The organism is Streptomyces sp. NPDC046831 (assembly GCF_040645305.1).
Classification (GTDB): Bacteria; Actinomycetota; Actinomycetes; order Streptomycetales; family Streptomycetaceae; genus Streptomyces.
The window spans coordinates 43,914-155,436 of record NZ_JBEYXZ010000012.1 but is presented as its reverse complement, the minus strand read 5'-3'; the positions used below and the strand labels follow the sequence as shown (position 1 = coordinate 155,436).

Genomic DNA, 111,523 nt, shown 5'->3' with positions numbered 1-111,523 from the left:
CCGCGGGTCCGGCCGGACGCGCTGGACGCACCGCCGCAGGGGCCGGCCGGGCGCGCCGCCGCTGGGTCGGGCCGGGCGTACTGGGCGCGCCGCCGGCCGGCCGGGTGCGCCGGACGCGCCGCCGCAGGGTTGGACAGGGGGCGCCGGACGCGCCGCCGCAGGGTTGGACAGGGTGCGCCGGACGCGCCGCCGCAGGGACCGGCCGGGCGCGCCGGACCTGCCCGCCCGCACGTACCTACCGTTCAGTAGGATCGCGCCCCCCATCGTCGGAGGAGGAACCGTGCCCCGGTCAGAACGCTCACCCCTGCTGCTCGCCGGCCTGCTGGCCACGGCGGGCGCCGCCCACTTCGCCGCTCCGCGGCAGTTCGACGCGATCGTCCCGAAGGTCCTGCCGGGCAGTGCCCGGACGTGGACGTACGTCAGCGGCGCGGCCGAACTCGCCCTGGCCGCGGGCCTCGCCGTACCCCGCACCCGGCGGGCGGCCGCGCTGGCCACGGCGGCGTTCTTCGTCGGGGTCTTCCCCGCCAACGTGAAGATGGCCGTGGACTGGCGGCACCGCCCGGCCCCGCAGCGGGCGGCGGCCCTCGGCCGGCTGCCCCTGCAGGTGCCGCTCGTCCTGTGGGCCCGAGGCGTCGCCGCGAACGCCGGCCGATCCTGAGCCGTGTCCGCGAAGTCCCGTCGTCCGCCCGGAGGGCGGGCCCGCGGCGTCCGGTGCGTGCTCTCGGCGTGTCGGGCGGAGGCCCTGGTACTGCGGTGCCTCGCCACGGCCGCCGATCACTGCCACGCTCTTCCTGAGACCCCCTCACGACGGACGACCATCGGAGCGCACATCATGACGGGCACGGAACCGGGCACGGCGCGGGAGAGGCGGACGGGCGGGATCGAGGTCCACCCGGTCGCCGGGCACATCGGAGCGGAGATCACCGGAGTCGATCTGGCCGTCGGCCTCGACGACACCCAGGTCGCCGCGATCCGGGCGGCCGTGCTCCGGTGGAAGGTGGTGTTCTTCCGCGGCCAGCGGCTCGACCACGCGGCCCACGTGGCGTTCGCACGCCGCTTCGGCGAGCCGGTCGCGCCGCGCCGGCGGGGCAGCGCCTCGCCGGCGGACGTGCCCGAGGTGGAGACCACCGCGGACCGGCTGGAGCTGGGCGGACGCTACGGCATGGACCACGACGAGTGGCTCCGGCGCCGCCGGCACACGCTGCTGCGCGGCTGGCACTGCGACCACGGAGCCCGCGTCGACCCGCCCGCCGCGACGATCCTGCGCGCCGAGACCGTCCCGCCGTACGGCGGCGACACGACCTGGTCCAACCTGGCCGCCGCCTACGCCGGGCTGTCCGCGCCCGTGCGCGCCTTCGCCGACGGGCTGCGCGCCGAGCACCGGCTGGGTGTCGGCTACCAGCCGCGGCCGGGCGACGACGCCTACGTCCGGCACCTGCTGGACCACCAGGTCGCCACCGTCCACCCGCTGGTGCGCGTCCATCCGGAGACGGGGGAGCGGGTGCTCTTCGTCAACGGCTACTACGTCGAGCACATCGTCGGCCTCTCCCGAGCCGAGAGCGCCGCCGTCCTGCAGATGCTGCTGGAGCAGGCCGTCCGGCCCGAGTACACGGTGCGCTTCCGCTGGGAGCCGGGCAGTGTGGCCTTCTGGGACAACCGGGCCACGGTCCACCTGGCCCCCAGCGACAACGCCCACCTCGGGCACCCGCGGATCATGCACCGCGTGATGCTGTCGGGCGACGTGCCGGCCGGTGTGGACGGCAGGCCGTCCGAGGCCCTCACCGGCAGCGAGCCGGGACGGTGGTGAACCGGGGACCGGGCCGCGGCGCCGGCGGGCCCGGGACGCAGGACCGGGCGGACGTGACACCCGGCCGGGCCGCCGCGGGGCCGCTCACGTCAGGGGGATCGTCACCTCGTCCTCGACCGGTGGGTCCGCTTCCTGGGCCAGCTTCCCGGTCGCGGCGAAGCAGCGCAGCCGGATCGCCTCCGGGGACACGTCCAGCCGCAGGAACGACTTGAAGAACGGGGGGTGGTGGGTCACCGAGCCCGGGGAGAACAGCCGCGTGTAGATCTTGCGGACCGGCAGGCGGAAGCGGGACGCGCGGTCGGGGCGGCGGCCGGTGCCCAGCAGGCTCGCCACCAGGCGGACGCGCCGGGTGACCCGGACGGGGGCGCCCGCGGCGCGGGTCGGCGGGATGCCGAGCCGCTCGGCGACCACCGCGGCCGCCTCGGCCTCGGTGAGCGTGAAGAAGCGGCGCAGCCGCAGCCGGCGGCCGTACAGCGCGCTGTAGAAGGCCAGCGAGTCGCCGCGCAGCGGGTAGCAGCGGAAGTCCTCTTCCGTGACACGGGCGACCGACACCCGCGGGATGGTGTGCGTGGCGTGCATGAACGCCCCGCCGCCGCCCGAGACGACGTACTGGACGGTGCGCCCGTCCACGTCCACCGGGTAGCGCTGGTAGTTGTGGATGTCGCCGCCTATCGCCGCCACGTACCGGTGGGCGGGGTCGCGCACCACGTCGTCGACGGTGCCGCCGCCCTCGATGGCACAGGGCCGGTGCTCGCCGTCCACGTACAGCGGCGAGCCGGTGATCAAGATCTTCGGGCGGGGCCCGCGCGACACCTCGCGCAGCCACGCGCCCTGCTCGGCGTCGATCGTGCCGAGCAGCCCGGTGTCGATGCCCACGATCCGCACCGGCCCGGCGTCGATCGCCCAGTACGGGCCCGGCTGGACGGCCTGCTGGCCCGGCGCCGGCCGCAACGCCCGCGCCTCGACGAGGCGTTGTGCGTCCGCCGGGCGCGGCCGGTGCCACAGCAGCGTCCGCAACCGGGCCCGGCTCAGCGGCCGCGGCGCCGGCTCCGGTGCGAGCGGCGGGGCGTCGCCGCAGAAGACGCGCATGAAGCCGCCCAGGCCCTCGTACCAGTCGTGGTTGCCGGGCACGGCGTAGACGGGCGCCGGATAGTCCCGGTACGGGCCGAAGAACTTGGCGCCGTAGTCGTCGGTGCTGCCCACGGGGTAGATCACATCGCTGGCGATCACGGCGAAGGCCGTGTCACGACCGGCCTTGAGGAGACCCGGCACGACCGCGTACTGGCTCTCGCCCCCCTCACCGGTGTCGCCGAGGACCAGGAAGGAGAAGCGGTCCGGGTCGGCGCGCCGGATCACCTTGTCCGTGGGAGCGCCGGCGGCCGCCCGCTGCGCCGCCCAGCGACTGCGGATGCCGCCCGTGGGGTCCCCCAACCAGGAGGCGACCACGCCGTTGCGGGCCGCCCACAGCGTCCGGGGATCGAGCCACGACAGCTTCTCGGTCCGGCCGGGCATGAGCTGCCGGTAGGTGCCGGGGTCGGCGGTCCCCCAGCCGGCGCCTTCGACGGTATCGCGCGAGGAGTCGGACACGCGTGCACCGTAACAACGACCTGCCCGGCCTTCGACGTGGGGTCTCCAAGTCGGCGGCGGAGGAGGGAGGTTGGCGCGAGCGGCGGCGGGCCGTCGGGCCTGCCGCGGCGGCGGACGGGTCGTGCCCGCCCGCCGCCGCGCCGGTTCAGGAGAGCGGGTCGAGCGTGAGGTACGCCTGCCGCGGATCGCCGTCGTGCACCAGCGACTCCTGGGCACCCACGTCGTCGAAGGCGAAGGCGTACGCCTTCCCGTCGGCCGCCTGGGCGTGGATGATCCGCGCGTAGTGGTTGGTCACCGCGTCCTGGTAGAAGTTCGCGGTCGTGGTGTCGGGCTGGCGGGAGTTCACCAGCAGCGTCGAGCGGTTGAAGCCGGCGCACAGGGTGCGCGAGATCGGCCCGCGCACCGCGTCGTTCGGCGCGTCCAGCAGCTTGTGGCAGCCGAACACGCTGTCCCCGTCCGGCTTCTGGAAACTGGTGACCACGGTGCCGGAGCCGTCGGTGAAGTTCATGACGTTGCCCGAGACCCGGCCGTAGTACACGGTGGCCGGCCGGTCGGCGAACGGGGTGACGGTGAGCGTCGAGGTGGCGTACTTCTGCCAGACCCGGTTGATGTAGTCGTCCATCACCCCGCTCGGCAGCGCCCCGGACTCCAGCCCGTGCCCGGGTGAGAGCGCTCGCAGAACGGTGCCGTCGGACCGCGTCTGGATCAGCCCGCCCCAGCCGCCCGGCTGCGCGCGCAGCGCGTTCAGGACGGCGCTGTACCCGCCGGGCTTCAGACGGCCGGTGCTCGCGGTACTGCCGTCGGCCCGCTGGACACCGACCGAGTACGGCGCGGAGAACATGTCGACCTGGGTGCTGTTGAGCCACAGCCCCGAGTCGTTGAGCGTGTACTCGGACCAGTTGAACAGGATGTTGCGGTTGGGGTCGCTGGGGTTCTGCACCGCCGGCTGCACCAGTCCGCCGGTGGTCAGCTTGAAGACGAGCTTCTGCCCGTAGGAGAAGTAGATCCGGCCCGAGAACTTGGGGATGCGTATGGTCTGCGACCGCCCGGCGGCCGGGCCCGCGATCGAGGCGTCGGGAGCCGGCGTCGGCGGGTTGCCGCCTGCCGGCCAGGCGTGGAAGACGCCGTTGGCGTCGGCCCAGCCCTGCTGACCCGTCGTCAGCGAGGTGCCGATGTCGTAGATGTACAGCGGTTCACCGCGGCCGGAGTTGTTGGTCACCGTCAGGGGGATCGTGGCGGGCACCGCGGCGCCGGCCGGTGCCGGGGCGGCGAGCCCGAGCAGCGTACCGGCGAGGGCGGTGGCCGCGGCCGTCGCGAGGATTCTGAGTCGTGCGAGCACGCTTCACCTCCGTGGGGGGAAGGTACGGCCTTGGTACGTACCTGTGAGAGCGCTCTCAGAGTTGCGTCAGGGCGCGACCATGTCAATGTCTGCGGTGCACTTCGCCGCGGCGGACTGCACGGCGGTGCGGGGGAGTTCACCGTGGCGGGCGGCGTTCGCGCCGCGCGCGGCGGTCAGGACGCCGCCTCGCGCGCGGCGGTCAGGACGCCGCCTCGCGCGCGGCGGTCAGGACGCCGCCGCCTCCGGTGCACGGCCGACCGGGTGGCACTTCCCGGCCGTCCGGGTGCGCGCCCGGCTGTCGTTCGGTTCCCTCGTCAGGGTGCGCGCGCGACCGTCGTTCGGTCCGTCGTCCGGGTGCACGCTCGGCCGGTGATTCCGGCCCGCCGTACGGGTCCGCGCCGGCGGCCCCCCGCCCACCGTTCGGGGCGAGGTCTATTCGAAGCGGGACACGTCGCCCGCGCCGCGCCGTACGATCTCCGCCTCGCCGCTGGAGAAGTCGATGACCGTGGTCGGCTCCGTGCCGCAGTCGCCCGAGTCGACCACCGCGTCCAGTACGTGGTCGAGCCGGTCCTTGATCTCCCATCCCTGGGTCAACGGCTCCTCCTCGTCCGGCAGGAGCAGTGTGCTGGACAGCAGGGGCTCGCCGAGCTCGGTCAGGAGGGCCTGGGCGACGACATGGTCGGGGATGCGCACCCCGACGGTCTTCTTCCTGGGGTGCATCAGCCTGCGCGGCACCTCCCTCGTCGCCGGGAGGATGAAGGTGTAGCTGCCGGGCGTGGACGCCTTGATCGCGCGGAAGACGTCGTTGTCGACTCTGACGAACTGGCCCAGTTGCGCGAAGTCCTGGCAGACCAGGGTGAAGTGGTGCCGGTCGTCGAGGTGGCGGATCGCCCGGATCCGCTCGATGCCGTCCCGGCTGCCCAGCCGGCAGCCGAGGGCGTAGCAGGAGTCGGTCGGGTACGCGATCAGCGCGCCGTCCCGCACACTGGCGGCGACCTGGCTGATGGCGCGCGGCTGGGGGTTGTCGGGGTGCACGTCGAAGTACTTCGCCATCCGCCGAGCTTATGCCGTGCGGCGGCGGCGCCGGTGCAGGCGGGTGCGGTGCGGATGCCGCGCCGGTCCACCCGCAGGACGTGCGGTGCTCACCGCCGGTGGAGGCCGGGGGTGCGCATCCTGCGCCGTCCTCGCGGCCGCCGGCACGCATCGAGGCCCGGCACCGCGCCCGCACCGAGTGCCGCGGCGGGCAGGGGAGGACCCGCCTCGTCACCGCTCGCCCGCCGCCCCTCACCGGCTCGGGGACCCACACCCCGATCCGGTGCGCGGAAATGTGTGAAGACCAGTGAGTACACCGCGCTTTCCGGGGCAGCAGACGGAAGAACCGCTCGGGTCCTCCCCCCGGCCCCGAGCCCCGCGGCTCCGCCGGCTGTCACCTCCCCCCCGTGACCTCGGCGGAGCCGCCTTCTTCGTTCGTCTCCAGCGGCGCGCGGCCCGCGCCGGCAGCCGGGGGCACGAAGACGCCCTGGTAACGTCCCCGCCGGTACGCGGGGCCGATGCGAGGCGAGGAGTGGGCCGGGATGGACGGCCGCGAGGACGAGGCGGTCAGGGCGAGCGCGCGGTACGCCGGAGCCCGTCCGGCGTGGGCGGAGGAACTCCTCGCCCAGCTGCGGCCGGCCGGGCGCGACGTGCGCAGGGTCGTGGCCTGGCTGGCCGGCGCCGTGAACGGCACCGCCTGCCTCCGGGACGGCACGGGCACCGTCCTCGCCGGGCAGCCGGTCCCCGTGGACGAGGCTCTGCTCGCCGACGTGACCGACGGCCGGATCGCCTCCGCGGCGCTGGAGGACGGCGGCCGCCACCTGCGGCTCGTCCGCGTGACGCTCGCGCATCAGCGGTCGGCGGGCGTGCTGGCGGTCGCCCGGGCCGCCCCCTTCGACCGGCGGACCGCCGACATGGTCACCCACACCGCCGCGGTGGCCGAACTGCTCCTGCGCGCCCACGAGACGGCCGCCGCCGGAAGACGGCTCGAACAGGCGACCACCGCGCTGCGGCTGGCCGTCCTGCAACTGCTGATGGTGGAGGACATCGTCGCGGCCCGGCGCGTCGCCGCGGGCCTGTGGCCCGGCCTGCTCGACACGGACTCGGCCTGCGTCTACGTCGTCGAGACGCACCGCGGGGAGCGCGGCCGGCTGGCCGCCGACTGCCTGGACGCCACGGACGGCCGGGCCCTGGTGGTGCTCTGCCCGGCGGTGGACGAACACGTCATCGTGGTCGCCCCGGCCGAGGACTCGGGCCGGGCGCTGCGCTCACTGGTCGGCCGGCGCCCGCGGACGTTTCTCGGCGGCAGTACCCGGCACGGTCTCGCCCGCACGGCCACCGCCTACGGGCAGGCCGTCAGCGCCCTCGCCGTCGCCCGGTTCCGGCCCGACGGCACCGCCGTCTACGCCGAGCGCACCCACCCCGAACGCCTCATGGACCAGCGCGCGCTGCACGCCTGGTCCGCCCGGCTGCTGCGGCCGCTGGACACCCTGCCCCACCACACGCGCGCCGAACTGGTCGCCACCACCCGGCTGGGCCTGGAGTTCACCGCGGTGAACACGGCGAAGATCATGGGGGTGAGCCGCAACACCGTGCGGGCCCGGATGGAGCGCGCGGAGCGGCTGCTCGGCACGGACTTCTCCGACCTCACCGTCCGGGCCGCCGTCCACCTGGCCCTGAACGCCCAGGCCGTCGTGGGCCACGGTCCGGCGGGCGAGGACGACGGGCCGGACGGAGGGCCGTCCGGCGCCGTGGGCTTCGGCGACCTGCTGATGGGCGCGGCGCTGCGCACGTGGGCCACCGAACTGCTCGGGCGGCTGGCGGCGGACGCGCGGGACCTGCGCGGCACGCTGCGCACCTGGATCTCCGTCGGCGGCAACGCCGAACGCGCCGCTCAGCTCCTCGGCGTCCACGCGCAGACCGTCCGGGAACACGTCCGTGGCGCCGAGCCCGTACTGGAACGCCAGCTCCTCGCCGCGGGCAGCGACCTGTACGAGGTCGTCCTGGCCCATCTGGCGGTGGGTGACCTGGACCACCCCGCCCTGGGGCGGGACGAATAAGCCGATTCCGGACTCGCCTGTGCACGGTTGAGCCATCCGGGCGGCCGAAAGGGCATCGGCGCGGTACCCGAGGACGGCCGGCGGCACGTAGTTTGCGACACGCCGCAGGGGCAGTCCGCGCGGCCCCGCGTGCGGAGGCGGGACCGGAACGGGGGGCCGGTCGCGTCTCCGTCCACGCGCGTGAAGCCGGGGCGTGCGCCGCCCCGGCACCGGGACAGGCGCTGGACGGCCCCTGCCGCGCCGCCGTCCCGGCGAGGGTTCACGCGGGGCTGCCGGGACGGCCGACGGGGGCGTGCCCGTACGTGATCGCGCGGTCGGCACCAGTCGGGTGCCGGCCCACGTCGTCCGGTCCGCCGGCCGGCGCGAACCCGCGACGCGTTCGCCGAGCAGGTCCTGGGCCGCCGGGTCCGCGCGTCCCGCACGGCGTCCGCGGAGGGCGCGCCGGCCGGCGGACCGGAGCCATGCCGCGCGGTGCCGCGCGCGCCCGGGCGCGCCGTGCTTCGGTCGCCCGCCACCGGCGCCGGTGCCGCGAGGGCGCCGGTCGCGCGGCGTTCCAGTCCCGCGGCCCTGTCCGAAAGGGTCAGGCGGCGGACAGTACCGCCTCCACGGCCTCGGCCGGGGTGGCCACCTCGATCGGCCCGCGCCCTCCCCGCGCGGCGAGCTCCCCGGAGGGCAGCGGCCAGCCGCCGAGCAGGGCGACGGGCTTGCCCGCCCGCACGGCGAGGGCGATCTCACTGAGCGTGCCCCAGCTCCCGCCGACCGCGATCAGCGCGTCGCACGTGTTCACCAGGACGCCGTTGCGCAGTTCGCCCAGTCCGGTCGCCACCGCGACACTCAGGTGACGGTTCCCGGCGTCGCGGTCCCGCCCCGGCAGCAGTCCCACGACCGTGCCGTCCGCCGCCCGTACCCCCTCCGCGCACGCCTCCATGACGCCGCCGAGGCCCCCGCAGACCACGAGCGCGCCGCGCCGTGCCAGCAGCACGCCGACCTGCCGAGCCTGCGCCGCGAGTTCGGGACCGGCCTGCCCCGGACCCGCGACGGCGATACAGGGACGCATGCCTCCCATGGAACGGCCGGGTCGGGAGCCCCGGCAAGGGGACCGCCACGGCGCCGTCACCTCGTACACCCGCTGACGCTCGAATCCATTGTCTCGGCGCACGAATCTGAAGTGAAGTGTTGCTGACGCCGTTGCTTCGAACGTACGCTCATGGCATTCCACCGCTGCCTTCCGCCACTGCCCGCCGCCGACCACAGGGAACCGCCATGGACCGCACCCGCCTGCACCACCTGCTCGCCCGCGAGGCCGCCGCGGCCGAGCGGAGCAACCCGCGCTCGAAGGCCGCCTACGACCGTGCCGAGCACCTGTTCGGCCGGGTGCCGATGACCTGGATGAACAAGACCGCCGGCGCCTTCCCCCGCTACCTGGACACCGCGCGGGGGGCCAGGATCACCGACGTCGACGGGCACGAGTACATCGACTTCTGCCTCGGCGACACCGGTGCCATGGCGGGCCACTCGCCCGAGCCCGTGGCCGAGGCGGTGCGGCGCCGGTACGCCGAACTCGGGGGAGCGACCGCGATGCTCCCCACCGAGGACGCCGAGTGGGTCGGGGCGGAGCTCACCCGCCGCTTCGGCCTCGCCCGCTGGAGCTTCTCGCTGACCGCCACCGACGCCAACCGCTGGGCGATCCGGCTGGCCCGCGCCGTCACCGGCCGCCCGAAGATCCTGGTGAACAGCTACTGCTACCACGGCAGCGTCGACGAGTCGCTGATCGTCGTCGGCCCCGACGGCCGGGGCACCGCCCGGCACGGGAACGTGGGAGCCCCCTGCGACGTCACCGTCACCAGCCGCGTCGCGGAGTTCAACGACCTGGCGCAGCTGGAGCGCGAACTGGCCCACGGCGACGTCGCCGCCGTGCTCATGGAGCCGGCCCTCACCAACATCGGCATCGTGCTCCCCGAGCCCGGCTACCTGGCCGGTGTCCGCGAGCTCACCCGGCGCCACGGCGCCCTCCTGATCATCGACGAGACGCACACCTTCTCCGCCGGACCGGGCGGCTGCACCGCGGCCTGGGACCTGGAACCCGACCTGCTGACCATCGGCAAGGCCATCGGCGGCGGCATTCCCGCGGGCGCCTACGGCCTGTCCGCCGGCCTTGCCGACCGGCTCCTCGGCCGCGCCGACCTGGACCTCGTGGACATGGGCGGCGTCGGCGGCACCCTCGCGGGCAACGCGCTGTCCCTCGCCGCCGTGCGGGCCACGCTGGAACACGTGCTCACCGACGAGGCATTCGCGCACATGGCGAAACTGTCCGAGCGCTTCGAGGCCGGAGTGCGGGCCGGGATCGACGCCCACTCCCTGCCCTGGTCGGTCAGCCGGCTCGGCGCCCGCACCGAGTACCGCTTCACCGACCCCGTGCCGCGCACCGGCACCGAGTCGGCGGCCGCCGCCGACCCGGAGCTGGAGGACTTCCTCCACCTCTACCTGGCCAACCGGGGCATCCTGCTCACCCCCTTCCACAACATGGCCCTCATGTGCCCGGACACCACCGAGGAGGACGTCGACGCGCACACCGGGGTCTTCGCCGCCGCCCTGGCCGAACTGACCGGCTGAACTGCGCCGTTAGGCTGGGGCGAACCGGCCGGGAGAGGGAGACGAGGCACGTGGACGACATCGACCGGGCCATCCTGCGGGAACTGCAGACCGACGGGCGCATCGCGTACGCGGACCTCGGGCCCCGGGTCGGCCTGTCCGCGTCGGCGGCCCGCCAGCGGCTCCAGCGGCTGCTGGACTCCAGGGTCGTCCAGGTCGTCGGCGTCACCGACCCGATGGCGATGGGCGGACAGGCCATGGCACTGCTCGGCATCGGTGTCGACGGCGATCCGCGGGCGGTCGCCGACGAACTGGCCCGGCGCGCCGAGGTCGTCTACTCCGTCCTGACCTCCGGCGGCTTCGACCTGTTCGCCGAAGTCGTCACCCCCGGTCCGAAGGAACTGCTGGACTTCGTCAACGACGTGGTCCGGCCCCTGGAGGGCGTCCGGCAGGTGCAGTCCTTCCCGTACTTCGCCATTCACACACACCGGTTCCTGTGGGACGTCGGCTGACAGGGCCGCCGCCCGCCGCCCCGGGGACGGCGGTCTCGCGGACGCCCCGCCCCCGGGACGGCTGCGCCGCGGCGGCGCGTCCGCCGGAGTCCCGCGGACCGCTCACCCCCCGTCCGCCGGACGGGGGGTGAGGACGAGCATCGTGACGTCGTCGCGGACGGTGCCGCAGTGCGCCAGGACGTCCGAGAGCACGTGATCGGCCAGGGCGGCGGGGGCCAGGCCCGTGAAGCGCGGCAGCCGTTCGAGCAGCGGGTAGAAGGCGCCCTGGGCGTCCCGGGCCTCGGTGACGCCGTCGGAGGACAGGAACAGCACGTCCCCGTCCCGCAGCAGCAGGGTGTCCCCGAGCCGCCGCGGCGGCCCGTCGGTCAGGCCGAGGCCCAGCGGCGTCCACGGCGGGACCTCGATCTCCGTCGCCTTCCCCTCGCGCAGCAGCACCGGCGGCGGATGGCCGCAGGTGACGATCCGCACGGCGCGCGCGTCGTCGGAGAACTCCAGCAGGACCGCCGTCGCGAACAGTTCGGCGTGCCGCACCTCCGCCGAGTCCACCACCAGCCGGCGGTCCAGGGCGGCCGCGACCGCCGGCAGGTCCGGACGGTCGAGCACCGCCTCCCGGAAGGCCCCGAGGAGTGAGGCGACGGTGGACACCGCAGCCAGCCCGTGCCCCTGCACGTCGCCCATCACCGCCCGCACGCCGCGCGGGCCCCGGCGCACGTCGAAGAAGTCCCCGCCCACCAGCGTCCCGCGCTGCGCGGCCCGGTACAGGCCCGCGCAGCGCACCGGGCCGACGTGCTCGGCCACCGGCGGGACCACGGCGCACTGGGCGGCCTCGGCCACCGTGTGCTCCAGGTCCAGCTGCGCGTCGCGGCGGCTGCGCACGAAGGACACGAACACGCTCAGCGCGGCGACGAAGCAGACGGTGAGCAGGTCCGTCGTGCCCGGCCGGTCCAGCCGGAAGGCGTGCACGGTCAGCAGCGCGACCGACACGGCGCCGAGGACCGCGGTCGCCAGCGGCCCGTACGACAGCACGGCCAGCGGCGGGATGGCGCCCAGCACGAAGCCGACGTCCAGCGGATGGGGGCTGACCAGTGTCGCCACGACGACCGCCGTGACGAGCGCGACCGGCAGCACCCGCACCCAGCGGGGCGGTGGGGCGCCGCGCAGCCAGCCCCGCCGGTCCGAGTCCCGGCGCGCAGAGGGGGCAGGCACCTTCACCACATGACCACGCTGCAACGCCGGGAGCCGTCCCGCACGCCGAGCGCCGCCGCGCCGCCCCGGACGGAAGACCCGGCCGGGGCGCGGTGGCACTCCTAGAAGGGGCTGAGGGTCAGCCTGATGCCCGTGGGAGCCGTGTCCTGGATGTACGAGGCGAAGTCCGCCACGTCGTCGAAGGCGAACCCGTAGGCCTTGCCGTCCTCGGTGGCCGCGTGCATCGCCTTCGCGTAGTGGTTGGTCACGTCGGCCCGGTAGAAGGCGCCGGCGTCGGTGACGGGCTGGGCGGTGCCGGACAGCAGGGTCGAGCGGTTGAAACCGGCGCCGAGCACGGCGGCGACCGGCCCCGTCGTGCCGTCGTTGGGGGCGGCGAGGGCGCCGTCGCAGAAGAGCACGTCCCGGGTGGACGGCTTGTCGAAGGCGACCGGGGCGGGACCGGTGAAGGTGAGCCTGCCGCCCCGGACCCGGCCGGTGAAGGTGCCCGCGTTCGTCGTCACCGTCAGGTCCCTGCCGGTGAGGGTGCTCCAGACCTCGTCGACGTAGGGCGCGAAGTAGTCCTTGGGGAACAGACCCGCGTCCAGCCCGTGGCCCGGGGCGATCACCCGCGTGTCGTCCACCACGAGCGGCGCGAACGCCTCGACCTTCCGGAGGGCGGCGAACGCGGCCGCCCGTCCGCCGGCGCGGACGGTGCCGGTCGTCCGGTCCGCGGCACCCGTCAGACGGATGCTCATCGGCACGCTGAACATGTCCACCATCGTGGTGTTGCAGAACATGCCGGCGGAGTTGTAGGTGAACTCGGCGCAGTCGTGCAGGACGGGGTAGTTGGGGTCCGAGGACACCCAGCCCGCCGGGTACTGCAGCGCGGCGTTGCCGTTGCCGTCCGTGACCGCCCGGAGCTTCAGCTTCTGGCCGAGGGACACGTAGATCCGGCCCGACATGTACGGCAGGGTCAGCCGGGTCTCGCCGCTGCCGGCGAGCGGGATCGCGTAGTCGGTGAACCCGTCGGCGCCGTTGTCCGACACGGCGATCGGCGCGAGCGTCCCGTCCGGGGTGACCCTGACCTGCCTGCCGTCCTGGTTGCCGACGATGTACAGGTGGACGGAGGAGTTGTCGAAGGCCCCGGTGCCGTTGACGACGGTGAGCGGGAGCCCGCCCGCCGCCGCGGCCGCGTCCTTCTTCGCGGGCTGGCCGGCGAGGGCGTGGGGAGCGATCGCGGCGAGGGCGGGGGCGGCCACGGCCGCGCCCGTGAGGGCGAAGAGGAGCTTGCGGCGTCCGACGGAACGCTGGTGACGGGGTGTCATGTGGGGGGTCTCTCCTGGTTCTCGGGCGTGCGTGGGGGCGTGGCACAACGACAGAGAGCGCTCTCGACATCGTTGCCGGGCCCTGATGCTACGCAGCGACGGCAGACGGGCCAACCGGCCCGTTTCGTACCTGCATACCCTCTGACCTGCGGTGATGCGTGGCTGTCGGGAGGGATGAGCCTCGCTTGAGCCGGGCTTAAGGCTGCTTTAAGCCCGAGGGGGCCGCGGGCCGGGCGGACGGGCAGGGTTGGCTCGTTCTCGGCTTGCGGGTTTGTTCTCGCCGATCCCGCGCATCCGGAAGAGGAACACACTTCCCGAAGCATTGTGGAGGAACAGTGGGCATCATCGCCTGGATCCTGATCGGCCTGCTGGCCGGCGCCATCGCCAAGATGCTTCTTCCGGGCAAGGACCCGGGCGGCATCATCGTCACCATGCTGATAGGTGTTGTGGGTGGGCTCCTCGGCGGCTGGCTGGGGAAGGTCATCTTCGGTGTCGACTCGATCGACGGCTTCTTCGACCTGTCGACGTGGATCGCCGCGATCATCGGCTCGCTGATCCTGCTCGTGATCTACCGGCTCGTCACCGGTGACCGGCGCTCCCACCGCCACGCCTGAGGTGCGTTGAGCAACGTCCGGCCCGACGGCCGGGCAGCCGACAAACATGTGGCCGGGCTGTCCCGAACAGTCCGGCCACACGCCTGTCCGGAGCCTTTCCCGGTGGGGCGCCCCGGGCGGCGAAGCACCGCTCCCGCCAGGGGCTCGAGGGCCAGTCGGAGCAGACCGGCGGCCTCCAGGCACTCCTCGCTGCGCCCCCGGCCGGCGCGTGGACCGGCCGGCGGGAGCGACGACGGCCCCCGGCGGGACCGCCTCGCGGACCGGTCGGCATGCGCACCGGAGACAGACGAACCGACCGGCCCGCGTGCCGGTCGGTTCGCGTTGTCCGGCACCGAGTGACGCGGCGGTGCCCGCACTGGCGCCCGCGCCGCGTCGCCGGCGACGGCGGCCTTCAGCGCCCGGAACCACTGCGGCTCGCGGGCGCAGCGGGGAGCGGCCCGCCTCGCGCCCGTCGGGCACGTACACCGACCACGCGCGGACCGGGCCGCGGGCCGCGGCAAGGGCGCGCGGCTCCTGCCCGTCCCCATGACCGGGATCGCCCGGCAGACCCTCTACGACGTCCCCGAGGCCCACGCGGGCCCGCCACGCCGTTGCACCGGCCGGCGGCGTGACCGCGGCCGCATGGTCCGGCTCGTGCGGCGAGCCGGACGGGGGCTGGTTCGCCCCGCGCCGGGGTGCGTGTCCGCGGATGTCGCCGGTCAGTCGGTGCCGCGGCTCAGGAGGCGCTCCGCCGCCGCGAGTATCTCGGTGACGCGCAGGCCGAACGCGGCGTCGCACGGGTGGGGCAGCCCGGCCCGGGCGGCGGCGAGCAGCGCGTCGGCGGCGCGGCCGAAGGCCGGGACCGCCCCTTCCGGGCTCTCGGGAAGGACCGCCACCCCTGCCTCGCCCCGCAGTTCCACCGCGACTTCCGCCGCCGCCGGGGGAGCGGTGAGGCTCAGGGTCAGCGTGCTCGACGCGCCGCCGGCATGGTCCAGGACGACGTGCACCGTGTCACCGGGACCGTGCGCGGCGGCCGCCACCCCCCGCACGTCGCCCAGGACCGGCAGCAGCACCGACAGGGCGTGCGGGCCGACGTCCCACAGGGCGCCCTTCTCCCGCCGCCACGGTGACGCCGCGAACGGGCTGTCACCGGTGAACACCGCCCCGAGCCACTGCGCCCGCGCGGTGAACCACCCCTCGCGGCCCGCCTGTTCCCTGATCCAGGCCGCCGGTCCGGGCTGGAAGCGGGTGGTGAAGAAGACGACCGAGGCGACGCCGGCCTCCCGGACGGCCTCGACGACGGCGCGCCCCTGCGGCACGGTGGCCGCGAGGGGCTTGTCGAGCAGCAGGTGGCACCCAGCGCGTGCGGCGCGCACCGCGAGGTCGGCCTGCACCTGCGGCGGCAGGGCGACGGCGACCGCGTCGACGTCTGCCAGCAGCGTGTCGACGTCGTCGTAGGCCCGGACGCCGTGCCGCTCGGCCAGGTCCTTGGCGGCATCGGGACGGCGCCCCCACACGCCGGTGAATCGCAGGTCGCCGTGCCCGCTCAGTGCGGGCGCGTGGACCGTCCGCGCCCAGGGGCCGGTGCCGAGCAGTCCGATCCGCATGCCACTGCCTCTCCGCTGTGCCGAACAGGATGACGGCCCGGGCGTCCGGGCCGGCCATGGCCGAGCGTGTCACACGAACGGGGGCGGCGGGCAACCCATACGGTGGTGCAGGTGGGTTGCCCGCCGCCCGTGACGGCTCGTGCTTCAGGCCGCCCCCCGGGCGACGGCGCGCGGTTCAGGCGGCGCGCCGCCGCCCGTGGGCGGACTCCGCGCCCCGGCCGGCCCGGGCCGGAAGGCCGTCGCCGGCCGGGGCGTCCCGGCGGCCGCCGGGTATCAGGCGCAGATGCCCGCGGCGCCCGGCATGCCTGCGCCGCGCGGGGGTGGCGCCGAGCATCCGGTCCTCCAGCCGGTCCATGACCAGCAGCAGCAGGGACACGAGCGGCAGCAGCAGAACAGCGACGAAGACCACGGCATCCCCTCAATCCGACACACGGTGCGGGTGCTCCGCACACCACCGCCCATGAGCCCGGCCACGTGAAGAATCGGTGACGATCGGGCCTCCGGACGGCCGGACGGGCCGAACCCGGCCCGGAGACCGGTGATTTCGCCGGTGCACGGGGGCGGGACTCCCGCCGACAGTGGCACCGCCAGCCCAACGGCGGCGCCCGTCGGTGAGGCCCTCGCACGCCTCGCGCATCCCCAGGTGGGCCAGTTCCCCGCCGGCGCCCCGCCACGACCGAGAGGACGACTCGTCGTGCCGCACCCCACACCCCGCGCCGTCTCCCCGGCCCTCCGCCCGTCAGGTGCCGCCCGCCGCAGGGCGAACCGGGTCACCGGCGCCCTGACGGCGATCGCCGCGGCGCTCGCGCTCACCGGCCCCGGCGCTCGCGCGGCCGACAACCCGTACGAGCGCGGACCGACGCCCACCAACGCCGGCATCGAGGCGGCCCGCGGGCCCTACGCCGTCTCCCAGCAGACCGTCCCCTCCCTCGCGGTGACGGACTTCGGCGGCGGAACCGTCCACTACGCGGGCCGGCGCGCACGGCGCGGAGCGTGGGCGCGGTGCCCGCGGTGCTCCCAAACGCCGCCCGGCTGCTGGGCGGCGACCTGAAGAAGGCCTGCGAGGACGGCAGTCTCGCCCGGGAGGCCGTGGTCAGGGCGCACCGGTCCCAGGACCACGTCGACACCGGCCTCGGCACACCGCAGGACTTCTCCGACGTCTCGCGCCCCGCGAGCCTGGAGACCTACGTCCTCACGCCCGCCCGCAGGGCGGTCGGCGGTCTGGTGCGCGTGGAGGACGCGCACCGGGCACCGGGCGCGGAGGAGTACCTGGCCGCCCGCTGACCGCCCGGCCGGCACGACCGGGAGACACGGACCTCGGCCGCCGACCTGCTGAACTAGCCTATGGCATATGCCAATTGAGGCTCGGCACGTGGGCGGCTGAGGTTTTTCCGTGAAGGACCGGACAGAAGGTGCGAGTGGCCCGCGGTGTTCCCCGGTTGGGTCCGGGGCTGGTTCGCCACGCTGTACTGTTCGTCGTGCCAGCCCAGTTGGCGCGGTGACCATGGCGGAATCTGGGGGATCGATGGAGAACCAGCTGTCCACGAACATCGACGAGAGTGTGCCGACGGCCGCACGGATGTATGACTACTACCTGGGCGGCAAGGACAACTACGCGGCCGACCGCGCGGCGGTGGAAGAGCTCGACAAGGTCGTCCCCAGCACCCGGCGGCTGGCGCTCAACAACCGCCGCTTCCTGCAGCGGGCGGTCAGGACGCTGGCCCAGGAGTACGGGATCCGGCAGTTCCTCGACCACGGCTCGGGCCTGCCCACCCAGGACAACGTCCACCAGGTCGCCCAGCGCATCGACCCCACCACGCACGTGGTGTACGTCGACAACGACCCGATGGTCCTGGTGCACGGCCGGGCGCTGCTGCAGCAGGACGAGCGCACCGCCGTCATCCACGCGGACCTGCGGAACACCGAGGAGATCTTCTCGCACCCGGACACCCAGCGGCTGATCGACTTCTCGGAGCCGGTGGCCGTGCTGTTCAACTCGGTGTTCCACTGCATCCCGGACAGCGAGACCGACGGCCCGCCGGCGGTCGTCCGCCGGGTCCGCGAACGGCTGGCGCCCGGCAGCCTGATGCTGATGTGCCAGCTGGTCAGCGAGGACCCGGAGGTACGTGCCTCCGTCACCGACTTCATGGCGCAGGCCACCCAGGGGAACTGGGGCCGGGTCCGTCAGGAGAAGGACGTCGCGGGCTGGTTCGACGGCCTGGAGATTCTCGAACCGGGTCTGGTGGAGGTGTCCACCTGGCGTCCGGACACGGAGGTGGCGCCGCGTCAGCTCACTTACGAGTGGGTCGAGTTCGGAGGCATCGGCCTGGTCCGCTAGGCCCTGTCTGACCATTCGCGTCTGCCGCGCGACGCCATGCACGGACTCTCGCCGCACCGGCCCCAGACCCGAGTACGTCCAGTACGAGGGCCTGGGGCCGGCACGCCGAGAGCACGCACCTGGCGCCGCGCGGCCGCCCTTCGGGCGACGACGCGCATGGTCAGACGGGACCTGGCGCGGGCCGCCACGGCGAACGCCCCTCGCAACGGACACCGGCGGTGTTCCCGTGAGGGGCGTTCTTCGTGCGCGTGCGACAAAGGCGGCGCACGGAAAGGGGAGAGAGGAGGAGCCGCCGGCGCCGTCACGGCGTGGCGTAGCGGTCCTCCACCGTCTTGCGCAGCAGCGCCAGCGTCTCCTGCGGCGTGAGCGCCTCGTCGGCCAGGCGGTCCAGGGCGATCCGGTACTCCTCCGTCTCGTCCCGGTCCTCGAGGAAGTTGGCGCTTCTGATGTGCTCGAGGTAGACGACGTCCGGCAGGTCGAGCCCGCCGAAGCGGAGGTACGTGATCGGGATGCCGGGCGCGGAGGCGTTCGTGACGTCCAGCGGGACGACCTGCACGGTCACGTTGGGCCGCTCCGCCATCTTGATGAGATGGGCGAGCTGGTCCCGCATCACCTCACGACTGCCCAGGACGCGCAGCAGAATCGACTCGTCGAGCACGGCCCACAGCTGCGGAGCGTCCGCGCGCGTCACCAGCTCCGCACGGCGGGTGCGCAGTTCGACCCGCCGCTGCACCTCGCCGGCCGACGCGGTCGGCAGCCCCCGCTCCACCACCGCACGGGTGTAGGCGGGGGTCTGCAGCAGGCCCGGCACGTACTGGATCTCGAAGGTGCGAATGGCGGCGGCCGCCTCCTGCAGGCCGACCAGCCGGTCGAACCACTCAGGCATCAGCCGCTTGTCGTAGCGCTGCCACCAGCCGGGCTCGCCCGCGCGGCGCAGCAGCTTCAGCAGGACCGAGGACTCGTAGTCGTCGGTGCCGTACAGCTCCAGCAGCGCGCGGACGTCGTCCTCCGCCGGGGGCCGGCGGCCCTTGCCCGACTCGATGCGCGAGAGCTTCGCGGCACTGAACCCCAGCGCACGCGCGGCCTGGTCCTGGGACATGCCGGCGTCCTCGCGGAAACCCGCCAGCTGGACGCCGACCAGCATCTTCAGCAGTGTGGGCGCCGGTTCGGGGCGGTCCAGGTAGGGTTCGAGTCGGGAGATGCGATGCGGCTCGGCGGACATCCTGACTCCCAGTAGACCGGCAGACGTGAGGTTTACACTATGGCACGGCCCTGCCCGGAACGGCATCCGGCCGAGTGAGTCGGCAGGCCGCCTTCCCCTTCACAGCAGATGGTCGAACTCGCCGTCCTTGGCGCCCGCGAGGAACGCGGCCACCTCCGCGGGGGTGTACACCAGCGCGGGGCCGTCGGGGTCACGGGAGTTGCGCAGTGCTATGCCGCCGTCGACGAGTGAGGCGACCTCGACGCAGTTGCCCTCGGCGTTGCTGTGGCGGCTCTTCATCCAGCGGGCGTCCAGCGAACTGGCCCGCACTCCGTTCTGCACTGGTGACACCGCGTTCTCCTTGCTGTTCACGTTGCCCGGACGTACGGGGTGGGGGGCCGGCGGCTCCGGGCCGGGCCCCACCCCCTCCCGCGCACTTTCGCGGGAAATTTCGCGTGCAATTGCACACGAGGGCTTTCAGCGTGGATAATAGCCGCGGCGTCAACCCCCCGGTGGGCGCCGTTCGGTGACGTCGCATCAGGGAGATGCCGTGCCCTCACCTGCGAGCCGGGAGCTCGGAACGCTGAGCGCAGCCGCGTCGTGGACGGACGGGGCGGTGGTGCCCGACGTGATCACGGGAAGAGCGCCGGCCGCGGCGCCGCCCGCGTCGTCCCGCCCGGAGTGGGACGTGGTCACCGGCGCGATCGCCTCCGTGGCGCTGCGCGTCGAGTGCGGGCGCGAGGGGTTCGCGCGGGCACGGGCGTTCACCCACGAGACCCTGAGCCAGTGGTCGCTCGGCCACCGGGGTGACGACGCCGCCCTCGTCGTCACCGAGCTGGCCGCAAACGCCGCGACGCACGCGGTGCCGTTCGCCCCGGCGGCCGGCGCGGACGTCTGGCTGGGGCTCGCCCTGGGCCGGGCGCACGTGATGCTCACCGTCTTCGACCCCTGCGACAACCGTCCCGTGCCCGCGGCCGCGGCCCGCTCCGAGTTCGAGGAGCACGGCCGGGGCCTGTGCATCGTCGACGCCCTGGCCGAGGAGTGGGGCTGGGCCCCGCGCCCCCCGTGGGGCAAGACCGTCTGGGCGAAGTTGTCCACCCGTCCCTCCCACTGACCGCCGCGGAAAGGCCCGACGCCATGCGCACCGCACCGACGGAGCAGCCGAGTCCCCAGCGCACCGACCGCGACACACCGGCGAGCCGGACGGCCGCCACCACGCCGCTCGCCGGGCTGGACCAAGTGCCCTGGCACGACATCAAGGACTCCACCGGCTCGGCGGCCGCCATTCCCCGACTGCTCGGCGACGTGGCGCGGGGGGACGCCGCGACCGCGCGGGCGGCCCTCGACGATCTGCGGAAACGCATCTGCCAGTACGGCTTCGTCGTAGAACAGGCGACCGCCGCCACCGTCCCCTTCCTGTGGGAACTCGCCCAGTCGCCCCGCGTGACCTGCCGGCCCCAGATCGTCAAGCTGCTCAAGAACATCGCCGACGCCCGGCAGTGGGAGAGCGTCGCCACCGTCTACCCCAAGCTCCTCAACCACCGTGAGAACCACGTGGTGTGGGAACGCAGGGCACGGCAGGCGGTCCGCGCCCGCCGCGGAGCCCTGCGCACGCTGCTGGCGGAGGTGCGGGTGCGGGAGGCCGACAGGGAGCTCGCGCAGGCCACGACCGAGCTCGCCGACACCCTCGCGGAGTGACGCCCCGGGTGCCGGGCGGGCCCCACCCGGGTCTCCGGTCCCGGACGCCCCGTAGGCATCCCCCCTTGACCTTGAGTAGTCCTGCCGACAACGGGAAAGCGCTTGCCCCGCTCGGTCGCGCCGGGGGACCGCACGAGGAACTGCTGCGCCGGGGCGGGGCGTACACGGCCCTGCACCCGGGACAGGTGGCCCTGAGGGCGGCCGGCTCGGACGCCTGACGGTGCGAGCCACCGCGAACGGGCCCTTCTCCGCTCCGGCCCGGTCGCGCCGGCCTCTCCCTACGACTGGGCCGACCGCGGGGGAGCGGGCAGCGCCCAGCGGATCCCGGAGGTCACCGCCCGGCCGAGCGGCCGTACGCACAGTCCCTCGGCCGGCGGGAGCCGGGGCAGCCACAGCTCCCGCGAGGCCCAGACCGGCAGCAGCGAGACGGCGTTGGCGGCGATGACGCCGTACGGCAGCCGTGCGAGGAGCGGCACGGGCGGGTCGAGCAGCAGGAACCGGGCCGTGCTGCGGGCCGGGCCGGTTCCGCGCAGCTCCCCGCGGTAGGCGGCCAGGCGCTCCGCCAGTTCCGCCCGGGTCACCGGGGGGTCCGGCACACCGAGCTCGGCGGCGATCCGTGCCATGTCCGCCACGTAGCCGTCGCACCCGTCGTCGTCCAGCGGCCGCGCACCGTAGCGCTGGTGGGCGCGCAGGAAGCTGTCGACCTCGGCGACGTGCACCCAGCCCAGCAGATACGGATCGGAGGCGTGATAGGCCAGGCCGTCGGGCGTGGTGCCGCGCACCGCCTCGTGGATCGCCCGCACCCTGGTGCACGTCTCCCGGGCGCTGTCGGCCGGGCCGTAGGTGGTGACCGCGAGGAACGTGCTCGTCCGCTGCAACCGCCCCCAGGGGTCCCCGCGGAACCCCGAGTGCGCGTCGACCGCGGCCATGGCCAGCGGGTGCAGCGACTGCAGGAGCAGGGCCGACAGGCCGCCGATGAACATCGAGGCGTCCCCGTGCACCCGGCGGACCGGCCGGTCCGGCCCGAACCAGCGGGGACCGGGGGTGCCGTGGATCCGGGCGCGCTTGTCCGGGGCGTCCGGCCCCGCCACCCGGGACAGGATCTCGTGGGCGAGGCGATCGCGCAGCATCCGCCCGTCCGCCGGGAGAAGTCTCATGGCACTGCCTCCTGCCACTCCCGTGCCGGCCGGCGCCGTGGCCGGTGTCCTGGCATTCCGACTGCCCCCGCCCACCGGAGGGAGTCCTTCCGGCGCCGCCGCGGCCGGGTGCCTCTTGCCCGGTTCTTGGCAGTATGCCGGACAACGCCTATATTGCGGGGTACCTCTGCCGGGTCGGGCGGCGCCGTGGGAGCGCCGCGGACGGAAGCTGCCCGGACGACGAGCGGCTCGGTGTTGCAGCGGAGGTCTTCCGGTGAACTGGTGTCCGACGGATCCGGCCGCGGACTGGCGCGAGCGCGGGGCGTGCCGCTTCGAGGATCCCGAACTCTTCTTCCCGCTCGGCGACGGCGGACTGTCCCTGCGGCAGACGGAACAGGCGCGCGCGGTGTGCCGCCGGTGCCCCGTGCTGCGCGAGTGCCGGGCGTTCGCCCTGCGCAATCGTGAAGGTGACGGGATCTGGGGCGGCATGACCGCGACGGAGCGCCGCCGCGTCCTGGCGTCGCGCGGAACCTGGAACCCCGACGCCTGACGTGGCTGGAACGGCCCGTGCCGAGCGCGGCGGAATCCGCCGGACACCGGCACTATTTCGACAATCGTGTGTCGGGATGCGTGGCGGATGCATGGCACGGCGTGCCGGGGGCATACGGAGCAAAACTCGAGAGAGGGGCGCTCCGTGCTGGTTCCGGACCCGAAGGCCGTCAGGACGTTGCTGACTCGGTACGCATCGCTGAAGATCGCTCAGGCGGAGAGGGAGAGGGAAGAGACGGCTCGGGAGCTCGACGACGTCAGTTACACGCTGTGCGTCATGATGGGCACCAACCGGCTCGACGACGCGATCGCCAAGGCGGACGCGCTGCTCGTCGCCTCCGGGCGGATGGCGGGCGTCGCCGCCGACCCGGACGGGGAGAGCGGACTGTCGCTGGCCGTGTGACCCCCGGGACGGCGGCCGGGGCGTCCGGCGGCACGGAGTGCCGGGCTGCGGCACCCACGGTGATAACGATTCGGCCACGAACATTTTCGGCCGCCGTCCCGATCACGGCGCCACCGTGCGGCGGCCCGGGCCGTCCTCGACGTCCCGCGGAGCGGGGCGGGCCAGCCACTCGGCGATGGTGCCGGCGATCGGCTGGCCGGTGTCCACCTCGATGAATCCGAACTGGCCCGACTGGTTGCACTCGAGAAACCACCACGTCCCGTCGGCGTCCTCCGCGAAGTCGAAGGCGCCGTACGCGAGCTGGGCGCCGCCCATGTAGGCGCGCACGGCCTCGGCCAGCCGCGGCGGGACCTCCACCGGGCGCCAGGGGCCGCCCGAGGCGGCGAAACGGACGTCGACCTCCTCGGGGTCGGCGTCCGCGGGGGTCGCCTTCCGCGCGGCCAGCATCGTCTCGCCGACGACGGTCAGCCGGACGTCGGCGCGCTTGGCGACCCGGCGCTGCAGCAGGGTGGGGCCGTAGGCGACGGCCCCGAAGTCGGCGTCCGGGGCGACGCGGCTGGTCGGCACCGCCCGGGGCGGCTCCTGGGGATGCGCGCCCGAGACCGGTTTGACCACCAGGTCCGGGAAGCGTTCCGCGAACTCCCGGGCGGCCTGCGGGAAGGTCGTGACCAGGGTGGCCGGCACGGGCAGACCGCTGTGCTGGGCGAGCCGCAGCTGCCAGGGCTTGTGGCGGGCGCGGTGGGCCGCGTCCGGGTGGTTCATCCAGCGCGCGTCGCAGCTGCGCAGCATGCCGTAGAGCGCCTGCGCCGACTCCTCGCCGAGCCAGGCCGACGGCTGGGCCGCCCGGGCGGCCGGAACCCCGGGCCGGCGCACCCAGACGGACCGCAGGCTGCTCAGGCTCACCAGCCGGCCCCCGGACGACAGGTGGCCGCGGAAGGATCCGTGCACCCACTCGCCCGAGAGCGCGACGCCCGCCGTCAGATCGGCCGGGTCCAGCCGGACCACGGGGACGCCGGACGCGTTCAGGCGCATCACCACCATGTCCGCCGTCACGTCCTCCTCACCGGTGAGGATCAGTACCGTCATCGTCGCGGGCCGTGGTCAGTCGTCGAAGTGCGTCTTGGAGCCCGCCGTGGAGGTCGTGGTGCCCAGTTCCCTCAGCAGGGCGTGGTCGGACGCGGCGATCCGCCCGTCCAGGAGGACGTTCAACTGCAGTCCGCAGTCGTAGGCGTACGGCGTGGTGTTCTCGCATTCCACAGCAGGACGTGCGTAGTTGAGCGCAAACGGTTGCATCGTCTCTCCCCTGTCGGTGCAGCCCCGATCAAGCGGTGGTCACCCTTGCGGCGTCGCTTGGCCCGCTGGCTTCGGTTCGTTTCCCCAGACTTATACGAATCGAACGGGTGGTTGGTTTCCTTACGGAGCGTAGTCACCGGGGCCGGGCTGCCCACGACGGCCGAAACGCAGCGGTCCCCGCGCCGGACCGGGCAGTTGTCCGCCGGCGGAGCCGCGCAGGCTGCGCAGTGCGAGAAGCAGGACGCCGATGTCGTCCAGGTACACCGGGTCGGGCACCAGGTCGGCCGGCAGGACCAGGTAGAGGACGGCCCCCCAGAACACCCAGCGTGGTCCCGTCGGGAGCCCCGCCCGGCGCAGGTTCCGCCGGGTGCGGACCAGCCGCACCAGCAGGCCCACGGCCACGGCGAGGAGGACGGCCGCGACCACCGCGGCGACGACCAGCACCTTCGTGGTGGAGTCCACGGTCCGCCCCCGCATTCCTCTGTGCCGCCGGACGACGTTCGCCCCTCTTCGGATGCCCGGTCGCCGTGCGCGTATGGCCGCCGAACGGGGAACGGGCGGGCCTCTGCCGGGTGAGGACTCGGGGCGGGGCGGTACGGACGCGTGCGGCGGGGAGCGGCGGGGCGGCACCCGGCCGACGCCCGTCCGGGAGCGGCGGCCGGCGTCCGGCGGTGAGCGGCGGGCCGGCGAGCGACCGCCAGCGGGCGGAAGGCCGCTTCGGACGCCGGGCCCTTCGGACGCCGCCGGGGGCGCTCCGTACGCCCGTGCGGGGGAGGGGGCGCCGCATGCCGCACGGGGAGGGATTGCGTCGCGCGCCTCGCGAAGGAGTGGCGGCGCCGCGCCGCACTGCGGGAAGGGGCTGCGCCCTGTGCCGTGCCACGGGACCGAGCCTTGCACCGGGCGTTGGCGGGGGACTCCGGGCGACGCGCGGGGAAGGCGCCGGGTCCCGTGCGGTGCTGGGGAGGGTCATCCGAGCGCCGTGCGGTGCTGGGGAGGGTCATCCGAGCGCCGTGCCGTGCTGGGGAGGGTCATCCGAGCGCCGTGCCCGAGTGGCGGGGCGGGAGGGGGGACCCTAGTAATGGTCAGGGTGAGACGCGTGTCGCCCTTCGGATGCGCAGGAGCGGCCGCACCCCTGCCTTGGAGCCCTGGATGACCACCCGCTCTACACCCCAGCCGTACCAGTCCGTCATAGCGTTCACCGAGGAGATCCGCTGCGCCGAGTCGCGGTCCGGGGCCGCCGGAGGCGGCGAGTGCGAGGGCGTGGACGGCGACCCGGTCCGCGGCCTGGTGCGCGCGGCCGTCACCGAACGGCCCCTGGACGAGGTCGTCCGTCTGGTCACTCTCCTGGAGGAGTCGCCGGAGTACGCGGACGCCGCCGTCGACGTCCTGCGCGCGGTCGGCACGGACCGCCCGGTGGAGGACGTCGCCTGCCTGGTCTCCGAGTTGACCCGGCCGCCGCGCGAGGCCCGCAGCGCCGACGAGATCATCCGAGCGGCCGTCGAGAGCCGCGGGGTCGAGGACGTGACGCGCCTGATGGCACTGCTGCACCGGGCGCCGCTGCAGCCGCACTGCGGCCGGGAGGTGGTCCGGGCGGCCGTCACCGGCCGGACCGTCGACGAACTCGTCGAACTCATCGGCCGGTTGACGCGGCAGCGGCGGAACGGACTCGACGGCACGGCGGGCGCGCCGGCCACCCCCGCCGACGAGACCGCGCCCGCAAACACGGGGCCGGCGGACGGCCCCGGTGCGCCGTCGAAGCGCACGAGTCCTGCGGACGGCACCGGTGCACGGCCGGAACCCACGAGCCCCGCCGGCCGCACCGCTGCGCGGTCGGCGCCCACCACCCCCGCGGACGGCCCCGGTGCGTGGTCGGAGCGCACTGGTCCTGCGGACGGCTGCGGTGCGCGGTCGGCGTCCACGGGTCCTGCGGACGTCACTGGTGCGCCGTCGGAGTGCAGGAGGCATGCGGACTCCGCCGGTGAGAGGTCGGCACCCGCGAGCCCCGCCGACCGCACCGGTGCGCCGTCGGCGCCCACGTGCCCTGTCGATCCCACCGTTGCGCCCTCGGCGCCCCTGCTCGCCGAAGCAGCTGCACCGCCCGCCTCGCCGGGCGCCGGCATTGACGCGGGTGAAGCCGGCACCGCTGACGGCGAGGGATTCGACGAGCGCGGCGGCGAGCGCGGCACCTGGGGCAGCCGGCGGCCCGGCTGGACCTCCCGGCGCTTCTTCTGGCCCGGCTGGCTGGCGGCCGCCGCCCTGGTGGTTTGCGGCACCGCGCACTTCCCGTTGTGGCGGGAGGGGGCGTCACCCGCCGTCTACGGTGTCACCCTCGCCGCGTCCGGCGTGTGCGTGGTACTGGCACTGCTGCTGGCGCTGCGCGCCCGCGTGGCGGTGCTGGTGGCCGGGATCGTGCTGCCGGCGGCCCTGGCGGGTGCCGGCTTCCTGGCCGCCCGGCTCCGGCCGCCCGAGCTGTCCCGCGCCCTGGATATCACCGTCGCTCCGTCGCGGAGCGCCGGGATGACCGCGGCCTGCGCGTCACTGGCCTCCCTCGCGGCGCTGGCCCTGCTGCTGATGGTGCGGGTGGCCGAGCGGCACCCGGCGGCGCAGCCGACCGACTGACGCTCCTCACCGGCGGGCGCCGACGCCCCGGCAGGCAGTGCGTCGGCGCCCCCGGCGGGCAGTGCGCCGGGGACCCGGCCCGGCACCCACCCGTCCCGCACCCCGGTCGGGATGGCCGGACGCTCCGCCCCGCGTCACTCAAACCGGCCGGCCGCCGGACCGTCTCCAGGCGTCACCGGGTCGGCCGGCCGCCGGACCGTCTCCCAGGCGTCACCTGCCCGGCCAGCCGCTGGACCAGCTGCCGCGCATCACCCAACCGGCAGCCGCTCGACCGTGCGCCCCGCACTGGTCCGGGCAGCCGCTCGGCCGTCGCCCCGCATCACTGGTCCGGGCAGCCGCTGGGCCACTCGCCCCGCATCTCTCAACCGGGCAGCCGCAGGACCACCCGCCCCGCACCACCCAACCGGCCAGCCGCCGGACCGTCCGCCCTGCACCACCGCACCGGTGGTGCGGTGCGTGGCGTCACCCCGCACGTCGCCTGGCCACGCCGTGCCCCGGACGGCACCCGCCGGCAGGCGGGCCGCGGCCGAGCGGTCAGTCGGAGGGCCGACCGGTCACCGGGCCGGCCGTCGGCGAGGAGCGGTCGTCGGAGCCCGTGCGGCTCTGCGGCAGGGACCCGGGCCCCGCGCCGGGCACCGGGTCGGCACCGGCGTCGGCCGAGGGGTCCGCGCCGGCCAGGGGGAGGGGCCCGGTGCCGCCGTCGGGACCGGACCCGGGCGCGGCGGGGCGCAGGGCCAGCGCGGTCTCCTTGAGCCGTCCGAGTCCTCGGGTCAGTTGCCGCAGGGGCGACTCCGCGGGCGTCCGGGACGGCTTCGGGGCGGGCAGGGCGCCCTCGGAGTCGCGGTAGGCGGCGAGTGCCTCGTGGGCCCGCTCGGCCGCCTCCCGGTACAGGTCCCGCGACTTCGTCATGGCCTCCAGGGCCTCGGCGTACATCGCGACCAGGGCGCGGGCCCGCGCCAGCTCCTCCTCGACGGTCACCAGGTGCCAGTCCTCCCGCAGCGCCGTGAGCGCCGCGGCGGCCCCCTCCGGCAGGGTCCGAGGCAGCGCGTCGAAGCGGGTCACCGCGTCGATCAGCTCCGTGGGTTCCGTGCCGTCCAGGAAGACCGTGCGCACGGAGAACTCCCGCGCGTCGTAGCCGGACGGCTTGGGACTGCCGGGCAGGACGACGGCGCCTCCGCGGGGCAGTTCGACGGCTGACTCCTCCAGCGCCCAGTTGACCGCCCTGAGCCGGTGCGGCGCCGCCCGGTGCTCCACCACGCGGTGCCGCAGGCCGGGCGGCAGCATCCGCACCAGTGACCGGCGGCCGCGTTCGTCGGGCGTCATGGCCTCGTGGACGACGACGTGGATGCTCCAGGTGTCGCGGGCCGCGTGCCGCAGGACGCGGCGCAGCGCCTTGTCGTCGTCCTCCGGGAGGCGGTTGACGTCGCCGAGCCTGAGGTCGGCGGCGGCGTCCAGGTCCCACCCGGCGTCGGGCTCCTGCGGCCAGAAGACGGCGGCGGGCGAGGGCCAGCGCGCGTCCCAGGGCTGCTCCGCCTCCGCGGCCAGCACCCACTCCCGGGCGTCCGCCGGGCCGAGGTGGGGCCTGAGCGCGAGTCTGGCGCGCACGGTGACGTCGCCGGGGACCTGCCAGCGGGCCTCGAAGACCTGCTCCGCGGCCTCGGCGCCCTCCGGTTCGGGACGGTCCTGTTCGAGGTGGTCCTGGATGACGGCGTCGGCCTTGAGCTTCTCCAGGTGGCGCCGGACGACGGCTTCCGCGGCCGGTCCTGCGTGGCGGCCACGGGCCAGCCACACCGTGGCCGGGACGACGGGACGGTCGGCGGGGGAGAGGAAGGGGAAGTTCGACATGGGCCAATCTGCGGGCGGGGACGGCGGGCGCCCCCCAGTATTCGTCATGGCACGTCGAGACGGGTGGGCCGGGGCCCGTCGCGGCGGCGTGTCCGTGCGCCGTCCGAAGGACCGCGCGGTGCGGCCGCCCGGCGCGTCGGGCCGCAGTGTCCTTTTCGCCACGAGATCGCCCGACGGTGCGGCAACTGCTCCGCTCGGCCGCCGCGGAGGAGCGGTGCCGTGCGGTACGGGACGCGGCCATCGGGGAGGCGCGTGATCTTCCGGCTGCCCGCCTCCTGACGCACGGCCCCGCCGGTCACGACCGGGAACCTCCCGCACGGCAGTGCCGGGCGCGTCTGTGGGCCGCACCCCGTTCCCGGGGCACGGCCCATTGCGTCCCGGGCCACGGCGCATTGCCGTGCACGGCGGTCGCCGGCGGTCCGCCCCGGTCCGGGGCACCGCCGCGTCCGCGCGCCGGTGCCCCGGACCGGGGCGGCAGGGTGACGGTTGGCCGCGCGGGCGGCGGTTACCGGCGCCTGTCGCCCTCGTCCTCGGTGTCGTCCGGGCCGGGGCCGCCGCCCGCGATGGTGTCCGCGTAGCCGGCTTCCTCGCTGCCGTCGTCGCCGCCCGGCCGGACGCCGCTCCGGGCGCCGGGCTGGCCGCCGCTCGTGGTGCCGTAACCGCCGGGCACTCCGGGCATGGCCTCGGCGTCGGCCTGCTCGCGGCTGATGTGCCGGGTGGCGCGCACGTTGGCGTGCCGCTCCTTGTACGGGTAGCTGAACGGGCGGGACGCGGCGCGCTCCTCCTCGGTCCGCTCGGTGCCTTCGGGTGTGTCTGGGGTGTCGGGGGTGTCGGGGGTGTCGCTCTGACCAGTCATGGCGCGCGGGTACCCGGTGCGGGCCTCAGCACCCCTCCTCCATGCGCCGCTGGTCCTGCTCGTTCCACGCCCGGGTGTCCCGGGGTTCGACGTAGGGCTCGCTGTCGGCCGGGTGCCCCCCGTCGATGACGCGCTGGCGGGCCATCTCCGCGTCGAACTCCAGACCCAGCAGGATGGCGAGGTTGGTGACCCACAGCCACACCAGGAAGACGATCACACCGGCGAGCGTGCCGTACGTCTTGTTGTAGGAGCCGAAGTTCGCCACGTAGAAGGCGAAGCCCGCCGAGGCGACCATCCAGATCAGCAGCGCGAGCAGGCTGCCCGGCGTGATCCAGCGGAACCCGCGGATCCTGGCGTTCGGGGTGGCCCAGTACAGCAGCGCGATCATGGAGGTGACCAGGACGACCAGCACGGGCCACTTGGCGATGGACCACGCGGTCAGCGCGGCGTCCCCGATGCCGAGCGCGGTGCCGACCTGCTGGGCCAGGCTGCCGGTGAAGACGACGATCAGGGAACTGGCCACGGCGAGCACCATCAGGGCGACGGTGAGCACGACGCGCAGCGGCAGCACCTTCCACACCGGACGTCCCTCGGGCACGTCGTAGACGGCGTTGGCGGAGCGGATGAACGCCGCGACGTACCCGGAGGCGGCCCACACCGCGCCCAGCAGGCCCACCACCGCCAGCACCCCCGAGCCGACACCCGCGTTGCTCTGCAGTTGTTCCACCGCCCGCGAGATGATGTCGCGCGCGGGGCCCGGCGTGAGCTTCTGCAGGTTGTCCAGGACCTGCTGGGTGGCCGACTTCCCGGCGACCCCGAGCAGGGACACGAGCACGAGCAGCGCCGGGAACAGCGACAGCACCCCGTAGTACGTCAGGGCGGCCGCGCGGTCGGTGAGCTCGTCGTCCTTGAACTCCGCCACGACCCGGCGCAGCACCGCGAGCCAGGAACGCCCGGGCAGCTCGGTGGGCGAGTCGGGGGCGTGCCGCTCGGTCGAGGCGTCGGGTCCGAAGGCCGCCGGGCCGCTCTCGTGTGCCGGGCCGGAGGCGGAGTCGGGCGCGGAACCCGGCTCGGCGGCCGGATCGTGTCCCCGGTCCGGCGCTCCGCCCGATTCGGCGTCGCGCGCACGGTCCGCTCCGGCGTCCTCGGCTCTCTCGTGCCCGGCGTGCTCCGCACGGTCCTTGCCCTCGTCACGCCCGGTACGTGAGCGGGCGTCCTGGCCAGTGGTGTGGTCCCGGTGTCCGGGAAGGTGCAGACGGTCCATGCTTCACGGGTGTCCCCGGAGGCTGTGCCCACGCGCCGTCTCCGCAGACGGGGCGTACGGAACGCACTCGTCCGCGCCGCACCCCTGCGGCGCCCCCTCGGCACGCCCGCGACCTGGACGCTGGACGGCGGATGAAGAGGGCGGACGGCTGACGGCGGAGGGCTGACGGCGGAGGGCGGCCGGGCTGCGCCGGCCGGCGGCGGCCGTCCGTCGAGGCCCCGCCCGTGACACGTCGGCGGGCCCCGCCCGTCGCGGCGGCCCCGCCGACGGCCGGGCGGCGTCGCACAGGATCCCGCCCGAACGCCCGGATCACGGCGCGTTCGCCGGGGGTCACGGCGCGTCCGCCGGGGTCACGGCGCGTCCGCCGGGATCAGGGCGTCGGCACGACCTACTGGCAGCCGTCCTCCTTGTTCTCGAACAGCTCGTCGAGCAGGTGGAGGTCGGAGCCGCAGATCGCCGTGGAGGTGATCTCCGCGATGGCGTCGTTGCTGTTGAGGACCGACGGTTCGGGGACGTCCTGCACGTCGACGGAGTTGCGGCCCGTCCAGCAGTTCGCCTTCATGACAGCACCTCCTTCAGCTCGTCCTCCGTGAGCGGGCGTGCCGGGTGCTGCGGGAACTCGCGGCGGGCCCGCTTGCCGGCGGGTGCGCCATCGGAGCGGACGACCTCGCCGGTCTCCGCGACCTGCTTGAAGCGCCGGAGGCCGTCGTCCAGGTGCTGGTGCGGCTCCGCGCCGAACCAGCCGGCCACCGCCTTGCCGAGCGGACCGGCGGGAATCCCGTAGCGGAGGGTGACGTGGACCTCGGTGCCGCGGCCGCCGGGCGCGGGGGTGAAGCGGACCTCGCCGGAGTTCTCGATGTCCGCGCCCGGGCAGGAGCGCCAGGCGATCAGCTGCGCCGGCACGTCCTGGGTGGTCTCGGCCTCCCACTCGATCCTGCGGCCGAACGGCCCGGTCGCCGTCCAGTGGCTGGTGCGCAGACCGGGCCCGGTGACGCGCACCTCGTCGAGGTGGGTCATGAACTCCGGCAGCCGGTCCACGCGGTGCCAGAGCTGGTAGGCCTCGTCGGGGGACGTGCCGACGGTCGTGGCCGCGGTCACCTCGACGGGGATGCTGCCGCGGGTCCGGGTCACCGCCGCGTAGACGTCGGTGGCGGTGACGACGGTGAGGGCCGCCGTCGCGGCGGCCGTCCGGCGGACATCGCGGCCATGGTGGTTCCTCAGGGCGCGGGCCAGCAGCGTGAGGTCCATGACGTCGCCGCCGACACGGCCCCAGAGCCAGGCGGGGTGGGGCCGGCCCAGCAGCCCGGCCGCCGCCGCCAGCTCTCGGACACCGACGCAGACGTTGGCCCAGCGGGCGCGGGAGGTGTCCGCCAGGCCCAGCTCCCGGAGGAAGCGTCCCGGGGCGGCGACCTGTGGCACCCCCACGAGCCCGCTGAACACGCCGAGTCCGCGTACGAGCGGGTCGTGCCGGAGGGCGGAGGCGGTGCTGGTGTCTGTCTTCATCGCGTACTCCCGAGTGACGTTGGGAGGGACGGAACCGCCAGGAAAGAACGCATAGCGGGCACAACGGGCAACACATCCGGAGTTACCCAGACCACCGCCTTCAAACGGCCTCCCGGCCGGGCCGCCAGGGCCGCTCCCGTGCCACCCGGCGCCCGGAAACAGTCGCCGACCTGGGGGGTCCCGCGTGGAACGGCGCCCGGACGGCCGGTCGTGCCAGGGCCTGGGTGGTCCCGTCGCGCCGATCCCGTCACGCCGATCCCGTCGCGCCGGCCGCCCCTCACCGGCCGACCCGCACCGGAAGCCGTCGCTCCCCGGGCCGGCCTCCGTGCAGCCGCTCCGGAAGCGGGCCGGAGCCGGGACGGAGCCGGGGAGCGGGCCGGGGCGGGCCGCCGGACTCCGCATGATCCCGGGCCTGCGCCGGATCGCTCCCGGGCCCGCGCCGGACGGAGGCGGCGTGCGCGCGCGTCCGGCCGGGATGCGCCGCCGTCCGGTCCTGATCAGGCTGGAGGTGTGGCCGCAGACGTGCCCGTGGTGGTGTATCCGCCCGCCGAGGACGGCGGCCGGCGGGTCCGCGCGGGCGACCGGTTCCTCGGCATGGCGTACGGGCTGCTGGACGTGGCCGACTTCCTGCACCGGGTGGGAATCGAGGACGCCGACGAGGACTACGTCGAACGGTCCGGGTTGATCCGGTGGCTGGGCGGCGGACCGAGGGCCTGGGCGACCGGACGCGACGCCCGCTAGGAGCAGGGGCCGTACCGACGCGCGGGGCCGCCTGCCCGCCTCGGCGTTCGAGGCGGGCGGGCGACCCCGCGGGCGCCCGGGCTCAGGCGCCGCTCGCCCCGAGCATGTCCTCGCGCTCGACGAGCTTCACCCGCTCCCGGCCCTGCGGCTCGCCCAGCGCCTTCTCCGCGGCGTCCAGGCGGTACCAGCCCTCCCAGGTCGTGAAGCGGACGTTCCGCTCGGCCAGGAAGGCGTCGACGGCCTCGGGCGCGGGGGAGGCGGGCGTGTGCAGGCGTCCGGAGGCGTAGTCGTCGAGCAGGTTGGCGACCGTCTCGTTGGCGTCGCCCTTGGTGTGCCCGATCAGGCCCACGGGCCCGCGCCGGATCCAGCCGGTGACGTACGTCGACCGCAGGTGCTCGCCGGTGTCCTGGATCACCCGGCCGCCCTCGTCCGGGACGGTGCCCGACTCGAGGTCCCAGGGCAGCTTGGGCAGCCGGTCGGACAGGTAGCCCACGGCGCGGTAGACCGCGGTGACGTCCCAGTCCTTGAAGGTGCCGGTGCCCTTGACGTTGCCGGTTCCGTCGAGCGCCGTGCGCTCCGTGCGCAGGCCCACGACCCTGCCGTCCTCCCCCAGGACCTCCACCGGGGACTCGAAGAAATGCAGGAACAGTTTGTGCGGCCGGTCGCCGGCGTCCCGGATCGCCCAGTTCTCCAGGGTCTTCGCGACCATGTCGGCCTGCTTGTTGCCGCGCCGGGTGGCGATCGAGCCCTCGTCGTAGTCGATGTCCTCGGGGTCGACGATCACCTCGATGCTGGGGGAGTGGTCCAGCTCCCGCAGCTCCATCGGGCTGAACTTCGCCTGCGCCGGGCCGCGGCGGCCGAAGACGTGGATCTCCCGCGCCCTGTTGGCCTTCAGGCCGTCGTAGACGTTCGGCGGGATCTCGGTCGGCAGCAGCTCGTCGGCCGTCTTCGCGAGGATGCGGGCCACGTCGAGCGCCACGTTGCCGACGCCGAGCACGGCCACCTTCTCCGCCGCCAGCGGCCAGGTGCGCGGCACGTCCGGGTGGCCGTCGTACCAGGACACGAAGTCCGCGGCGCCGTACGAGCCGTCCAGGTCGATGCCGGGTACGGGCAGCGCCCGGTCGGCCGTCGCGCCGGTGGAGAAGATCACCGCGTCGTAGAACGCGCGGAGGTCGTCCAGGGTGATGTCGGTGGGGTAGTCGACGTTGCCGAACAGACGGATCTGCGGCTTGTCGAGCACCTGGTGCAGCGCCGTGACGATGCCCTTGATCCGGGGGTGGTCCGGGGCGACGCCGTACCGGATCAGTCCGAAGGGCGCCGGCATGCGCTCGAAGAGGTCGATGGACACGCCGGGCGCGGCGGCCACGCCGGACTTGAGCAGGGCGTCGGCGGCGTAGATCCCGGCGGGGCCGGCTCCCACGATGGCTACCCGCAGGGGGCGGGGCATGATCGGTTCCCTTCGAGCGAGGACAGTCGAGGTCGTCCGCAACCCTAAACTGAGGCATGCCTAAGTTGGTACGCGGGTCCCTTCTATGAGGTCATAAACACCATTTATGGGCCGCGCGGCGGCGAAGGGGCGGGAGGTCCCCCGGTCCGGCATGGTGGACATGTGCTCCTGTTGGCCGTCTGCTTCGCTCTGCTCGGGGCCGTCAGCAGTGCGACCGGCACGGCCTTCCAGCGGAAGGCCGCCTCGACGGTCCCGACCGGCGGTGGACTGCGCCTGCTGCGCCGGCTGGCACGGAACCCGCTGTGGGTCGTGGGCATCACCGGAGTGATCGTCTCCGCGGTCTGCCAGGCGCTCGCGCTGGTGAACGGGCCGATGGCGCTCGTGCAGCCCCTGTTCATCCTGGAGCTGCCGTTCGCCCTGCTCATCGCGGGTCCGCTGCTGCACCGCCGGCTGCCGCGCATGGGCTGGTGGGCCGTATCGGCGGTCGTCGCCGGCCTCGCGCTGGTGCTGGCCTCGGCCGTGCCCTCCGGGGGCGGCAACCAGGCGGCCATGGTCCGCTGGATCCCCGTGCTCGTGGCCTGCCTGGCCGCGATGGGCACCGCGGTGGTCCTGGCCCGTGCCGGCAAGTCGTCCCTGTTCCGGGCGGCCGTGCTGGCCGCGGCCGCCGCCGTCGGCAACGCGCTGACCGCCGCCCTGCTGAAATCCGCGTCCGACACCCTCGCCGACGACGGGCTCGTGGCCTTTTTCACGATCTGGCAGACGTACGGCTTCGCCGCGACCGGGGCCGGCGCTCTGCTGCTCCTGGAGAACGCCCTCCAGGCCGGCTCGCTGGCGGCCTCCCAGCCCGCGCTGACCATCGGGGACGCCACGGTGAGTCTGCTGCTCGGCGTCCTGCTGTTCGACGAGACGGTCCGCCTGGGCTGGTGGCTCGTCCCCGAGCTGCTGGGCACCGCGCTCCTCCTGTGGGGCGTCCTGCGGCTCGCGCGGGTCGTGCCGCAGGTCGAGCAGACGCCGCTCGCCGAGCCCGCCGCACAGGCCGTGCCCGGCGACGGGCCCGGCAGCTGACACCGGGGCGGGCTCCCGGTCATACGAACGTGTTCGCGGGGTATCGGCTGGCCATGACTCATGAGGTGGTTCCCCCCGCGCGGGGCACGGCGGGCGCCGAGCAGCTGCGGCGCCTGCACGGCGTCTACGCGGCGGGCACGGTCCTGTGGACGCTCTCCCTGTTCGTGGCCCTGCTCGGCCATGACGCCGACGTCCGGCAGGTCCTCGTCCTGCTCGCCCTGCTGGCGGCGTTCTCACTGATGTGGCTGTGGTCGACCTGGTGCCTGTGGTCGGACGGCGCCGCCGACGGGCCGTGGCGCGAGAACTGACGACCGCGCGCCGGGCCCCGTGCCCCGGCGCGCCGGCACCGGCTCAGCGGGAAACAGGCCCCGGCGCGCGGCCACCCGCTCAGCCGGGGAAACGCCCCGAGGAGCGCAACGCGCAGCGCCGCTCCGCGTACGCGAGGTCGTCGCGCCACAGCCGGCCCGCGGCGGCCCGCACCAGCGGCCGCAGCAGCGGTGCCGCCCGGCGGGCGAGCCGGAAGCCGGGACGGTCCGAGGAGGCCACCACGGCCTCCACCACCGCGGTCCGGGGCCTGCCGAGCGCGTCCGGACCCAGGGGTGTGGCGTGCGTCTCGACCACCGACCCGCTGCCCTCGCCCTCGGTGATGCGCATGACCACCGTGCGAGGCTCCGGCGCGGTGAACACCGCCCGCACCGGCACCACCAGACGTCCCGCGACCTTGAACGAGACGTCCACGGCGAAGCCGTCCTCCTCCCCCTGCCCCGGCGCCCCGACGACCGCGAGGTCCACGAACGAGTACGGGTGGAACCAGGCGCCGTGCCAGGGGTCCAGCCGGTTGGCGACCACGTCCTCGGGCTCGCAGACGCCCACTCCCACGTAGACCGCCTCCAGGGCGCCCGGCACGGCCGGCCGGACGGGCACCGACGGCGCGGGCGTCGGCTCCTCGCCGCCGATGTCGTCCAGCCGCACCCACACCAGCACACCGTCGTCGTGCGCCGGCAGCGGCTCCCACCCCGCCGACGCCCCGCCGTCCAGAGCGAGCCCGTGCCAGTGGCACACCAGCGTGCCGCACCGCACCGGGCTGTGCGCGAGCGGGGCGCCCAGGTGCGGGCACACTCCGGGGCCGGCGACCAGCCGCCCCGCGGCGTTCCGCCACACCACGACCTCCCGGCCCGCGACGGTGCGCGCCAGGGGCCGGTCTGCGCGCACGTCCCGGGTGGCGCCGACGACGTACCAGTTGCCCGACGGCCGGGCCTGCGCCCGCTTCAGCGCCTGCGTGATGACGGCGGGCCGGGCGTCGCGCCACGTGGGGCGCTGCCGGTCCCAGGGCACCGGACGCCGGCGCAGCCGCAGCGGGTAGCGGCCCCGCCGCTCGGACGGTTCGGGTTTCACGCGACCTCCTGACTCAGCTCCGCGGACGCGGGCGCGGACGCCCGCGCCGGTGCGGACGTCGATGCCGTCCGCGCCGCGCGCGAGGCCGGCCCGGACCCCTTGGCGGCCATGGCCCCGGCCGACCGCGCACGCGCCGCCAGCCGGGCGGCACCCACGCGGACCAGGCCGTCCACGGCGACGGCGGCCCGGCGCCTGCGGGGCACCACGGCGCGCCGGTGCACCACCCGGTACCCGGCGTCGGCGACGGCGTCGAGGATGCCGCCGTAGAGCACGAACGCCGTGCGGATGCAGGGACGCGCCACCGGATCGAGCATCGCGATGCCGGGCGCCGCCCGGCGGTAGACGCCCCGCGCGAGATCCTCGAAGGCGCGCAGCGCCTCCGTGACGCGCCGGTCGCCGCGCCCGGTGTCCCGGCACCAGCGCAGCAGTTCCCGGTCGGCCCCGTGCGCCCGGAGCAGGTCGGCGGGCAGGTACACCCGGCCGCGGTCGAGGTCCTCGCCCACGTCGCGCAGGAAGTTCGTCAGCTGGAACGCCACCCCCAGGGCGGCCGCGTGCGGGGCGGCCTCCTCGCGCGGGGCGACCGTCCCGAGCACGGGCAGCATCTGCAGCCCGATCACCGCGGCCGAGCCGTGCATGTACGCCCGCAGGTCGGCGTAGGTGGGGTAGTCGGTGACCTCCAGGTCGCTGCGCATCGACGTCATGAAGTCGGCGAAGTGCCGGTGGTCGATGGCGTAGCGGCGGGCGGTGTCGGCCAGGGCCCGCACCACCGGCTCGCTGCTGCCGCCCTCGCGCAGCCCCGTCTCCAGGTCGTCCTGGAGACGGGCGAGCGCCCGGGCGCGCACGGCGGGGGCGACCGTGTCGTCCAGGGAGTCGACGATGTCGTCGGCCCAGCGTGCGAAGCCGTACAGGGCGTGCACGGCCGGACGGCGCTCGGCGGTCAGCAGCCGGGTGGCGAGGAAGTACGTCCTGCCGTGCTCGGCGTTCAGCTCGCGGCACCACGTGTACGCCGCGCGCAGCGCCGGGTCGGTGATCCCCGCCGCGTCGAGTTCCCGCCCGCTCACGACGCGGCTCCTTCCGCCGCCGCGGCCCGGGGTGACCGGCCGCGCGGACCGCCGGGCCCGGTCCCGCCCCCGGTGACGCGGGCCGCCGCCAGCTTCCCGGACAGCAGCACGGTCGGCACCCCGACGCCGGGCGTGGTGCCGCACCCGGCGAGGACGGCGTTCTCGGTGCCGCGGACGAGGTTGCGCGGCCGGAAGGGACCGGTCTGCCCGAAGGTGTGCGCGGCCGAGAAGGGCGTGCCCGCGGCGTGGCCCATCGCCTGCCAGTCGGCGGGTGTCACCAGGCACTGCTCCTCGATCGCGGACCCGAGGCCCGCCAGACCCCGGCGTTCCAGCTCCCGCAGCAGCTCGTCGCGGTAGCGCGGCGCGAGGCACGCCCAGTCCGCGGCGCCGGGCCCGATGTCCGTGTTCGGGCAGGGCGCCAGGATGTAGTGCAGGTGGCGGCCCGGGGGAGCGAGCCCGGGATCGGTGGCGGTGGGCCTGGTGATCAGCAGGGACGGATCGCTCATCAGCTCGCCGGTCCGGGTCAGCTCGTGGAACGTCCGCCGCCAGGCCCGCCCGAACGACAGGGTGTGGTGCGCCAGTTCGGGCCAGGTGCGGTCGGTGCCGGCGTGCAGGACGACGGCGGACGGCGCATGGGTGAGCCGCACCGGGCGGCGCGGCGCACGGCCGAGGAGCCGGTAGGCGACCGGCAGGTCCGGCGTGAGGACGACGGCGTCGCACGGGACGCGGTCGTCCGGCGTGACGACGGCGGTGACGCGTTCGCCGGCGCGCTCCAGCCGGACCACCGGCTGCCCGAAGCGCAGGTCGGCCCCCGCGCCGGCGGCGGCGTCCGCCATCGCCCGCGGCAGGGCGTGCATGCCGCCGCGCGGGAAGTACACCCCGGCCACGGTGTCCATGTAGGCGATCACCGCGTAGGCGGCGAGCGCCCGCGCCGGCGGCACCCCGGCGTACAGGGCCTGGAAGGAGAAGACCCGGCGCAGCCGCTCGTCCCGCAGGTACCGGCCGATGCGGGCGTCCAGGCGCCCGAAGCCGCCCAGCGCGGCCAGCCGCGCCAGGTCGGGAGTGACGAGGCCCAGCGGCGAGTCGAAGTTCGTGTCGATGAAGCGCCGCATCTGCGCCCGGTACAGCTGCTCGAGCCAGCCGCGCAGCCGCCGGTAGCCGGCCGCCTCCGCGGGCCCGGCGAACCGCTCGACCTCCGCCTCCATCGCCTCCGCCCCGGTGTGCACGTCGAGCGCGGAGCCGTCGGCGAAGCGGGCCCGGTACGCCGGGTGCAGCGCAACCAGCTCGACCCGGTCCGCCAGGCGGTCACCGACCGCCGCGAGCGCCTCGTCGGCGATGTCGGGCATGGTCAGCACGGTCGGCCCGGTGTCGATGCGGTAGCCGCCCTGCGTGAGCCGGCCGGCGCGGCCGCCGGGCAGCGGCTCGCGTTCGACGACGGTGACCCGGCGCCCCGCGCCGAGCAGGTGCAGGGCAGCCGCCAGGCCCGCGAGCCCGGCGCCGACGACCACCACGTGATCCGTGCGGCCGGGGAGCGTCCTCGTCATCGGCCGCACGCCCCGGGACCGCCGGCGAGCCGCAGGGCCCGGGCCGTGCCGTCGCCGGGCGGCGGGGAGCCGCGGCCGGGCCCGTGCGAGCCGGCCCCGGCCACCGCGCACATGAGGTCGCGCAGGTGAGCGGCGGCGTGCGGGTCCAGCCGGGCGGAGTCGAGGTGGCGCAGTCCCTGCGCGGTGAGCCGCCCGATCCTCGTCTCGACGGTCTCCCGGGCGCCGGTGGACACCAGCACCTCCCGCACCCGGGCGAGATCCTCCTCGCCGAGGCCGGCGCGCCCGACGTGGCGGTCCAGCACCTCCAGGGCGCCGCGGTCGCCGGCCGCCTCCGCCTTGGCCTGTGCCACGGCGACCAGGTACGTCGGCTTGCCCTCACGGATGTCGCCCCCGGCCGGCTTGCCGGTGGCCTCCGGTTCGGCGAAGACGTCGTCGAGGTCGTCGCGGAGCTGGAAGGCCATGCCGGCGCACCGCCCGGCCGAGCTCAGGGCCCGCGTCGTGGCCTCGTCGGCGCCGGCGAGGGCGGCACCGAGCGCCAGCGGCCGCTGGGCCGAGTACAGGGCGCTCTTGAGGCAGGCGGCGCGGACCGCACGGGTCAGGGAGCGCGACCCGCCGGACTGACCGTGCAGGTCGAGGTACTGGCCGGCGACCATCTCCGTGCGCATGGCCCGCCAGATGGCGCGCACCCGGTCCGCGGTCGCCGGGGGCAGGACGGTGTCGGCGACGACGTCGTCCGCCCAGGCCAGGGCGAGATCGCCGGCGAGGATGGCGACGGCCGTGCCGAAGTCCGCGGCGGACCGCGGCCCGCCGCCGGCGTGCCGGGCGGCGGCCTCGACGTGCAGGGCGGGCCGGCCGCGGCGCACCCGGGCGCCGTCCATCACGTCGTCGTGCACCAGCGCGCAGGTCTGCACGAGTTCCAGGGCCGCCCCGATCCTGAGCGCCGCCTCGGCCCGTCCGGCGTCGACGGCGCCGCAGGCGCGCAGCGCCCACCAGACGAAGCGGGGGCGGATGCGCTTGCCGCCGTGCAGCGTGAACCGGGCCGTGCGCTCGGCCAGCTCCTCCCCGAACGCCGGATCGAGGCCGGTGGCCTCGGCCACCCGTTCGGCGGTCAGCGTCCGCAGCAGACGGCCCACGGCGCCCGCGACGTCCTCGTCGACGGCGCGCACCGCCCGCACGTCCGCCGGGGACGGGACGGGAGCGCCGGCGGGAGGGCGCCGCCCGCGGTGCGCCTCGGCCGCCGGGCCGGCGTGGTGCGAGGGTGCGGCCGCCAGGAGCCGGACGACTCGGTGCGGTTCCGGCGGCGGTTCCGCCGCCGGGTGATCCTCCGCCTGAGTGGAGCGCATGTCCGGTTCCTCCCGCGTGATCGCAACTGGGTTCCTCTCCAGTCATTCCTCGCCCGCGGCGGTGGTGGATGCGCCGAACGCGGGACATCGCGCGGCGGCGGAGCGACGCCGCACGGCCCGGGGTGTTTCCGGCGGGTACCCGGGGGTGCGACACACCTGCCCGGCCTGCATCCGGACCGGCGAGGTACCCGGAATGCTTCCGTTGATGCCCGCGACGGTGCACCCGGCTTCCGAGGGAGGCGAGTTCTTCAGTGATCGAGGCCGATGTCGCCATCGTCGGCGCGGGGGCCGCAGGCCTGTCCCTGGCCCACCGGCTGGCCCGGCGCCCGCCCGGCGCGCCACGCCTGGCGGTGGTCCTCGTCGCCGCCCCGCCGGGTCCGCTGCGGGCGCCCGGCCGCACCTGGTGCTTCTGGGAGGAGGGCCCCGGCCCGTACGACGCCGCGCTCACCACGCAGTGGGAGCGGCTGCGGGTCCACGCCCGGCACGGCCGCCGCATCGAGGGCGACATCACCCCGCTGCGCTACAAGATGCTCCGCTCGGACGACTTCGAGTCGCTCGTCGGGCGGGGCGTGGCCGGCAGCCCGGACACGCTGCGGCTGGAGGCCGCCGTCGACACGGTCGAGGGCTGCCCCGGCGGAGCCGTGGTCCGCGGCCGCGCCGCGGACGGACGGACCGTCGCGGTCCGGGCCCGCTGGGTGTTCGACTCCCGCCCCCTGGGCAGCCTCCCGGCGGCCCGCACCACCCTGCTCCAGCACTTCCACGGCTGGTTCGTGCGCCACCGGCGGCCGGTCTTCGACCCCGGCACCGTGGAACTGATGGACTTCCGCACCCCCCAGCCGCAGTCCGGGCTGTCCTTCGGCTACGTCCTGCCCACCGGCCCCCGGCACGCCCTGATCGAGTACACCGAGTTCTCCCGCCGGGTGCTCCCGAAGGACCGCTACGACGCCGCGCTGCGGCACTACACCACGGACGTGCTGCGACTGGGCGCCTTCGATATCACCGGCACGGAGAGCGGGGTGATCCCGATGACGGACGCCTCCTTCGCCCGGCAGACCGGGCCGTCGGTCTTCCGCCTCGGGGCGGCCGGCGGCGCCACCCGTCCGTCGACCGGCTACACCTTCGCCGCCGTCCAGCGGCAGACGCGCGCCGTCGCCGCCGCCCTGCGCGCGGGACGCCGGCCCCTCCCGCCGCCCGCCCACTCCGTCCGCTCCCGGGCCATGGACGCCGTCCTGCTGCACGCGCTCGACAGCGGCCGGGTCGACGGCGCCGACTTCTTCGCGCGGCTGTTCGCCCGCGTCCCGCCGGAGCGGCTGCTCCGCTTCCTCGACGGACGCACCCGCCTGCACGAGGACCTGTCCATCGGTCTGCGCACCCCGGTCCTGCCGATGCTGCGGTCCGCCCTCGACCTGCCCCGCCTGCCCCGCCGTCCCTTCCCCGGCACGGCCACGCCGTCACCGCCACCGCCCGGCACCCCGCACGAGGAGACCGCATGACCCTGCTGCGCGACCACGACCTGGCCGCCGCGTTCGACCACGCCGCCCGCAGCTACGACACCCTCGTGGCCGCCAATCCCGGCTACCACGCCCACCTGCGGCGCTCGGTCCGCCGTCTGGGGCTCCCGGACGGCGGCCGCGGCCTGCGGGTCCTGGACCTCGGCTGTGGCACCGGCGCCTCCACCGCCGCCCTCGCCGCCGTCCTCCCCGACGCCGCGATCACCGCCGTGGACGCCTCGGCGGGGATGCTGCGGCGGGCCGCCCGCAAAGCCTGGCCCGAGCGCGTCGAGTTCGTGCGGGCGCCGGCGGAGCACCTGGCCGAGGCCGGCGTGACGGGCCCGTACGACGCCGTCTTCGCCGCCTACCTGCTGCGCAACGCCGCCGACCCGGACCGGGTGCTCGCCACCGCGCGCGACCTGCTCGCACCGGGCGGCCGGCTCGCCCTGCACGAGTACACGCTCAGCGGCCGGGCCCGGGACCGCGCCGTGTGGACGGCGGTGTGCCGCGGCCTCGTCGTGCCCGTCGCGACCCTCCTCGGGGACGGCGCCCTCTACCGCCATCTGTGGCGCAGCGTGGTCGCCTTCGACACCGCAGGCCAGTTCGCCGACCGGGTCCGGGCGGCCGGCTTCACCGGGGTGCGGGTGCTGCCGCTGCCCGGCTGGCAGACGGGGATCGCCCACACCGTCGTGGCCCGCCGCCCGGGCGCGCGGACGGGAGCCGCCCGGTGACCGGCGACCGGCGGGCGGCGCCCGCCCGGCGCGGCCGTGACCGGCGCGCCCGCGTCCTGGCGCCGGCTCCGGGCGCGGCCCGGCTCACCGGCGCCGACCGGCCCCGCACCGCCGTCGTCGGCGGTGGCATCGCCGGGCTCGCCGCGGCCACCGCGCTGGCCGAGCGGGGCGTGCGCGTCACCCTGTACGAACGGGAACCGGTCCTCGGCGGCCGGCTGGCCGGCTGGCCCACCACTCTGCGCGACGGCACCCGCGTGACGATGAGCCGGGGCTTCCACGCCTTCTTCCGCCAGTACTACAACCTGCGCGGCCTGCTGCGCCGGACCGATCCCGGCCTGGGCCGCATGACCGCCCTGCCGGACTACCCGCTGTGGCACAGCGACGGACTGCGCGACGGGTTCCGGCACGTCCCGCGGACACCGCCGTGGAGCGCGCTCGGCTTCGTGGCCCTGTCCCCGTCGTTCACCCTCCGCGGCCTGGCACGGATGCGCCCGGCCGCGGCGCTGCCCCTGCTCGACGTCCGGGTCCCGGACGTCCACAGGCGGCTGGACCGGGTGAGCGCGCACGACTTCCTGGAGTCTGTCGCCTTCCCGCCCGCCGCCCGCCACCTGGCCTTCGAGGTGTTCTCCCGCAGCTTCTTCGCCGATCCCCGGCAGCTGTCGGCCGCCGAGATGGTCCTGATGTTCCACATCTACTTCCTGGGCTCCGCCGAGGGCCTGCTGTTCGACGTGCCCGACGAGCCGTTCCCGGCGGCGCTGTGGGAGCCGCTCGCGGCCTACCTGCTCGGGCACGGGGTGCGGCTGAACACGTCGGCACCCGTCCGGAGCGTGACGCCGACGGCGGCCGGCGGCTTCACCGTGGCCTCCGAGAAGGGGAGGGAGCCGTACGACGCGGTCGTCCTGGCCCTCGACACGGGGGGACTGCGCGGGCTCGTGGAACGCTCGCCGGAACTGGGGGACCCGCGGTGGCGAGCCGGCGTGGAGCGGCTGCGCACCGCGCCGCCGTTCCTGGTCTCCCGCCTCTGGCTGGACCGGCCGGTCGCCCCCGACCGGCCGGGCTTCCTGGGCACCAGCGGGTACGGCTCCCTCGACAACGTCAGCGTGCTGGAGCGCTGGGAGGGCGAGGCGGGCCGCTGGGCCGCGCGCACCGGCGGCTCGGTGGTGGAACTGCACGCCTACGCGCTGCCGCAGGACGCCGTCCGGGACGTGGAGGAGAAGCGCCTCGTGGAGCAGCTCCACCGGGTGTACCCCGAGACGCGGTCGGCACGGATCGTCGACGAGCGGCACGAGTGGCGCGCCGACTGCCCGCTGTTCCCGGTGGGCGGCTACGGCGACCGGCCCACCGTGCGGACGGCCGACCCGCGTCTCGTGGTGGCCGGCGACCTGGTCCGCACGGACCTGCCCGTGGCGTTGATGGAACGGGCCGCCATCAGCGGCTTCCTGGCCGCGAACGCCCTGCTGGAGCGGTGGGGGGTGCGCGGGCAGACGCTGTGGACCGTGCCCGACCGGGGCCGCGGCAGCCTCCTGCGCGCGCTGGCCCGCTGGGGAACGCCGCCGGCACCGGCCGGGTGAGGTGCCGGCGGGAGCGGTGTGCGCGACGGGTCCAGCAGGGCGCACACCGTCCGCCGGGGGAGGAGCGGACCGCCGCCGCGCGCCTGGGCGGCGTGGGCTCGGGGCTGTCCCGCGCGCGTCGGGCCGGAGGAGACCGGCGGCGCCTCGCGGCCCGGGTGGGCGGGGTCCGCTGCGTGCGGTGGCGAGGGGGAGGAGGGCGCCGACGCGGGGCGCCGGCGACCGGCGGCGACGCCGCGGACTCGGCGGGCCGGACCCCGGGTCTCCGGCACGGTCCGCCGGACAGCCCCCGTGCGCCGTTCCAGGCGGGTGTCAGGTCGGACGCCGGCACGGCACAGGTGTGCGCAACTGCTCGCACCCGCCAGCGGGTCCGCCGGTGGCGGGGACGCATCCGCCGCTCCGGAGCGGCACCGGCGGGGCGGATGCGCGGACGCTCCCCGCAGGGCGGCGCCGTCGCCTGACTGCCCAAGCGATCCCCCGCGAGGACGGCCCCACGGACCTGCCGGGCAGCCGGGCTCTCGCGTGGACTTCACCGTCTCATCACACACCGGGGCCGTACAGGGGCGCGACGGAGGGATTCAGACCGTGGGCCCGTCGGCCGGCCGCCTCCCGGCGTACAGCGTGTACCGGTCGAGCGCCCGCCGCAGCTCCTCGCGCTCGGTGTCGGGCAGTCCGTCGCCCTGGGCGAACGCCAGGATGTGCTCGGCCACGGTCCGCAGCTTGGTGTTGGTGCGCTGCGAGACGTCCCGCAGCACCCGCCAGGCCTCCTCGGGAGCCAGCCGGCCCAGCACCACCACCGCGCCGATGGCCTGGTCGATGACGGCGTGCGAGGTGATGGCGCGTTGCAGCTGCGCGTTCTCCTCCTGCAGTTGCTCGTGCTCGATCGCCAGCTCGGTGACGGACAGCAGACGCAGCGGATGGCGCTTGGATATCGCGAAGAACGCCATGGACTCCCCTCGATGCGTTTACGGGCGCAATGATCTGCTTCCCTCGACACCGCACCGCACACGGCCCGGGCTCCGGCGCGTGCCCCTCTCAGTTCGCGCCCGCCTCGGAGACGTCGGCGGCCCGGTCCGGCGCCGCCGCCTCGGTGAGGTGGTCGTAGGTGTCGGTCACGTCGAGCAGGCGGTCCAGGAAGTCCGGCCGGTTGTCCAGGTGCAGGGTCACGCGGGCCGCCCCGGCGCGCCGCCGGATCATCAGCAGCGCCGCGAGCCCCATCGAGTCGATCCAGGCCAGGTCCGCGCAGTCGAGTCGCAGGTCCTGGCAGGCGGTGCCGGCCGGGCCGGGCGGCACCAGGTGCCCGGTGACGACGTCGACGAGTTCGTCGCCGCTGTCGTAGTCCAGGTCGCCCACGATCCGGACGGTGAGGACGGTGGGCGCGGTCCTCGCGACCGTGACGTCGAACGGGCCGGTCGGGACGGTCATGCGCCGCCCCCGTGAGCGGGAGGGGCGGCGGGGGAGCGGTGGCCGGCGAGGGCGGCGGCGCCCTGCTCCAGCAGCCCGGCGGCGCGGGGGAAGTCGCGCAGCAGCCGGCCGAGGACGTCCAGCCCCGTGGTGAGCGAGTGCACGGGCACGCCGCGCGCGGCGAGGACGTCCGCGGTCCAGACCAGGAAGGTGTCGAAGAGCCGTGCGTCGTCGACGTAGAGGGCCGTGCCGAGGAAGCCGACGATGTGGGCGAGGTCCTCGGCCGTCCGCTCCCGCTGGGCGTCGTCGTACCGCGCCATGGCGGGGAAGCGCTCCTCGAGGTCCGTCAGGGTCTGCTTGACCAGCTGGTGGCGGGAGCGCACGACCAGCGTGTACTCCTGGTCCATCAGATGCGGCAGGTCGTCGACGGCCTGGCGCGAGGCGGCGGAACGCGGCCGCGACGGGCCGGCGGCCAGGACGTCCGCCGCGCCGCGGGCGTCCACCGCCCAGTGGTCCGCGCCCAGGAGCCGCGCGTAGCGGCCGTCGGGCCCGAACGCTGCGCCGCCGGCCAGGACGGTGACCCCGGCGGCCTGGCAGGCGGTGACGGCCGCGTGCGCGGCCGGCAGATGCGTGGGCAGGGACGACGACAGCAGGACCGCCTGCGGGTTGGTGCGGTGCAGGTGGGCGATCAGGTGCGGGGTCGGCGTCTGCGCGCCCAGGTAGTCCACCTGCCAGCCGCGCAACCGCAGTACCTCGGCGACGAGCCGGGCGGGCAGCGCGTGCCACTCCCCGTCCACACAGGTGACCGTCACCCGTCCGCGGGAGACCGGGGCGCGGTCGCGGCCGGCCAGCGCGGCGACGGCGCGCTCGTTGATGGCCGTGGCGGCGTGCTCCTGCGCGACCGTGACGCGGTTGGCCGCCCACTCGGCGCCGACGCGCAGCTGCACACCGCCGATCACGTCGATCAGTACGGTCTCCGCGTCCAGTCCGGAATCGAGGCTGTCGCGGACCGCGTCCACGGCCGCGTACTCGTCGCCGTCGATCACTGCCGCCCACAGCCGCTCCCGGGCCCGGGCGAGCGGCTGCCCGTCCTCCGGCTGCGTGCGCGGTTCCGCTGGGGCTGCGGTCATCCCTTCCTCCTGTGCCGTGTCTCTGTCCCGTCCAGGGGAACGTGGCCGTTGACGATGTGCAGCGGCCCCGACCGCGGGGCGCTGATCGCGACGATCGCCATGTCGTCGTGGCGTCCGCCGCCGAGCCACTGCGCGGCCAGCATCTGCACCCGCTCCACGACCGCGTCGGCCGGCATCCCGCCGCACTCCGACAGCACCTGCCTGAGCCTGCGCTCGCCGAAGAGCTCGCCCCCGAGCGGGCCGCCGCGGGCCTCGGTGATGCCGTCCGTGTACAGCAGGCAGGTGTCGCCGGCGGCGAGGACCGTCTCGGCGCTCTGCGCCGTCACCTTCGGTATCGCGCCGACCAGGGTCCCGTGGGTGGCGGCCTCCTCCACGGTCCCGTTCCTGCGCACGACGAGAGGCGGCGGATGGCCGGCGCTGGTCAGCCGGAGGTGCACCCGTCCGGCGCGACGCCGCGCGGAGGCCAGGACGAGTGTGGCGAAGCGGGTGTGGTGCGAGGTCAGCAGCGCGCTGTTGAGCAGGTTGAGCATCTGCTCGTGGTCGCCGGCCAGGGGCAGCAGCGCGTGCAGCGTGTTGCGGATCTTGCCGGTGAGGACGGCCGCCTCCAGGCCCTTGCCGGCGACGTCGCCCAGCACGACCAGCGACTCCTGGGAGGGATCGCCGCCCGGATGGACGTCGTAGAAGTCGCCGCCGACGCGCTCGGTGTCCTTCGACGGGCGGTAGGCACCCGCGAACTCGACGCCGTGCACCTGCGTCAGGACCGGCGGGAGCAGGTCCCGCAGCAGGGTCGCCGTGATGTCGGCCTGCTCGGCGTACAGGCGGGCGGCGGACAGCGCCGCCCCGGCCCTGGAGGCGAACAGCCGCGCGAAGATCTCCTCGCCCTCGCTGAACGCCGCCTCGGTGGTGGAGCGCAGCAGGACGAGGGCGCCGGCCGGGACGCCGTGCCCCGGCAGCGGGGTGACGATGACGGACCCGAGCGGCCGGGCGAAACCGTCGGGGAGGACCCACGCCGGTATGTCGTCGGGGTTGATCCACCGCGTCGGTACCGGTGGGAAGCCGCGCAGGGCCTCGGCGAGCCCGGGCACCGACGCCGGGTCGATGACACGGTGGGTCCGGGTCACGGGCCCGTCCGCCTGCGCGTGGGTCAGGGGGTGGCGGCGGCCCTGCGCGGGGGCGATCACCACGGCGGCGTCGGCGAGGTGGTCCGCCGCCATACGGGCGGTCACCTCCATGCACCGCGTGACGTTCAGCGACGACAGCAGCGTGCTGGAGATCTCGGCCAGGACGGCGGTGCGCTCCCGCTCGCTGCGCAGGGCCTCCTCGGCCAGCCGGCGGTCGGTGTCGTCGACCAGCCACCACACCACGCCGCCGTCGTCGTCCGGCGTGGGGTGGGCGTCGAAGAGCCGGTCCCCGATGAGGCCCGACCGGTCCCGCGGATCCGTGTCCCCGGCGCCGTCCGTCACCCGGCGGTGCGCCTCGGCGAGCCAGGGCGGTCCCGCGTCCCGGAGCCAGTGGCCGCACTCGACGGCGGGCAGGAGGCTTCTGGCGATCTCGTTGAGGTCGACGACGCCGCCGTCCCGGTCGACCACCAGCACCGGGTACGGGGCACTGTGCCAGGCGGCGCCGACGCTGGGACTCGCGTCGCGCGGGCCGGCGGGGGAGCTCGGTGAAGAAGCCACAAGCGGGGGAACGCGGACCGCGTGCCCCACCACCTCTCTGCTGGGAAAAGTTGCCGAACGGCAACGGTCTCGCACCCGGCGGAGCTTTGCAAGCGGTGGACGGCGCTTCGCCGGTGCAGGGCCCGGCACCGAACGCGTCAGACGTTCGACCGGTCCTCCTCGAGCGGAAAGCCCGGGTTCGTCGTGACCGGCATCCGTCACCGTGGAGGGGATGAACGAATGTGACGGCGCCGCCCGTGCGTCCGAGACCTGTTCCGTCCAGGCCGGCTCCCGGCGGGACGGACGGGAGGTCGTGATCAGGTTCGACCTCGAGTGCGAGCTCGACGTCGACGACGCCCGTGCGACACCGCCCCGGCGCAGGGAGCCGGACACCGTGCACGGCTCGGGCGGCCTGGGGATGGTGCTCGTCGAGCGGCTCGCCACCGGCTACCGGGTCTTCCGCCGTCCGGCGGGCAGGACGGTGCGGGTCGTCCTGGCCTTCCGAACCGGGCGAGGGTGCGGGCAGACCCGGTCCGGCGCACGGAAGCGCCGGTACCGTGCGCGCCCCGCCCCGCCCCGGGAACGGGGCGCCGGGCCCGCGGTCACGGCACCCCGCGCGCGGTCCGTAGAGCTCGGGGCGCGCGCGGGGGCCGCGGGGGCGACGTGACCGCTCCCGGCCGACCTCACCGGCGCGAACGCAGCCTGCCCAGCAGACCCTGCGCCTGCTCGCGGCGACGGGGGTCGGCGGCGGCGCGCCGCACCTGCTCCATCGCCCTGCGCCCCTGGGGACTCCTGGCGAACTCCTTGATCCGTCGCATCACACCCGGCATGGCACTCCTTCCCTTCCGGCGGCCGGCATCCGGCCGCACCCCGACCGCCTACCCGGGAACCCGTCGTCCAGCCGCGGGACGCGCCGGGGTGACCCGTTCGGCGCAGCCCCGCCCGAAGGGGCGACTGAACGGTGCAAAAGTTGATCCCGTTCGTGCGGGCATCGGCGGCGACCCTTCCGGGTACCCAGGCCCCTCCGCTGTGATGACGGCGATCGCCTCGCAGCCCCCACCCCGCGACGCCGGGACGAGTCGAAGGAGCCCACGAGCATGACGGACACAGCAAGCCAGGGCCCCGCCCAGGGCGACGACCGCAAGGTCCTCACCAACCGGCAGGGTCACCCCGTCCACGACAACCAGAACCAGCGCACGGTCGGGGCCCGCGGCCCGGCGACGCTGGAGAACTACCAGTTCCTGGAGAAGATCAGCCACTTCGACCGGGAGCGGATCCCGGAGCGCGTGGTGCACGCCCGGGGCGTGACGGCGTACGGCTACTTCGAGGCGTACGGCGCCTGGGGCGACGAGCCCATCGCGAAGTTCACCCGGGCCAAGCTCTTCCAGGAGCGCGGCAAGCGCACCGACGTCGCCGTCCGCTTCTCCACGGTGATCGGTGGCCGGGACTCCTCCGAGGCGGCCCGCGACCCGCGCGGCTTCGCGGTGAAGTTCTACACCGAGGACGGCAACTGGGACCTCGTGGGCAACAACCTCGCCGTGTTCTTCATCCGGGACGCGATCAAGTTCCCGGACGTCATCCACGCCCTCAAGCCCGACCCGGTGACCTTCGAGCAGCAACCGCGGCGGATCTTCGACTTCATGTCGCAGACGCCCGAGGCGATGCACATGCTCGTCAACCTCTTCAGCCCGCGCGGCATCCCCTCCGACTACCGCCACATGCAGGGCTTCGGCGTCAACACCTACAAGTGGGTGAACGAGGAGGGCCGCACCGTCCTGGTCAAGTACCACTGGATGCCCAAGCAGGGCGTGCGCAGCATGACCGAGGAGGACGCCGCGAACGTCCAGGCGCAGACCCTCGGCCACGCCACCAAGGACCTGTACGAGGCGGTCGAGCGCGGCGAGTACCCGGAGTGGGAACTGGTCGTGCAGATGATGGACGACCACGACCACCCGGAGCTCGACTTCGACCCGCTGGACGACACCAAGACCTGGCCCGAGCAGGACTTCCCGGCCAGGCCCGTCGGCCGGATGGTGCTGGACCGGATGCCGCGGAACTTCTTCGCCGAGAACGAGCAGATCTCCTTCGGCACCGGCGTGCTCGTGGACGGGCTGGACTTCTCCGACGACAAGATGCTGGTGGGCCGCACCTTCTCCTACAGCGACACCCAGCGCTACCGCGTCGGCCCGAACTACCTCCAGCTGCCGGTCAACCAGGCCAAGAACGCCCAGGTGCACACCAACCAGCGCGACGGCCAGATGACGTACCACGTCGACGGCGGCGGCGAGAACCCGATCGTCAACTACGAGCCGTCGATCACCGGTGGTCTCAGGGAGGCCCGGTACCCGAGCCACGACGAGCAGGGTCCGGAGATCCGCGGCCGGCTCACGCGCAAGCGCATCCCGCGCACCAACGACTACCTCCAGGCCGGCCAGCGATATCTGCTGATGGAGCAGTGGGAGCGCGACGACCTGGTGAAGAACCTGGTGAACCAGCTGTCCCAGTGCGACCGGCCCGTGCAGGAGCGGATGGTGTGGCACTTCCTGCTGGCCGAGAACGAGCTGGGCCTGAAGGTGGGGGAGGGGCTCGGCATCAGCCCCGAGGACGTGGCCGGCCTCGAACCCCTGGCGAGCCAGGACCTGACGGACGAGGACCGCAAGCGCCTGTCCAACCTCGGCAACAACCCGCCGCGCGAGGTCGAGGGACTGACCATGACCCACTGCGTGCCCGACGAGCGGCACACGGTGACGCGCTGAACGGCGCACACGAAAGGGGCCGGACGCCGCCCACCTCCCCAGGACGACGGCGTCCGGCCCCTTCGCGTACCGCGTCCGTCTTCCCGCTCCGGCCCGAAGCATTCCTGCCGCCGGGCCGGCGGGCGCGACACCGTCCCCGGACGAGGTCCACGACCGCTCAGCGAGCGGCCAGCAGACCTTCCCGGAGCCGGTGCAGGACCCGGTTGAGCAGGCGCGACACATGCATCTGGGAGATGCCCAGCAACTCCCCGATCTGCGCCTGGGTGAGCTCCTCGACGAAGCGGAGGTGGATGATCCGCCGGTCGCGCTCGCTCAGCCCGGCCAGCAGCGGAGCGAGGCTGTGCAGGTCCTCGACCAGTTCCAGCCCGTCGTCCTCGGTGCCGATGAAGTCGGCCAGGACGCTCTCGCCCTCCTCGCTGCCGGCGACGGCGGCGTCCAGGGACGCGGAGGTGTAGCCGTTCGCGGCCACCATCGCCTCGACGACCTCCCGCTCGGGCAGGTTCATCAGCTCCGCGAGCTCCCGGGCCGTCGGGGTGCGCCCGAGACGGCTGCCCAGTTCCTCGGTGGCCTTCGCGAGCTCCACGCGGGCCTCCTGCAGACGCCGGGGAACGTGCACCGCCCAGGACGTGTCCCGGAAGAACCGCTTGATCTCCCCGACGATGTACGGCACCGCGAACGAGGTGAACTCCACCTCCCGGGTCAGCTCGAACCGGTCGATCGCCTTGATCAGACCGATCATGCCGACCTGGACGATGTCCTCCATCTCCTGCGGCCCGCGGCTGCGGAAGCGGCCGGCCGCGTAGCGGACCAAGGACATGTTCATCTCGATGAGCGTGTTGCGCGTGTACTGGTGGGCGGCTGTGCCCTCCTCCAGCACCGCCAGCCGGTCGAAGAACCGCCGGGACAGCTCCCGCGCGTCGGCCGGAGCCACCTGCGAGGGGTCGGCCACCTCCGGCAGCCCCGCCCGCGCGTGAGCCGCCCGCACCTGTGTGGTCACCGTCATGGCGCCGACCTCCTCGTTGCCGTGTTCCCGTGCGGGTCCGCCCGATGATCATGGGCGGACAACGCCGCCGCGTGTACCCCGTTTCCCGCGTGTCACACCCATCATCCTCCCTCCCGCGGCGGAACCGCACCGCCGCACCCGCGCGGCCGGCCGCCGGCGGAGCGGCGCCCTCCGCGCCTGAACCGGCATGGCCGGGGTAGCAGGGAGCCACACGCGATGGTCGTCGCCGCGCCCCGCAGCCGGGGCGCGGCACCGGATGGACAGGGGTCGGGATGAAGCGGTTGGTTCAGCGGCGGGCAGGCCGGCCGGCGCGCGAGACGGCGGCACGGCGGGCGCGGCACGTACGGGCGCAACTGGGGGTGGCGGCCGACATCGCCATCACGGCGCAGCGGCGCATGCTGGCCGCACGGCTCACCGACCCCCACGACGGCCCCGGGGAGCAGGTCCTGCGGGGGCGGGTCACCGTCGACGACGTCCTGGAGTACGCCCGTCAGCACTTCGGGCTGACCACCGCCTCGCGCGAGACGGCCGCCGCCGTACTGCGGGCCCGCTACGAGCTGCGCGGCGGCCGCTGCGACCTGGACACCGACGCCTACACGGTCTGACCGGCGGGCGCGGGGGAGCCCTCGCCGACGTGCGTGCCACGGTCGCGGCCAGCAGGGTGGGGAGGTGACACGAGCCCAGCGTGCGCGGAAGGAGCAGACCGATGGCGAAGAAGGACTCCGGGGGCGAGAGGAAGCTGTCCAAGGGCGACAAGGTCACCTGGAGCAGTCACGGCGGCGAGGCCGAGGGGACGGTCGAGAAGGAGATCACCGAGCGGACCGAGGCGGCGGGCCGCACCGTGGCCGCCTCGCCCGAAGACCCGCAGTACGAGGTGCGCAGCGACAAGTCCGGCCGCCCGGCCGTGCACAGGCCCTCGGCGCTCAAGAAGAAAAAGAAGTGAGACCTCGCACGTCAGCGGAGGGCCGGCCGCCCGCCCCGCTGCGCGGCGACCCGGGCGCGTCCCCCGCGGGGGCAGTGCACCAGCCGGCCGCCCAGACCCAGCCGCTCCGCCTCCCCGAGGAAGTCGTCGAGAGGGGAGCGGAAGGCCGAGTAGTCGTCGTAGTGGACGGGCAGGACGTGCCGGTAGTCCAGGCGGCGCGCTAGCTCAGCTCCCTGCGCACCGTCCATGGTGACGACGAAGCCGCCGGGAAGACGGGTGCCGCCCAGGTGGAGCACGGCCAGGTCGGCGTCCGGGAAGCGCCGCCCGATCTCCTCCAGCCCGTCGAACAGCAGTGTGTCGCCCGAGACGTACATCCGCAGGCGGACCGGCCCGTCGACGGGACCGAACTCCAGCATGCTGCCCATCACCGGGGGCAGCAGACGTTCGAGCACCGGCTGGAGCGAGTGGCGGCCGGGCAGAGCCGTGACGCGGACCTGGGAGCTCCCGCGGGTGAAGACGCAGCTTTCCCACGTCCGCAGGCCGCCCGCCCGGCCGAAGCCCTGCCAGGTCCGCAGCCGGCGTGCGGCGTGCGGCGTGGTGACGACGGGCACCGACCGGTCCAGGTGCCTTCTGGCCTCACGGTCCCAGTGGTCGCCGTGCAGATGGGACAGGACCACCGCGTCGAGCCGGGGGAGATCCTGCGGGGCCAGGGCCGGCTCGGTGAGCCGGCGGGTCAGCAGCCCGTACCCCAGGTGCGCGTGCTGCCCGGCGTGCAGGAAGTTGGGGTCCGTCAGGAGGGTCAGCTCCCCGTACCGGAGCAGCACCGTCGCGGTGCCGATGAAGTGGAGGTCGATCACGTCGTCGTCGAAGGCGGCCATCGCGGTCCTTGCCCGACGGGACGCAGCCCGTCTGCCGTGTGCCCATCACTGCGCCGTGGGCCCGGAGTACCCCTCGTCCCGGCGCCCCATGCGCACGGCCCGGGAAGCCGGCCTACAGCGCGACTTCGGCGGTGATCTCCTTGCCGCCGGGCAGCCCGGTGACCCTCAGCGCGCGGCTGCAGGAACGCACCAGGTGCAGGCCGTGGCCGCCGACGCGGGACCCGCAGCGCTCATGGACGCGCGGCAGTGCCGGGGAGGTGTCCCGGACGGTGATGCTCAGCCGCTCGCCGTCCGCGGCCAGGACCAGGCCGCAGGGTCCCGGTGCGTGCCGCACGGCGTTGGTGACCAGCTCGCTCACCACGAGCTGCGCCTCCTGCTCGGTACGTGTCGACACCCGCGTGCCGAAGGCGCGGGCCGCCCGGTCGAGCAGGACGTGCACGGCGCGCCGCGCGTCCGCGATGGGGGCCGCGCCGGCGCCGTACGTCGCTCCGTAGCGCAATGCGGTGGCGCGCCGGTCCGTGATCCGCTCGTCCGAAGCCTGTTTCCTGGGCGTGAGAACCATAGAAGTCACCGTCTGGGCTGTGGGGGGTGGTCCGTTCGCGAGGAACGGTGATCGGGAATGGGCTCTTTGCCGGACATTACGGCTACCCGATGTGCCGCGGTTGAAGCCGCCCGGGGCGCACAACGGCGCCGGGCGGCCGCCGGCACGGCCGGTCGTCCCCCTGCCGGCGCGGCGGAAGGGCGCGGGCGGGACCACCGGCGTGCCGGTGCCCGTGCCCGGACCGAGGAGGGCGTGCCGGGCGGGGCGCGCGCACGTTCGGGGGAGCGGGACCCCGCGCCGGCCGGACGTAACGGATCCCACCGCGCGTTCGCGTGTCCCGCCGCGCGAGTGCGCGGGTTTGCCCGCGCCGATCGCGTCAACGGGCACTGTATGGCCCAGTCGACACGAGAGACAGAGTTCAAGTACGCGGCGCCCGCGGCGGGCGACACCGGGTGGCTGCCCGACCTGACCGCCGTGCCCCGGGTCGCCGCCCTCGCCGACCGCGGGGTCCGGGAGCTGGACGCGGTCTACCACGACACCGACGACCTGCGGCTGGCCCGCACCGCGGCCACCCTGCGCCGCAGGACGGGCGGCCCGGACGAGGGCTGGCACCTCAAACTGCCCCTCCCGGACGGCAGCCGTGAGGAGATCCGGGCCCCGCTGTCCGACGAGCTCCCGGACGAGCTGCGGGACCTGGCCCTGTCCCGAACCCGCGGGGCGCCCCTGCGGCCGGTCGTGCGCATCCGCACCACCCGGTCCGTGCGCCACCTCCTGGACGCCGGCGGCGCCGTCCTCGCCGAACTCAGCCTCGACACGGTCCGCGCCGACCCGCTGCGCGCCGAGGGCCGGCCCGCGGTGTGGACGGAGATGGAGGTCGAGCTCGCCGAGGACGGCGACCCCGCGCTGCTCGCGGCTGTCGACACGCTGCTGCGCGAGAACGGCGTCGAGCGCGCGCGGAGCGCGTCCAAGCTGGCCCGCGCCCTGGCCGAGACCACCCCCGGCTCCGGCGACGTCCGCGTGCCCCGGGCCGACGTCCCGGAGGGCTCCGCCGCCGCGCACGTGCTCGCCTACGCGGACGCCCAGGTGCACGCCCTGGTGGGTCTCGACCCCGCCGTGCGGCGCGGCCGGCCCGACACGGTGCACGACATGCGGGTCGCCTGCCGTCGCCTGCTCGGCTGTCTGCGCGCCTACCGGACGGTCCTCGACCCCGGCGCCACCGGCCGCCTCCGCGCCGACCTCAAGTGGCTGGCCGGCGAACTCGGCGCGGAGCGCGACCAGGAGGTGCTGGGCGAGCGCCTGGCGGCGGGCGTCCGGGACCTGCCCGGCGAGCTGGTCCTCGGCCCCGTCGCCGCGCGGCTCACGGCGTGGAACGCGGCGCAGCACGCCGGATCCCACCGCCGCACGCTGGACGCCCTCGCCTCGCCCCGCTACCTGGCCCTGCTGGCCGAGCTGAACCGGCTGGCCACCGACCCGCCGCTGCGGGGCAAGGCCACGCGCGCGCCGGAGAAGGTCATGGCCAAGGCACTGCGGAAGGAGTTCGGCCGGCTGGAGGGACGGATGCGGCGCGCGCTGGAGCTGCCGCCGGGGCCGGACCGCGACGACGCGATCCACCGGGCGCGGAAGGCGGCCAAGCGGCTCCGGTACGCGGCGGAGGCGGCACGTCCCGCTCTCGGCCGGCCGGCGAAACGGCTGGGCCGGCGCGCCAAGGCCGTCCAGCGGGTGGCCGGTGACCACCACGACGGCGTCGTGGCCCGCGGCACGCTCCGCCGGCTGGCCGTCGCGGCGCACGCGGCGGGCGAACCGGGCTTCACCTGGGGCCTGCTGTACGGACAGGAGCGTGCCGCGGCGGCCGGGCGGGAGCAGCGGCTGTCCGCCGAGTGGGAGCGGGCCGCGGACCCCGCCCTGCGCGCCTCCCTCGGCCGCTGAGAGGTCCACGCCCCGGTAGGCGCGCGTCACGGGGTTTGGGGCGGGGCCGCCAGGTGAGCCGTGTGGGGGTGCGGCGGCCGCCCGGGCGGCAGGCGGCGGTCGCGGACGAGTTCGCGGCGACCGGGAGGAGCCTTCGTGGAACTGGACACGTGGGCAGGCGGACACGACGGTGACCCGGAGTGGCAGGGCGAGCCCGCCCCGAGACGCTGGAACGCCCTGTGGGTCACCCTCGTGACCGGGTTCATGAGCCTGCTCGACGTGACCATCGTGGCCGTCGCGCTGCCCTCCCTGCAACGGGACCTGGGCGCCTCGCCGGCGGCCGTGCAGTGGGTCGTCTCCGGATACGCCCTCGCCTTCGCCCTGACCCTGGTGCCGGCCGGCCGCCTGGGCGACGCGATGGGCAGGCGGCGGATCTTCCTGTGGTCGCTCGGCGGCTTCGTCCTCTGCAGCGCCGCGGCGGGCGCGGCCCCCACGATCACCTGGCTCGTCGCGGCGCGGATCCTGCAGGGCGTCTTCGCCGGATGTCTCGCCCCGCAGAACTCCGCCCTGATCCAGCAGCTGTTCCGCGGCGCCGAACGCGGGCGCGCCTTCGGCCTGTTCGGCGGCACGGTCGGCGTCTCCAGCGCGATCGGCCCGGTCACCGGCGGCCTCATCCTCGCCCTGGCGCACGGCTCGCAGGGCTGGCGGTGGATCTTCTACGTCAACGTGCCCATCGGCGCGATCGCGCTGCTCCTCGGCCTGCACTACCTGCCGCGGCTCGGGCCGGGCCGCCGGGAGCGCCTCGACCTTCCGGGCGTGGCCCTGCTCGGCGCGGGGGTGCTGTCCCTGATGCTGCCCCTGGTGTTCGCCGAGTCCGGCGGGCTGGGCCGGCTGTGGTGGCTGTTCCCGGTGGGCGTCGCGCTGCTGGCCGTCTTCGCCCGGTGGGAGCGGCGTGTCGCCGGGCACGAGGGGCACCCGCTGCTGGACCCGCGCCTGGTCACGGACACGTTCGGCTACGCCCCGGGCGCCCTGCTCGCGGCTCTGTACTTCGTCGGGTTCAGCGGGGTGTGGCTGGTGTTCGCCCTGTTCTATCAGAACGGCCTCGGCTACTCCCCGCTGCTCTCCGGGCTGGCTGTGACGCCCTTCGCGATCGGCTCGGCCACCGCCGCCGTGGTGGCGGGACGGCTGGTGGAGCGGCTGGGACGGCTGCTGACCGTCTGCGGACTGGTGGCCGTGGTCGCCGGGCTGGGCGGTACGGCCCTCATCCTGCGCCTCGTCCCCACCGGCTCGGTCGCCTGGATCACCGTGCCCGCCCTGTTCCTCGGCGGTCTGGGCAGCGGCTGCGTCATCTCGCCCAACATCACCATGACGCTGCGGGACGTGCCCGTGCGGATGGCGGGAGCCGCGGGCGGCGCCCTGCAGACGGGGCAGCGGCTCGGCGGGGCGGTGGGCACCGCGGCCCTGCCCGGGCTGTTCTACCTGGTGCTGGGAAGGAGCGGGCACGACTACCGCCTGGCGGTGGCGATCGCCGTGGCGTCCGGTCTCGTGGCCATGCTGGGGGCACTGGCGATCGCGGTCCTGGACTGGCGTCGCGACAGCCCGGACGACTGGCGGCGCCGTCCGTCCGAAGTCCCGCACAGCCGCGCCCACGCCCGGCACGGCTGAGCCGTCCCGGGCGGCGGGCGGCGCCCACGGGGGACGGGGACGGCCACCGGCCACGACCGGGGCCACGTGGTGACCAGCGGCCGTGCGGCTGCGGCCGCCTGCCCACGAGCAAGCCACCGGCACGGGCCGACTCTGCGCGCGGGCGGGCCGCTCCGGACCGGCACGCCTTGCCGGGCCTCACGGCGGCCGGGCCGCCCGGGGGGGCCTCTGCACGGCCGAGCGGTGCCGGCGGCGCCCTCGGTCCGCGACCGGCTCGCCTCCCTGGTCCGCGTGCGGCCGGGTCACCCCGGGACGGCGCGGCCGAGCGGTCGCGCCGGCGGCGCCGCCCCCGATGCGCGACCGGCACGCCTTCCCGGTTCCCACAGCGGCCGGGCGGGGTTTCCCGGCACGGGCCGCCCCGCCCGGCGCGCGAGTCCGGGAGCGGTGCTCACGTGCTCCCCGAATGCGCGAACGTCTCCTCGGTCTGGCGCCGGTGGAGCTCGTCGATCGTGCGCAGCTGCCCCCGGGCCCGTTCGAGCAGCGCGTCGAACTGCGGCGCGTCCAGGCGTTCGTCGTGCTCGGCGAGCTGACGCAGCACCTGCCACGCGCGGCTCTTCCCCGCCACCCCGGCGTACAGGAGCTCCAGCTCCAGCAGGGTGCTCAGCGGGGAGCGCCGGACCAGGCGGCCGTTGCTCTTCAGCCGCCCGGCCCGTTCGCCCAGCCGCCCCGCGTACACCTTGTAGCGCCGGATCGGCACGTCGAGTCCCCGCATGACGGCCAGGAGCGTCCTGCGGTCCCGGGCGATCTCGTCGGCGACCGGCGCCATCGCCTCGCCGACCGCCGAACCCCGGCAGGCCGACACCAGATGGCGGGCCCGCCCGACCCCGGCCGTCGCACCGGCGAGGTGATCATTGAGATAGATGCCGAGCAGTTCGGAACCGGCCCGGCCCGCGAAGTCGGGCAGGAACGGTGCGCGGCGGGACTGGTGGTTCATCGTGCGTCCCTTCTCCTCCTGCGGCCGCGTCCGACGGCACGGGCGCGGCCGCGGCCGGGTCAGGCCGACAGCTTGGCGCTGATGCGGCCGGCCTTGGCGGCGGGGCCCGCGGTCGCGCGGATCGAGCGGCGGACCAGCCGGGCCTCGCGCTGGACACCGCGCGCCGCGTGGCGGCCGCGCCACAGCACGGACGGCGCGCCGGCGGTGTCGTCCGCCGCGATCAGCAGACCGCCGAGCATGGAGAGGTTCTTCAGGAAGTGGATGCGCTGCTGGCCCCGGGAGGAGGGGTCGTCCTCGTCCCAGAAGCGGTGGCCCGCCAGCGTGGTGGGCACGAGGGTGGCGGCCAGGGCCACGGCGGACAGCCGGGGCAGCCGCCCCGTCGCCAGCAGCAGACCCGCCGCGACCTGCACGCCGCCGCTGAGGCGTACGACCTGCTCGGTGCGGTCGGGCAGCGCCGGCACGCGGTCCTTGATGGGCCGGACGACAGGCTCCGCGGCTGGTGCCAGCTCCTGCGGACGCCGTACGGAGTTCAGCCCTCCGACGACGAACATGGAAGCGAGGAGCGGGCGACCGACGACACGCAGCAGACTCATGGCCTCTCCCGGTATCTGGATGGCTATCGGCGGTCGCCGGGTTCCCCGTGTCGTGCCCGGGCATGCGGCGCCCCGGCGCGGACGGCATACCGCGGACCGGCGAGGGCACCCGCCGGTCATGGCGAGAACGCGGCGTTACGCGGTGACGGCCTCCGGGCGATGGTGGGACGAGGACGACGGTCGCTGGCTGCCCTCCGGGGAAGTGCACGCCTGGGAGCAGGGCACGAACCAGACGGTGTGCGGGCTGTCCCTGCACCGGTCGCGCCTGACCCGGTTCGCGGGCGTCGCCTGGCCCGACATCCTGCCGGAGTCGGGCGGCGCGGCGGACGCGGTGGGCCGGGTCTGCCCGCGGTGCGCGTCCGTCGCCGGACGGCACCAGCCGGGTGCCCGCCGCTGGCAGCGGACGAATCCGCGTCCCTGATGACGGACCTGCCCGCTCACCGCGGGTCCCTGCGCCCATCGGCGGGCACGGCGCGACCCTCGTCCTCGCGGACAGCCGGCCCCACGGCGGGACCGGACCCCGTTCGGCGCGGCGCGCGGGGACGCGGGTGGCATCCCGGCGGGCGCTCGGGGCACTCGCGGTGTCATGGACGCCACACGACGCCCCTGGACCGACCAGACCCTCTCCGCCCTGACCGGCGGCTACGCCTGGCTGCCCGCACGCATGCGGGCGAGCACCGACGGGGTGGTATCGACCCGGCTCATGGGCCGGCGCGTCCTCGCCGTGCGCGGACCGGAGGCCGTGCGGTTCTTCTACGACGAGAGCAACGTGCGCCGGCACGGCGCGCTGCCGGAGCCGGTGCGGGGCACCCTGTTCGGCCAGGACGCGGTGCACACCCTCGACGGCGGGCCGCACCGTGAGCGCAAGGAGCTGTTCCTGCCGCTGCTGCAGGCCGACACGGTGGCGGCGGCGGCCGACGAGGTCTGCGCGGCCTGGGACGAGGCGGTGACCACCTGGACGGGACGCTCCCGCGTCGTGCTGTTCGACGAGGCGAGCGTGGTGCTCACCCGGGGGGTGTGCCGCTGGGCCGGCGTCCCCCTCGGTGAGGACGAGGCCGAGCCGGTCGCCCGCGACCTGGTCGCGATGGTCGACGGCTTCGCCACCCTCGGACCGCGCCACTGGCGCGCCCGGCGCGCCCGGGGCCGTCAGGAGGACCGGCTGGCCCGCCTGGTGCGGGAGGTCCGCTCCGGCGACCGGACGGCCCCGGCCGGCTCCATGCTGGAACGGGTGGCCCGGCACCGTGACGGGGCGGGTGAGCCGCTGGACGCCGGGACGGCCGCGGTGGAGCTGCTGAACGTCCTGCGTCCCACGGTCGCCGTCAGCTGGTTCGTCGCCTTCGCCGCGCACGCGCTGCACCGGTGGCCGGAGAACCGCGCGATGCTGCGGGACGGGGACGTCACCCACACCACCGCGTTCGTGCACGAGGTGCGCCGCTTTTACCCGTTCGCGCCCTTCCTCGGCGGCCTGGCCGTCAGGGACCTGGACTGGCGCGGTCACCACCTGCCCGCCGGGGGCTTGGTGGTCCTGGACGTCTACGGGCAACTCCACGACGAGGAACTGTGGGGCGACCCCTACGCCTTCCGTCCCCAGCGCTTCCAGCACCACCCGGCCGAGCGGGACGAGCTGATCCCGCAGGGCGGCGGGGATCCGCGGACCGGCCACCGGTGCCCCGGCGAGGGCGTCACCCTCGGACTGCTCGAAGCTCTCGCGCAGCGCCTCGCTCGGCTGGAGTACCGCGTTGCCGAGCAGGACCTCGCGATCCCGCTGCGCCGCATCCCGACGCGGCCGCGCAGCGGGTTCGTCGTCACCGGCGTACGGCCGGCGGACACCCGCCGCGTGGTCGTGTCCGCGACGGCTGCGGACAGCGGCCGCAACCGCCCCTGAACCGGAGCCCGGCCCGCCGGCGTCAGCCGCCTCAGCCCGGCGGCCGGCCGGGCCGGGTTCGTCGCTTGGTCCGTCCGGGCGGCGCCGGCAGTTCTGAGCCCGGCGGTCGGGCTGGGCCGGGATCGTCCCCCGGGCCTGCCCCAGGTGGGTTTTCTCCCCGTCCGCGGGACCGGCCGTGGTGGCTTCGGGGCCGAGTGCCGTGACCTGCCACGGGTCGCCCCCGTGCGCCCTGCTGCGGACCCGCCTCGCGCCGGGCCGTCCGTGGCTGCGGGGCCGTGCCCCGCGGTGCGGGTGCGGGCCCGGCCGGCCGGTCCGGCGGACGCGCCCATGGGCGGCCCAATCCGCCGTCCGCGCGGGCCGGGCTCGCTAGACAGGAGCGAGCGCGGACGGCGGCCGCGCACCCCCCGAGCGGCCTCGAACAGCAAGGAGCCCCCGTCATGGGACACGGCGGAGACGTCATTCAGGAACTGACCACGGACCACCGCGAGGTGGAGGAGATCTTCGCGCAGATCGAGGCCCTCCCCACCGGCGACAGCCGGCGCAAGGACCTGGCGGACCAGGCCACGATCGAACTGGTCCGCCACTCCGTCGCCGAGGAGATGCACCTGTACCCTGCGGTGCGGCAGCACGTGCGGGACGGCGACGCGATCGCCGACCGCGAGATCCAGGATCACTCGGAGGCCGAGCGGACCATGAAGGACCTGGAGGGCTGCCCGGCCGAGGACCCCCGGTTCGACGAGCTCATGGGCAGGCTCATGCGGCAGATCCGGGAGCACGTGACGGACGAGGAGGAGAACCTCTTCCCCCTGCTGCGGCAGGCCACCGGCCCCGAGGATCTCGAACGGCTGGGCGAGAAGGTCCGGATGGCGAAGAAGACGGCACCGACCAGGCCGCACCCCGCCGCACCGGACACCCCGCCTGCCAACAAGCTCCTCGCACCCGGCGCCGGACTGGTCGACCGGATCCGCGACGCGCTGTCCGGGCGCGGAAAGACCGACTGAGTCCACCGGCGGGCGAAGGGAGGCGGCCACGACCGGAGCGTCCGGGGGTGGCCGCCGCGCTGTCGCCGTCAGGCGGCGAGGGCCTCCTGAAGCGTCGGGTGGCACGGAATGAGCGTGTCCACCCCGACGAGCTGGATCACCCGCGAGACGGCTTCCTGCGGCGCGGCGAGACGCAGCCAGGTCCCGTGCTCCCGGGCGGCCTGGTGGGCGGTGATGAGGGCGTTGATGCCGCTGGAGTCCATGAAGGTCACCCCGCCGAGGTCCACCACCGTGCCCGGCGCGTCGGCCAGGCAGGACAGCAGGATGTCCCTGAGGTGGGCGCTGCCGTCGAGGTCGACCTCTCCCACGGGGGTCACCACCCACGCGCCCCCGTCGGCCCTGGCCCGGGTGATCAGCAGCCGTCCGGGCACCGCAGCTCCCTCGGTGTCTGCCACGCTGTCCTCACTTCTGGTAAATGTCTGGCCATGGCCAACGGGTCGGATGGCTCGATGGTAGGGGTTCGGGACAGGAATCATGGGCCGGTCGGTGAGCACGGGCGGCGCCGTGAGCGTATACGCGGGTGGACACGGCGTGTGAACCCGGGGGTGAGGGCGGACCGCATGGAAGCTGCCACCGGTGGCCGGAAACAAGTGGGCCCCGGCGCCCCCGTGCCGCACATCACCCTGCCCCTGAGCGCCGATCCGGCCTGCATCGCCGAGGCCCGCCGCACCGCCGGCGTCTTCCTCACCCGCCTGCGGACCGACTGCGGCCTGCCCGTCGCCGCCCGGGCGCTCGACGCCACCCGGCTGGTGGTCAGCGAACTGGTCACCAACGCCCTCAAGCACGCGCCCGGCCCGGCCCTGCTGGATCTGCGCCTCAGCGGCGACGCCGTGGCGGTGACGGTGTGGGACTCCTCACCCGTTCTGCCCACACCGCGCCCCGCCGATCCCGACCGGGTCGGTCGGCACGGGCTGGAGATCGTCACGGCCCTCGCCCGGCGCCTCGACGTGCGGCTGGAGCCGGTCGGCAAGCGCGTCACCGCCCGCCTCGCCCTGCTGGGCGGCGAAGCGGGCCCCCCGGGCCCGCCGCACTGATGGAAAGGCCCCGGGAGGCGCGCCCCGGACTCCGGGACGCACCTTCGGAGCTCAGCTGGATGGCGTGACGCGCCTTCGAAGCCGCGGCGCAGCGCGAGGCTTTCCTTCGCAGCAGCGGCTGAGGACCCGCTCGCGTCCACGGGCGTGCGGCCCGCTTCCGGCGGCACTTGTCCCCGCATCGTCCGTCCCCGGCGCCGTTCCCTGGCTCGCGGGCCGCCGCTCGCCGATCTCCTCCACCAGTGCTGCTATGGGTGGCGGAAGAGAAATGTGGTGAAAGGCGACCATGTGTCCGGGTCCAGCAAGGCCGCCGCGGATCGTCTCGGACGAGCCGAGCGCGCGGTCGCCGTGATCGGCACCTCCCTCGACCCCGGCAGGACGGCGGCCGAACTGACCGCGTTCCTGGTCGAGGAGTGCTGCGACACCGCGACCGTCGACCTGTTCACCCCGCAGGCGCGCCACCGCCACCCCGACGGGGCGCTGCAGGCCGTCGCCGTGGCCGGCCGGCGCGACCTCCTCTACGCCCTGGAGACGATGCCACGCGGTGACGTCCGGGTCCGCGCCCTGGACGAGGGCCACCCGATCACCAGGTCCTTCTCCCCGCGTGGCGGCACCAGCCTGGTCGCCGTGTCGGTGCCGCTGCTGGCCGGAAGCCGGGCCTACGGCGTCGTCCTCGGCCTGCGCACCGGCAGCCCCTTCGACGACGAGGAGACCGCGGCCGTCCACTACGCGGCGCGCCTCGCCGCCGCGCACCTGCGCCACGCGGAGGAGCACCGGCAGGCCGGCGCGCGCGTGCGGGACCTGCAGCAGGTCCTGCGCGCCGACCCCGGGCGGCCCCATCCCGACGTCGAGCTGGCCACCCGCTACCTGCCCGTCGGCCGGGGCACGCACGTCGGCGGCGACTGGTGCGAGACGGTGCGCCTGCACCACGGCCGCACCCTTCTCGTCGTCGGCGACGTCATGGGCCACGGCCTGGACGCGGCGGTCGACATGAACGCCTACCGTTCGGTGCTGCGCTACGTCGCCTCCTCGGAGGCCGCACCGCACCTGATCCTGCGCCGGGTCGACAACGCCGTGGCCGAGGAGAGCGGCCGCCGCCCCGCGACCTGCCTGCTCGCCCTGCTCGACCCGGTTCGCGCCTCGGTCTGCCTCGCCGGCGCGGGCCACCTGCCGCCCGCCGTCTTCGCCCGCCGCGGGACGGCCGAACTGGTGCCGCTGCCCGTCGGACCGCCCCTCGGCACCGGTCTCGGCGCCTACCAGCCGTTCAGCAGGCCGCTCACGCCGGACGACACGCTGGTCCTGTTCACCGACGGTCTGGTCGAGCGCCGCGGGGAGGACATCGACACCTCGCTCGGCCGGCTGACCGCCCTGCGCCTGCCCCCCGACCAGAGCGTCGCCGCCCTGCTGGACGACGTCCTCGACCGGCTCGGCGCCGAACACGCCGACGACGACGTCGCCGCCATGGCGGCCCGGCCTCGGCGCCGGCCCTGACCGTGCCGCCGGCAAGCCCGGCCGCGCGGTGCGGCCGCGGCTTCCCCCCGGCTCAGCCCGCGCTCCCGGCCGCGGCGGGGGAGGCCTTCCACAGCGCCCCGGTGAGTCCCACCGGGTTGCCCGGCGGGATCAGTCCGGTGTCCAGCACCGCCGTGGCCAGCGGTTCCAGCAGTGCGGCCAGGCGCAGCGCGCGTTCCCTGCCCAGCGCCGCCCACGGCTGCTCCGCGGCCGCGTCCGTGCGCGCCTCGATCTCCGCCCGGACCGCCGATCCGGCAGCGGTCGGGGTGCCGTCCTCGCCGAGCCACCCCCGCTCGCGCAGCCCTGCCTCGGCCACCCGCCACGCCGTCAGGTCCCACTTGCGGCTCTCGCGCAGCAGCGCGCCGTCCGACTCGCCGGCGGCGCACTTCAGCACCATGGCGTCGACCGGGCCGACGCCGTGGGCGACCAGGGCGGCGACGTGCCCGTCCCCGCGGTGCTCCCGCAGTGTCGTCAGAGCCTGCCAGAGCCTGACGTGCGGCTGCTCCGGGCGGTCGAGTGCCTGGTTGGCGGCGGCGAGCACCCGGCCCGCGGTGCCGGCGGCCGCGGCGGCCTCCCATGCGAGGTCCGCGGCCTCGGTCATCCCCGGGCCGGTGACGACGCCGGGGCCGAACACGCGGGTCATCGCCGCGTCCACCGCCCGCGCGCGGGCCTCGATCACCTCGGGCGGCGCGGCGTACCGCCACGCGTCCGGCAGCGCCCGCGCCACCCGGTCCGGGTGGAAGACGTAGAAGCAGCCGGTGACGACCCGCGCGGGCACGGGACCCAGCGGGGCCGCCCGCATCGCGAAGTAGCCCATCCAGAAGCCGCGCAGGCCGAGCCCGTCCGCCGCCCGGCGGACCTCGGGCGCGAAGTAGACGAGGTCGTGGACCGGTTCGTACCGCTCCCACATCGCACGTGCGAGGACATCGCCCACGCCGATCCTCCCGTCGTTCGCTGTGGCCTTCCCGCACACCCGGTCAGGGCCGGGACAACCGCCCCGCAGCAGCGTGCGTCATGACGGGCGTCATAACAAGGGGCACAACGGTGCTGAGGCCGAAATCCGCAGTAAGCGTCCCCGGAGCGGACGGCGCGGCCGGAGCGGGAGGAGGTCCGCAGCGGTGGAGCGGTCGGGGCCCGGCCGCCGGCGCCGGATCAGTCCTCCCCGCCCTTCGCCCGCAGCAGGAGGACGGCGATGTCGTCGGTGTGCTGCCCCGTGGGCCAGGTGCACCGCACGAGACTGTCGATCAGGGCGTCGAGGTCCTGCCCGTCACTGGCGGCCAGGTGCCGGGCGAGCCGGTTGATGTTCTCGACCGCGTCGGTGCCCGGCACCTCCACGATGCCGTCGGTGTACAGGGCGAGCAGCGCGCCCGGGGGCAGGACGTCGGCGGTCACCGGGTAGTGCACGCCCAGGTCGATGCCCAGCAGCGGCCCGGGCTCCACGTTGACCACCCGCACGTGGCGGCCGTCCCGCAGCAGCGGGGGCATGTGGCCGGCGCTCGCCAGCGTGACCCGGTGGCGGGCGAGGTCGAGATGGACGTACAGACAGGACACCAGCAGGTCGGACTCCAGGTCGGCCAGCATCCGGTTGGCGCAGGACAGCACCTGGTCGGGCGGCGCGCCGGCGGTGGCGTGGGCGTGGATGGCGGTGCGGACCTGCCCCATCAGGGCCGCCGCGCTGATGCTGTGGCCCTCGACGTCGCCGATGACGGCGGCGGCGGTGGTGTCGTCGAGCCGCAGCAGGTCGTAGAAGTCGCCGCCGATCAGCAGGCCGTGGCTGGCGGGCAGGTAGCGTGCCGCCACGTCCAGGCCGGGCAGCGTGGGCAGGCTCCGTGGCAGCAGGACCTGCTGGAGCTCCTGCGCGACCTGGTGCTTGCTGTCGTACAGGCGGGCCCGGTCGAGGGCCTGGGCGATCAGCCCGGCCAGCGACGTCAGGACGGCCCGCTCGTCGGCCGTGAAGCTGTGCGGCTGGTCGTAGGAGAGCACGCAGCAGCCCACCCGCCGCCCGGCGGCGAGCAGCGGCAGGAACGCCCAGGCCTGTTTGTCGCTGATCCGTGAGGCCTGCGGGTAGGCGCGGGCCATCGTGGCCCGGTCGGGGTAGAAGGCGGGGGAGCCGCTGGTGAGGGCCTGGCCTGCCGGGGTGAGGTCGGTGGCCAGCGGCAGGCCGTCGAGGCGGTCGATGACGCCGGGCGCGTAGCCGTGGTACCCGATGATCTTCAGTCGGCCGGCCTCGAGGGAGCACAGCACGAGGTTCTGGGCCCCGAAGGCGGGCAGGATCTGGTCCGAGATCAGATCGGTGAGGTCCCGCACGCCGACGGCCTCGGTCAGCGCCGCGGCCAGGTGGACCAACTGGTACAGGCGGCCGGTCGCGGCGGACGTCGGCCGTGAGGTCTGCACGGGCAGCGGACCGCTCGACGGCTGTTCCGTGCGGGGCGTGATGCGGACGCTGATGCCGCTGGCGTCCGGGTACAGCTCGAAGGTCAGCCAGTGGTCCGGCGGACGCAGCGCCGTGTACGCCAGGGGCGCCCGGCTGACGACCACCGTGCGGTAGTGGTCCTCGTAGACCGGGTCGTCCAGCCAGGGCAGCGACTGCCAGGGCCGGGTGCCGAGCAGCCGCTCGGGCTCGTGGCCGAGCAGCCGGGCCGCGGTCCTGTTGACGAAGGTGATCCGGCCCTCCAGATCGAGCCCGACCGCGCCCTCGGGGAGCCGCTCGGCGTAGTCCGCGGCGGCCACGCGGGTCTGCACGGGGTGACGGCGCGTGGCGAGCGAGACGACCCGGGGCCGGTCGCGCACCTCCGGCGGGCGGGGCGCCTCGTCCAGCAGACGCGCCATCCGGCGGGCGACGGAGGCCATGTGGCCGCGCTCACGGGACGACGGCCCGCGCGGACGGTCGGCCGGCCACATCAGGAGGAGGCCGCCCCAGCAGTGGCGCACGCCCGTCAGCGGCGCCGCCGCCAGAGCGATCCGGTAGGGCAGGACGGCGGCCACCCGCGGGTAGCGGCTGGCCATCTCGGCCTGGCTGCCGATCCACACGAGCCGGTCCTCGTGGATGGCGTCGGTCAGCGGCGCCGGAGCACTCAGCGGCAGCCGGTGCCAGGGCGCGGTGAACTCGACGGGCAGGCCGCACTGCGCCACCAGGCGCAGTACCGGCCGCGCCTCCTCCAGCAGGAACAGGCTGCCGATGGACGCGCCGGTGCCACGTACGGCGTCAGCCAGGGCCGCCGCGAGGGCGTCGTCCAGTGCCCCGTCGGGATCCGGCTTGTCGATCACGGACATGGCGTTCTCCGGTCCGGTGTCGCGGCGGGCACCGGCCCGCCGGGCGTGGCATGTACCCACGCGCCGTGCCATGGGCACATGTCACTCATACCCTGACACTACGGTGATACGGGGCGTATCGCGCAGGTGTGCCGCCTCGGCCCGGCGGGCGGAGGGCCGCAGGCGGCCGCCGGACCGGCGCTGTGCGGAGGCGGTCACGACGTGAGCGGCAGCCGGCTTCGTGGTCGGCGCGCGCGGATCCGGCCGGGCGCACGGGCGGCGTGCCCGCGGAACGGGCGGCGGACCGGGGACGCGGCCGTGCTGCGGCCAGGGGGCGCGGCGGCGGGTGGTGGGGCCCGGGGCGGGCGCTTCGGCGGGCGTCGGCCGGGGGGCTCAGTCCCTGCCCGGAGTCAGTTCGGCCAGCAGCAGGGTCCTGTCGTCGCTGACGTCGTCCGCGGAGGCCTCGGCGAGCAGCCGCCGGCACAGGGCGCTCAGCGCGTCCGTGTCCGCGGTCCCCGGCACGCCGTCCGCGCCGGCGTCGAGGGCGCGGGCGAGGCGGGTGATGCCCTGGTCGATATCGGCCCGGCGGGACTCGACCAGTCCGTCGCTGTAGAGCAGCAGCAGGGCCGGCTCGGACAGGTGCAGCACCGTCGGCTCGTAGCGTCCCGCACCGAGCCCGAGGGGCAGGCCCGCGGTGGTGAGGGACACGGGTTCCGCCGGGCCGCCCGGCCCGCGGATCAGGGGCGGCGGGTGGCCGGCGCCGACGAACGTGCAGGTCGCCAGGCCCGCATCCCATTCCGCGTAGATGCAGGTGGCGAAGGAGGCGCCGGGCGTGTCGCCGGCGACCGCGTCCAGCCGGTGCATGAGCTCGGTGGGGCCGATGTCGAGGGCCGCCAGGGTGCGGACCGCCGTACGCAGCTGGATCATGGCGACCGCGGACTCGGGGCCGTGTCCCATCGCGTCGCCGACGATCATGCCCAGCCGCCGGCCCGCCCGGGGCAGCACGTCGTACCAGTCGCCGCCGATCACGTCGTCCTGGCCGGCGGGCCGGTAACCGTGGGCGACCCGGCAGCTCGCGAAGGTCTGGCCGGTCTCCGGGAGCAGGCTGCTGCGGATGGCGAGGGCGGTGCGGCGCTCCCGCTCGTAACGGCGCGCGTTGTCCAGTGCCACGCACGCCCGGGCGCCCAGCGACTCCACGGCGACGGCCTCGCCGTGCGAGAAGGGCTCCTTGTCCGGGCCGCGGGTGCAGGCGATGAACCCGACGGCCGCGCCGCGCAACCGCAGCGGGACGATCAGGAACGACGCGCTCCGTAGCAGGGCGTCCACCCCGGCGTCGTCCGGGTCGGCCCTGCGCAGTCTTTCGAAGGTGTGCCGGTCGACCCCGTCGAGCAGTTGTGTCTGCCCGGTGGCGACGGCGCGCGCGTACGGCGTGTCACGGGGGAAGACCAGGACCTCCCCGACGGGCAGCAGGTGCTCCCAGTCCTCCGGGGTGTCCGACCCTATGCGCAGGGCGAGGCGGCGCGCCTCGATCTGCGGCGGATCGGGCGCGGCGCGGGCGTGCTCCTCCAGGCGCCAGCGCTGCAGCAGGTACACCGAGGCGGCGTCGCAGAACCCGGGGGCGAGGGCGTGGACGACATGACGGCCCGTCAGATGGAGGTCGAGTTCGGAACCGATGGCGTCGGCCGCGGGGGAGAAGGGGGTGCGGCGGCGGGGCGGCGCTGTGGGGGGAGCGTCGCCGGGGTGGCTGCGTTCCGTGTTCCGCAGGGTCGTTGCCTTCCGGGTGGGGCCGGTAGCGGCGCGGGTGGGGCCGGGCGGGAATGTGATGGCACATGCCATGGGCAACTATATGATGGTCAGTCAAGTTGGTTGACACGAAGGGGAGTTGGCATGAGGCCGGACGGAAGCGGTCCGCCGCAGGGCGTCGATCCGGGCAAGGCGAGCGTGGCCCGGATGTATGACGCCATGCTGGGCGGGGATCACAATTTCGCCATAGACCGGGAGGCGGTGGCCGCTTTCACGGCGATCGATCCCCAGGTCCGTACGCTGGCCCGCGCCAACCGCGCCTTCCTGGGCCGTGCGGTGCGCTTCCTGGTCGACGCGGGTGTGCGTCAGTTCATCGATCTCGGCTCGGGCATCCCGACCCAGGGCAACGTCCACGAGGTCGCCCAGGCCGCCAGCCCCGGCGCGAAGGTCGTGTACGTCGACAACGACCCGGTGGCCGTGGCGCACAGCGAGGCGCTCCTCGCCGGCAACCCGGACGCGGCGATCGTGGCGGCCGACATCCGCAAGCCCGAGGACGTGCTCTCCTCCCCGCAGGTGCGTGGGCTCATGGACTTCCGGCAGCCCATCGCCGTCCTGATGATCACGATTCTGCACTTCGTCACACCCGAGGAGGACCCGGCCGGCATCGTGGCCGCCTTCCGGGACGCCGTTCCCACGGGCAGCTGGCTGGCGCTGACCCACGCCACGGACGAGGACCGCCCGGACACCGCGGCCGCCGTGGGGCAGCTGTACCGCTCCCGGGCCACCTCGCCGGTCACCGCCCGCTCCCGGCAGCAGATCCGCTCCCTGTTCGACGGCTTCGAGCTGGTCGAGCCGGGGCTGGTCCACGTCCCCCTCTGGCGCCCGGAGGCGGCCGACGACATCCCCGAGAACCCGGCCCAGTACTGGGTGTACGCCGGCGTCGGCCGCAAGGACTCCTAGGAGTGCCCGGTCGCCTCGCCCTGCCGGGCACCCTCTCCACCGAGCAACATACGGCCGATCGGGTGACGATGGACATGCAACCCAGGTGATATAGCTGCCCCATGGAGGAGGCAGGTGTCATGACATCTCCTACCGATTCTCCCGCCCCCGGGCCCTCGCGCGGCACCGAACCAGAACAGGGCCCCCTTCCCGAAGGTATGGCCGCCCTGGCGAACATAGGCTGGCAGATCCTGCTCACGATGGGCCTCGCCGCCATCGCCCTGGGCGTCGTCGTCCTGGTCTGGCCAGGCGCGACCCTACGCGTCGTCGGCATTCTCTTCGGCGTCTACCTCCTGGTCACCGGCGTCTTCCAACTCGCCGCCGCCTTCGGTACCCACGTCCCCCGGCACCTTCGCGTCCTGCACTTCATCACCGGCGCCGCATCCATCCTGCTGGGTCTCCTCTGCTTCCGGGGCCCCCTGGAGTCGATCCTGCTGCTCGCCCTGTGGATCGGCTTCAGCTGGCTGCTGCGCGGTATCACGGAGACGGCCGCGGCGGCCTCCGCCCCCGCCATGCCGGGGCGCGGCTGGCACGTGGCATTCGGGATCATCGGGACCATGGCCGGCATCGTGATGATCGTCATGCCGTTCGTCTCGATCGCGACACTCACCCTGGTGGTGGGCGTCATGGCCATAGTTCTGGGCCTGACCGAAGTGGTCCGTGCGATCAGGACTCGCGTCGAGATCGGTCATCTCGCTTCGGGTACGGCCACCCAGCGGCGCCCCCTGTTCCACGCCCGCCCGCACCCCCAGCACTGACCGGCCGGAAACGCGAGCGGCGGCACGACCACCCACCGCGCGGCGTGCTCCGGTCAGTCGGTGTGACCACCATGAGTACCCCGCGTGACAAGTGAGACGGCCCGCTGGACGACGGCCCGTCCCGACGGCCGCCATCCGGTGGGCGCGACGCCCGGTCGATGACGCGGAACCCACACCCGCAGCGTCCGGGGACTGATCCGGCACCGTACGGGAGTGGGCAGGGTGACGGCTTCGCCGTCCAGCCCGACGGGGACGACCGGGGCGTCGGCCTCGACGACGACGCCGTCGGGTGTCGCGAGACGGGTCAGCCCGTGCAGCTGCCCGCTTCGCAGCCTGGCGGCCGTCTCTGGTGGCGTCTCCGCTCTCGCGGCCAGCAGCCCCAGGAGCCCGGAGTCGAGGTGCGCCCGTCTGCCGAGCCCGGCCGGGTCGTCGATCTGGTAGGGGTTGTTGCTCACCAGCACGGCATCCGGCCGGGTCACGGTCACCAGCCCCGCGTGTACCACCAGCTCCGGACCCTCGTGGCGAGCCAGGAACTCCGGGAGGGTCCTCACCATGGTGCCGATCTTGTCCTCCCGATAGGCAGGGTCCTGCACCACAGCGGCATACGCTCCGAACGACACGTTGTTGACGAATGCCCGCTCGCCCGCATACCCGAGGTCTACGCGCAGCTCGACGCCGTCCGTCAGGGCCTCCAGCGCGGCCGAAGGGTTCTCACGGTCCAGGCCGAGGTCCATCGCGAAGTGGTTGCGGGTGCCGGCCGGAATGACCACGAAGGGCAGGCCGCTCTCCGCGGCCACCGCGGCGACGAGTGCCAGCGTGCCGTCTCCGCCGGCGACCCCGAGCAGATCCGCACCGTCAGCCACGGCGCGTCGCGCGACAGTCGCCGGATCCCGTGGCCGGGAATGATCGATCAGAACGACCTGCGCTCCGAACGCACAGGCCCGTTCCGCGATCCGGAACCGGAGGGCTTTCCCGTTCCCCGAATGGGGATTCACGATCAGACAGGGCCGCAGCGCGCTGGTCGCCGGTCGCGACTCGTTACCGGTCACGGCGCGTGCCGACAGGCCGCATGCGGACCGGCGCACGCCGGCACCGGCAGGACTGCCGTGAGCAGGCCGACGGCTGAGGGCGCCGTCCCCGCCGGGGCCGACGGTCCGGCGAGTGCACCTGCGGCCACCGTCACCATGACACTTCCTTCAACGCGTGAGGCGTACGGCATCATCTTGCGGCTCGGCTCGGGCATCCGCACCCGGGGCGCACGGGGTCGAGGCGCCACTGCCGTCACGGTCCTGGCGAGTGCGGCACGCGGCAAAGCGACCCGCGCGAGGGAGGTCACCCCGTTTCTCCGTGACGGGGTCTGGGCACCCAGTGCCCATGGCGTCGCGTCAGGTTCCGGTGCGCACCATCCTCGCCACCATCGGTCTGGTGCTCGCCACCTACGTAGTACTCGAGTTGGTGGTGCACGCCCACCGCGTCCTGATCTGGGCGGTCATCGCGCTGCTGCTGGCCGTCTCCCTTCACCCGGTGGTGGAGGCGCTGCAGCGCCGTGTGCCGCGGTGCCGACGGGCGGTGGCCACCTTGCTGGTCTTCTTGGCCGCGGCTGCGGCCATCGGCGCGGTGATCGCCCTGTTCGTCATCCCCCTGGCTCAGGAGGGAAGCCGCTTCGCCGAACGCCTGCCCGCGATGATCAGGGACGCCCGGGCCGGTCGCGGGCCAGTCGGCAGCCTGCTGCAGCGGACGCACGCTCTGCAGTATGCCGAGCGGCATCAAGCGCAGATCCACACGTTCGCCACCGGACTGAGCACGCCCGTCCTGAAGTTCATCCGCAGTGCCGCTACCACCGCGACAGGCGCTCTCACCATTTTCGTCCTGGCCTATCTGATGGTGCTGGAAGGGCCGAAGGCCATCGACGGCGCCCTGAGCCTGGTGGACGACGCGCGTGCCGCCCGCATCCGCCGGGTGGGCGCCGCGTGCGCGCGTACGGTGACCGGCTACCTGACCGGCAACCTGCTGATCAGCGTCATCTGCGGAGTGCTGACCTACGTCATGCTGCTGGTTTCCGGAGTGCCGTTCGCCGGTCTGCTGGCCCTGTTCGTCGCCCTGACCGACCTCATTCCCCTGGTAGGGGCCACCATCGGAGCCGTCGTCGCCTCCTCAGTGGCGTTCACCCACTCCCTGGCGGCCGGCATCGGCGCCATCGTCTTCTTCATCGTCTACCAGCAGGCCGAGAACCACCTCCTGCAACCGGTCATCCTCTCCCGGACGGTGAGACTCAACCCCCTCACCGTGCTGCTGGCCATCCTGATCGCCACCGAAGTCGCCGGGATCCTCGGTGCCCTGCTGGCGATTCCCGTCACCGGGATCGTCCAAGTCGTGCTCGGTGACATCTGGGCTCACCGCCACGGGCGGCCGCCGGGGCTGCCGACGCGGGCGGACAGCGACCCCGAGAACACCGATCGGACCGACGCCCGCGGATGACCGTCGCAGGGCCTCGCCGGCGACGCCTTCGACGACTCGGTGGACAGGCACGAGCCGCACACCCATGATCCTCGCTGGTGCGGGTTTGTCGCGATCTGCTCGCCGGCTGGACCGGAGCGGTCGCCATCGCCGCGGCACGCAACGCCGGAACTGCCGGAAGACGCCCAGGGCGCGCCTGGTCGTGGACGTCGAACCCGACTCGATGCCGAGCGCCGGCTGTCCGACGGAGCATCCGGGGACGGGGTCCGGCGCGCGCTGCGACGTTGTCGTCGATGGTCGACGCTCGGCGTCGCCGTCCTCCGCGCCCTTGCGGCCGCACGCACCGGACCCCCTGCACAGGGGGCTGCAGGTGCCGCGGACAGCCCCCGGCCGGGACCCCGCCCGCCGGGACCTCGCGCCGGAGCCGCGCGGGCGTGTCAGGAAACACGCTGCGGTAGTGGACTGCCCGGGGGTACCCGCCGTCCCCGCCGGGGCGGGGACGGCACGGGCCTCAGGCGGGACGCACCGCGCTGTGGACGGCCCGGGCCCCGGCGAAGAAGACCGACTCCTCGCGAATCGGCGCCCCCGGGCTCGGCGCGTGGATCATCAGGCCGTTGCCCGTGCACAGACCGACGTGGCTGACGTCGCCGTAGAAGAGGATCAGGTCCCCGGCCCGCATCTCGGCGAGGGCCACGGGCGTGCCGCAGCCGGCCTGGCCGGCCGCCGTGCGGGGCAGGTCGACCCCGGCCGCTCTCCAGGCGGCCTGGGTGAGGCTCGAACAGTCGTAGGAGTCCGGCCCGGTCGCACCCCAGACGCACGGCTTGCCGACCTGCGCGCGGGCGAAGGCCAGCGCCTTCGCCGCCTTCCTCTCGTACGCCGTACCCCCGACGTCACCGACACCGAGCGGGGCGGCGGTGGTGGGGACGACGGGGGCCCCGGGGCCGGGGCCGGCGGCCGGGTCCGGGTGGGCCGGGACGGTGGGGAAGGGCGCCGTGGTGGTGGGGGCGGCTGGCGGGTCCGGGTAGGTCGGGACGGTGGGGAAGGGCGCCGTGGTGGTGGGGGCGGCTGCCGGGTCCGGATAGGTCGGGACGGTGGGGAGGGGCGCCGTTGTGATGAGGACGGCGGCCGGGTCCGGGTGGGCCGGGACGGAGGGGAAGGGCGCCGTGGTGGTGGGGGCGGCTGGCGGGTCCGGGTAGGTCGGGACGGTGGGGAAGGGCGCCGTTGTCATGAGGACGGCGGCCGGGTCCGGGAGGACCGGGACGCCGGGGGAGGGGGCGGTGGCCGGGTCCGGCCAGGCCGGGGAGGCTGCCGTCGTCGAGGCGGCGGCCGGATCGGGGAAGGGCGGGACGGCGGGGAAGGGAGCCGTGGTGTCGGGGGCCGCGCCGGTGGTGGGGGTGGCGGCCGTGCCCGGCTGGCCCGGGCTCACCGCCGTGCCGGACCAGTCGGCCCGGCCCCCGTCGGGGGCGTTGCCCGGGCCGGAGGCCGCCGGCTGCCCCGTCCATTGTTCGAGCAGCTGCTGAGAGGTCAGCCGGGACGCACTGGGGGCGTCCGCGTACCAGATGGCGCCGGCCGGCCCGGCTCCGGTTCCGGTCGCCGGGCCGCTTCCCCGGCCGGCCTGCCGGGCCAGCAGCCCGCGGGCCTGGTCCATCTTCCTCTGCAACCGCTCCTTGGCAGAGCTCGGCACCTCGGGCCGCGGCCGGGCGACGGAGGGCGGCCGGGTCGCGGCGGCCTCCGGCCGCGTCCCGGCGGTGGCCGCGACCGTCGGCGCCGGCTCGGCGGCGACTCCGGCCCACGGGGCGGGCGCGGGCACGGGGGTGAGGAGGTCCGCGGAGGTGAGGAGCTCGGGGGCGAACCGCGCCGGTGCCACGGCGGGTTCGGCGGCCGGCTCCGGCATCACCAGTGCAGTCGAGACCGTCGAGACCGTCGAGACCGTCGAGGTCATTGAGCTCGTCGAGGCCGTCGACGCCGTGAGGTCGGGGCCCGCGGTGAGCTCTCGTGCGGGGGGCACGGCGACGGGTCCGGCCGGCAGGCTCGGGAGGCCGGCGGCCGGTGCGGCGGCCGGCTCCGGCAGGGCCGGTGCCGTGGCGGACGGTCCGGCCGGCAGCGCGAGCCTGTCCCGCGTGTCCGACGCGGGCCCGGAGGCGGTCAGTTCACCCGCCGGGCGCCTCGCCGGCGCCGCGGACCGGGAGGCGGCCGGGTTCGGGCGGCGGTCGGCGGGCAGGACGGCCGGGACGGTCGGCCCCAGTTGCGCGCGCGCCAGGTCGAACCACTGCCTGGTGACGCTCTCCAGGGCCGGGTCCCGTCCCGCCGAGGAGGTGTCGCCGGGCGCGGAGTCGACGCGGGTGCGCCGTGCCCTGCTCCTCGCCCGGGTCGCGTTGTAGTTCCCCGTGGCCGTCTCGGCCTGGTCGTACAGGGCACTGACCCGCCGCTGCACCTCTTCACGGCTGGGTCCGTCACCGCCCGTTGCCGAGGCGGAGTCGCGCGCGCCGGGGAGGCCACTGCCGGCGGGGCGCGAAGGTCGTTCCGGCGCCAAGGAAGACGTACTCCTTCCGCGGACCGCCTACCGGGTCGGCAGTCGGGTTCGGGCGGTCGCTTCGGAAGGTGTGCCCTACGGCCCCGCCCTGCCGGGCTGTTGAGCCGATTCACCACAAGGTCGGTCGGGTTCCCGGCTCCGGTGGCCACGAGGGCGCGCCGGACGCGGCGGAGGCCACGCGATCCGGCGGGTTCGCCGGAGGCAATCGTGCGGCCCGGGCGTCAACTTAGCGAACATGTGTGCCTGGTGTGAAGGTCGAACCGCGACGGGACCGATGCGGGTTCGTTACCTGCCTGCCTGCCTGCCTGCCTGCCTGCCTGCCTGCCTGCCTGCCTGCCTGCCTGCCTGCCTGCCTGCCTGCCGGGCCGTTCCCCGCCCCGCCCCGCGCAGCGCCGGGCCGCCGGGGCCGTGCCGCGTGCGGCACGGCCCCGGAGACGGGGCGGCGAGCACGGGACCCCGGGCGGCCCGGCGCTGTGCGGGGCCGTACCGGCTCGCGTACCGTCGCGTCGCCCGGCTGCACGAGCCCCGGCCCCGCGGCCCCTGCTCCCGCCGCGCCGGGGCCGCGACAGGGAGTCCCAGGCGGCGGTCAGACGGACCCGAGGTCGGACGACACCCAGCGTTCGGGGCGCATGCGGACGACGACCTGCTCGCCGTGGTTCTTCCAGGCGAAGTCGACGTAGGCGTCGACCTTGTCGGCCGGGAGGTAGCGGGCCGAGATCTCCCGGAGCTGCTCGATGGTGGCGGGTTCCGTCCCGACGACCGGGCCCTCGACCGACACGTACCGGATCGTGGGTTCGACGCGGTCCACCATCAGGGTGAACCGGCCCGCCGCACCGATCAGCCGGTTCTTGCGGGAGTCCTTGCCGGTCAGGATCCAGGCGATGCCGCCCGGCGCGTACTGGTACCAGATGGGCACGGTCAGCGGGGCTCTGTCCGCTCCGGCGCCGACCGCCAGCGCGGCGACGTGCGGCTCGGCGAAAAACTTCTCACGCTCTTCGCGGTTCAGGGCCATACGGGTCTCCTCCAGCGGTGCCGAAGCGGACGTCTTCGCCATCCGTGCCCCGTCTCGGCGCCCGTGGCACTCACCGGTGTTCCGCGCGCCCCGCTCGGCCCACCCCGTCACCCGGCCGGACGAACGAATCACGCCACTTCCAGCGGGCTCCGGCGGCGCCGGGAGGCGGCGACGTGGCCCGAACGGCCCTGTCGGGTACCCGCAGAAGCACCGGAGGGTGGGACATGCGTACCGCAGGACATCGCCCCGCCCCCGCCCGCCGCGCCTTCGACCACCGCCCCGCCGGCAGCCCGACCCCCGTCCGCCGGCAGCCCGACCCCCGTCCCGCCCCGCCGCCCGGAACCGGCGCGGCCCTCCCGAGATCCGGAACCGAACCCGACCGCCGTCCCGACCGCAAAGGAACCCCGATGTCCGTCGACACGCACCAGGCGCCCGCCCGGCTCCCGGACGAGGAACTGCTCACGCTGGACGCCCACTGGCGCGCCGCGAACTACCTGTCCGTAGGCCAGATCTACCTGATGGCGAACCCGCTGCTGACCGAGCCGCTCCGCCCGGAGCACATCAAGCCGCGCCTGCTCGGACACTGGGGCACCTCGCCCGGCCTCAACCTGGTCCACACCCACCTCAACCGCGTCATCAAGGCCCGCGACCTCGACGCGCTGTGCATCTGGGGCCCCGGTCACGGCGGGCCCGCCGTCCTGGCCAACTCGTGGCTGGAGGGGTCGTACACCGAGACCTATCCGGACATCACGCGGGACGCCGCGGGCATGGCACGGCTGTTCCGGCAGTTCTCCTTCCCCGGCGGGGTGCCGAGCCACGTCGCCCCCGAGACGCCGGGCTCCGTCCACGAGGGCGGCGAGCTCGGCTACTCGCTGTCCCACGCCTACGGCGCCGCGCTCGACAACCCGGACCTGCTCGTCGCCTGCGTGATCGGCGACGGCGAGGCGGAGACCGGCCCGCTGGCCGCTTCCTGGCACTCCAACAAGTTCCTCGACCCGGTGAACGACGGGGCCGTCCTGCCGATCCTGCACCTGAACGGCTACAAGATCGCCAACCCGGCGGTGCTGGCGAGGATCCCCGCGGACGAACTCGACGCCCTGCTGCGGGGGTACGGACACGATCCGCTCCACGTCACCGGCGACGATCCGGCCGCCGTCCACCGCGCGATGGCTGAGGCCATGGACACCGCGCTGGACCGCATCGCCGCGCTGCGGCGGGCCGCCCGCGAGGAGGGCGTCACCGACCGGCCCCGCTGGCCGCTGATCGTGCTGCGCACCCCGAAGGGCTGGACCGGGCCGGCCGAGGCCGACGGACTGCCCGTGGAGGGGACGTGGCGCTCCCACCAGGTGCCCCTGCCGGCCGTTCGCGACAACCCCGACCACCTGCGGCAGCTGGAGGAGTGGATGCGCTCCTACCGGCCCGAGGAACTGTTCGACGAGCACGGCGCGCCCCGCCCGGAGGTGCTCGACTGCGTCCCGGGCGGGGCCCGGCGGCTGGGGTCCACCCCGCACGCCAACGGCGGGCTCCTGCTGCGCGAGCTGCCCCTGCCGCCCCTGGAGCGGTACGCCGTCGAGGTGGACAAGCCCGGCGCGAGCACGCACGAACCGACCCGCGTCCTCGGCGACATGCTCGAGGACGTCATGCGGGCCACGGCCGAGCGCCGCGACTTCCGCCTGGTCGGCCCCGACGAGACGGCCTCCAACCGCCTCCAGGCCGTCTACGGCGCCAGCGGCAAGGCCTGGCAGGCCTGCACGCTGCCGGTGGACGAACACCTCGACCGGCACGGCCGGGTGATGGAGATCCTGTCCGAACACACCTGCCAGGGCTGGCTGGAGGGCTACCTTCTTACCGGCCGCCACGGGCTGTTCTCCTGCTACGAGGCGTTCGCGCACCTCGTCGACTCCATGGTCAACCAGCACATCAAGTGGCTGCGCGTGACCCGCCGCCTGCCCTGGCGCGCCCCCATCGCCTCCCTCAACTACCTGCTCACCTCGCACGTGTGGCGCCAGGACCACAACGGCTTCTCCCACCAGGACCCCGGCTTCGTCGACCACATCCTGAACAAGAGCCCGGAGGTGGTGCGGGTCTACCTGCCGCCGGACGCCAACACCCTGCTGTCGGTGGCCGACCACGTGCTGCGCAGCCGCGACTACGTCAACGTGGTCGTCGCCGGGAAGCAGCCCTGCTTCGACTGGCTGTCCATGGAGCAGGCCAGGGTGCACTGCGCCCGCGGTGCCGGCATCTGGGACTGGGCCGGTACCGAGGACGGCTCGCGCGCACCGGACGTGGTGCTGGCCTGCGCGGGTGACGTGCCGACGCAGGAGGTGCTGGCCGCCGCGCAGTTGCTGCGCCGGCACCTGCCCCATCTCGCCGTGCGGGTCGTCAACGTCGTCGACATCGCCCGGCTGCTGCCGCGCGAGGAACACCCGCACGGCATGAGCGACTTCGAGTACGACGGGCTGTTCACCCCGGACCGGCCGGTGATCTTCGCCTACCACGGCTACCCGTGGCTGATCCACCGCCTGGCCTACCGGCGCACCGGACACCCGCACCTGCACGTGCGCGGGTACAAGGAGATCGGCACCACGACCACCCCGTTCGACATGGTGGTCCGCAACGACCTGGACCGCTACCGCCTGGTCATGGACGTCATCGACCGCGTCCCCGGCCTGGCGGTGCGCGCCGCGGGCGTCCGCCAGCGCATGGCGGACGCCCGGGAGCGCCACCACACCTGGATCCGGGAGCACGGCACCGACCTGCCGGAGGTGGCCGACTGGACCTGGAACGGCTGAGCCGGACCGCGCGGGCCCACGGCCGGCACACGCCGCTGCGTGAGCGGGGCCCGTACCGGGGGCGGGGGACACCGGCCGGGCCGGGTGCGCCCGGTCGGGCGGCCGGACAGAGAGGGCCGACCGGCCCTGGCCCGCCGTCCGGGGAAGGGGGAAGGATGCCGATGGAATGCGAACGTGTGACGAGGAGCGACCGATGGCGGACAGCGAGCAGGCCGGCACCGACACCCCGATCAGGGTCTTCCTGCTGGACGACCACGAGGTGGTACGGCGCGGGGTGCACGACCTGCTGGACGACGAACCGGACATCACGGTGGTCGGTGAGGCGGCCACCGTGGAGCAGGCCCTCGTACGCGTGCCCGCCCTGCGCCCGGACGTGGCGGTCCTCGACGTCCGCCTGCCCGACGGCGACGGCGTCACCGTGTGCCGGGAACTGCGCTCGCGCCTGCCGGAGCTGGCCTGCCTGATGCTGACCTCGTTCGACGACGAGGAGGCACTCCTTGACTCGATCATGGCGGGGGCGTCCGGCTACGTCCTGAAGCAGATCCAGGGCTCCGACCTCGTCTCGGCCGTCCGGACGGTGGCGCGAGGCCAGTCGCTGCTCGACCCGAGCGCCACCACCAAGCTGATGGCGCGGCTGCGCGGCGGGCAGCAGCAGGAGCCGGAGCCCGACGCCCTGCCGGGACTGACCGAGCGGGAGCGGGAGATCCTGGCCCTGATCGGGGAGGGCCTGACGAACCGCCAGATCGGCCAGCGGCTGTACCTGGCCGAGAAGACGGTCAAGAACCACATCTCCCGGCTGCTGGCCAAGCTCGGCGTGGAGCGGCGCATCCAGGCCGCAGTCATCGCCACCCAGGCGCAGGACCGGTTGCGGGGCGGCGAAGGGCACTGAGCACCGCCGCACCGGCAGACCCCGCGCGGCGGAGGCCGCGGGCGCCGTCCGCCGGCCGCGGCCACCGCCGGCGGCGGGGGAGGGCGCGGCCGGCGGCCCCACCCGACCGGACGTCACCGCCGCCGGCCGTCCGGCTCGCGGTGGGGCCGGCGGAAGACCGGCTCAGGGCGCGATCGGCAGCTGCCGCTTGTGCTCGGTGAGCCGGTAGCGCTGGACGATGGCCGCGAAGGCGGCCTCGTCGACCGGCTTGCCCTCCAGGAAGTCGTCGATGTCGTTGTACGTGACGCCGAGCGCCTCCTCGTCGGGCTTGCCCGGGTCGAGGGTCTCCAGGTCCGCGGTCGGGGTCTTCCGCACCAGCTCGGACGGCGCGCCCAGCGCCTCCGTCACGGCCCGTACGCGCCGCTTGGTGAGGCCGGTGAGCGGCACCACGTCCGCCGCGCCGTCGCCGAACTTGGTGAAGAACCCGGAGACCGCCTCGGCGGCGTGGTCGGTGCCCACCACCAGGCCGTCGTGCGCGCCCGCCACCGCGTACTGGACGATCATGCGCTGCCGGGCCTTGATGTTGCCGTGCACGAAGTCCTGGTGGCGTGCGTCGCGGAAGACCGCGCCGCCGGCCAGCAGCGTCTCCAGCGCGGCGTCGCTGGCGGGCTTCACGTCCACGGTCAGGACCCGGTCGGGCCGGATGAACTCCAGCGCCCGCTGCGCGTCCTTCTCGTCGGCCTGCGCGCCGTACGGCAGCCGCATCGCGAGGAACGTCGACTCCTGCCCGCCGGCCCGGACCCGCTCGACCGCCAGCTGGCACAGCCGGCCCGCGGCCGTGGAGTCCACACCGCCGCTGATGCCCAGCACCAGCGAGCGCAGACCCGTGGAGGTCAGCCGGTCGGCCAGGAACGCCACCCGGCGCTCGATCTCCTGCTGCGCATCGAAGGACGGGCTCACCTGCAGGTCCCGGGCGATCTCCTGCTGCAGGGACATGGACGCCGGATCGGTCACACTCGCTCCTCGGTCGTGCCCGGGGCACGGTCGGCACGCGCCGTCGGGCGGAAGATTTCAGACATGTGTAAGGGACGGATGCACTCTAAAGGACGGCTGCGAAGTGCCGTGCGGGGAGTCGGCGGACGCGTCAGTGGCGGAAGAGCATGATCAGCAGGATGGTCGCCACGGCGCTGATCAGCAGCGAGCCGACACAGCCGATGCGGTTGCTGAAGAAGAACATGGCCGTCGCATGCCCGCACGGACCGGATCGAATCAGGCGCGTTCCGCTGCGGCACCGGCCGGCCGCACCCTGAACAGCCGTCCCAGCCCGGCCGTCGAGCCCCCACCGCCTCCACGGCACGGCCGGGTTCTCACCCTGCGTGCGGCGGGGCCGGGGGCCGGTCCGGCACCGCGGGCCGATGGCACGACCGGCCGCCTCCACGGCAGGCGGCGGGCCATGGGTCCCCGCGGCGCTCGTCCCGGCTGTCCCGGTCCGGGGCGTTTTCCGGGCCGCCGGATCACTTCGGCTCGTCGAACAGGGCCAGCAGCGCCTGTTCGTCCACCTCCGAGGCGGGGTGCCTCGTCCGCGGCAGTTGCTCGGCCCAGACCGTCTTGCCCTGCGGCATGTAGCGGACGCCCCAGTTGCTGGTGAACTGCGCCACCAGGAACAGGCCGCGCCCGCCCTCCTCGGTCGTCGCCGCCCGCCGGATGCGCGGGGAGGTGTTGCTGCGGTCGGAGACCTCGCAGATCAGCGCGTCGTCGCGGAGCAGCCGCAGGCCGATCGGCCCCTGCCCGCCGTACCGCACCGCGTTGGTGACCAGTTCGCTGACCACCAGGCCGGTGCTGAAGTCCAGGTCCGACAGGTCCCAGGCGGCGAGCTGGGCGGAGACCAGGGCCCTGGCCCGGCTCACGACCGAGGGGTCGGACGGGAACTCCCAGGACGCCACCTGGTCCGCGGGCAGCGGGTGGACGCGGGCCAGCAGCAGGGCCACGTCGTCACGCGGACCGCCGGGCAGGAGGGCGTCGGTGACCCCGTCGCACACGTCCTCCAGCGCCGGACCGGACCCGTCCAGCGAGGCCAGCAGCTGCGCGGTGCGCACCTCGGTGTCCCCGTAGCCGCGGCTCTCCTTGAGCAGGCCGTCGGTGTACAGGGCCAGCAGGCTGTCGGTGGGCAGGTCCACGGTGGTGGACTCGTACGGCTGGAGTCCGCCCAGTCCGAGCGGAGGCCCGGACGGCAGCTCGATCACCCGGGCCGGCTCGTCCGGCACCAGCAGCGCGGGCGGCGGATGACCGGCGCGTGCCGCCGTGCAGCGGCAGGACACCGGGTCGTACACGGCGTACAGGCAGGTCGCCCCGGTCGCGGGGTCCTGGTCCCCGGCCGGACTGCCGGCCGGTTCGTCGAAGGTGCGGCTGATCAGGTCGTCCAGGTGGGCCAGCACCTCCTCGGGCAGCAGGTCCTGCGCGGCCAGCGTCCGCACCGCCGTGCGCAGCCGGCCCATGGTCGCCGCGGCGTGCAGACCGTTCCCGGGCACGTCACCCACGACCAGCGCCACACGCGTACCGGACAGCGGGATCGCGTCGAACCAGTCCCCGCCCACACCCGCCCGGGCGTCCGCGGGCAGGTAGCGGGAGGCGAGGTCGACGGCCCTGAGCCGGGGCAGCGCGCGTGGCAGCAGACTGCGCTGCAGGGTGAGGGAGGCAAGACGCTCCCGGCGGTAGCGGCGGGCGTTGTCCAGGCTGGTCGCCGCCCGGGCGGCCAGCTCGCCCGCCAGCGTCAGGTCGTCCTGCTCGTACGGCCTCGTCCCGCCCCGGCGGTAGAACCCCACCAGGCCCAGCACGCAGCCCCGCGCCGACAGCGGGGCGCCGAGGTAGGAGTGCGTGCCCTCGCCGAGCAGACCGACCGGGTGCCCGCCGTCCGCCGGGACGCCGGCCGGCACCGAGTCCGCGACCGGCCGGCCCGACTCGAGGCACCGGTGCTGAGGTGTGCCGGCGGGGTAGTCGACCGGCTGCTCCTCCGTGCCGCCGGGCGGAGCGCCCCCGACGTCCCGGCCGGCCCAGACGACCACCCGCCGCAGCGCCACCTCGGGGCACGGCCGGCCGGGCAGGGGGTCCTCGTCCGTCAGGATGCCGTCGGAAAGGTCGACGACGACCAGGTCGGCGAAGCGTGGCACGGCGATCCTCGCCAGCTCCTCGGCGGTCTGCCGCATGTCAAGGGTGGTGCCGAGCCGGGTGCCCGCCTCGTTCAGCAGGGACAGCCGGCCGCGGGCCTCGGCGGCGAGCCGCCCGACGCGGGGTTCGCCCACCAGCAGCAGCCACGCGTCGGCCGCCCGGTCGGCGCCCGGCGGGGCCGGGCCCGGTTCATCGGCCCGCGCCTCGTCCGCCGCGTACGGGGCCTCGACGGGGGCCGTCCTCTCGGCCGTGTCCGTCGCCGTCGCCGTGCCCGGTGCGCTCAGCAGCGCGTGGCGACCGCCGGGGGCGATCGCCGTGACGGCCTCCGGCGTTCCCGCGCCGCCGGCGTCCTGGAAACCGACCTCGACCGCCGCGCCCTCCGCGTCGCCGTGGCACAGCTCGCGGCGGCGCAGCAGGGCGACGCGGCCGCCGGCCAGCGGCACCTCGGCATACGCCGTGCCGCTGGAGGAGATCAGCTCGATGGCGTGTTCCAGCAGCCCCAGCCGCTCCTGCGCGGTCAGCCGGGGCGCCGGCTCACCGGGCCGGAGCAGGTCACCCGGGGCGAGGTCCGGCCCGGCGCCGCGTCCGTCGGGCTCCCGGATCCGGCGGAAGGAGCGCATCAGCTCGCGTTCGCGGGTCCTGGTCAGCTCGAGCAGCCGCTCTCCGATGCGGTCGGTGGCGTCCTGCAGGACCAGCGCCATGCCGGGGTCGGCCAGCGTCCGGGGCACGGAGAGGTTGACCACGCCCTGCACGGTGCCGCCCACCGGGTCGCGCACCGGCGCAGCCATGCAGGTCAGCTCCTTGAGGCCGTGCAGATAGTGCTCGTGGCCGACGACCACGAACGGCGCCCTGGTGCTCAGGACCATGCTGACGCTGCTGGTTCCCATGAACCGCTCGTCGACGTTGGCGCCCAGCACCAGGGACGCGGCGTCCATCAGCGCCAGTCCCGCACTGTCGCCCAGCCGCTCCACGATGCGTGCCCGTGCGTCGGCCAGCGTCACGGTCACCGGCAGGCCCGAGAAGCGTTCGCGCAGGCGTTCCAGTACCGGTGCGGCGGCCCGGACCAGCCGGGAGTCCGGGTCGAGGTCGTGTTCGACCGGCAGGGCCGCCCCCTCGCGGTCGATGCCGCGCGCCTGCGAGCGCCGCCAGGAGGCGAGGATCTCCGGCCGTATCCCGGCAGCCGGAGACTCCTCGTCCCCCCGGCCGCCGTCCGCGGGCGTCGGGTACATCTCCACGAAAACCAGGGTAATCGGGGAATTTGACACCCGCTCGGGCCGCCGGTTCGCCCGTTTCGGCTCACAGGACCCGCGCCAGGACTCCGCCTGGCGCTGCGGGAGGCCCAGTCGCTCCTCGAGGCCGGCGAGGTCCTGCACCCGACACACCCCCGACGACCCGTCCGACCCCGGGCGGCAGGCTCGTCGGGCTGCTCGGCCGGCGTGCCGCGGGGGAGGGAGTGCTGTACGCGTTGCCCCGTCCGGGGGTTTCGCCGTCGGAGGGTGCCGGTCAGCCAGTAGTGTGACCGGAGAGCGGGCCGGCTCCCCGGCACGTCGCGGTGGCTTGGAGGAGCAGCGGTGGGAAGCACCGGGGACGCCCGCGAGGCCCGGATACGGCTGCCCCAGCTGAGGCTCGACGAACTGCTGGAGGAGTTGCAGGCCCGCCTGGACGCGGCACGCGGCACCCGGGACCGGGTGCACAGCCTGCTGGAGGCGGTGCTCTTCGTCGGCAGGGAGCTCGATCTCGAACAGGCGCTGTCCGGCGTCGTGGAGGCGGCGGCCGTGCTGGTCGACGCCCAGTACGCGGCACTCGGCGTGATCGGCCCGGACGGCAGACGGCTGTCCGCCTTCCACACGATCGGCGTCGACGAGGACAGGATCGCCCGCATCGGACCCTACCCGGAGGGCCACGGCATCCTCGGCGAGCTGATCCGGCACCCGGAGCCGCTGCGGCTGGCGAAGATCTCCGAGCACCCCGCGTCGTACGGCTTCCCGGCGCACCACCCGCCGATGAACACCTTCCTCGGCGTCCCCATCCGCGTGCGCGACCAGGTCTTCGGCAACCTGTACCTGACGGAGAAGCGCGGCGGAGCGCAGTTCGACGAGGACGACGAGGCCGTCCTCTCCACGCTCGCCGTGGCGGCCGGAGTGGCGATCGACAACGCACGGCTGTACGAGGAGTCGCGGCTGCGGGAGCGCTGGCTGAGGGCGAACGCGGAGATCACCCACAGCCTGATGTCGGGCGCCGCCCAGGGCGAGGTCCTCGGCCTGATCGCCGAGCGGGCCCGCGAGAACACCGGCGCCGCCCTCGCCGCCGTCGCGACGCCGATGAAGGGCACCGGCGCCCTCACGGTGGAACTGGCCCTCGGCGACCAGGCCGACGGACTGCGCGGCCTGGTGCTGCCCCCCGAGGGCAGCCTGATCGGACAGGCCTTCACCGGCGGTGTCCCGGCGAGCACCCCGGACGTCGCCCGCGGTGAGGACAACTCGGCCGGGCCCCCGCGGTTCGCCGGCCTCGGCCCGGCCGTGGCCGTGCCCATCGGATCGGGCGACGGCGTCCGGGGCGTCGTCCTGCTGGTCCGGGAGGCGGGCGGGCGGGAGTTCTCCGGCAAGGAGATGGAACCGCTGCAGGTCTTCGCCGCGCAGGCGGCCGTCGCCATGGAACTCGCCGAGCGCCGGCAGGACGCCCAGCAGATCGCCCTGCTGGAGGACCGCGACCGGATCGCCCGCGACCTGCACGACCTGGCCATCCAGCGGCTGTTCGCCACCGGCATGACCCTGCAGAGCGCCGGCCGTCTCATCGAGCACACGGAGGCGTCCGAACGCGTGCTGCGGGCCGTGGACGACCTCGACGAGACCATCAGGATCATCAGGTCGACCATCTTCGGGCTGCGCTCGCGCGAGGACGGCACCGCACCCGGTCTGAGGGCACGCGCGGTGCGCGTGGTCGGGGAGGCCACACCGGTCCTCGGCCTCGCGCCCAGCGTGCGGATGGAAGGCCTGCTGGACACCCATGTCTCCTGTGAGACCGCCGGCCACGTGGTGGCCGTGCTCTCCGAGTCGCTGGCCAACATCGCCCAGCACGCGCGGGCCGGCCGCGCCGAGGTGGTGCTGGAGACCGACGGCAGGCAGGTGCGCCTCACGGTCACGGACGACGGCGTCGGCATCCCGGCCGGAGGCCGCCGCAGCGGTCTGCGGAACATGGCGGAGCGCGCCCGCAAGCTGGGCGGGGACATGGAGATCACCACCCCGGACGGCGGCGGCACCCGGCTGGTCTGGCACGCCCCGGTCGACGGTTCGTCGGGGCGCGGGGCCGGCGGCTGACCGCCGCGGCGCCCTCTGCCACGGCGCCGTCTGCCGGACCGCCCGGCCGACGGCGCCCACCCGGACCGCTGTCGCACGGCAGGTCCGCCGTCGTAGCCGCGCGGGGGCGGCGCGGCCGGCTACCGGTCCGGCCGGGGGACCGTGAGGACCGGGCAGCGCGCGTGGTGCAGTACGCCCTGGCTGACGGAACCCAGCAGCATGCCGCCGAAGCCGCCGTGTCCGTGCGTGCCCACCACCAGCCCGAGCGCGTGCCCGGACGCCTCGGTGAGCACCTGCACCGGATGACCGCGCACCACGTCCTGGTGCAGCTCGACCTCCGGGTGGGTCGCCGAGCGGCCGGCCACCGTCTCCGACAGCACCCGGCGGCACTCCGCGACGGCCGCCGGCTCGTCCAGCACGCCGAGTGCGGGGGGATGCCAGACGTACAGCGCCCGCACCGCCGCGCCGCGCAGGGACGCCTCCTCGAAGGCGAAGTCCACCGCGGCGGCCGAGTGCGCACTGCCGTCCACGCCCACGACCAAGTACGGCGGTTCGTCGCCGGCCCGCTCCGGGCCGGGAACCACCACCACCGGGCAGGACGCGTGCGCGACGAGGGGCAGCGCGACGGACGCGGAAGTGGACAGCTCCTGCCGCGTGCTCAGGTGCCAGGACCCCACCACCACCTCGGTGGCCTGCCGGGACTGCTCGCGCAGCACCCAGGCCGGATGTCCCTCCGCCAGCAGTCCGGCCGTCTCCACCCCGGGGTGCCGGGACTCCATGAAGGACACCGCGGCCTTCAGCACCTGGTCCCCGGCCGCGTGCAGGTCGTCCTTCCAGGCCTCCCAGGACGGGTGCCCGCCGCGCGGGCGGTACCCGGCGGTCGGCACGCCCTGCGCGTGCACCAGCAGCAGCGGCAGATCCCGCCGTTCGGCCTCGGCGGCGGCCCAGGCGAGCGCCGTGCGCCGGTCCGGATCGGGGTCGACACCGACAACGATCGGCTTGCGGCCGTCGGTGTGCGTCATCAACGCCTCCGGGGATGTCGGGCGCGGTCAGGGGGCCGCGGTCGGGCGTGCGCTACGCCGCGGAAGCGGGGCGCACGGCGCCGCCCGGGCGGCCGCCGCGGCGCGCCCGCGGGTGTCTTCCATGGTGACGGCGCGACCCTCTCCCCGCACGGGGCGATCGGCCCTGCGGGTCGGGGACGTACCGCGACGCGGCCGGAGTGCCGGGCGCGCGGTGCCGCGGAGGGGCAGGCCGCGTCGCCGGTGGGGCTGAGCGTGCGTCAGTGCGCCGTGCGCCCCCACTGCGGTCCGACTTCCTCCCACTCCGCGTCCCAGGCCCGCGCACGGCGCCGGTCCAGGACGACGCGGACCGCGTAGAACCCGCCGGCGGCGGCGCCCGTCACGGCCAGGGACGCCGAGGCGCCGGTGACGGCCGCCTGCGTCAGTGCCTGCACCGGGGTCAGCGGCGGCGGGCTGACCCGGTTGCCGCCGTCGGTCCAGACGGTGATCCGGTCGCCCGCCCTGGCCCCCGCGTCGACCAGGGTCTGGTCCGAGTGCCGGCTGCCGTCCGGGGCCGTCCAGCGCACCGTGGCGAAGACGCGGTCGCTGCCGGCACCGACACGGCCGGTGTCGGGCCGCACGGCGTCACCGGCGACGGTGGCGGTGGCCGGATGCCGGTCGGCACGCTGCTGGGCGAGGCTGTCCACGGTCGCCTGCGCGGTCACCACCCCCGTGAAGGGGCCTCCCACCGCGACCACGAGCCAGGCGCTCAGGAGGACCCAGCCCTCGACCAGGTCCTCGCGGCGACGCAACGGGTTGTGCCGCCAACGCCACAGCGACCGCCGGTTCCGATTCCTACCCCGCATCGCGCTCACCTCCGGCTGTCGTCACCAGCCTTCATGGCGGGACCGGTCACGCGGCAGGGCCGTACGGGCACTGCTGGCCGCGGTCAGGAGGCCAACCGGCCCCATCGGGCTGGCCGGCCGAACGAGCCCCGCGGCTGCCGGTCCGCGCCCGGGGCCGCGAGGCGGCGGGCGGCGGGGCACGACGCCGTCGGCCCGGGGACCGGCGACACGCTCGCCCTCGTGACCCGGCCGCCGCACCGGCGGCCGCGTCACGGACCCGCGTTCGCCGGCCCCTGCCCGGCACCCTCCGGCGCCGCCGCCCGCGCACGCGCGGCTGTGAGGGCCCCGAGCGCGGCAGGGCCGCCTCCCTTCCCACCGGACGGAACACCGGCCCCTGTTGGTGGACGGCGCCGAGAAGCCGGATCCTTGAGGGAGCAGACTCGCAGGGAAACGGCACGCTCATGCAAGCTCACCTTGGCGATCGGCTGATCGTCGAAAGTCCGGTCACCGGGTTCACCCGGCGCGACGGCGAGATCGTCGGTCTGCACCACGACGACGGAACGCCTCCCTACGACGTGCGGTGGTCGGACACGGGCGAGGTCACGCTCCTGTTCCCCGGGCCCGACGCGCACGTCCAGCACCCCTGCCACGAGAAGGCCCCGCCCGGCGGCCCCGCCCGTCCGGGCGAGGGCTTCGCCGCGCCGGTGCGGCCGGCGGGCGGCGCCTGCCGGGCGGGGGACGTGGGCCGGCGCCTGGCCGCCGCGCGGGAACGGCTCGGGCTCAGCATCGAGGAGACGGCCCGGCTGGCACGGATGTCACCGCAGTATCTGTCCTATCTCGAGCACCATCCCGCCGAACCGAGCCTCGCGGCCCTCATGCGCCTGGCCGACGCGCTCGGCACCACGCTCATCGAGCTCCAGGGCGGTGACCAGGAACTGCCGCCGGGGCAGGGGCACGCCCTGCTCCATCCCCGCCTGCGCGACCTCGACCAGGACGAGTGCCGCAGCCTGCTGTCGACGCACGGGGTCGGGCGCGTCGCGCTGACCACGCCGGACGGCCCCGTCGTCCTGCCGGTCAACTACGAGGTGGTGCAGGACGGGCTCGTCTTCCGCACCGCGCCCGGCACGGCGCCCGCGGCGGCCGTCGGCGCGGAGGTCGCCTTCGAGGTCGACCATGTCGACGACGTCATGGGCCAGGGCTGGAGCGTCCTCGTCGTCGGCCGCGCCGAGGACGTCACCGACCCGGGGACGGTGCGCCGGCTCGAGGAGCACGCCCGGTCCGACCCGTGGGCGGGGGAGGGCCGCACCCTGTGGATCCACATCCGTGCCGCCCGGATGACGGGCCGCCGCATCACCGCGGCCGACGGCTGAGCGGCCCGCCGAACCAGCGCGGGCAACCGGTGCGCGGGCGGCGCGGCGGCGCGGCCGGCCGGGACCTTCGGGGCCGGGCGTGGACTGTTCGGCCCCAGACGCCGCCGGGGCGGCGGCGGTCGACTGGTCGGTGCGGGGGACGTCCGCCGGAGGAGCCGAGATGAACATCCACACGCGCTGCGGACGCGTCATCGGCGTGACACGTTTCGCCCCGCGGGGACTGCCGCCCGCCATGGACCGCGTCGTCCTGGAGACCTCGACCACGCCGCAGGACAAGGGCGGCGAGCTGTGGGCGTCGATGACGCCCGAGGAGGCCAGGCGCCTGGCGGGCCTGCTGCTGTACCAGGCGGACGCCGTGCAGCCGGCACCCGCGGCGCCGCCCGGGGAGGTCGAGGTGCGTCCCGTCGCGGGCGACGCCTGCGCGATCCGCGTGCGCGGTCACGTCCTCACCGTCGACCTGCCGCAGTCCGACGGCGGCAGCGACACCGCGCCCACCCCCGTCGAGCTGTACGTGTCCTCCGTCGCCGCCGGCGTGGCGCAGCACGCGGGACGCTACCTCGACCGGCACGGCCTCGACCGCGAAGGGCTGCGCGTCTCGGCGCGGTTCCGCACGGCCGCGGACCGTCCGGCCCAGGTGGCCGGGATCGAACTGACGGTCGCGGCGCCGTCCCTGCCGGAGGACCGGATCCCCGCCTTCCGCGACGTTGTCGCCCAGGGCGCGCCGGGCACCACGCCGGCGCGGCCGCCCCGGACGAGCCTGGAGGTCCGGATCGGCGCGCACGGGACACCGGTCCCGGCGCCCGAACGGAGCCCGGCGTAGGCGAGCCGCCGCCGGCACCGCCCGCACCGCTCGCCCGGCGCCCGCGACCGGACCCGGGCACACGCCGGGCCATGGCTTGCGGACGGCGCACGACGTGGTCCGCGGTGCGCCCGGTCAGTGAGCCCTGTCGTGTTCCTGCCGGACGACGACCACCGGACACGCGGCGTGCTGCGCGCAGCGCTGACTGACCGACCCCAGCATGGCCCGGGCGAACCCGCCCCGGCCGCGACTGCCCACCACCAGGAGCTCGGCCCCCTGCGAAGCCCGGATCAGCACCTCCGAGGGATCACCCTCCACGAGGTGCTCGCGCAGCCGCACCGGCTGCTCGTCCGGGAAGACACTGCGCAGCTCCTGCGAGAAGCGCTCCCGTGCCTGTTCGAGGTCGAACTCCGGGTCGATCGCCGGACCGCTCCAGCCGACGGCCGACGGGGTGTCCCAGGCGTGGATCGCCTCCACGGTCCCGTCCACGAGCCGCGCGTACCGCGCCGCCCAGCGCAGCGCCTCGTACGACGACGGTGAACCGTCCACGCCCACGACCACCCGGCGTTCCGCTTCCGAGGGTTCCATGGCCACCTCACTCAGCACTCGCACGCAGCGGTCGCTGCCTCTGCCGTCCACGCTGCCCGGCCCGGTCCGACTGTGCCAGCCGGGCGCGCCGGGCCCCGGCCGGGGGAGGGGCCAGCCCTTGCCCCGCGCCCCCGCCGGCCGGCGCGGGGGAGCGTCCCGGACCGCTCAGTCCCACAGCTCCCGGCTCTCGCAGAGGGTCGCGCCCATGTTGCGTTCCATCATGCGCAGCGCGGCGTCCGCGAGGTCGGCGTGGATGTGGGCGACGGCGTCGCGCGGCACGACGACCTCGAACCGGCGGATGTGGGCGTCCAGGGCGGAGTAGAGCACGCACTGCTCCGTCACCTGGCCGCACAGGACCAGCCGGTCGATGCCCTGCTCGTTCAGCAGATAGTTCAGCGGCGTCTCGAAGAAGATCGAGTGCCGGGCCTTGACGACGAAGAGGGAGGAGCCGTCGGGCCTCAGCGGCTCGACGAGGTCGGCGTGCGGCCCGGCGACGGCCTGGTCCAGCAGCTCGCCGTGGTGGGAGCGCCACTCGCCGAAGTTGTCGTTGACGTAGATCACGGGTACGTCCTTCGCCCGTGCCCGCTCCAGCAGTCCGGCAAGCACCGGCACGACGGACTTGGCCGACGGGATCAGCAGGTCGGCGTCCTCGTGATCGTAGGGGTTGATCATGTCGATGAGAATGAGTGCGGTCTTGCCCATGTGATCAAGACTGCCACTGCCGCCGGCCGAGTGGTCCGGCCGGCGGCAGCGCGCGTGCGTGACGGCGACGGTGTGGCACGCTCCCCGGCCGCATCCCGGCCTCAGCGGGCGGCGGCCATCACGGTGGCGGAGTCCTCGCCCGTGATCTCCATGATGCGGCGCACGGGGACGCCGGCGGCCAGCGCCCGCCCGAGCAGCGCGTCGCGGCCCTCCGCGCAGTCGCGGTAGGCCAGCAGTTCCTCCTCGATCCGGGCGGCGGACTCCGGGGCGCTGTGCTGGCGCAGGAGGACCAGTTCCTCCTCGCCCAGCGGCACCGGCAGCCGCTCCGCCTGCTCGGGAATGGCCGCCGTCTCCTCCGGCGGCAGGATCCGCAGCCTCGGCGACGTGGCCGTGACGCCCTGAGCGTCGAGCCACGCCCGTACGGCGGGGGTCTCCATGCAGGAGAGCGGCCCCACGGCGGCCGGCGGCACCCCGAGCGGGGTGGCGGCGTCGTCGAGCAGCAGCAGGTAGGCGTCGTCGGTCATCTCGGCTCCTACGAAGGGGGTGGCGTGGTCGAACGCCGATCCCTTACCCCCTCGCGGCCGGTTCATCGCCGGGTGACGGCCGACCGGCGTCCCCCCGGACGGGTGCCGCCGCCGAGCCCGGCCCCCCGGCCGCCGCTGCCCGGTTCCCGCCACCAGCAGCCCCGGTGCCCTTGCCACCCCTCCTTCCTCACCTCTCTGCCGTTCGCGTACGATCCCGTCAGCGAGTTAGGTCAGCCTTACCTTAGTGACAGGAGCGGTGCGGTGGGCAGCGAGACGTACCGGGACGCCTGGGGAATCCCCCACCTGCGGGCGGACAGCGCGCGCGACCTGGCCCGTGCGCAGGGCAGGGTCACCGCCCGCGACCGGGCGTGGCAGCTGGAGGTCGAGCGGCACCGCGCGCAGGGCACCTCGGCGTCCTTCCTCGGTCCCGCGGCCCTGCCCTGGGACGTCTTCGCCCGGCGCGCCCGACTCGACGACACGGCCCGCCGCTGCTTCACGGCCCTGGCGGAGCGCGACCCGGAGACCGCCGACTGGGTGCGGGCCTACACCGACGGCGTGAACGAGGGGCTCGAGGCCTGCGCCTCCCCGGAGTTCACCCGTACGGGGCTGGCACCCGGCCGCTGGGAGCCCTGGACACCGCTCGGCGTCTGGCTCGCCACCCACATCCTCTTCGCGGGCTTCCCGGCCAAGCTCTGGCGCGACCAGGTCGTGCGGCACCTGGGGGCGGACGCCGTGGCCCTGTTCGCCACCGACGGGCCGGGCACCTCCGGCAGCAACGGCTGGCTGGTGAGCGGCGAGCGAACCGTGACCGGGCAGGCGGTCCTCGCCGGCGACCCGCACCGCTTCATCGAGGACCCCGGCGTCTACCAGCAGATCCGCCTGTCCTGCCCGGAGTTCGACGTCGTCGCACTGGCGGTGCCCGGCGTCCCCGGCGCCGCCCACTTCGGCCACACCGGCACGGTCGCCTGGGCCATCACCAACGCCATGGCCGACTACCAGGACCTCTACCGCGAGCGGCTGCGCCGCACCGGCGCGGGCGTCGAGGCGCTGGGGCCCGACGGTGGCTGGCACCGGGCCGCCCGGCACACCGAAACGGTCCACGTGGCGGGGGAGGCGGCCGTCGAGGTCGAGATCATCGAGACCGCACGGGGACCCGTGATCGCCGGCGGCCCCGAGGGCCTCGACGACGGCACTCCGGAGGCACTGAGCCTGCGCCACCCGCCACGGGTCACCGGCGACCTCGGCTTCGGCGCCCTGCTGCCCCTGCTGCGGGCCCGCCGGGTCGCCGACGTCGACCGCGCCCTCGACCGGTGGGCCGAACCGGTCAACGTCGTGCTCGCCGCCGACACCGAGGGCGGCTCGCTGCACCGGGTCGCGGGCCGGGTGCCGGTGCGCCACGACGCCAACCGCGTCCGCCCGGTGCCCGCCTGGGAGCCGGGCCACGAGTGGCGCGGCTGGCACGAGACGCCCCGGGCCGGGCTGACGGACGGCGTCGCCGTGATGGCCAACCAGGCCGGCCTCGCCGCCCCCCTCGGTGTCGAGTTCGCCCCGCCCCACCGCGCCGACCGCATCACGGCGCTCCTGGCGGCCAGGGAGCGCTGGTCCGCCGCCGACATGCCCGCGATCCACAAGGACACCCACCTCGCCTCCGCGGCAGCCCTGCTCGACCACCTGGCGGAGCTGGGGGACCTGCCCCCGCGGGCCGCCGCGCTCCGGGACCGCCTGCTGCGCTGGGACCGCCGCATGGACGCGCACAGCACCGACGCGGCGCTCTACGCGGCGGTGCGCGGGGCGGTCGTCCGGCGGCTCGCGGCGCACCCCGCGTTCGCCGGGCCGGCCGGCCCGCCCGCCTACCCGGAGATCTTCCAGCCGTGGCTCGCTCTGGTGCCCCGCATCGGCTACGCCCTCACCCACCTGCTGCGGGCGGAGGACCTGTACGGCATCGACCGCTCCGAGGCGGTCCGCGCCGCGCTGCTTCAGGTGGCCGCGGGACAGCCGGCCGCCGCCTGGGGGGACACCCACCGACTGGCCCCCTGGCGCGCCCTGGCCCCACCGGCGCCGGACGAGCCGCCCGGCCTGTCCGGCGACCACGACTGCGTGCTGTGCACCTCCGCCGTGCCCGGCGTCACCGACCTCGCCGCCCGTGGGCCGGCCGCCCGCTACGTGTGGGACCTGGCCCGCCGCGAGGACAGCCGCTGGGTCGTCCCGTTCGGGGCCTGCGGCGTCCCCGGCTCACCCCATCACCGCGACCAGCTGCCCCTGTGGCTCGAGGGGGACCTCGTCCCGGTGGTCACCGACTTCGACCAGCTCACCAAGGAGACCGATGTCTGACCCCTACGCCTCCCGCGCCCCCGTCCACGAGGAGCGGGTCGACGGCTTCGGCACCGTGCGGATCCTGCCCCTCGACGCGCGGGCCGACGCCGAAGTCGTCTGGCGCTGGGTCAACGAGGAGCGGGCCGCCTTCTGGGGCATGACCGGCCACACCCTGGACCAGGTGGCCGGCAGCTACGCCCACCTGGACACCCTCGGCACCCACCACGCGCACCTGGTGGTCAAGGACGGCTCCCCGGCCGCGCTGCTGCAGACCTACGAACCCGAGGCCGACCGCGTCGGCGAGTGCTACGACGTCCGCCCCGGCGACATCGGCATCCACCTGCTGGTCGCGCCCGCCGGGGCCGCGGGGCCGCGCCCCGGCTGGACCGCGGCGCTGGTGTCCGTCATCCTCGCGTACGTCCTGCTCGGCCTGGACCGCACACGCGTCGTCGTCGACCCGGACGTGCGCAACGGCAAGGCGATCGCCCGCTTCCTGAAGCAGGGCTTCGCCCGGGGCCCGGCCGTGGTGCTGCCGGAGATCGACCTGCCCGGCGTCCACCTGCCCGAGAAGCGGGCCCGACTCGCCTTCCTCACCCGGGAGGCGGCCTTCCCCGCGACGCGGTGACGGACCGGTGACGGCACGGGGCCGCGGGGTTCGCCGGCGCACCCGCCCGGCGGCCGGCCGCGCCGGCTGTGTGAGAAGCGGCGCAGAGCTCGATCGGCTCCTGCACGAGGTGCGCCGTACCCAGCCCACGCCAAGACGGCGCGGGGGATCCGGCACGGGACGGGTCGTCCTCGTGGCGTCCGGCATGCTCGAAGCAGTGTGGGCCACCGCTCTGGGCGCGTCGGCGGGCCTCAGCCGGCCGCTGCCGCCGCGCTGTTCCTTCCCGGCCTGCTGCTCAGCATGAGCGGCCCGGCCTACGCGCTGCGGACGGCCCCCTGGGACCGGCTACGCAGTCTTAGTGGGCATCGGTGCGGTGTGCACCGCCGGCTACGCGATGGTCTTCGGCGGCGAGTCCGCCAGTCCGCCGAAGGTGCTGCTCCTGGCGGGCATCGTCGGGTGCGCGGCGGGCCTGAAGCCGGCCGGCTGAAACCGGCGTCCGCCGGCGGCCGGTGGTCCCCAGGGAGGCGGTGGCGCCCCGCGCCGGCGCCTCCGCCGCGGCGCGGCGCCGGGCGGGGCGTGCGGGCCGGGGGCGGGTGCCGCTCCGGCCGCGGCGCGGGCGGTCAGGTGACGAGGGCGGCGCGGGCGGCGTCGAGGTCGGGGAAGCGCGGGAGCACGGCGTGGGTGCCGGTGACCTCCAGCAGGCGGAGCACGAGGGGGCCGGCGCCCACGAGTCCGGTCGTGCGGGCGCGTGCGGTCCCCAGGAGGAGGTTGAGCAGGGCGGAGTCGCAGAAGGTGACGTCCTCCAGGTCGAAGACGACGGGACCGGGGAAGGACCGCAGTGCGGCGGCGGTCGTCTCCTCCACACCGTCGAGGGTTTCCATGTCGAAGTCGCCGTGCAGGGCGATCACCCAGATCGGCCCGTCCGGCGCGGACCTGGAGACCCCCGCTTCCGCAGGCCCGTGGCAAGTTGTCATACGGCAATGATCCCGCTGTCCGGCTCGCCAGTACAACCACGGTCCGGGGCTGCCGGTGAAGTGCCGGACCGGCCGGGTCGGTCGCCCGGCCGCGAGTGTCCGGGAACCGGTCGCAGCCGGCCCCGGCGGCCCCGGACGCCCGGCGGCGCGCAGGGAGATGCCACCGGTGCCGTGGACGTCGTGCGCGCACCGGTGGGCGGGCCGGCCCGGCGGCCTGTCGTGTGACGGTCGTTCAGCCGTCTGGGGCAGTGCGGTGGCCGGTGCGCCCGGCCGCCCCTGCAATGGAGACGTCCGTCTGTCGACGCCCGAAGGAGACGCCTGTGATCGTCAAGAAGCTGCACGAGTCCGGGATCCGCGCCGAGCACGCCTACGCGGCGGGGTTCGCCTCGATCGGCCTGTCGGTCCTGTCGTGGTGCGTGTCGCTGAGCATGGAGAAGAAGGGCGAGGAGCGGGCAGACCGCTGGGGGATCTTCGTCGGGGAGTGGGCACCGACGTTCTTCGCGATGGGCCTGGCCCTGTCCACCTACGAGAAGTAGCCCGCGGGCGCGCCTGCCGCGCCCGCGTCCCGGGAGCGGCGGTTTCCGGCGGCGCGCTCGGCGAGGCCGGTGCGGCCGACGGGTGCGGACGGCGGCCGAGGATCTCCCGTGCGGGGGTCCCGGCGGCCGGTGCGGGGCCCCGGCGGCCCGTGCGGGGGCGTTCGGCCGCTGCGGTGGCCGGGGGCCGTCCGGGCGAGTGGGAGACACTCGGCCCGAGCTGCGGCCGGGGCCGCGGGGCCTCCGGGGCCGGCCCCTGGGGAACCGGAGGGGCAGGGGGGTTCGTCCGGTCCCGAGGGCCGGGCCCGTCACAGCTTCAGCGTGAACCAGGTCGTCTTCCCCTCGTCCGTGGGCCGCACCCCCCAGCTGTCGGCGAGCGCGCGGACCAGGGACAGGCCCCGGCCGGACTCCTCGTCGTCGGCCGCGACGCGGGGCTGAGGGAGGTGGGAACTGCGGTCGCTCACCTCGACCGTGAGGTCCGTGGCGGTGCGGCACAGCCGCAGTCCGATGGGGCCCTCGGCGTGCCGTACGGCGTTGGAGAGGATCTCGGAGAGCAGCAGCCGGGCGTCGTCCGCGGGCGCCGTGCACTCCCACGAGGCCAGCGTCCGGCCGAGGAAGGCCCTGCCCTCGGGCACGGAGGACGGGGTGGCCGGCAGGTCTCTGGCCAGGGCGGCCAGCGGCGCCGCGGGCAGCTGGGCGAGCAGGAGGGTCACGTCGTCGTTGTGACGCTCGCAGTCCGGCACCAGCCTGGCGAGCACCTGGTCGGCGGCGGCCTCCAGACCGGCCGTCCCGGTGCGCAGACCGAGACGGCCGAGGACCGCGGTGAGTTCGTCGAGCCGGCACTCGATGTCGCTGCCGGGCGTCTCGATCAGGCCGTCGGTGTACAGCACGAGCGTGGCGCCGGGGGATATGTCCGCGCACGACTGCTCGTAGAGGACGTTGCCGACGCCGAGCGGGGCGTTGACCGGTGCCGGCAACGGGCGCACGCCCTCGTGGGGACCCACGACGAGGGTGGGCAGGTGGCCCGCCGAGCACACGGTGACGGTGCCGGCGTCCGGGGCGACGACCAGGTAGCAACAGGTGACGAGCTGGTCCGGGACGTCCAGGTCGGCGACGACCGTGTCCAGGGCCTGCATCAGCTGACGGGGCTGCATGCCGGTCTTGGCGAGCGCGTGCGCGGCCGAGCGCAGCTGGCCCATGACGGCTGCGGCCTCCAGGCCCCGGCCCATCACGTCGCCGATGAGCATGCCCACCCGGCCCGCGCCCAGCGGAATGAGGTCGAACCAGTCGCCGCCGACGCCGGCGCCCTGGGTGGCGGGCCGGTAGCGGCTGGCCGTGGCCAGACCGGGCAGCGCCGGCGGGGTGCCCATCAGGCTGCGCTGCAAGGTGAGTGCGATGTGCCGCTGCTGCTCCAGCAGAGCGGTGAGTTCGGCCTCCGCGCGCTTGCGGTCGCTGATGTCGCGGACGATGGCGCACGCGCCGACCACCCTGCCCAGGGTGTCCCGGGTCGGCCACAGGGTGACGTCGACGTCCAGCAGGGAGCCGTCCTTGGTGACCCGCAGCGTCTCGAAGTGCGCGACCTTCTCCCCGTGCCGCAGCCGCTCCAGCAGCGCGCTCACCTCGTCCTGGAGTTCGACGGGCGCGAGCAGGGACACGTGCCGGCCCATGGCCTCCTCGGCCGTGTAGCCGTACAGGCGGGCGGCCGCGGCGTTCCAGTAGGTGATGTAGCCGTCGAGCGTCTTGGCGAGGATGGCGTCCTGGGACGACTCCACCAGTGCGGCGAGCTCGTTGATGCGCGCCTCGGCGGCCTTGCGGTCGCTGACGTCGCGGACGGCGGCGGACACCAGCAGCCCGTCCGCGGTCTCCAGGGGGCTGAGGCTGATCTCGACGGGGAACTCCGTGCCGTTCTTGCGCAGCCCGTGCAGCTCCAGGCCCGCGCCCATGGGGCGTACCTGCCGGTTGGCGGCGTACCCGTCGCGGTGGCGCGTGTGGTGGGCGCGGAAGCGGTGCGGTACGAGCAACTCGACGGGGCGGCCGAGCAGTTCCTCGCGCCGGTAGCCGAACAGCGCCTCGGTCTGGGCGTTGACCAGCCGAATCGTGCCGGTGTCGTCGACGATGACCATGGCGTCCGGCGCCGCCTCCAGCAGCCCGCGGAACCGCTCCTCCGCCGCCGACGGGCCCCCCTTCTGCCGGCGCCCGCCGTAGCGGCGGTCCTCGACGGCCCTCCGGTCGGCGGACCGCGTCGGCCCGCCGGGAAAAACGCTCATGTCCGTCCCGCCCTGCCTCAAGAGATGATTCCGGCCATCCCAACTCAAGCGGTGGGGCGCCCGCATCGGGATGTCGCCTACTGTCCGCGCCGTGGCCGGTTTCTGACGGAACGGGACGCGACGCGACCGGCCGCGCACGACTCCCGTCCCACCCCGCCGCGCCTGCGCGCAGCGGGCATGTCCGGCTCCGTGGCCTCGCGCCTGTGCGCGGCGAGCGCCTCCTCGCCGTGCCGGATCCCTGCGGCCGGGCCCGCCTTCCGTCCCGCCCCGGCGGCGGGAATGCTGCGCGTGGGAGCCGGTGTGTCTGCTTGGGCTGCGGGTGGGTTGTCACGAGCCGGCGTGCCTGCCGGGCGGCCGGGCCGGCTGGGGACGGCCGGGGCCGCGCCTTCCGTCCCGCCCCGGCAGCCGACATCCCACGCGAGCCGTGACCTGCTCCAGGCCGCCGGCGCGCCCCGGGAGCCGCCGTCACCGCCGCGCCGGCGGGCGAGCCGGCCGGGGTACTGCCGCCGCCCAGTGGGCCGACCGGTCGGCGCGCATCCCACCGTTAGCGTCGGACCCTGCCGCCGCGCCGGCCGGTGAGGTCGTGCGGGGCTGGACCCTGCGTGTCGTCTCCGGCCGCCCGACTGCGCGCCGGGTGGGCCGTCCCGGCGGCGGGACCGGAGCGCCGGGGGGCGGCGGCACCCCCGGCCTCGACACTGTGGCTCCATGGCCCTGTGGCCCTGTGGCCTCGTGGCCTCGTGGCCCTGTGGCCCCGCAGTCCGGCGGTCCCGTGGCCCCGCGGACCCGCGGAGTGGGGTCGGTCGGCCCCCGCGAGGGACCCAGCGGCCCCTGCTGCCGTCCCGGGCCCCGCGCTGATCATGGCATCGGATCGTTCGGCACAGGAGGTGGAGACCATGCCCCGCACCGTCACCGTAGGTCTCGACGGCTCGCCCGAGAGCCGGGCCGCGGCCGAATGGGCGGCCCGGGAGGCGAAGCTGCGCGGTCTGCCCGTGAGGCTCGTCCATGTCCGGGAGGCGGTGCCGGAGTCCGTGGCGCAGTCCCCGCTGCTCGGCGCCGAGACCGACGAGCACTGGGCCGGTCGCATCCTCCGGGAGTCCGCGCAGGGCCTGCGGCTGCGGCACCCCGGTGTGGAGGTGACCGTCGAGCAGACCTCCGGCAGTCCCGCCGAGGCGCTGTGCGCGGCGGCGAAGGACGCCGAACTCCTGGCGCTCGGCTCGCGCGGCCTCGGCGGTGTCGGCGGCTTCCTGGTCGGGTCCGTGGGCATGAGCGTCGTGGCGCACGCCGAACGGCCCGTGGTGCTGGTCCGGGCCGGTGAACAGGCGGCGGACGAGCACGAGATGGACCCCGCGGGCGTGCCGTCGGCCGCGACGGCCTTCCGGCCCGTCGTGCTCGGCCTCGACACCGGCGCCCCCGACGAGACCCTGCTCGAGTTCGCCTTCGACGCGGCCGCCCGCCGCGCCACCTCGCTGCGTGTCGTGCACGGCTGGCGCCTGCTGCCCTGCTTCGGCGTCGGTCCCGTCCCCGAGCCCGACCTGCGGACGCTGGAACGCGACCGGTCGACCGCCCTGAGCCGGATCCTCCGTCCGTGGCGGCAGAAGTTCCCCGCGGTGGAGGTCGTCGAGGTGTGCCGCCTGGGCAGTGCCGCCGAGCAACTGGTCGACGCCTCCCACCAGGCGGGCCTGGTCGTGGTGGGCCGGCGGGTGCGCCGCGCCCCCTTCGGCACCCGCATCGGCCACGTCACCCATGCCGTGCTGCACCACGCCGCCGCCCCCGTCGCCGTGGTCGCGCACGGCTGACGCCGTCCGCTGTCCGGCGCCGGACAGCATGGCCGTACGGGCCGCCCCCGCCTCGTCCGGACCCGGCAGCGCCTCGACTGACGCCTGTGTGACAGTAGTTGAGGGTAGGCGGGCCCGGTCGCGTCGCCGGGGCGGACGGCGGTGAGGTGAGGGGACGCTGCTAAGTTCGGTGCCGTGCGCTCACGTGACTACGACCTAGATTTCCGCGACAGGGCCGGCCGTACACGGGCCTGGGGCATCGGCCTGCTGGCCCTGGCCGCACTGCTGTGGACGTGGTGCGCCGTGCTGATCCTCACCCCGTACGAGGTCGACGAGGAGCCCGGCGACCGTTACCCGCGGGAGTGCGAGTCGCGGTTGCTGACGGAGCGTGGCACGGCCAACGACGGCCTGCAGCACGGCGACTGGTGCCAGAACGAACGCGACTGGCCCGAGGCCCTCGCCGTGCTCGGACTGTCCGTGCCGGTGTCGGCCGCGGGCGTGGCACTGCTCGTGAGTGGCGATCTGAGCAGGCGGATGAGCGCCCACGCCGAGGCGATGCGCGAACTGGACCGGATCGCCGACGCCCGCGGGGCCTGACCCCACCGCCCCTTGCCGCCCACCGCCCCGCCGTCCTCTCCCTCCCTCCACGGCCGGGCAGTTCGGCCGGGCCGGCCCCCCCCGGTGTCGCGGAGGATGCCGGGGCGAGGACGCCGCGGCGGACCGGTGGCGCAGAAGCCTGGGGGAGGAGGCCGTGGGGAGGAGCCGTTGCCGAAGACCGGCCGGAGAGCGTCCCGGGCCCGGGGTCCGGTGGGCCCGGCCGGCCGGGCCCCGGGGAGCCCGCGTCACCGGCCGGCCACGGACCCCCGGCCGGCCGTCCGATGGGGCCGACCGGCCCAAGCGGATCTCCCGGGTGCCGGACAAGCTGGATCTGCGGGGCAGTCCCGGCGCCCCGCCGGACTCCGGCTCGCGCCTGCCGACGGCGGTGATCCGCGTCCCGGAGCCCGCCCGAGCACAAGAGGGTGAGGATCGGCATGAAAGGTTACGTCTTCCACGGCCCCGGTCAGTCCGCCTGGGAGGACGTCCCCGACCCGGACGTCCGGGAGCCGACCGACGCGATCGTGCGCGTCGACGCCGTGACCATCTGCGGGACGGACCTGCACATCCTCAGGGGCGACGTGCCCGAGGTCACCGCCGGCACCGTGCTCGGGCACGAGGCCGTCGGGGAGGTCGTCGAGATCGGCGGCGACGTGCGCACCGTGCAGCCCGGCGACCGCGTGCTGGTCTCGTGCATCACCGCCTGCGGACGGTGCCGCTTCTGCCGCGAGGGGAGGTACGGCCAGTGCCGCGGCGGCGGAGGCTGGCTCCTCGGTCACCTGATCGACGGCACCCAGGCCGAGTACGTCCGCGTCCCCTGCGCCGACCTCTCCGTCCATCCGCTGCCCAGCGCCGTGACCAACGAGGACGGCGTGCTGCTGGCCGACATCTTCCCGACCGCCTACGAGGTGGGCGTCCTCAACGGGCACGTGCGCCCCGGCGACACCGTCGCCGTCGTCGGAGCCGGACCGATCGGACTCGCCGCGATCGCCACCGCCCGGCTGTTCGCGCCCGAGCGCGTCGTCGCCGTGGACGTGGCCGCTCCCCGCCTGGAGGCCGCGCGGAAGCTCGGCGCCGAGGCGGTGGCCGACGCCCGGGAGGCTCCCGAGCAGCTGATCGCCGACCTCACCGGCGGTCTCGGCGCGGACGTCGTCGTCGAGGCGGTCGGCCTGCCGGAGACCTTCGAGGCCTGCACGCGCATGGTCAGGCCCGGCGGCCACGTGGCCAACGTCGGGGTGCACGGCAAGCCCGCCACCCTCCGCCTGGAGCAGCTGTGGAGCCGGAACGTGACCATCACCACCGGCCTCGTCGACACCTGCTCCACGCCCACCCTGCTGCGGATGGCGGCCACCGGCCGGCTGCCCACCTCCCAGCTGGTCACCCACACCTTCCCGCTCCACCACATGGAGGAGGCGTACGACGTCTTCGCGCACGCCGGCGACACCGGAGCGCTGAAGGTCGTGCTCGGCGGGGAGCGGCACGACGTCGTCGCCGTGAACGCGGCCTGAGTCCGGCCGGACGGCGCGGCGAAGCGGGCCGTTCTCCGGCACCGCCGGGACGGACGGCCCAAGCCCCGGGCCGGCCCCCCGCGCCAGGATGGACCCACGATGTAGCGCCGTACCAGGCGAGAGACGAGCCGGCCGATGTATGCGAACGACGGATTCCGCGAACTTGAGCGCCAGGAGTGCCTGCAACTGCTGGCCCAGGTGCCGGTGGGACGCATCGTCCACACCCGCCGGGCCCTGCCCGCGGTCCTGCCGGTCAACTTCTGCCTCGCCACCGACGGCGCGGTCCTCCTGCGTACGTCGGCCGCCTCCGAACTCGTCTCCGCCATCGACGGCGCGGTGGTCGCCTTCGAGGCCGACGAGGTCGACGCCGTCGCCCAGGCGGGCTGGAGCGTCCTCGTCACCGGCTCCGCCTCGGTGGTGGCCGACCCCGCGGAGCACGCCCGCCTCGTCCGCGAGGGCCCCCGCTCCTGGGTGCCGTCGCCGCGGGAGGTCTTCGTGCGCATCGAGCCGGAGCTCGTCACGGGGCGCGAACTCGTCGCCGGGCGCACCCTGTACGGCCTGGACCTGGCGCCCTGAGGCACCGCACGACGGCCGCCGTGGGACCCCACCGTCACGCTCCGGCAGGCGTCCGGCCCCGGTGGCGGCGGGCGCGGTCCACCGCCACCGGGCGCGGTCGTGGCCCGGCGCGAGCGGCGCGGACCCGACGGCTCACGCGGACCCGTTACGGACGGCTCAGATGTCGACCACCCGCCCTCCAGCGAGCGGTACTGCACCTCGCTGCCGGCCTCGCTGCCGGTGATCAGGGTGGCGCCCAGCTTGCCGTCGGAGCTGGTGCTGTCGTAGTCCCACAGCGTCAGGGTCCGCGACTGCTGACTCCCCAGCACCAGGGCGGCGTTGCCGTGGGCGTCCGTCAGGGACCGGACGTAGTTCGGGCCCATCGTCTGGTACCTGAGGCTCCCGGGCCACACCTTGACCGGGTTGCCGTTGCTGTCGGTGAGCTGCGCCCCGGCCGCGGTGCCGTCACCGCCCGCCGGCGACGGCGGGGCGGCGGCGCCTGCGCCGCCCGCGCGCCGTGGCCGGAGCGCGCGGGCGGGGGCACCCGGGAACGCCGCCGTGCGGCCGCGGGTGGCTGGAATGCGTCGCTTCCCTGCCGCGGGTGGCGGCCGTCTCCGCCGCCGCCGGTCACCGTGCGACCCGGGGACCGTCCTGGCCGGCGGCTGCCGTCAGTTGCCCCCACTGCCGTACGGGGCGTACAGATCGAGCAGCCGGACACGGGCCGAGTGGAGCCGGTGCGCGACCACCCGGCCGACCCAGACGGCGACGGCGCGGCCGAACTCCGCGTCCTGCGCGCACATCGTCCGCACGGTGCTCGCGTCGAACTCGTACGCCCTGACCGGGCTCTGGGCCTCGGCGCCCAGTTGCCAGACGTAGGGCGGGAAGTGCCAGGACCAGCCGACCAGTTCGCCGTGCCCCAGGGACTCGATCAGAGCGGCGCGCCGGCCGGGCACGTGCAGGTCCAGGGCGATCGTCCCCGTCTTGATGATCCAGAACCGGTCGGCGCGGCGGCCCTCCTCGAACAGACGGGCGCCCACGTCGAAGGAGACCTCCCGAGCGGTCCGCATCAGCTGTTCGCGCTGCTCGGCCGGGAGGGCGGCGGCCAGGGTGGTGGTGGAGGTCATCGCTCCGGTTCCTTTCGGTCCCGCCGCCGCAGCCGGCCGGCGAGTGCGTCGTGGAGTGCCGGGGCCGTCTCGGCGTCGGCACGTGGGCCGCGGCCGGCTCCGGCGGGCGTCACGGCACCGTCCGGTACGGCCCGTCCACGGCCGTGCGGGACGGGACGGTGCCGTGCGGTAGGGCCGACGGCCGTACGTCGCCGCGCGGGCAGGACCCGCACCGGGCCGTCGGGCCCGTGCCGGTCCACCGGGGCGGTCGTGCGGCTGTCGGTCATCTTCCCCCCGGTACGCCGCGTGCGGTTGTCGACCTCAGCCTCGCCCCGGGCGGGGCGTCGTGCCACGGGCCGCCCGGTCCCGATCGCGGGTCCTTCGGCCCAAGCGGCGGACGCCCGCCGGCCCGCGGGTCGCCCGAGAGGGCCGGTGAGGGGGCCGAGCGGCGCAGGTCCGGGGGCCGCGGTACCCCCTTCGTCCGGGACGCGCCTCGGGGTTCGGCCCCGGGACATGACTCGGGGTGCGGTGCGCGCGGCACACGCCGAGGCGCCGGAGCGGCTGAGAGGCGCGGCCGTGGCGGAGCGTGGCCCGGCGGGACACGGAAGAACGGGAAGGACTACCCGCTTCTCGCGGATCACGATTGCGCGGTGCGCGGCTGCCGGCCGCTTCCCCGCGTCTGTCCGGTGTCCTTCCCGTCACTCCGAGCACACCGCGCCGGCCGCCCCGGCGCAAGGGCCGAACGGCCCTGACGAGGAGGTGCTCCAGGTCAGCCTCGCTCGGGACGGCGAGTTCCGCGGATCCCGGCCGCCGCCCGACGCCGCTCGCTTCGGGACCGGTCACCGTCCGACGCCGCTCGCTTCGGGACGCCACCGCCCGGCCCCGCTCGCTTCGGGGCCGGTCACGGTTCGAGGCCGCTCGCTCGGCCCGGTCACCGCCGTCGCCGCTCGCTTCGGGACCGGCTCACCGTCCGGGGTCGCCCGCGGCCTGGGACGTCCGTCACCGCCCGACCGCGCCCGACCGTGCCGGGCCGGCGAGGCCGGAGGGTCGCAGACCCGGGTGCTCGCTCAGGATCGACGTGCGGACCGGCGGCCGTCCGTCCGTGTCGTGCAGTCGGCCGGGGGAGACGTGCGCCCCGCTGCCGCAGTGAGCGGCCCGCGCGGAGCCGGCCCCGGACGGGGCGGCCCCGCGCGGAGCCGGCCCCAGGTTGTCGCCGCCGTCCGGGCGTCCGCAGTCGTGGACGCGCCCGCCGGCGCCCGGCGGAACGGCCTCACGCCGGCGTCACGCCTGCACGGGCCCGGCCATCTCGACGATGTCGTCGGCGGCCACGTCGTGCAGCCGGACGGCGAGGTCCTCCAGGGCCCGGCTCGCGGCCAGTTCGTCGCCGATCTCGGGGATCGGCCGGTCGACCGGATTGCGGCGGGCCACGCCGCGGCCGGTCACGACGGAGGTGTCGCGGGTGCTGAGCACGGCGCGTGCGTGCGTGTCGTCACCCTCCTCCGTGATGTAGATCTGCACGGTCCACTGCTTGGCTTCCATGATGATCACTTCCGTACGGGCTTGCCCTCCTTCCCACCCTGCGCGCGGAGTCCCGTGCCCGGCCAGAGCCGAACGGCCCCTCCCGCCCCGCCGGATCCCCGCACGCCAAGGCCCCTCGGCCCGGGTGGGGGTCATGTGGCCCATGCCCGCACCGGTGACGGCGGACGACCATGAAGGCAGGCCCAGGAAGCTCGAGAAGGGCGGCACCGCTCATGTCCGTCGTCACCGCACCCCCCGGCCATGCCTCCACCTACCTGGCCCGTGCTGCCGTCACCGCGCCCTCGGCCCACGACACCCCGCCCTGGCTCTTCGTCGCCGACGGGGACCGGGGCGTCGAGCTGCACGCGGACGCCGACCGCCGGCTGCTCGCCGGCCCCCACGGCCGCGACATGGTCATCAGCTGCGGCGCCGCCCTGTTCAACGTCCGCCTCGCCATGCGCCACCTGGGCTTCAAGCCCGTCGAGCAGCCCTTCCCCGACCCCCGCGACCCTGCCTTCCTGGCGCGGGTCGCCTGGGGCGCCTACGCCCGCCCCACCCCCGACGAGGAACGCATGTACGGCGCCCTGCGCCGGCGGCTGACCGTGCGCGGGCCGTTCCTGCCGGACCCGCTGCCGTCCGCCCTGGTCGGCGCGCTGCGGGAGCACGCCAACGAGGAGGGGGCCGGCCTGCACCTCGTCGACGACAGCACGGGCCGCCGGGACCTGGCCGAACTGGTCCGGGCGGGCGAGGACGCCCACCGTGCGAACCCCGAACGGAGCGCCCACCCGTCCCGGTGGAGCCGGCGGCTCACCCGCACCCGGAGCGACGGGGGCCCCGCCGACGTGGGCCTCCTCCACCCCGACCGCACCTGCCCGGCGGAACGGGACTACGCGGCCCTGACCCGCATGTACCCCACGCCGCCGCGCCGGTGGCCCGCGCGCACCGGACTGGTGGCCGTCCTCGGCACCGACCGTGACGACCCGCCGGCCTGGCTGCGGGCCGGGCAGGCCCTCGAGCGGGTGCTGCTGGCAGCGGCGGCCCGGGACGTCGTGGCCGCCTTCCACACCCAGCCCCTGGAACTGCCCCCGCTGCGGGACCGGATGAGGCAGACGCTCAGCGCCGGCGAGTACCCGCAGATGCTGCTCCGCCTCGGCTACGCCCCCGGTGGGCGGGCCGTGTCCTGAGCGCCCGCCCGCGGTCGGGGCACCACGAACGGCGGCCGGCGGAGACCTCCGGTGCGGTCGCCGGCCCGGTGGCGGACGCCGGCTGGAGGAGGTGCGGCATGACGAAACCCGTGGTGGTCGGAGTCGACGGTTCGCAGTCGAGCCTGGACGCGGTCGAGGTCGCGGCCAGGGAGGCCGGTCTGCGGGGTGTGGGACTGCGCATGGTGCACGCCTTCGGATGGCCGGGGCTGCACGTGCCGCCGGGCGGTCCACCCTGGGACCCGGGCTCGGCGGGCGTACGCGAGCTGATCGACGGCACGCTGGCCGAGGCCGAGCGGCGGGCCCGCGACGCCGCACCCCACGTGGACCTGACGCGGGAGGTCCCCGTGGGCGAGCCGCTCATGGTGCTGGAGATCGAGTCGCGCACCGCCTGCCTCGCCGTCGTCGGCAGCCGCGGGCTGAACTCCTTCGGCAGTCTGCTGCTCGGTTCCACCGCCGTGCACCTGGCGGCCCACGGCCACTGCCCGGTCCTGGTGGTACGCGGCAGACCGCACCCGGCGGGCCCCGTGCTGCTGGCGGTGGACGGCTCGACGGCGGCCGAGCCGGCCGTGGAGTTCGCCTTCGCCGAGGCATCGATGCGCGGCACCGAGCTGGTGGCCCTGCACGTGTGGAAGTCCTGGACCGAACGGGCCCCCGACGGTCTCGCCGACCCGGCTCTGGTCGCCTACGACGAGAGCCGCCTGCGCGACGCGGAGGAGCGCCTGCTGGAGAAGGCGGTGGCCGGCCACCCGGAGACCCGCGCGGACGTGACCGTGCACCGGCGGCTGGTCCGGGGCCGGGTACGCGCCACTCTCGTCGAAGCGAGCGCCGGGGCCCAGTTGCTGGTGGTCGGCGCGCGCGGCCGGGGCGGCTTCACGGGCATGCTGCTGGGATCGGTGAGCCAGGCCGTCCTCCACCACGCGCGGTGCCCCGTCGCCGTGGCCCGCTCCGGCGCGACGTGACGCCCAGCGGCCGCCGCAGCGCCCGGCTCCGCGCGGCGGGGCCCCGGCCGGCGCATGGCCTCAGGCGGCCGGCGGCGTCCAGTGCGGGTCGCGCCCCAGGAAGGCGAGCAGTGCCTCGGCCCTGCCGTGGCCGTCGGGCAGGGCACGCGCGGGGGCGAAGACCCCGTAGGAGTCGCGGAGGTGATCGACGAGTCGCTCGGCCGCCGGCCGGATGCCCTCCACCAGGTCGTCCGCCAGCTTGCCTCCCAGGCCGACGGCGACGGCGATGTCCCAGGCGTGGACGGCCGCGTCCATCGCGGCCGCCGCCGCGGCCACGGGCAGGGGCAGCGGGCCCAGCGGGGTCGGTACCCGGTCGGCGTCGGCGGGCAGTTCGGCATAGGCGTCCGCCACCGAGCGCAGCACCTTGTCGAGTTCGCCCACCGGGTCGCCGTCGAGGGCGTCGGCCGGCTGGAAGGGGTCCTGGTCGGGGCGGCCGCCGGTGAGGACGAGGCCGTACGCCTCCTGGTCGATGCGCGCGTGGTTGACCACCTGCCGCACCGTCCACTCGCTGCACGGAGTCGGCGCTCCCCACTGCTGCTCCGGCACGGCGGCGACCACCTCCCGCAGATAGTCGTGCGCGCTCGTGAGGACCTCGATGCCCCGGGTGCTCGCCATCGTGTGTCTTTCCCTTCCGCCGTCCGTGCTCGATGAGAGGAAGCTAGTCCCCCTTGCAAACAGCTTCGGTCCGCGATTGGTCCGCGAGCACGGATTTCACGCGGACGAGGCAGGGTTCGCACACACGACGAGAGCAGTCGGCCCCGCGGCTTCTTCCCACGGCTGCTCACAGCGGGGCGCCCGGTGGCTGACGGCCGCGTACCGGCTCGGACGCACAGGCGCGTCCGGTCCGCACGGCGCGGGAGTGCCGGCGCGCCGCACGGCGGCCGGCCCCGCTGAACCGGGGCGTCGCGGCACGCACCACCCGCTCGTGCGTGGGATCCGCTCGGTGGGCGGCAAGGGCTCCGCGCGCCGAGCCGCCGCGTGCACCGGACCCGCGCGCTCACGGACCGGTACGCGCGGTCCGTCCGTGCGGGGGATCCGGCCGCACGTGGGACCTGGGGCGTGGGAGGCGTCCGCACGCGGATCGGTCCTGTACCTGTGACCCGCGCGCTCACGGACCGGTATGCGGGGTCCGTCCGTGCGGGGGATCCGGCCGCACGCGGGACCTGGGGCGTGGGAGGCGTCCGCACGCGGATCGGTCCTGTACCTGTGACCCGCGCGCTCACGGACCGGTATGCGGGGTCCGTCCGTGCGGG

Annotated in this window: 101 protein-coding genes, 3 pseudogenes and 2 riboswitches; of the genes and pseudogenes, 50 read left to right on the top strand and 54 right to left on the bottom strand. The window is 75.2% G+C overall.

Going from position 1 to position 111,523, the window contains the following annotated elements; genetic code table 11:
• Positions 1–280 precede the first annotated feature (280 nt).
• Positions 281–658 (top strand): MauE/DoxX family redox-associated membrane protein, encoded by a 378-nt coding sequence (locus ABZ920_RS13810; protein ID WP_361503086.1) that lies wholly within the window; start codon positions 281–283, stop codon positions 656–658.
• A gap of 174 nt (positions 659–832) precedes the next feature.
• On the top strand, positions 833–1,807 hold the full coding sequence (locus tag ABZ920_RS13805; RefSeq protein WP_361503083.1) for a TauD/TfdA family dioxygenase: 975 nt from the start codon (positions 833–835) through the stop codon (positions 1,805–1,807).
• An 84-nt stretch (positions 1,808–1,891) separates the two neighbouring features.
• Here ABZ920_RS13805 and ABZ920_RS13800 read toward each other — a convergent pair whose 3' ends face one another.
• The 3 genes from ABZ920_RS13800 to ABZ920_RS13790 all read right to left on the bottom strand — a co-directional run bounded on the left by ABZ920_RS13800 (position 1,892) and on the right by ABZ920_RS13790 (position 5,786).
• Positions 1,892–3,394, bottom strand: coding sequence for a metallophosphoesterase (locus tag ABZ920_RS13800; RefSeq protein ID WP_361503081.1), 1,503 nt, complete (start codon positions 3,392–3,394; stop codon positions 1,892–1,894).
• A 145-nt stretch (positions 3,395–3,539) separates the two neighbouring features.
• Complete coding sequence (locus ABZ920_RS13795) at positions 3,540–4,733, bottom strand: glycoside hydrolase family 64 protein (protein WP_361503078.1); 1,194 nt, start codon at positions 4,731–4,733, stop codon at positions 3,540–3,542.
• Positions 4,734–5,165: 432 nt separating this feature from the next.
• Complete coding sequence (locus tag ABZ920_RS13790; RefSeq protein ID WP_361503075.1) at positions 5,166–5,786, bottom strand: L-threonylcarbamoyladenylate synthase; 621 nt, start codon at positions 5,784–5,786, stop codon at positions 5,166–5,168.
• Between the two features lie 521 nt (positions 5,787–6,307).
• Between ABZ920_RS13790 and ABZ920_RS13785 the strand changes: the two genes are divergently transcribed.
• Positions 6,308–7,825, top strand: coding sequence for a helix-turn-helix domain-containing protein (locus ABZ920_RS13785; protein WP_361503136.1), 1,518 nt, complete (start codon positions 6,308–6,310; stop codon positions 7,823–7,825).
• Positions 7,826–8,405: 580 nt separating this feature from the next.
• On the opposite strand, the gene ABZ920_RS13780 is transcribed toward ABZ920_RS13785, so the two are convergent.
• Positions 8,406–8,882, bottom strand: coding sequence for a TIGR00725 family protein (locus ABZ920_RS13780; RefSeq protein ID WP_361503072.1), 477 nt, complete (start codon positions 8,880–8,882; stop codon positions 8,406–8,408).
• A gap of 206 nt (positions 8,883–9,088) precedes the next feature.
• On the opposite strand from ABZ920_RS13780, the gene ABZ920_RS13775 reads away from it, so the two are divergent.
• Entirely contained in the window at positions 9,089–10,438 is a 1,350-nt protein-coding gene (locus tag ABZ920_RS13775; protein ID WP_361503069.1) for a transaminase, read from the top strand.
• Positions 10,439–10,488: 50 nt separating this feature from the next.
• A complete protein-coding gene (locus ABZ920_RS13770) occupies positions 10,489–10,929 on the top strand; it encodes an Lrp/AsnC family transcriptional regulator (protein WP_361503066.1) in 441 nt (146 codons plus the stop codon).
• Positions 10,930–11,031: 102 nt separating this feature from the next.
• On the opposite strand, the gene ABZ920_RS13765 is transcribed toward ABZ920_RS13770, so the two are convergent.
• The gene (locus tag ABZ920_RS13765; RefSeq protein ID WP_361503063.1) at positions 11,032–12,144 is read right to left on the bottom strand and encodes a PP2C family protein-serine/threonine phosphatase; all 1,113 of its coding nucleotides are present in this window, start codon (positions 12,142–12,144) and stop codon (positions 11,032–11,034) included.
• Between the two features lie 92 nt (positions 12,145–12,236).
• Positions 12,237–13,439: a beta-1,3-glucanase family protein gene (locus ABZ920_RS13760; RefSeq protein ID WP_361503060.1), complete on the bottom strand. Its 1,203-nt coding sequence runs from the start codon at positions 13,437–13,439 to the stop codon at positions 12,237–12,239.
• 335 nt (positions 13,440–13,774) lie between these two features.
• On the opposite strand from ABZ920_RS13760, the gene ABZ920_RS13755 reads away from it, so the two are divergent.
• Positions 13,775–14,053: a GlsB/YeaQ/YmgE family stress response membrane protein gene (locus ABZ920_RS13755; RefSeq protein WP_361503057.1), complete on the top strand. Its 279-nt coding sequence runs from the start codon at positions 13,775–13,777 to the stop codon at positions 14,051–14,053.
• Between the two features lie 365 nt (positions 14,054–14,418).
• Here the strand turns inward: ABZ920_RS13755 and ABZ920_RS13750 are convergent.
• The 3 genes and pseudogenes from ABZ920_RS13750 to ABZ920_RS13740 all read right to left on the bottom strand — a co-directional run.
• Positions 14,419–14,663 (bottom strand): annotated as a pseudogene (locus ABZ920_RS13750) (exodeoxyribonuclease III); the annotation flags it as partial.
• An 88-nt stretch (positions 14,664–14,751) separates the two neighbouring features.
• Positions 14,752–15,639: a Gfo/Idh/MocA family oxidoreductase gene (locus ABZ920_RS13745; protein WP_361503054.1), complete on the bottom strand. Its 888-nt coding sequence runs from the start codon at positions 15,637–15,639 to the stop codon at positions 14,752–14,754.
• A 175-nt stretch (positions 15,640–15,814) separates the two neighbouring features.
• A complete protein-coding gene (locus tag ABZ920_RS13740; RefSeq protein ID WP_361503051.1) occupies positions 15,815–16,048 on the bottom strand; it encodes a hypothetical protein in 234 nt (77 codons plus the stop codon).
• 285 nt (positions 16,049–16,333) lie between these two features.
• Here ABZ920_RS13740 and ABZ920_RS13735 point away from each other — a divergent pair.
• From ABZ920_RS13735 to ABZ920_RS13725, 3 genes and pseudogenes are all read left to right on the top strand, one after another.
• Positions 16,334–16,606, top strand: a pseudogene (locus ABZ920_RS13735) (alpha/beta hydrolase); the annotation flags it as partial.
• A 53-nt stretch (positions 16,607–16,659) separates the two neighbouring features.
• A pseudogene (locus ABZ920_RS13730) lies at positions 16,660–16,923 on the top strand (ABC transporter substrate-binding protein); the annotation flags it as partial.
• Between the two features lie 241 nt (positions 16,924–17,164).
• Positions 17,165–17,977 (top strand): SAM-dependent methyltransferase, encoded by an 813-nt coding sequence (locus ABZ920_RS13725; protein WP_361503049.1) that lies wholly within the window; start codon positions 17,165–17,167, stop codon positions 17,975–17,977.
• A 301-nt stretch (positions 17,978–18,278) separates the two neighbouring features.
• Here ABZ920_RS13725 and ABZ920_RS13720 read toward each other — a convergent pair whose 3' ends face one another.
• On the bottom strand, positions 18,279–19,199 hold the full coding sequence (locus ABZ920_RS13720; RefSeq protein ID WP_361503046.1) for a helix-turn-helix transcriptional regulator: 921 nt from the start codon (positions 19,197–19,199) through the stop codon (positions 18,279–18,281).
• 99 nt (positions 19,200–19,298) lie between these two features.
• On the bottom strand, positions 19,299–19,529 hold the full coding sequence (locus ABZ920_RS13715; RefSeq protein ID WP_361503043.1) for a DUF397 domain-containing protein: 231 nt from the start codon (positions 19,527–19,529) through the stop codon (positions 19,299–19,301).
• A 337-nt stretch (positions 19,530–19,866) separates the two neighbouring features.
• Here ABZ920_RS13715 and ABZ920_RS13710 point away from each other — a divergent pair, with 337 nt between their 5' ends.
• From ABZ920_RS13710 to ABZ920_RS13700, 3 genes are all read left to right on the top strand, one after another.
• Positions 19,867–20,292: an ATP-binding protein gene (locus ABZ920_RS13710; RefSeq protein ID WP_361503134.1), complete on the top strand. Its 426-nt coding sequence runs from the start codon at positions 19,867–19,869 to the stop codon at positions 20,290–20,292.
• Between the two features lie 23 nt (positions 20,293–20,315).
• On the top strand, positions 20,316–20,876 hold the full coding sequence (locus ABZ920_RS13705; protein ID WP_361503040.1) for a hypothetical protein: 561 nt from the start codon (positions 20,316–20,318) through the stop codon (positions 20,874–20,876).
• A gap of 71 nt (positions 20,877–20,947) precedes the next feature.
• Entirely contained in the window at positions 20,948–21,094 is a 147-nt protein-coding gene (locus ABZ920_RS13700; protein ID WP_361503037.1) for a hypothetical protein, read from the top strand.
• Positions 21,095–21,154: 60 nt separating this feature from the next.
• On the opposite strand, the gene ABZ920_RS13695 is transcribed toward ABZ920_RS13700, so the two are convergent.
• On the bottom strand, positions 21,155–22,033 hold the full coding sequence (locus ABZ920_RS13695; protein WP_361503034.1) for an oxygenase MpaB family protein: 879 nt from the start codon (positions 22,031–22,033) through the stop codon (positions 21,155–21,157).
• A gap of 253 nt (positions 22,034–22,286) precedes the next feature.
• Here ABZ920_RS13695 and ABZ920_RS13690 point away from each other — a divergent pair, with 253 nt between their 5' ends.
• Together ABZ920_RS13690 and ABZ920_RS13685 are read left to right on the top strand one after the other, a co-directional pair.
• Complete coding sequence (locus ABZ920_RS13690; RefSeq protein WP_361503031.1) at positions 22,287–22,562, top strand: WhiB family transcriptional regulator; 276 nt, start codon at positions 22,287–22,289, stop codon at positions 22,560–22,562.
• Positions 22,563–22,706: 144 nt separating this feature from the next.
• Positions 22,707–22,964 carry a DUF5133 domain-containing protein gene (locus ABZ920_RS13685; RefSeq protein WP_361503028.1) on the top strand — a complete coding sequence of 86 codons (258 nt, stop codon included), beginning with the start codon at positions 22,707–22,709 and terminating at the stop codon, positions 22,962–22,964.
• A gap of 102 nt (positions 22,965–23,066) precedes the next feature.
• On the opposite strand, the gene tgmB is transcribed toward ABZ920_RS13685, so the two are convergent.
• From tgmB to ABZ920_RS13670, 3 genes are all read right to left on the bottom strand, one after another.
• Positions 23,067–24,050, bottom strand: a complete 984-nt coding sequence (gene tgmB / locus ABZ920_RS13680; RefSeq protein WP_361503025.1) for an ATP-grasp ribosomal peptide maturase — start codon at positions 24,048–24,050, stop codon at positions 23,067–23,069.
• Positions 24,051–24,065: 15 nt separating this feature from the next.
• Complete coding sequence (gene tgmA / locus ABZ920_RS13675) at positions 24,066–24,257, bottom strand: putative ATP-grasp-modified RiPP (protein WP_361503022.1); 192 nt, start codon at positions 24,255–24,257, stop codon at positions 24,066–24,068.
• Positions 24,258–24,377: 120 nt separating this feature from the next.
• A complete protein-coding gene (locus ABZ920_RS13670) occupies positions 24,378–24,719 on the bottom strand; it encodes a YkvA family protein (protein WP_361503019.1) in 342 nt (113 codons plus the stop codon).
• Between the two features lie 687 nt (positions 24,720–25,406).
• Between ABZ920_RS13670 and ABZ920_RS13665 the strand changes: the two genes are divergently transcribed.
• Positions 25,407–26,876, top strand: a complete 1,470-nt coding sequence (locus ABZ920_RS13665) for a hypothetical protein (RefSeq protein WP_361503016.1) — start codon at positions 25,407–25,409, stop codon at positions 26,874–26,876.
• 534 nt (positions 26,877–27,410) lie between these two features.
• On the opposite strand, the gene ABZ920_RS13660 is transcribed toward ABZ920_RS13665, so the two are convergent.
• The 5 genes from ABZ920_RS13660 to ABZ920_RS13640 form a co-directional block, all read right to left on the bottom strand.
• Entirely contained in the window at positions 27,411–28,721 is a 1,311-nt protein-coding gene (locus ABZ920_RS13660; protein WP_361503014.1) for a hypothetical protein, read from the bottom strand.
• A 505-nt stretch (positions 28,722–29,226) separates the two neighbouring features.
• Positions 29,227–29,577: a hypothetical protein gene (locus ABZ920_RS13655; protein WP_361503011.1), complete on the bottom strand. Its 351-nt coding sequence runs from the start codon at positions 29,575–29,577 to the stop codon at positions 29,227–29,229.
• A gap of 25 nt (positions 29,578–29,602) precedes the next feature.
• Positions 29,603–30,841 carry a YhjD/YihY/BrkB family envelope integrity protein gene (locus tag ABZ920_RS13650; RefSeq protein WP_361503008.1) on the bottom strand — a complete coding sequence of 413 codons (1,239 nt, stop codon included), beginning with the start codon at positions 30,839–30,841 and terminating at the stop codon, positions 29,603–29,605.
• Between the two features lie 388 nt (positions 30,842–31,229).
• Positions 31,230–31,403: a hypothetical protein gene (locus tag ABZ920_RS13645; protein WP_361503006.1), complete on the bottom strand. Its 174-nt coding sequence runs from the start codon at positions 31,401–31,403 to the stop codon at positions 31,230–31,232.
• Positions 31,400–32,344, bottom strand: a complete 945-nt coding sequence (locus ABZ920_RS13640) for an SRPBCC family protein (RefSeq protein ID WP_361503003.1) — start codon at positions 32,342–32,344, stop codon at positions 31,400–31,402. The genes ABZ920_RS13645 and ABZ920_RS13640 overlap by 4 nt, the downstream gene beginning before the upstream one ends.
• Before the next feature lie 510 nt (positions 32,345–32,854).
• Here ABZ920_RS13640 and ABZ920_RS13635 point away from each other — a divergent pair.
• On the top strand, positions 32,855–33,085 hold the full coding sequence (locus ABZ920_RS13635; protein WP_361503000.1) for a hypothetical protein: 231 nt from the start codon (positions 32,855–32,857) through the stop codon (positions 33,083–33,085).
• 82 nt (positions 33,086–33,167) lie between these two features.
• Here the strand turns inward: ABZ920_RS13635 and ABZ920_RS13630 are convergent, their stop codons facing one another.
• A complete protein-coding gene (locus tag ABZ920_RS13630) occupies positions 33,168–34,532 on the bottom strand; it encodes an FAD-dependent oxidoreductase (protein WP_361502997.1) in 1,365 nt (454 codons plus the stop codon).
• Between the two features lie 162 nt (positions 34,533–34,694).
• On the opposite strand from ABZ920_RS13630, the gene ABZ920_RS13625 reads away from it, so the two are divergent.
• Positions 34,695–35,597 carry a DMT family transporter gene (locus tag ABZ920_RS13625; RefSeq protein ID WP_361502994.1) on the top strand — a complete coding sequence of 301 codons (903 nt, stop codon included), beginning with the start codon at positions 34,695–34,697 and terminating at the stop codon, positions 35,595–35,597.
• Between the two features lie 53 nt (positions 35,598–35,650).
• On the top strand, positions 35,651–35,905 hold the full coding sequence (locus tag ABZ920_RS13620; protein WP_361502991.1) for a hypothetical protein: 255 nt from the start codon (positions 35,651–35,653) through the stop codon (positions 35,903–35,905).
• Between the two features lie 79 nt (positions 35,906–35,984).
• Here ABZ920_RS13620 and ABZ920_RS13615 read toward each other — a convergent pair whose 3' ends face one another.
• From ABZ920_RS13615 to ABZ920_RS13600, 4 genes are read right to left on the bottom strand one after another with little or no spacing between them, the layout of a single operon-like run.
• Positions 35,985–36,992 (bottom strand): DUF5914 domain-containing protein, encoded by a 1,008-nt coding sequence (locus ABZ920_RS13615; RefSeq protein WP_361502988.1) that lies wholly within the window; start codon positions 36,990–36,992, stop codon positions 35,985–35,987.
• Complete coding sequence (locus ABZ920_RS13610; RefSeq protein WP_361502985.1) at positions 36,989–38,053, bottom strand: phytoene/squalene synthase family protein; 1,065 nt, start codon at positions 38,051–38,053, stop codon at positions 36,989–36,991. Before ABZ920_RS13610 ends, ABZ920_RS13615 begins: the two co-directional genes overlap by 4 nt.
• The gene (crtI, locus tag ABZ920_RS13605) at positions 38,050–39,597 is read right to left on the bottom strand and encodes a phytoene desaturase family protein (RefSeq protein WP_361502982.1); all 1,548 of its coding nucleotides are present in this window, start codon (positions 39,595–39,597) and stop codon (positions 38,050–38,052) included. Before crtI ends, ABZ920_RS13610 begins: the two co-directional genes overlap by 4 nt.
• On the bottom strand, positions 39,594–40,940 hold the full coding sequence (locus tag ABZ920_RS13600) for a polyprenyl synthetase family protein (RefSeq protein ID WP_361502979.1): 1,347 nt from the start codon (positions 40,938–40,940) through the stop codon (positions 39,594–39,596). Before ABZ920_RS13600 ends, crtI begins: the two co-directional genes overlap by 4 nt.
• Positions 40,941–41,191: 251 nt before the next feature.
• Between ABZ920_RS13600 and ABZ920_RS13595 the strand changes: the two genes are divergently transcribed.
• Genes ABZ920_RS13595 through ABZ920_RS13585 form a run of 3 tightly spaced genes read left to right on the top strand, consistent with a single transcriptional unit; the run spans position 41,192 to position 44,732 of the window.
• On the top strand, positions 41,192–42,433 hold the full coding sequence (locus tag ABZ920_RS13595) for a lycopene cyclase family protein (protein ID WP_361502976.1): 1,242 nt from the start codon (positions 41,192–41,194) through the stop codon (positions 42,431–42,433).
• Complete coding sequence (locus tag ABZ920_RS13590; protein ID WP_361502973.1) at positions 42,430–43,161, top strand: methyltransferase domain-containing protein; 732 nt, start codon at positions 42,430–42,432, stop codon at positions 43,159–43,161. Before ABZ920_RS13595 ends, ABZ920_RS13590 begins: the two co-directional genes overlap by 4 nt.
• Positions 43,158–44,732 carry an FAD-dependent oxidoreductase gene (locus tag ABZ920_RS13585; RefSeq protein ID WP_361502970.1) on the top strand — a complete coding sequence of 525 codons (1,575 nt, stop codon included), beginning with the start codon at positions 43,158–43,160 and terminating at the stop codon, positions 44,730–44,732. The genes ABZ920_RS13590 and ABZ920_RS13585 overlap by 4 nt, the downstream gene beginning before the upstream one ends.
• Positions 44,733–45,307: 575 nt before the next feature.
• Here the strand turns inward: ABZ920_RS13585 and ABZ920_RS13580 are convergent.
• The 4 genes from ABZ920_RS13580 to ABZ920_RS13565 all read right to left on the bottom strand — a co-directional run bounded on the left by ABZ920_RS13580 (position 45,308) and on the right by ABZ920_RS13565 (position 48,858).
• On the bottom strand, positions 45,308–45,676 hold the full coding sequence (locus ABZ920_RS13580; RefSeq protein WP_361502967.1) for an ANTAR domain-containing protein: 369 nt from the start codon (positions 45,674–45,676) through the stop codon (positions 45,308–45,310).
• An 88-nt stretch (positions 45,677–45,764) separates the two neighbouring features.
• Entirely contained in the window at positions 45,765–46,154 is a 390-nt protein-coding gene (locus ABZ920_RS13575; RefSeq protein WP_361502965.1) for an STAS domain-containing protein, read from the bottom strand.
• Positions 46,151–47,263 carry a cobalamin-dependent protein gene (locus ABZ920_RS13570; protein WP_361502962.1) on the bottom strand — a complete coding sequence of 371 codons (1,113 nt, stop codon included), beginning with the start codon at positions 47,261–47,263 and terminating at the stop codon, positions 46,151–46,153. Before ABZ920_RS13570 ends, ABZ920_RS13575 begins: the two co-directional genes overlap by 4 nt.
• Positions 47,260–48,858: a GAF domain-containing SpoIIE family protein phosphatase gene (locus ABZ920_RS13565; protein ID WP_361503131.1), complete on the bottom strand. Its 1,599-nt coding sequence runs from the start codon at positions 48,856–48,858 to the stop codon at positions 47,260–47,262. Before ABZ920_RS13565 ends, ABZ920_RS13570 begins: the two co-directional genes overlap by 4 nt.
• Before the next feature lie 295 nt (positions 48,859–49,153).
• On the opposite strand from ABZ920_RS13565, the gene ABZ920_RS13560 reads away from it, so the two are divergent.
• Positions 49,154–49,588 carry a hypothetical protein gene (locus ABZ920_RS13560; RefSeq protein WP_361502959.1) on the top strand — a complete coding sequence of 145 codons (435 nt, stop codon included), beginning with the start codon at positions 49,154–49,156 and terminating at the stop codon, positions 49,586–49,588.
• Positions 49,589–49,604: 16 nt separating this feature from the next.
• On the opposite strand, the gene ABZ920_RS13555 is transcribed toward ABZ920_RS13560, so the two are convergent.
• Positions 49,605–49,751 (bottom strand): hypothetical protein, encoded by a 147-nt coding sequence (locus tag ABZ920_RS13555; RefSeq protein ID WP_361502956.1) that lies wholly within the window; start codon positions 49,749–49,751, stop codon positions 49,605–49,607.
• Between the two features lie 267 nt (positions 49,752–50,018).
• Here ABZ920_RS13555 and ABZ920_RS13550 point away from each other — a divergent pair, with 267 nt between their 5' ends.
• Positions 50,019–51,677 (top strand): catalase, encoded by a 1,659-nt coding sequence (locus ABZ920_RS13550; protein ID WP_361502953.1) that lies wholly within the window; start codon positions 50,019–50,021, stop codon positions 51,675–51,677.
• A 157-nt stretch (positions 51,678–51,834) separates the two neighbouring features.
• On the opposite strand, the gene ABZ920_RS13545 is transcribed toward ABZ920_RS13550, so the two are convergent.
• Positions 51,835–52,680 carry an RNA polymerase sigma factor SigF gene (locus ABZ920_RS13545; protein WP_361502950.1) on the bottom strand — a complete coding sequence of 282 codons (846 nt, stop codon included), beginning with the start codon at positions 52,678–52,680 and terminating at the stop codon, positions 51,835–51,837.
• A 272-nt stretch (positions 52,681–52,952) separates the two neighbouring features.
• Between ABZ920_RS13545 and ABZ920_RS13540 the strand changes: the two genes are divergently transcribed.
• Together ABZ920_RS13540 and ABZ920_RS13535 are read left to right on the top strand one after the other, a co-directional pair.
• Positions 52,953–53,285: a hypothetical protein gene (locus ABZ920_RS13540; protein ID WP_361502947.1), complete on the top strand. Its 333-nt coding sequence runs from the start codon at positions 52,953–52,955 to the stop codon at positions 53,283–53,285.
• 101 nt (positions 53,286–53,386) lie between these two features.
• Positions 53,387–53,623, top strand: coding sequence for a DUF2945 domain-containing protein (locus tag ABZ920_RS13535; RefSeq protein ID WP_361502944.1), 237 nt, complete (start codon positions 53,387–53,389; stop codon positions 53,621–53,623).
• Positions 53,624–53,634: 11 nt separating this feature from the next.
• On the opposite strand, the gene ABZ920_RS13530 is transcribed toward ABZ920_RS13535, so the two are convergent.
• Together ABZ920_RS13530 and ABZ920_RS13525 are read right to left on the bottom strand one after the other, a co-directional pair.
• Positions 53,635–54,480, bottom strand: coding sequence for an MBL fold metallo-hydrolase (locus tag ABZ920_RS13530; protein WP_361502941.1), 846 nt, complete (start codon positions 54,478–54,480; stop codon positions 53,635–53,637).
• Between the two features lie 112 nt (positions 54,481–54,592).
• Positions 54,593–55,042, bottom strand: a complete 450-nt coding sequence (locus ABZ920_RS13525; RefSeq protein ID WP_361502938.1) for an ATP-binding protein — start codon at positions 55,040–55,042, stop codon at positions 54,593–54,595.
• Positions 55,043–55,411: 369 nt separating this feature from the next.
• Here ABZ920_RS13525 and ABZ920_RS13520 point away from each other — a divergent pair, with 369 nt between their 5' ends.
• Together ABZ920_RS13520 and ABZ920_RS13515 are read left to right on the top strand one after the other, a co-directional pair.
• Entirely contained in the window at positions 55,412–56,947 is a 1,536-nt protein-coding gene (locus ABZ920_RS13520; protein WP_361502935.1) for a CYTH and CHAD domain-containing protein, read from the top strand.
• A gap of 141 nt (positions 56,948–57,088) precedes the next feature.
• Positions 57,089–58,591 carry an MFS transporter gene (locus ABZ920_RS13515; protein WP_361503128.1) on the top strand — a complete coding sequence of 501 codons (1,503 nt, stop codon included), beginning with the start codon at positions 57,089–57,091 and terminating at the stop codon, positions 58,589–58,591.
• Between the two features lie 427 nt (positions 58,592–59,018).
• Here ABZ920_RS13515 and ABZ920_RS13510 read toward each other — a convergent pair whose 3' ends face one another.
• Together ABZ920_RS13510 and ABZ920_RS13505 are read right to left on the bottom strand one after the other, a co-directional pair.
• Entirely contained in the window at positions 59,019–59,564 is a 546-nt protein-coding gene (locus ABZ920_RS13510; protein ID WP_361502933.1) for a hypothetical protein, read from the bottom strand.
• Positions 59,565–59,623: 59 nt separating this feature from the next.
• On the bottom strand, positions 59,624–60,157 hold the full coding sequence (locus ABZ920_RS13505) for a DoxX family protein (RefSeq protein WP_361502930.1): 534 nt from the start codon (positions 60,155–60,157) through the stop codon (positions 59,624–59,626).
• A gap of 118 nt (positions 60,158–60,275) precedes the next feature.
• Between ABZ920_RS13505 and ABZ920_RS13500 the strand changes: the two genes are divergently transcribed.
• From ABZ920_RS13500 to ABZ920_RS13490, 3 genes are all read left to right on the top strand, one after another.
• Positions 60,276–60,578 carry a hypothetical protein gene (locus ABZ920_RS13500; protein ID WP_361502927.1) on the top strand — a complete coding sequence of 101 codons (303 nt, stop codon included), beginning with the start codon at positions 60,276–60,278 and terminating at the stop codon, positions 60,576–60,578.
• A gap of 165 nt (positions 60,579–60,743) precedes the next feature.
• Positions 60,744–62,042, top strand: a complete 1,299-nt coding sequence (locus ABZ920_RS13495; protein WP_361502924.1) for a cytochrome P450 — start codon at positions 60,744–60,746, stop codon at positions 62,040–62,042.
• A 437-nt stretch (positions 62,043–62,479) separates the two neighbouring features.
• The gene (locus ABZ920_RS13490; protein ID WP_361502921.1) at positions 62,480–63,043 is read left to right on the top strand and encodes a hemerythrin domain-containing protein; all 564 of its coding nucleotides are present in this window, start codon (positions 62,480–62,482) and stop codon (positions 63,041–63,043) included.
• Between the two features lie 68 nt (positions 63,044–63,111).
• Here the strand turns inward: ABZ920_RS13490 and ABZ920_RS13485 are convergent, their stop codons facing one another.
• Positions 63,112–63,477: an STAS domain-containing protein gene (locus ABZ920_RS13485; protein ID WP_361502918.1), complete on the bottom strand. Its 366-nt coding sequence runs from the start codon at positions 63,475–63,477 to the stop codon at positions 63,112–63,114.
• A 165-nt stretch (positions 63,478–63,642) separates the two neighbouring features.
• On the opposite strand from ABZ920_RS13485, the gene ABZ920_RS13480 reads away from it, so the two are divergent.
• Complete coding sequence (locus ABZ920_RS13480; protein ID WP_361502915.1) at positions 63,643–64,116, top strand: ATP-binding protein; 474 nt, start codon at positions 63,643–63,645, stop codon at positions 64,114–64,116.
• A 270-nt stretch (positions 64,117–64,386) separates the two neighbouring features.
• Positions 64,387–65,604: a PP2C family protein-serine/threonine phosphatase gene (locus ABZ920_RS13475; protein WP_361502913.1), complete on the top strand. Its 1,218-nt coding sequence runs from the start codon at positions 64,387–64,389 to the stop codon at positions 65,602–65,604.
• 52 nt (positions 65,605–65,656) lie between these two features.
• Here the strand turns inward: ABZ920_RS13475 and ABZ920_RS13470 are convergent, their stop codons facing one another.
• The 3 genes from ABZ920_RS13470 to ABZ920_RS13460 all read right to left on the bottom strand — a co-directional run bounded on the left by ABZ920_RS13470 (position 65,657) and on the right by ABZ920_RS13460 (position 70,710).
• Complete coding sequence (locus tag ABZ920_RS13470; RefSeq protein WP_361502910.1) at positions 65,657–66,556, bottom strand: hypothetical protein; 900 nt, start codon at positions 66,554–66,556, stop codon at positions 65,657–65,659.
• 218 nt (positions 66,557–66,774) lie between these two features.
• The gene (locus ABZ920_RS13465; protein ID WP_361502907.1) at positions 66,775–68,895 is read right to left on the bottom strand and encodes a SpoIIE family protein phosphatase; all 2,121 of its coding nucleotides are present in this window, start codon (positions 68,893–68,895) and stop codon (positions 66,775–66,777) included.
• Positions 68,896–69,267: 372 nt separating this feature from the next.
• The gene (locus ABZ920_RS13460; protein WP_361502904.1) at positions 69,268–70,710 is read right to left on the bottom strand and encodes a SpoIIE family protein phosphatase; all 1,443 of its coding nucleotides are present in this window, start codon (positions 70,708–70,710) and stop codon (positions 69,268–69,270) included.
• A 51-nt stretch (positions 70,711–70,761) separates the two neighbouring features.
• Here ABZ920_RS13460 and ABZ920_RS13455 point away from each other — a divergent pair, with 51 nt between their 5' ends.
• Complete coding sequence (locus ABZ920_RS13455) at positions 70,762–71,577, top strand: SAM-dependent methyltransferase (protein ID WP_361502901.1); 816 nt, start codon at positions 70,762–70,764, stop codon at positions 71,575–71,577.
• A 119-nt stretch (positions 71,578–71,696) separates the two neighbouring features.
• Positions 71,697–72,374, top strand: a complete 678-nt coding sequence (locus ABZ920_RS13450; protein ID WP_361502898.1) for an HdeD family acid-resistance protein — start codon at positions 71,697–71,699, stop codon at positions 72,372–72,374.
• Positions 72,375–72,427: 53 nt separating this feature from the next.
• Here the strand turns inward: ABZ920_RS13450 and ABZ920_RS13445 are convergent, their stop codons facing one another.
• On the bottom strand, positions 72,428–73,369 hold the full coding sequence (locus ABZ920_RS13445; RefSeq protein WP_361502895.1) for a diacylglycerol kinase family protein: 942 nt from the start codon (positions 73,367–73,369) through the stop codon (positions 72,428–72,430).
• 379 nt (positions 73,370–73,748) lie between these two features.
• Between ABZ920_RS13445 and ABZ920_RS13440 the strand changes: the two genes are divergently transcribed.
• Entirely contained in the window at positions 73,749–74,852 is a 1,104-nt protein-coding gene (locus ABZ920_RS13440) for an AI-2E family transporter (RefSeq protein ID WP_361502893.1), read from the top strand.
• A gap of 490 nt (positions 74,853–75,342) precedes the next feature.
• On the opposite strand, the gene ABZ920_RS13435 is transcribed toward ABZ920_RS13440, so the two are convergent.
• Both ABZ920_RS13435 and ABZ920_RS13430 read right to left on the bottom strand, forming a co-directional pair.
• Positions 75,343–77,265 (bottom strand): NlpC/P60 family protein, encoded by a 1,923-nt coding sequence (locus ABZ920_RS13435; RefSeq protein ID WP_361502890.1) that lies wholly within the window; start codon positions 77,263–77,265, stop codon positions 75,343–75,345.
• Positions 77,266–77,372: 107 nt separating this feature from the next.
• Positions 77,373–77,544: riboswitch (cyclic di-AMP (ydaO/yuaA leader) on the bottom strand.
• A 406-nt stretch (positions 77,545–77,950) separates the two neighbouring features.
• Complete coding sequence (locus ABZ920_RS13430) at positions 77,951–78,376, bottom strand: pyridoxamine 5'-phosphate oxidase family protein (protein WP_361502887.1); 426 nt, start codon at positions 78,374–78,376, stop codon at positions 77,951–77,953.
• Between the two features lie 407 nt (positions 78,377–78,783).
• Here ABZ920_RS13430 and ABZ920_RS13425 point away from each other — a divergent pair, with 407 nt between their 5' ends.
• Both ABZ920_RS13425 and ABZ920_RS13420 read left to right on the top strand, forming a co-directional pair.
• Complete coding sequence (locus tag ABZ920_RS13425; protein WP_361502884.1) at positions 78,784–81,168, top strand: phosphoketolase family protein; 2,385 nt, start codon at positions 78,784–78,786, stop codon at positions 81,166–81,168.
• 193 nt (positions 81,169–81,361) lie between these two features.
• A complete protein-coding gene (locus ABZ920_RS13420; protein ID WP_361502882.1) occupies positions 81,362–82,057 on the top strand; it encodes a response regulator transcription factor in 696 nt (231 codons plus the stop codon).
• Positions 82,058–82,219: 162 nt separating this feature from the next.
• Here the strand turns inward: ABZ920_RS13420 and nadE are convergent, their stop codons facing one another.
• Entirely contained in the window at positions 82,220–83,050 is an 831-nt protein-coding gene (nadE, locus tag ABZ920_RS13415) for an ammonia-dependent NAD(+) synthetase (RefSeq protein ID WP_361502879.1), read from the bottom strand.
• 500 nt (positions 83,051–83,550) lie between these two features.
• On the bottom strand, positions 83,551–86,430 hold the full coding sequence (locus ABZ920_RS13410) for a SpoIIE family protein phosphatase (RefSeq protein WP_361503125.1): 2,880 nt from the start codon (positions 86,428–86,430) through the stop codon (positions 83,551–83,553).
• Positions 86,431–86,772: 342 nt separating this feature from the next.
• Here ABZ920_RS13410 and ABZ920_RS13405 point away from each other — a divergent pair, with 342 nt between their 5' ends.
• On the top strand, positions 86,773–88,518 hold the full coding sequence (locus ABZ920_RS13405; RefSeq protein WP_361502876.1) for a GAF domain-containing protein: 1,746 nt from the start codon (positions 86,773–86,775) through the stop codon (positions 88,516–88,518).
• A 119-nt stretch (positions 88,519–88,637) separates the two neighbouring features.
• Here ABZ920_RS13405 and ABZ920_RS13400 read toward each other — a convergent pair whose 3' ends face one another.
• The gene (locus ABZ920_RS13400; RefSeq protein WP_361502873.1) at positions 88,638–89,519 is read right to left on the bottom strand and encodes a universal stress protein; all 882 of its coding nucleotides are present in this window, start codon (positions 89,517–89,519) and stop codon (positions 88,638–88,640) included.
• Between the two features lie 257 nt (positions 89,520–89,776).
• Positions 89,777–90,361, bottom strand: a complete 585-nt coding sequence (locus tag ABZ920_RS13395) for a hypothetical protein (RefSeq protein WP_361502870.1) — start codon at positions 90,359–90,361, stop codon at positions 89,777–89,779.
• 440 nt (positions 90,362–90,801) lie between these two features.
• Between ABZ920_RS13395 and ABZ920_RS13390 the strand changes: the two genes are divergently transcribed.
• Together ABZ920_RS13390 and ABZ920_RS13385 are read left to right on the top strand one after the other, a co-directional pair.
• Positions 90,802–91,710 carry a pyridoxamine 5'-phosphate oxidase family protein gene (locus ABZ920_RS13390; RefSeq protein WP_361502867.1) on the top strand — a complete coding sequence of 303 codons (909 nt, stop codon included), beginning with the start codon at positions 90,802–90,804 and terminating at the stop codon, positions 91,708–91,710.
• A gap of 160 nt (positions 91,711–91,870) precedes the next feature.
• Positions 91,871–92,530 (top strand): OsmC family protein, encoded by a 660-nt coding sequence (locus tag ABZ920_RS13385; RefSeq protein WP_361502864.1) that lies wholly within the window; start codon positions 91,871–91,873, stop codon positions 92,528–92,530.
• A gap of 114 nt (positions 92,531–92,644) precedes the next feature.
• Here ABZ920_RS13385 and ABZ920_RS13380 read toward each other — a convergent pair whose 3' ends face one another.
• The 3 genes from ABZ920_RS13380 to ABZ920_RS13370 all read right to left on the bottom strand — a co-directional run bounded on the left by ABZ920_RS13380 (position 92,645) and on the right by ABZ920_RS13370 (position 94,323).
• A complete protein-coding gene (locus tag ABZ920_RS13380; RefSeq protein ID WP_361502862.1) occupies positions 92,645–93,097 on the bottom strand; it encodes a universal stress protein in 453 nt (150 codons plus the stop codon).
• A 165-nt stretch (positions 93,098–93,262) separates the two neighbouring features.
• Positions 93,263–93,799: an isochorismatase family cysteine hydrolase gene (locus ABZ920_RS13375; RefSeq protein WP_361502859.1), complete on the bottom strand. Its 537-nt coding sequence runs from the start codon at positions 93,797–93,799 to the stop codon at positions 93,263–93,265.
• Between the two features lie 101 nt (positions 93,800–93,900).
• Positions 93,901–94,323 (bottom strand): DUF6003 family protein, encoded by a 423-nt coding sequence (locus ABZ920_RS13370; protein ID WP_361502856.1) that lies wholly within the window; start codon positions 94,321–94,323, stop codon positions 93,901–93,903.
• A gap of 261 nt (positions 94,324–94,584) precedes the next feature.
• Here ABZ920_RS13370 and ABZ920_RS13365 point away from each other — a divergent pair, with 261 nt between their 5' ends.
• From ABZ920_RS13365 to ABZ920_RS13355, 3 genes are all read left to right on the top strand, one after another.
• Positions 94,585–96,654 (top strand): penicillin acylase family protein, encoded by a 2,070-nt coding sequence (locus ABZ920_RS13365; protein WP_361502853.1) that lies wholly within the window; start codon positions 94,585–94,587, stop codon positions 96,652–96,654.
• On the top strand, positions 96,647–97,261 hold the full coding sequence (locus ABZ920_RS13360) for a GNAT family N-acetyltransferase (RefSeq protein WP_361502850.1): 615 nt from the start codon (positions 96,647–96,649) through the stop codon (positions 97,259–97,261). Before ABZ920_RS13365 ends, ABZ920_RS13360 begins: the two co-directional genes overlap by 8 nt.
• A gap of 82 nt (positions 97,262–97,343) precedes the next feature.
• Positions 97,344–97,406: riboswitch (guanidine-III (ykkC-III) riboswitch) on the top strand.
• Positions 97,407–97,598: 192 nt separating this feature from the next.
• On the top strand, positions 97,599–97,727 hold the full coding sequence (locus ABZ920_RS13355) for a hypothetical protein (protein ID WP_361502847.1): 129 nt from the start codon (positions 97,599–97,601) through the stop codon (positions 97,725–97,727).
• Between the two features lie 133 nt (positions 97,728–97,860).
• On the opposite strand, the gene ABZ920_RS13350 is transcribed toward ABZ920_RS13355, so the two are convergent.
• Entirely contained in the window at positions 97,861–98,214 is a 354-nt protein-coding gene (locus ABZ920_RS13350) for an STAS domain-containing protein (RefSeq protein ID WP_361502844.1), read from the bottom strand.
• A gap of 320 nt (positions 98,215–98,534) precedes the next feature.
• Here ABZ920_RS13350 and ABZ920_RS13345 point away from each other — a divergent pair, with 320 nt between their 5' ends.
• Entirely contained in the window at positions 98,535–98,750 is a 216-nt protein-coding gene (locus ABZ920_RS13345) for a hypothetical protein (protein ID WP_361502841.1), read from the top strand.
• A gap of 305 nt (positions 98,751–99,055) precedes the next feature.
• On the opposite strand, the gene ABZ920_RS13340 is transcribed toward ABZ920_RS13345, so the two are convergent.
• Positions 99,056–101,014 (bottom strand): PAS domain S-box protein, encoded by a 1,959-nt coding sequence (locus ABZ920_RS13340; protein ID WP_361502838.1) that lies wholly within the window; start codon positions 101,012–101,014, stop codon positions 99,056–99,058.
• Positions 101,015–101,907: 893 nt separating this feature from the next.
• Here ABZ920_RS13340 and ABZ920_RS13335 point away from each other — a divergent pair.
• The 4 genes from ABZ920_RS13335 (at position 101,908) to ABZ920_RS13320 (ending at position 105,467) form a co-directional block, all read left to right on the top strand.
• A complete protein-coding gene (locus ABZ920_RS13335) occupies positions 101,908–102,810 on the top strand; it encodes a universal stress protein (protein WP_361502835.1) in 903 nt (300 codons plus the stop codon).
• A gap of 174 nt (positions 102,811–102,984) precedes the next feature.
• Positions 102,985–103,386 carry a hypothetical protein gene (locus ABZ920_RS13330; RefSeq protein ID WP_361502832.1) on the top strand — a complete coding sequence of 134 codons (402 nt, stop codon included), beginning with the start codon at positions 102,985–102,987 and terminating at the stop codon, positions 103,384–103,386.
• Between the two features lie 434 nt (positions 103,387–103,820).
• Positions 103,821–104,891, top strand: a complete 1,071-nt coding sequence (locus tag ABZ920_RS13325) for an alcohol dehydrogenase catalytic domain-containing protein (RefSeq protein ID WP_361502830.1) — start codon at positions 103,821–103,823, stop codon at positions 104,889–104,891.
• A gap of 135 nt (positions 104,892–105,026) precedes the next feature.
• A complete protein-coding gene (locus ABZ920_RS13320; protein ID WP_361502827.1) occupies positions 105,027–105,467 on the top strand; it encodes a pyridoxamine 5'-phosphate oxidase family protein in 441 nt (146 codons plus the stop codon).
• 647 nt (positions 105,468–106,114) lie between these two features.
• Here the strand turns inward: ABZ920_RS13320 and ABZ920_RS13315 are convergent.
• On the bottom strand, positions 106,115–106,570 hold the full coding sequence (locus tag ABZ920_RS13315) for a cyclic nucleotide-binding domain-containing protein (protein ID WP_361502825.1): 456 nt from the start codon (positions 106,568–106,570) through the stop codon (positions 106,115–106,117).
• A gap of 1,260 nt (positions 106,571–107,830) precedes the next feature.
• On the bottom strand, positions 107,831–108,088 hold the full coding sequence (locus tag ABZ920_RS13310; RefSeq protein ID WP_361502822.1) for a DUF1876 domain-containing protein: 258 nt from the start codon (positions 108,086–108,088) through the stop codon (positions 107,831–107,833).
• 212 nt (positions 108,089–108,300) lie between these two features.
• Between ABZ920_RS13310 and ABZ920_RS13305 the strand changes: the two genes are divergently transcribed.
• Entirely contained in the window at positions 108,301–109,251 is a 951-nt protein-coding gene (locus ABZ920_RS13305; protein ID WP_361502819.1) for a hypothetical protein, read from the top strand.
• Between the two features lie 98 nt (positions 109,252–109,349).
• Complete coding sequence (locus ABZ920_RS13300; protein WP_361502816.1) at positions 109,350–110,231, top strand: universal stress protein; 882 nt, start codon at positions 109,350–109,352, stop codon at positions 110,229–110,231.
• 60 nt (positions 110,232–110,291) lie between these two features.
• Here ABZ920_RS13300 and ABZ920_RS13295 read toward each other — a convergent pair whose 3' ends face one another.
• The gene (locus tag ABZ920_RS13295; protein WP_361502813.1) at positions 110,292–110,885 is read right to left on the bottom strand and encodes a TIGR03086 family metal-binding protein; all 594 of its coding nucleotides are present in this window, start codon (positions 110,883–110,885) and stop codon (positions 110,292–110,294) included.
• Positions 110,886–111,523: the final 638 nt, after the last annotated feature.

What these genes read in the sequence shown, in the direction of transcription:
- ABZ920_RS13505 (WP_361502930.1), bottom strand. Translation starts at nt 60,157, where the DNA reads ATGAGTCTGCTGCGTGTCGTCGGTCGCCCGCTCCTCGCTTCCATGTTC.
- ABZ920_RS13650 (WP_361503008.1), bottom strand. Translation starts at nt 30,841, where the DNA reads ATGGACCGTCTGCACCTTCCCGGACACCGGGACCACACCACTGGCCAG.
- ABZ920_RS13630 (WP_361502997.1), bottom strand. Translation starts at nt 34,532, where the DNA reads ATGCCCCGCCCCCTGCGGGTAGCCATCGTGGGAGCCGGCCCCGCCGGG.
- ABZ920_RS13520 (WP_361502935.1), top strand. Translation starts at nt 55,412, where the DNA reads ATGGCCCAGTCGACACGAGAGACAGAGTTCAAGTACGCGGCGCCCGCG.
- ABZ920_RS13720 (WP_361503046.1), bottom strand. Translation starts at nt 19,199, where the DNA reads ATGTCCGCCGAGCCGCATCGCATCTCCCGACTCGAACCCTACCTGGAC.
- ABZ920_RS13315 (WP_361502825.1), bottom strand. Translation starts at nt 106,570, where the DNA reads ATGACCTCCACCACCACCCTGGCCGCCGCCCTCCCGGCCGAGCAGCGC.
- ABZ920_RS13310 (WP_361502822.1), bottom strand. Translation starts at nt 108,088, where the DNA reads ATGGAAGCCAAGCAGTGGACCGTGCAGATCTACATCACGGAGGAGGGT.
- ABZ920_RS13570 (WP_361502962.1), bottom strand. Translation starts at nt 47,263, where the DNA reads ATGACCGCAGCCCCAGCGGAACCGCGCACGCAGCCGGAGGACGGGCAG.
- ABZ920_RS13560 (WP_361502959.1), top strand. Translation starts at nt 49,154, where the DNA reads ATGAACGAATGTGACGGCGCCGCCCGTGCGTCCGAGACCTGTTCCGTC.
- ABZ920_RS13660 (WP_361503014.1), bottom strand. Translation starts at nt 28,721, where the DNA reads ATGTCGAACTTCCCCTTCCTCTCCCCCGCCGACCGTCCCGTCGTCCCG.
- ABZ920_RS13440 (WP_361502893.1), top strand. Translation starts at nt 73,749, where the DNA reads ATGGCGTCGCGTCAGGTTCCGGTGCGCACCATCCTCGCCACCATCGGT.
- ABZ920_RS13395 (WP_361502870.1), bottom strand. Translation starts at nt 90,361, where the DNA reads ATGCGGGGTAGGAATCGGAACCGGCGGTCGCTGTGGCGTTGGCGGCAC.
- ABZ920_RS13725 (WP_361503049.1), top strand. Translation starts at nt 17,165, where the DNA reads ATGGAGAACCAGCTGTCCACGAACATCGACGAGAGTGTGCCGACGGCC.
- ABZ920_RS13480 (WP_361502915.1), top strand. Translation starts at nt 63,643, where the DNA reads ATGGAAGCTGCCACCGGTGGCCGGAAACAAGTGGGCCCCGGCGCCCCC.
- ABZ920_RS13600 (WP_361502979.1), bottom strand. Translation starts at nt 40,940, where the DNA reads ATGCGCTCCACTCAGGCGGAGGATCACCCGGCGGCGGAACCGCCGCCG.
- ABZ920_RS13590 (WP_361502973.1), top strand. Translation starts at nt 42,430, where the DNA reads ATGACCCTGCTGCGCGACCACGACCTGGCCGCCGCGTTCGACCACGCC.
- crtI (WP_361502982.1), bottom strand. Translation starts at nt 39,597, where the DNA reads ATGACGAGGACGCTCCCCGGCCGCACGGATCACGTGGTGGTCGTCGGC.
- tgmA (WP_361503022.1), bottom strand. Translation starts at nt 24,257, where the DNA reads ATGCAACCGTTTGCGCTCAACTACGCACGTCCTGCTGTGGAATGCGAG.
- ABZ920_RS13385 (WP_361502864.1), top strand. Translation starts at nt 91,871, where the DNA reads ATGAACATCCACACGCGCTGCGGACGCGTCATCGGCGTGACACGTTTC.
- ABZ920_RS13400 (WP_361502873.1), bottom strand. Translation starts at nt 89,519, where the DNA reads ATGACGCACACCGACGGCCGCAAGCCGATCGTTGTCGGTGTCGACCCC.
- ABZ920_RS13780 (WP_361503072.1), bottom strand. Translation starts at nt 8,882, where the DNA reads ATGCGTCCCTGTATCGCCGTCGCGGGTCCGGGGCAGGCCGGTCCCGAA.
- ABZ920_RS13450 (WP_361502898.1), top strand. Translation starts at nt 71,697, where the DNA reads ATGACATCTCCTACCGATTCTCCCGCCCCCGGGCCCTCGCGCGGCACC.
- ABZ920_RS13430 (WP_361502887.1), bottom strand. Translation starts at nt 78,376, where the DNA reads ATGGCCCTGAACCGCGAAGAGCGTGAGAAGTTTTTCGCCGAGCCGCAC.
- ABZ920_RS13655 (WP_361503011.1), bottom strand. Translation starts at nt 29,577, where the DNA reads ATGACTGGTCAGAGCGACACCCCCGACACCCCCGACACCCCAGACACA.
- ABZ920_RS13305 (WP_361502819.1), top strand. Translation starts at nt 108,301, where the DNA reads ATGTCCGTCGTCACCGCACCCCCCGGCCATGCCTCCACCTACCTGGCC.
- ABZ920_RS13375 (WP_361502859.1), bottom strand. Translation starts at nt 93,799, where the DNA reads ATGGGCAAGACCGCACTCATTCTCATCGACATGATCAACCCCTACGAT.
- ABZ920_RS13745 (WP_361503054.1), bottom strand. Translation starts at nt 15,639, where the DNA reads ATGCGGATCGGACTGCTCGGCACCGGCCCCTGGGCGCGGACGGTCCAC.
- ABZ920_RS13640 (WP_361503003.1), bottom strand. Translation starts at nt 32,344, where the DNA reads ATGAAGACAGACACCAGCACCGCCTCCGCCCTCCGGCACGACCCGCTC.
- ABZ920_RS13575 (WP_361502965.1), bottom strand. Translation starts at nt 46,154, where the DNA reads ATGACCGTCCCGACCGGCCCGTTCGACGTCACGGTCGCGAGGACCGCG.
- ABZ920_RS13540 (WP_361502947.1), top strand. Translation starts at nt 52,953, where the DNA reads ATGAAGCGGTTGGTTCAGCGGCGGGCAGGCCGGCCGGCGCGCGAGACG.
- ABZ920_RS13325 (WP_361502830.1), top strand. Translation starts at nt 103,821, where the DNA reads ATGAAAGGTTACGTCTTCCACGGCCCCGGTCAGTCCGCCTGGGAGGAC.
- ABZ920_RS13410 (WP_361503125.1), bottom strand. Translation starts at nt 86,430, where the DNA reads ATGTACCCGACGCCCGCGGACGGCGGCCGGGGGGACGAGGAGTCTCCG.
- ABZ920_RS13340 (WP_361502838.1), bottom strand. Translation starts at nt 101,014, where the DNA reads ATGAGCGTTTTTCCCGGCGGGCCGACGCGGTCCGCCGACCGGAGGGCC.
- ABZ920_RS13695 (WP_361503034.1), bottom strand. Translation starts at nt 22,033, where the DNA reads ATGAGACTTCTCCCGGCGGACGGGCGGATGCTGCGCGATCGCCTCGCC.
- ABZ920_RS13495 (WP_361502924.1), top strand. Translation starts at nt 60,744, where the DNA reads ATGGACGCCACACGACGCCCCTGGACCGACCAGACCCTCTCCGCCCTG.
- ABZ920_RS13620 (WP_361502991.1), top strand. Translation starts at nt 35,651, where the DNA reads ATGACTCATGAGGTGGTTCCCCCCGCGCGGGGCACGGCGGGCGCCGAG.
- ABZ920_RS13790 (WP_361503075.1), bottom strand. Translation starts at nt 5,786, where the DNA reads ATGGCGAAGTACTTCGACGTGCACCCCGACAACCCCCAGCCGCGCGCC.
- ABZ920_RS13545 (WP_361502950.1), bottom strand. Translation starts at nt 52,680, where the DNA reads ATGACGGTGACCACACAGGTGCGGGCGGCTCACGCGCGGGCGGGGCTG.
- ABZ920_RS13550 (WP_361502953.1), top strand. Translation starts at nt 50,019, where the DNA reads ATGACGGACACAGCAAGCCAGGGCCCCGCCCAGGGCGACGACCGCAAG.
- ABZ920_RS13335 (WP_361502835.1), top strand. Translation starts at nt 101,908, where the DNA reads ATGCCCCGCACCGTCACCGTAGGTCTCGACGGCTCGCCCGAGAGCCGG.
- ABZ920_RS13465 (WP_361502907.1), bottom strand. Translation starts at nt 68,895, where the DNA reads ATGTCCGTGATCGACAAGCCGGATCCCGACGGGGCACTGGACGACGCC.
- ABZ920_RS13510 (WP_361502933.1), bottom strand. Translation starts at nt 59,564, where the DNA reads ATGAACCACCAGTCCCGCCGCGCACCGTTCCTGCCCGACTTCGCGGGC.
- ABZ920_RS13490 (WP_361502921.1), top strand. Translation starts at nt 62,480, where the DNA reads ATGGGACACGGCGGAGACGTCATTCAGGAACTGACCACGGACCACCGC.
- tgmB (WP_361503025.1), bottom strand. Translation starts at nt 24,050, where the DNA reads ATGACGGTACTGATCCTCACCGGTGAGGAGGACGTGACGGCGGACATG.
- ABZ920_RS13350 (WP_361502844.1), bottom strand. Translation starts at nt 98,214, where the DNA reads ATGACAACTTGCCACGGGCCTGCGGAAGCGGGGGTCTCCAGGTCCGCG.
- ABZ920_RS13360 (WP_361502850.1), top strand. Translation starts at nt 96,647, where the DNA reads ATGTCTGACCCCTACGCCTCCCGCGCCCCCGTCCACGAGGAGCGGGTC.
- ABZ920_RS13665 (WP_361503016.1), top strand. Translation starts at nt 25,407, where the DNA reads ATGACCACCCGCTCTACACCCCAGCCGTACCAGTCCGTCATAGCGTTC.
- ABZ920_RS13390 (WP_361502867.1), top strand. Translation starts at nt 90,802, where the DNA reads ATGCAAGCTCACCTTGGCGATCGGCTGATCGTCGAAAGTCCGGTCACC.
- ABZ920_RS13455 (WP_361502901.1), top strand. Translation starts at nt 70,762, where the DNA reads ATGAGGCCGGACGGAAGCGGTCCGCCGCAGGGCGTCGATCCGGGCAAG.
- ABZ920_RS13500 (WP_361502927.1), top strand. Translation starts at nt 60,276, where the DNA reads ATGGCGAGAACGCGGCGTTACGCGGTGACGGCCTCCGGGCGATGGTGG.
- ABZ920_RS13295 (WP_361502813.1), bottom strand. Translation starts at nt 110,885, where the DNA reads ATGGCGAGCACCCGGGGCATCGAGGTCCTCACGAGCGCGCACGACTAT.
- ABZ920_RS13580 (WP_361502967.1), bottom strand. Translation starts at nt 45,676, where the DNA reads ATGGCGTTCTTCGCGATATCCAAGCGCCATCCGCTGCGTCTGCTGTCC.
- ABZ920_RS13785 (WP_361503136.1), top strand. Translation starts at nt 6,308, where the DNA reads ATGGACGGCCGCGAGGACGAGGCGGTCAGGGCGAGCGCGCGGTACGCC.
- ABZ920_RS13460 (WP_361502904.1), bottom strand. Translation starts at nt 70,710, where the DNA reads ATGGCATGTGCCATCACATTCCCGCCCGGCCCCACCCGCGCCGCTACC.
- ABZ920_RS13805 (WP_361503083.1), top strand. Translation starts at nt 833, where the DNA reads ATGACGGGCACGGAACCGGGCACGGCGCGGGAGAGGCGGACGGGCGGG.
- ABZ920_RS13420 (WP_361502882.1), top strand. Translation starts at nt 81,362, where the DNA reads ATGGCGGACAGCGAGCAGGCCGGCACCGACACCCCGATCAGGGTCTTC.
- ABZ920_RS13525 (WP_361502938.1), bottom strand. Translation starts at nt 55,042, where the DNA reads ATGGTTCTCACGCCCAGGAAACAGGCTTCGGACGAGCGGATCACGGAC.
- ABZ920_RS13320 (WP_361502827.1), top strand. Translation starts at nt 105,027, where the DNA reads ATGTATGCGAACGACGGATTCCGCGAACTTGAGCGCCAGGAGTGCCTG.
- ABZ920_RS13380 (WP_361502862.1), bottom strand. Translation starts at nt 93,097, where the DNA reads ATGGAACCCTCGGAAGCGGAACGCCGGGTGGTCGTGGGCGTGGACGGT.
- ABZ920_RS13645 (WP_361503006.1), bottom strand. Translation starts at nt 31,403, where the DNA reads ATGAAGGCGAACTGCTGGACGGGCCGCAACTCCGTCGACGTGCAGGAC.
- ABZ920_RS13530 (WP_361502941.1), bottom strand. Translation starts at nt 54,480, where the DNA reads ATGGCCGCCTTCGACGACGACGTGATCGACCTCCACTTCATCGGCACC.
- ABZ920_RS13555 (WP_361502956.1), bottom strand. Translation starts at nt 49,751, where the DNA reads ATGCCGGGTGTGATGCGACGGATCAAGGAGTTCGCCAGGAGTCCCCAG.
- ABZ920_RS13775 (WP_361503069.1), top strand. Translation starts at nt 9,089, where the DNA reads ATGGACCGCACCCGCCTGCACCACCTGCTCGCCCGCGAGGCCGCCGCG.
- ABZ920_RS13535 (WP_361502944.1), top strand. Translation starts at nt 53,387, where the DNA reads ATGGCGAAGAAGGACTCCGGGGGCGAGAGGAAGCTGTCCAAGGGCGAC.
- ABZ920_RS13370 (WP_361502856.1), bottom strand. Translation starts at nt 94,323, where the DNA reads ATGACCGACGACGCCTACCTGCTGCTGCTCGACGACGCCGCCACCCCG.
- ABZ920_RS13760 (WP_361503060.1), bottom strand. Translation starts at nt 13,439, where the DNA reads ATGACACCCCGTCACCAGCGTTCCGTCGGACGCCGCAAGCTCCTCTTC.
- ABZ920_RS13705 (WP_361503040.1), top strand. Translation starts at nt 20,316, where the DNA reads ATGCGCACCGCACCGACGGAGCAGCCGAGTCCCCAGCGCACCGACCGC.
- ABZ920_RS13300 (WP_361502816.1), top strand. Translation starts at nt 109,350, where the DNA reads ATGACGAAACCCGTGGTGGTCGGAGTCGACGGTTCGCAGTCGAGCCTG.
- ABZ920_RS13425 (WP_361502884.1), top strand. Translation starts at nt 78,784, where the DNA reads ATGTCCGTCGACACGCACCAGGCGCCCGCCCGGCTCCCGGACGAGGAA.